Source organism: Rhodococcus sp. WB9 (assembly GCF_007558985.1).
In the GTDB taxonomy this organism is placed as follows: Bacteria; Actinomycetota; Actinomycetes; order Mycobacteriales; family Mycobacteriaceae; genus Rhodococcus_F; species Rhodococcus_F opacus.
On record NZ_CP041769.1, the window covers coordinates 3120047 to 3235389 of the forward strand.

108 protein-coding genes, 2 tRNA genes, 1 other RNA gene and 2 pseudogenes (2 of these 113 running past the window's edge) are annotated in these 115343 nt (G+C 68.4%); 70 read left to right on the forward strand and 43 right to left on the reverse strand.

Translation table 11 applies throughout. The features are described 5' to 3' along the window. The 4 genes from nirB to FND50_RS14395 form a co-directional block, all read left to right on the forward strand. Positions 1-2128 carry the 3' portion of a nitrite reductase large subunit NirB gene (nirB, locus tag FND50_RS14380; protein ID WP_144286175.1) on the forward strand. 383 nt of this gene lie to the left of the window's left edge, so 2128 of the gene's 2511 nt are visible here — the last part of the coding sequence; the start codon falls outside the window, past its left edge; it ends in the stop codon at positions 2126-2128. An 81-nt stretch (positions 2129-2209) separates the two neighbouring features. Further along, positions 2210-2611 carry a nitrite reductase small subunit NirD gene (gene nirD / locus FND50_RS14385; RefSeq protein WP_005574158.1) on the forward strand — a complete coding sequence of 134 codons (402 nt, stop codon included), beginning with the start codon at positions 2210-2212 and terminating at the stop codon, positions 2609-2611. Then, positions 2608-3765 carry a uroporphyrinogen-III synthase gene (locus tag FND50_RS14390; protein ID WP_005259684.1) on the forward strand — a complete coding sequence of 386 codons (1158 nt, stop codon included), beginning with the start codon at positions 2608-2610 and terminating at the stop codon, positions 3763-3765. Before nirD ends, FND50_RS14390 begins: the two co-directional genes overlap by 4 nt. After that, positions 3762-4466 carry a sirohydrochlorin chelatase gene (locus FND50_RS14395; protein WP_144286176.1) on the forward strand — a complete coding sequence of 235 codons (705 nt, stop codon included), beginning with the start codon at positions 3762-3764 and terminating at the stop codon, positions 4464-4466. Before FND50_RS14390 ends, FND50_RS14395 begins: the two co-directional genes overlap by 4 nt. A gap of 4 nt (positions 4467-4470) precedes the next feature. On the opposite strand, the gene FND50_RS14400 is transcribed toward FND50_RS14395, so the two are convergent. After that, positions 4471-6219, reverse strand: a complete 1749-nt coding sequence (locus FND50_RS14400) for an NTP transferase domain-containing protein (RefSeq protein WP_120659288.1) — start codon at positions 6217-6219, stop codon at positions 4471-4473. Positions 6220-6241: 22 nt separating this feature from the next. Beyond that, positions 6242-6367: a hypothetical protein gene (locus FND50_RS36750; RefSeq protein WP_260850984.1), complete on the reverse strand. Its 126-nt coding sequence runs from the start codon at positions 6365-6367 to the stop codon at positions 6242-6244. 61 nt (positions 6368-6428) lie between these two features. Between FND50_RS36750 and FND50_RS14405 the strand changes: the two genes are divergently transcribed. Then, positions 6429-7874, forward strand: a complete 1446-nt coding sequence (locus tag FND50_RS14405) for a PLP-dependent aminotransferase family protein (protein ID WP_144286177.1) — start codon at positions 6429-6431, stop codon at positions 7872-7874. A 142-nt stretch (positions 7875-8016) separates the two neighbouring features. Beyond that, positions 8017-9282 carry a lipase family protein gene (locus tag FND50_RS14410; RefSeq protein WP_144286178.1) on the forward strand — a complete coding sequence of 422 codons (1266 nt, stop codon included), beginning with the start codon at positions 8017-8019 and terminating at the stop codon, positions 9280-9282. Between the two features lie 13 nt (positions 9283-9295). Here the strand turns inward: FND50_RS14410 and FND50_RS14415 are convergent, their stop codons facing one another. Together FND50_RS14415 and FND50_RS14420 are read right to left on the reverse strand one after the other, a co-directional pair. Further along, positions 9296-9604, reverse strand: a complete 309-nt coding sequence (locus FND50_RS14415) for an MGMT family protein (protein WP_005564818.1) — start codon at positions 9602-9604, stop codon at positions 9296-9298. 10 nt (positions 9605-9614) lie between these two features. Beyond that, positions 9615-10400 (reverse strand): alpha/beta fold hydrolase, encoded by a 786-nt coding sequence (locus tag FND50_RS14420; RefSeq protein WP_144286179.1) that lies wholly within the window; start codon positions 10398-10400, stop codon positions 9615-9617. Positions 10401-10456: 56 nt separating this feature from the next. On the opposite strand from FND50_RS14420, the gene FND50_RS14425 reads away from it, so the two are divergent. Both FND50_RS14425 and FND50_RS14430 read left to right on the forward strand, forming a co-directional pair. Beyond that, on the forward strand, positions 10457-13753 hold the full coding sequence (locus tag FND50_RS14425) for an ATP-dependent DNA helicase (RefSeq protein ID WP_144286180.1): 3297 nt from the start codon (positions 10457-10459) through the stop codon (positions 13751-13753). Then, positions 13750-17097, forward strand: a complete 3348-nt coding sequence (locus FND50_RS14430; protein WP_144286181.1) for an ATP-dependent helicase — start codon at positions 13750-13752, stop codon at positions 17095-17097. Before FND50_RS14425 ends, FND50_RS14430 begins: the two co-directional genes overlap by 4 nt. On the opposite strand, the gene FND50_RS14435 is transcribed toward FND50_RS14430, so the two are convergent. Further along, a complete protein-coding gene (locus tag FND50_RS14435) occupies positions 17063-17461 on the reverse strand; it encodes a MauE/DoxX family redox-associated membrane protein (protein ID WP_144286182.1) in 399 nt (132 codons plus the stop codon). The two genes, FND50_RS14430 and FND50_RS14435, sit on opposite strands and share 35 nt — an antisense overlap. A 121-nt stretch (positions 17462-17582) precedes the next feature. Here FND50_RS14435 and FND50_RS14440 point away from each other — a divergent pair, with 121 nt between their 5' ends. After that, complete coding sequence (locus tag FND50_RS14440) at positions 17583-18650, forward strand: TrkA family potassium uptake protein (protein ID WP_005259666.1); 1068 nt, start codon at positions 17583-17585, stop codon at positions 18648-18650. 20 nt (positions 18651-18670) lie between these two features. Then, positions 18671-19582 carry an NAD(+) diphosphatase gene (gene nudC / locus FND50_RS14445; RefSeq protein WP_144286183.1) on the forward strand — a complete coding sequence of 304 codons (912 nt, stop codon included), beginning with the start codon at positions 18671-18673 and terminating at the stop codon, positions 19580-19582. On the opposite strand, the gene FND50_RS14450 is transcribed toward nudC, so the two are convergent. After that, on the reverse strand, positions 19579-19833 hold the full coding sequence (locus tag FND50_RS14450; protein WP_037245224.1) for a mycoredoxin: 255 nt from the start codon (positions 19831-19833) through the stop codon (positions 19579-19581). The two genes, nudC and FND50_RS14450, sit on opposite strands and share 4 nt — an antisense overlap. An 80-nt stretch (positions 19834-19913) precedes the next feature. Between FND50_RS14450 and FND50_RS14455 the strand changes: the two genes are divergently transcribed. Next, complete coding sequence (locus tag FND50_RS14455; protein WP_005564831.1) at positions 19914-22052, forward strand: ATP-dependent DNA helicase UvrD2; 2139 nt, start codon at positions 19914-19916, stop codon at positions 22050-22052. Between the two features lie 450 nt (positions 22053-22502). After that, on the forward strand, positions 22503-22844 hold the full coding sequence (locus FND50_RS14465) for a WhiB family transcriptional regulator (protein WP_016883149.1): 342 nt from the start codon (positions 22503-22505) through the stop codon (positions 22842-22844). A gap of 83 nt (positions 22845-22927) precedes the next feature. On the opposite strand, the gene FND50_RS14470 is transcribed toward FND50_RS14465, so the two are convergent. The 3 genes from FND50_RS14470 to FND50_RS14480 form a co-directional block, all read right to left on the reverse strand. After that, positions 22928-24283, reverse strand: a complete 1356-nt coding sequence (locus tag FND50_RS14470; RefSeq protein WP_005564833.1) for an AarF/ABC1/UbiB kinase family protein — start codon at positions 24281-24283, stop codon at positions 22928-22930. Beyond that, positions 24280-25173: a hypothetical protein gene (locus FND50_RS14475; protein ID WP_144286184.1), complete on the reverse strand. Its 894-nt coding sequence runs from the start codon at positions 25171-25173 to the stop codon at positions 24280-24282. Before FND50_RS14475 ends, FND50_RS14470 begins: the two co-directional genes overlap by 4 nt. Positions 25174-25292: 119 nt before the next feature. Next, on the reverse strand, positions 25293-26720 hold the full coding sequence (locus FND50_RS14480) for a zinc-dependent metalloprotease (RefSeq protein ID WP_144286185.1): 1428 nt from the start codon (positions 26718-26720) through the stop codon (positions 25293-25295). Between the two features lie 113 nt (positions 26721-26833). Here FND50_RS14480 and FND50_RS14485 point away from each other — a divergent pair, with 113 nt between their 5' ends. Beyond that, positions 26834-27856, forward strand: a complete 1023-nt coding sequence (locus tag FND50_RS14485) for a PDZ domain-containing protein (protein WP_186301284.1) — start codon at positions 26834-26836, stop codon at positions 27854-27856. A gap of 4 nt (positions 27857-27860) precedes the next feature. Here FND50_RS14485 and FND50_RS14490 read toward each other — a convergent pair whose 3' ends face one another. Continuing rightward, on the reverse strand, positions 27861-28472 hold the full coding sequence (locus FND50_RS14490; protein ID WP_005240184.1) for a PPA1309 family protein: 612 nt from the start codon (positions 28470-28472) through the stop codon (positions 27861-27863). A gap of 154 nt (positions 28473-28626) precedes the next feature. Here FND50_RS14490 and FND50_RS14495 point away from each other — a divergent pair, with 154 nt between their 5' ends. Continuing rightward, on the forward strand, positions 28627-31605 hold the full coding sequence (locus tag FND50_RS14495; protein ID WP_144286187.1) for a UPF0182 family protein: 2979 nt from the start codon (positions 28627-28629) through the stop codon (positions 31603-31605). A gap of 77 nt (positions 31606-31682) precedes the next feature. Here the strand turns inward: FND50_RS14495 and FND50_RS14500 are convergent, their stop codons facing one another. After that, positions 31683-32237, reverse strand: a complete 555-nt coding sequence (locus tag FND50_RS14500; RefSeq protein WP_005240188.1) for a transglycosylase family protein — start codon at positions 32235-32237, stop codon at positions 31683-31685. Positions 32238-32712: 475 nt separating this feature from the next. After that, positions 32713-33042, reverse strand: a pseudogene (locus FND50_RS14505) (transglycosylase family protein); the annotation flags it as partial. A 440-nt stretch (positions 33043-33482) separates the two neighbouring features. Here FND50_RS14505 and FND50_RS14510 point away from each other — a divergent pair. Then, positions 33483-33559 (forward strand) — tRNA-Met (locus FND50_RS14510). A 72-nt stretch (positions 33560-33631) separates the two neighbouring features. Here the strand turns inward: FND50_RS14510 and FND50_RS14515 are convergent. The 8 genes and pseudogenes from FND50_RS14515 to FND50_RS14550 form a co-directional block, all read right to left on the reverse strand. Further along, positions 33632-34276, reverse strand: coding sequence for a GntR family transcriptional regulator (locus tag FND50_RS14515; RefSeq protein WP_144286188.1), 645 nt, complete (start codon positions 34274-34276; stop codon positions 33632-33634). After that, the gene (locus FND50_RS36755) at positions 34221-34772 is read right to left on the reverse strand and encodes a 2-oxoglutarate and iron-dependent oxygenase domain-containing protein (RefSeq protein WP_260850985.1); all 552 of its coding nucleotides are present in this window, start codon (positions 34770-34772) and stop codon (positions 34221-34223) included. Before FND50_RS36755 ends, FND50_RS14515 begins: the two co-directional genes overlap by 56 nt. 23 nt (positions 34773-34795) lie before the next feature. Beyond that, positions 34796-35041 (reverse strand): annotated as a pseudogene (locus FND50_RS14525) (ABC transporter permease); the annotation flags it as partial. 59 nt (positions 35042-35100) lie between these two features. Next, a complete protein-coding gene (locus FND50_RS14530) occupies positions 35101-36735 on the reverse strand; it encodes an acyl-CoA synthetase (RefSeq protein WP_144286189.1) in 1635 nt (544 codons plus the stop codon). 163 nt (positions 36736-36898) lie between these two features. Continuing rightward, on the reverse strand, positions 36899-38104 hold the full coding sequence (locus tag FND50_RS14535) for an acyl-CoA dehydrogenase family protein (protein ID WP_005240205.1): 1206 nt from the start codon (positions 38102-38104) through the stop codon (positions 36899-36901). A 29-nt stretch (positions 38105-38133) separates the two neighbouring features. Further along, positions 38134-39546, reverse strand: a complete 1413-nt coding sequence (locus tag FND50_RS14540; protein WP_144286190.1) for an acyl-CoA dehydrogenase family protein — start codon at positions 39544-39546, stop codon at positions 38134-38136. Positions 39547-40001: 455 nt separating this feature from the next. Continuing rightward, positions 40002-40790, reverse strand: a complete 789-nt coding sequence (hisN, locus tag FND50_RS14545; protein WP_005240212.1) for a histidinol-phosphatase — start codon at positions 40788-40790, stop codon at positions 40002-40004. A gap of 49 nt (positions 40791-40839) precedes the next feature. Next, on the reverse strand, positions 40840-41355 hold the full coding sequence (locus tag FND50_RS14550; RefSeq protein WP_144286191.1) for a carbonic anhydrase: 516 nt from the start codon (positions 41353-41355) through the stop codon (positions 40840-40842). Between the two features lie 117 nt (positions 41356-41472). Here FND50_RS14550 and prfB point away from each other — a divergent pair, with 117 nt between their 5' ends. From prfB to FND50_RS14630, 16 genes are all read left to right on the forward strand, one after another. Further along, a complete protein-coding gene (prfB, locus tag FND50_RS14555) occupies positions 41473-42579 on the forward strand; it encodes a peptide chain release factor 2 (protein WP_005259617.1) in 1107 nt (368 codons plus the stop codon). A gap of 5 nt (positions 42580-42584) precedes the next feature. Continuing rightward, positions 42585-43481: a mechanosensitive ion channel family protein gene (locus FND50_RS14560; protein ID WP_144286192.1), complete on the forward strand. Its 897-nt coding sequence runs from the start codon at positions 42585-42587 to the stop codon at positions 43479-43481. Continuing rightward, positions 43478-43939 (forward strand): hypothetical protein, encoded by a 462-nt coding sequence (locus FND50_RS14565; protein ID WP_005572214.1) that lies wholly within the window; start codon positions 43478-43480, stop codon positions 43937-43939. Before FND50_RS14560 ends, FND50_RS14565 begins: the two co-directional genes overlap by 4 nt. Positions 43940-43994: 55 nt before the next feature. Next, complete coding sequence (gene ftsE, locus FND50_RS14570) at positions 43995-44684, forward strand: cell division ATP-binding protein FtsE (RefSeq protein ID WP_005240222.1); 690 nt, start codon at positions 43995-43997, stop codon at positions 44682-44684. Positions 44685-44750: 66 nt separating this feature from the next. Further along, on the forward strand, positions 44751-45656 hold the full coding sequence (gene ftsX, locus FND50_RS14575) for a permease-like cell division protein FtsX (RefSeq protein ID WP_005240225.1): 906 nt from the start codon (positions 44751-44753) through the stop codon (positions 45654-45656). Positions 45657-45732: 76 nt separating this feature from the next. Then, positions 45733-46206 carry an SsrA-binding protein SmpB gene (gene smpB / locus FND50_RS14580; protein WP_005240226.1) on the forward strand — a complete coding sequence of 158 codons (474 nt, stop codon included), beginning with the start codon at positions 45733-45735 and terminating at the stop codon, positions 46204-46206. Between the two features lie 8 nt (positions 46207-46214). Continuing rightward, positions 46215-47069, forward strand: coding sequence for a DMT family transporter (locus FND50_RS14585; RefSeq protein ID WP_080606182.1), 855 nt, complete (start codon positions 46215-46217; stop codon positions 47067-47069). A 95-nt stretch (positions 47070-47164) separates the two neighbouring features. Continuing rightward, positions 47165-47536, forward strand: a transfer-messenger RNA (tmRNA) gene (ssrA, locus tag FND50_RS14590). Between the two features lie 87 nt (positions 47537-47623). Then, a complete protein-coding gene (locus FND50_RS14595) occupies positions 47624-47998 on the forward strand; it encodes a CrcB family protein (protein WP_039950989.1) in 375 nt (124 codons plus the stop codon). Next, on the forward strand, positions 47995-48339 hold the full coding sequence (gene crcB, locus FND50_RS14600) for a fluoride efflux transporter CrcB (RefSeq protein ID WP_144286193.1): 345 nt from the start codon (positions 47995-47997) through the stop codon (positions 48337-48339). The genes FND50_RS14595 and crcB overlap by 4 nt, the downstream gene beginning before the upstream one ends. A gap of 74 nt (positions 48340-48413) precedes the next feature. Next, positions 48414-50045 (forward strand): phosphoglucomutase (alpha-D-glucose-1,6-bisphosphate-dependent), encoded by a 1632-nt coding sequence (gene pgm, locus FND50_RS14605; RefSeq protein WP_144286194.1) that lies wholly within the window; start codon positions 48414-48416, stop codon positions 50043-50045. 60 nt (positions 50046-50105) lie between these two features. Then, the gene (locus FND50_RS14610) at positions 50106-51332 is read left to right on the forward strand and encodes an MFS transporter (protein ID WP_144286195.1); all 1227 of its coding nucleotides are present in this window, start codon (positions 50106-50108) and stop codon (positions 51330-51332) included. A 26-nt stretch (positions 51333-51358) separates the two neighbouring features. Then, entirely contained in the window at positions 51359-51847 is a 489-nt protein-coding gene (locus FND50_RS14615) for a MauE/DoxX family redox-associated membrane protein (RefSeq protein ID WP_144286196.1), read from the forward strand. 41 nt (positions 51848-51888) lie between these two features. After that, entirely contained in the window at positions 51889-52620 is a 732-nt protein-coding gene (locus FND50_RS14620) for a DsbA family protein (protein ID WP_144286197.1), read from the forward strand. Between the two features lie 162 nt (positions 52621-52782). Continuing rightward, positions 52783-52855 (forward strand) — tRNA-Ala (locus tag FND50_RS14625). A gap of 86 nt (positions 52856-52941) precedes the next feature. After that, positions 52942-53151, forward strand: coding sequence for a hypothetical protein (locus FND50_RS14630; protein ID WP_011598322.1), 210 nt, complete (start codon positions 52942-52944; stop codon positions 53149-53151). A 279-nt stretch (positions 53152-53430) separates the two neighbouring features. Here FND50_RS14630 and FND50_RS14635 read toward each other — a convergent pair whose 3' ends face one another. Beyond that, positions 53431-53832: a PAS domain S-box protein gene (locus FND50_RS14635; RefSeq protein WP_260850986.1), complete on the reverse strand. Its 402-nt coding sequence runs from the start codon at positions 53830-53832 to the stop codon at positions 53431-53433. Between the two features lie 127 nt (positions 53833-53959). On the opposite strand from FND50_RS14635, the gene FND50_RS14640 reads away from it, so the two are divergent. Continuing rightward, positions 53960-54445 (forward strand): DapH/DapD/GlmU-related protein, encoded by a 486-nt coding sequence (locus tag FND50_RS14640; protein ID WP_144286198.1) that lies wholly within the window; start codon positions 53960-53962, stop codon positions 54443-54445. Here the strand turns inward: FND50_RS14640 and FND50_RS14645 are convergent. Beyond that, complete coding sequence (locus FND50_RS14645) at positions 54385-54951, reverse strand: MarR family winged helix-turn-helix transcriptional regulator (RefSeq protein ID WP_144286199.1); 567 nt, start codon at positions 54949-54951, stop codon at positions 54385-54387. The genes FND50_RS14640 and FND50_RS14645 overlap by 61 nt on opposite strands. Before the next feature lie 22 nt (positions 54952-54973). On the opposite strand from FND50_RS14645, the gene FND50_RS14650 reads away from it, so the two are divergent. From FND50_RS14650 to bluB, 3 genes are read left to right on the forward strand one after another with little or no spacing between them, the layout of a single operon-like run. Further along, positions 54974-55822: an alpha/beta fold hydrolase gene (locus tag FND50_RS14650; RefSeq protein WP_144286200.1), complete on the forward strand. Its 849-nt coding sequence runs from the start codon at positions 54974-54976 to the stop codon at positions 55820-55822. A 45-nt stretch (positions 55823-55867) separates the two neighbouring features. Continuing rightward, positions 55868-56905, forward strand: a complete 1038-nt coding sequence (locus tag FND50_RS14655; protein WP_144286201.1) for a GTP-binding protein — start codon at positions 55868-55870, stop codon at positions 56903-56905. Further along, positions 56902-57561, forward strand: a complete 660-nt coding sequence (bluB, locus tag FND50_RS14660; protein WP_051055332.1) for a 5,6-dimethylbenzimidazole synthase — start codon at positions 56902-56904, stop codon at positions 57559-57561. The genes FND50_RS14655 and bluB overlap by 4 nt, the downstream gene beginning before the upstream one ends. Here the strand turns inward: bluB and FND50_RS14665 are convergent. The 4 genes from FND50_RS14665 to glp all read right to left on the reverse strand — a co-directional run bounded on the left by FND50_RS14665 (position 57558) and on the right by glp (position 61790). After that, the gene (locus FND50_RS14665; protein ID WP_186301286.1) at positions 57558-58976 is read right to left on the reverse strand and encodes a DEAD/DEAH box helicase; all 1419 of its coding nucleotides are present in this window, start codon (positions 58974-58976) and stop codon (positions 57558-57560) included. The two genes, bluB and FND50_RS14665, sit on opposite strands and share 4 nt — an antisense overlap. A gap of 252 nt (positions 58977-59228) precedes the next feature. Then, entirely contained in the window at positions 59229-59642 is a 414-nt protein-coding gene (locus FND50_RS14670; protein WP_007296818.1) for a molybdenum cofactor biosynthesis protein MoaE, read from the reverse strand. Then, positions 59635-60609 carry a bifunctional molybdenum cofactor biosynthesis protein MoaC/MoaB gene (gene moaCB, locus FND50_RS14675; RefSeq protein ID WP_144286202.1) on the reverse strand — a complete coding sequence of 325 codons (975 nt, stop codon included), beginning with the start codon at positions 60607-60609 and terminating at the stop codon, positions 59635-59637. The genes FND50_RS14670 and moaCB overlap by 8 nt, the downstream gene beginning before the upstream one ends. After that, positions 60606-61790: a gephyrin-like molybdotransferase Glp gene (glp, locus tag FND50_RS14680; RefSeq protein ID WP_144286203.1), complete on the reverse strand. Its 1185-nt coding sequence runs from the start codon at positions 61788-61790 to the stop codon at positions 60606-60608. Before glp ends, moaCB begins: the two co-directional genes overlap by 4 nt. A 124-nt stretch (positions 61791-61914) precedes the next feature. Here glp and moaA point away from each other — a divergent pair, with 124 nt between their 5' ends. After that, positions 61915-62970, forward strand: a complete 1056-nt coding sequence (gene moaA / locus FND50_RS14685; RefSeq protein ID WP_144286204.1) for a GTP 3',8-cyclase MoaA — start codon at positions 61915-61917, stop codon at positions 62968-62970. Further along, a complete protein-coding gene (locus FND50_RS14690) occupies positions 62963-63220 on the forward strand; it encodes a MoaD/ThiS family protein (protein WP_144286205.1) in 258 nt (85 codons plus the stop codon). Before moaA ends, FND50_RS14690 begins: the two co-directional genes overlap by 8 nt. Here the strand turns inward: FND50_RS14690 and FND50_RS14695 are convergent. Both FND50_RS14695 and nadE read right to left on the reverse strand, forming a co-directional pair. After that, a complete protein-coding gene (locus FND50_RS14695) occupies positions 63217-64002 on the reverse strand; it encodes an SDR family oxidoreductase (RefSeq protein ID WP_144286206.1) in 786 nt (261 codons plus the stop codon). The genes FND50_RS14690 and FND50_RS14695 overlap by 4 nt on opposite strands. A 4-nt stretch (positions 64003-64006) precedes the next feature. Continuing rightward, positions 64007-64846, reverse strand: coding sequence for an ammonia-dependent NAD(+) synthetase (gene nadE / locus FND50_RS14700; RefSeq protein WP_144286207.1), 840 nt, complete (start codon positions 64844-64846; stop codon positions 64007-64009). 50 nt (positions 64847-64896) lie between these two features. On the opposite strand from nadE, the gene FND50_RS14710 reads away from it, so the two are divergent. Continuing rightward, positions 64897-65448, forward strand: coding sequence for a nucleosidase (locus FND50_RS14710; protein WP_043789679.1), 552 nt, complete (start codon positions 64897-64899; stop codon positions 65446-65448). On the opposite strand, the gene FND50_RS14715 is transcribed toward FND50_RS14710, so the two are convergent. Both FND50_RS14715 and FND50_RS14720 read right to left on the reverse strand, forming a co-directional pair. Then, positions 65445-66215: an META domain-containing protein gene (locus FND50_RS14715; protein WP_144286208.1), complete on the reverse strand. Its 771-nt coding sequence runs from the start codon at positions 66213-66215 to the stop codon at positions 65445-65447. The two genes, FND50_RS14710 and FND50_RS14715, sit on opposite strands and share 4 nt — an antisense overlap. A 34-nt stretch (positions 66216-66249) precedes the next feature. After that, entirely contained in the window at positions 66250-66849 is a 600-nt protein-coding gene (locus tag FND50_RS14720) for a TetR/AcrR family transcriptional regulator (RefSeq protein WP_005240279.1), read from the reverse strand. 101 nt (positions 66850-66950) lie between these two features. Between FND50_RS14720 and FND50_RS14725 the strand changes: the two genes are divergently transcribed. Continuing rightward, positions 66951-67514, forward strand: coding sequence for an NAD(P)H-dependent oxidoreductase (locus tag FND50_RS14725; RefSeq protein ID WP_005240282.1), 564 nt, complete (start codon positions 66951-66953; stop codon positions 67512-67514). A gap of 30 nt (positions 67515-67544) precedes the next feature. Here FND50_RS14725 and FND50_RS14730 read toward each other — a convergent pair whose 3' ends face one another. After that, positions 67545-68378: a siderophore-interacting protein gene (locus tag FND50_RS14730; RefSeq protein WP_144286209.1), complete on the reverse strand. Its 834-nt coding sequence runs from the start codon at positions 68376-68378 to the stop codon at positions 67545-67547. 563 nt (positions 68379-68941) lie between these two features. On the opposite strand from FND50_RS14730, the gene FND50_RS14735 reads away from it, so the two are divergent. The 4 genes from FND50_RS14735 to nrdF all read left to right on the forward strand — a co-directional run bounded on the left by FND50_RS14735 (position 68942) and on the right by nrdF (position 72924). Further along, the gene (locus tag FND50_RS14735; protein ID WP_005240286.1) at positions 68942-69175 is read left to right on the forward strand and encodes a redoxin NrdH; all 234 of its coding nucleotides are present in this window, start codon (positions 68942-68944) and stop codon (positions 69173-69175) included. A gap of 88 nt (positions 69176-69263) precedes the next feature. Continuing rightward, positions 69264-69740, forward strand: a complete 477-nt coding sequence (nrdI, locus tag FND50_RS14740; RefSeq protein WP_007296824.1) for a class Ib ribonucleoside-diphosphate reductase assembly flavoprotein NrdI — start codon at positions 69264-69266, stop codon at positions 69738-69740. Beyond that, a complete protein-coding gene (gene nrdE, locus FND50_RS14745) occupies positions 69698-71881 on the forward strand; it encodes a class 1b ribonucleoside-diphosphate reductase subunit alpha (RefSeq protein WP_397493952.1) in 2184 nt (727 codons plus the stop codon). The genes nrdI and nrdE overlap by 43 nt, the downstream gene beginning before the upstream one ends. A gap of 77 nt (positions 71882-71958) precedes the next feature. Next, entirely contained in the window at positions 71959-72924 is a 966-nt protein-coding gene (nrdF, locus tag FND50_RS14750) for a class 1b ribonucleoside-diphosphate reductase subunit beta (protein ID WP_005240291.1), read from the forward strand. 84 nt (positions 72925-73008) lie between these two features. Here the strand turns inward: nrdF and FND50_RS14755 are convergent, their stop codons facing one another. From FND50_RS14755 to FND50_RS14765, 3 genes are read right to left on the reverse strand one after another with little or no spacing between them, the layout of a single operon-like run. Further along, on the reverse strand, positions 73009-73482 hold the full coding sequence (locus FND50_RS14755) for an NUDIX domain-containing protein (protein WP_144286210.1): 474 nt from the start codon (positions 73480-73482) through the stop codon (positions 73009-73011). Between the two features lie 8 nt (positions 73483-73490). Continuing rightward, positions 73491-74558, reverse strand: coding sequence for an iron-siderophore ABC transporter substrate-binding protein (locus FND50_RS14760; RefSeq protein ID WP_144286211.1), 1068 nt, complete (start codon positions 74556-74558; stop codon positions 73491-73493). Between the two features lie 35 nt (positions 74559-74593). Then, entirely contained in the window at positions 74594-75601 is a 1008-nt protein-coding gene (locus tag FND50_RS14765) for an ABC transporter substrate-binding protein (RefSeq protein WP_144286212.1), read from the reverse strand. A gap of 301 nt (positions 75602-75902) precedes the next feature. Here FND50_RS14765 and ctaD point away from each other — a divergent pair, with 301 nt between their 5' ends. The 3 genes from ctaD to FND50_RS14780 all read left to right on the forward strand — a co-directional run bounded on the left by ctaD (position 75903) and on the right by FND50_RS14780 (position 79794). Next, complete coding sequence (gene ctaD, locus FND50_RS14770; RefSeq protein WP_144286213.1) at positions 75903-77693, forward strand: cytochrome c oxidase subunit I; 1791 nt, start codon at positions 75903-75905, stop codon at positions 77691-77693. A 104-nt stretch (positions 77694-77797) separates the two neighbouring features. Beyond that, positions 77798-79018 carry a phosphoserine phosphatase SerB gene (gene serB, locus FND50_RS14775; RefSeq protein WP_005240300.1) on the forward strand — a complete coding sequence of 407 codons (1221 nt, stop codon included), beginning with the start codon at positions 77798-77800 and terminating at the stop codon, positions 79016-79018. Continuing rightward, on the forward strand, positions 79015-79794 hold the full coding sequence (locus tag FND50_RS14780) for an aminoacyl-tRNA hydrolase (protein WP_005259562.1): 780 nt from the start codon (positions 79015-79017) through the stop codon (positions 79792-79794). The genes serB and FND50_RS14780 overlap by 4 nt, the downstream gene beginning before the upstream one ends. 651 nt (positions 79795-80445) lie before the next feature. Here FND50_RS14780 and glgX read toward each other — a convergent pair. Beyond that, on the reverse strand, positions 80446-82593 hold the full coding sequence (gene glgX, locus FND50_RS14790; RefSeq protein ID WP_144286214.1) for a glycogen debranching protein GlgX: 2148 nt from the start codon (positions 82591-82593) through the stop codon (positions 80446-80448). 50 nt (positions 82594-82643) lie between these two features. On the opposite strand from glgX, the gene FND50_RS14795 reads away from it, so the two are divergent. The 5 genes from FND50_RS14795 to FND50_RS14815 all read left to right on the forward strand — a co-directional run bounded on the left by FND50_RS14795 (position 82644) and on the right by FND50_RS14815 (position 87399). Beyond that, positions 82644-83468, forward strand: a complete 825-nt coding sequence (locus tag FND50_RS14795; RefSeq protein ID WP_144286215.1) for an ABC transporter ATP-binding protein — start codon at positions 82644-82646, stop codon at positions 83466-83468. A 65-nt stretch (positions 83469-83533) separates the two neighbouring features. Beyond that, positions 83534-84376 (forward strand): NUDIX domain-containing protein, encoded by an 843-nt coding sequence (locus tag FND50_RS14800; protein WP_144286216.1) that lies wholly within the window; start codon positions 83534-83536, stop codon positions 84374-84376. A 57-nt stretch (positions 84377-84433) separates the two neighbouring features. Continuing rightward, positions 84434-85213, forward strand: coding sequence for an enoyl-CoA hydratase/isomerase family protein (locus FND50_RS14805; protein WP_144286217.1), 780 nt, complete (start codon positions 84434-84436; stop codon positions 85211-85213). A 55-nt stretch (positions 85214-85268) separates the two neighbouring features. Next, positions 85269-86240: a class I SAM-dependent methyltransferase gene (locus FND50_RS14810; RefSeq protein ID WP_144286218.1), complete on the forward strand. Its 972-nt coding sequence runs from the start codon at positions 85269-85271 to the stop codon at positions 86238-86240. 1 nt (position 86241) lies between these two features. Beyond that, positions 86242-87399, forward strand: a complete 1158-nt coding sequence (locus FND50_RS14815) for a THUMP-like domain-containing protein (protein ID WP_144286219.1) — start codon at positions 86242-86244, stop codon at positions 87397-87399. Between the two features lie 39 nt (positions 87400-87438). On the opposite strand, the gene FND50_RS14820 is transcribed toward FND50_RS14815, so the two are convergent. After that, entirely contained in the window at positions 87439-88746 is a 1308-nt protein-coding gene (locus FND50_RS14820) for a PQQ-binding-like beta-propeller repeat protein (protein ID WP_144286220.1), read from the reverse strand. Between the two features lie 139 nt (positions 88747-88885). Between FND50_RS14820 and FND50_RS14825 the strand changes: the two genes are divergently transcribed. Both FND50_RS14825 and FND50_RS14830 read left to right on the forward strand, forming a co-directional pair. Then, positions 88886-89629, forward strand: coding sequence for an acyltransferase (locus tag FND50_RS14825; protein ID WP_005240319.1), 744 nt, complete (start codon positions 88886-88888; stop codon positions 89627-89629). 25 nt (positions 89630-89654) lie between these two features. Then, positions 89655-89912 (forward strand): DUF3253 domain-containing protein, encoded by a 258-nt coding sequence (locus FND50_RS14830; RefSeq protein ID WP_144286221.1) that lies wholly within the window; start codon positions 89655-89657, stop codon positions 89910-89912. Between the two features lie 8 nt (positions 89913-89920). Here the strand turns inward: FND50_RS14830 and FND50_RS14835 are convergent, their stop codons facing one another. The 3 genes from FND50_RS14835 to FND50_RS14845 are packed head-to-tail and all read right to left on the reverse strand — an operon-like array spanning position 89921 to position 93584. Continuing rightward, on the reverse strand, positions 89921-91165 hold the full coding sequence (locus FND50_RS14835) for a glycosyltransferase family 4 protein (protein ID WP_144286222.1): 1245 nt from the start codon (positions 91163-91165) through the stop codon (positions 89921-89923). After that, positions 91162-92760: a glycoside hydrolase family 57 protein gene (locus FND50_RS14840; protein WP_186301287.1), complete on the reverse strand. Its 1599-nt coding sequence runs from the start codon at positions 92758-92760 to the stop codon at positions 91162-91164. Before FND50_RS14840 ends, FND50_RS14835 begins: the two co-directional genes overlap by 4 nt. Then, positions 92757-93584 carry a bifunctional 2-polyprenyl-6-hydroxyphenol methylase/3-demethylubiquinol 3-O-methyltransferase UbiG gene (locus tag FND50_RS14845; protein ID WP_144286223.1) on the reverse strand — a complete coding sequence of 276 codons (828 nt, stop codon included), beginning with the start codon at positions 93582-93584 and terminating at the stop codon, positions 92757-92759. The genes FND50_RS14840 and FND50_RS14845 overlap by 4 nt, the downstream gene beginning before the upstream one ends. Before the next feature lie 241 nt (positions 93585-93825). Between FND50_RS14845 and FND50_RS14850 the strand changes: the two genes are divergently transcribed. From FND50_RS14850 to FND50_RS14890, 9 genes are all read left to right on the forward strand, one after another. Then, positions 93826-94626 (forward strand): electron transfer flavoprotein subunit beta/FixA family protein, encoded by an 801-nt coding sequence (locus FND50_RS14850; RefSeq protein WP_005259535.1) that lies wholly within the window; start codon positions 93826-93828, stop codon positions 94624-94626. A gap of 46 nt (positions 94627-94672) precedes the next feature. Beyond that, positions 94673-95629 (forward strand): electron transfer flavoprotein subunit alpha/FixB family protein, encoded by a 957-nt coding sequence (locus FND50_RS14855; protein WP_144286224.1) that lies wholly within the window; start codon positions 94673-94675, stop codon positions 95627-95629. Positions 95630-95763: 134 nt separating this feature from the next. After that, positions 95764-96597 carry a GNAT family N-acetyltransferase gene (locus tag FND50_RS14860; protein WP_054246646.1) on the forward strand — a complete coding sequence of 278 codons (834 nt, stop codon included), beginning with the start codon at positions 95764-95766 and terminating at the stop codon, positions 96595-96597. Further along, positions 96594-97517: a 1-acyl-sn-glycerol-3-phosphate acyltransferase gene (locus FND50_RS14865; protein WP_144286225.1), complete on the forward strand. Its 924-nt coding sequence runs from the start codon at positions 96594-96596 to the stop codon at positions 97515-97517. The genes FND50_RS14860 and FND50_RS14865 overlap by 4 nt, the downstream gene beginning before the upstream one ends. 17 nt (positions 97518-97534) lie before the next feature. Next, positions 97535-98755 carry a cysteine desulfurase family protein gene (locus FND50_RS14870; protein WP_144286226.1) on the forward strand — a complete coding sequence of 407 codons (1221 nt, stop codon included), beginning with the start codon at positions 97535-97537 and terminating at the stop codon, positions 98753-98755. Further along, on the forward strand, positions 98755-99849 hold the full coding sequence (gene mnmA / locus FND50_RS14875) for a tRNA 2-thiouridine(34) synthase MnmA (RefSeq protein ID WP_144286227.1): 1095 nt from the start codon (positions 98755-98757) through the stop codon (positions 99847-99849). Before FND50_RS14870 ends, mnmA begins: the two co-directional genes overlap by 1 nt. After that, positions 99846-100868 (forward strand): methionine synthase, encoded by a 1023-nt coding sequence (locus FND50_RS14880; protein ID WP_144286228.1) that lies wholly within the window; start codon positions 99846-99848, stop codon positions 100866-100868. Before mnmA ends, FND50_RS14880 begins: the two co-directional genes overlap by 4 nt. Before the next feature lie 41 nt (positions 100869-100909). Beyond that, complete coding sequence (ligA, locus tag FND50_RS14885) at positions 100910-103000, forward strand: NAD-dependent DNA ligase LigA (RefSeq protein WP_144286229.1); 2091 nt, start codon at positions 100910-100912, stop codon at positions 102998-103000. A gap of 57 nt (positions 103001-103057) precedes the next feature. Beyond that, complete coding sequence (locus FND50_RS14890) at positions 103058-103546, forward strand: GNAT family N-acetyltransferase (protein WP_005259518.1); 489 nt, start codon at positions 103058-103060, stop codon at positions 103544-103546. A gap of 37 nt (positions 103547-103583) precedes the next feature. Here the strand turns inward: FND50_RS14890 and FND50_RS14895 are convergent, their stop codons facing one another. Next, a complete protein-coding gene (locus tag FND50_RS14895) occupies positions 103584-104234 on the reverse strand; it encodes an amino acid-binding protein (protein WP_025432327.1) in 651 nt (216 codons plus the stop codon). Positions 104235-104438: 204 nt separating this feature from the next. Between FND50_RS14895 and FND50_RS14900 the strand changes: the two genes are divergently transcribed. From FND50_RS14900 to gatA, 3 genes are read left to right on the forward strand one after another with little or no spacing between them, the layout of a single operon-like run. Further along, positions 104439-104996: an antibiotic biosynthesis monooxygenase gene (locus FND50_RS14900; RefSeq protein ID WP_144286230.1), complete on the forward strand. Its 558-nt coding sequence runs from the start codon at positions 104439-104441 to the stop codon at positions 104994-104996. 60 nt (positions 104997-105056) lie between these two features. Continuing rightward, the gene (gene gatC / locus FND50_RS14905; protein ID WP_005259514.1) at positions 105057-105356 is read left to right on the forward strand and encodes an Asp-tRNA(Asn)/Glu-tRNA(Gln) amidotransferase subunit GatC; all 300 of its coding nucleotides are present in this window, start codon (positions 105057-105059) and stop codon (positions 105354-105356) included. Beyond that, positions 105353-106834, forward strand: coding sequence for an Asp-tRNA(Asn)/Glu-tRNA(Gln) amidotransferase subunit GatA (gatA, locus tag FND50_RS14910; protein ID WP_005259511.1), 1482 nt, complete (start codon positions 105353-105355; stop codon positions 106832-106834). The genes gatC and gatA overlap by 4 nt, the downstream gene beginning before the upstream one ends. Here the strand turns inward: gatA and FND50_RS14915 are convergent. Together FND50_RS14915 and FND50_RS14920 are read right to left on the reverse strand one after the other, a co-directional pair. Then, positions 106831-108282, reverse strand: a complete 1452-nt coding sequence (locus FND50_RS14915; RefSeq protein WP_144286231.1) for an alpha/beta-hydrolase family protein — start codon at positions 108280-108282, stop codon at positions 106831-106833. The genes gatA and FND50_RS14915 overlap by 4 nt on opposite strands. Further along, positions 108279-108920, reverse strand: a complete 642-nt coding sequence (locus FND50_RS14920; protein WP_144286232.1) for a hypothetical protein — start codon at positions 108918-108920, stop codon at positions 108279-108281. The genes FND50_RS14915 and FND50_RS14920 overlap by 4 nt, the downstream gene beginning before the upstream one ends. A 139-nt stretch (positions 108921-109059) precedes the next feature. Here FND50_RS14920 and FND50_RS14925 point away from each other — a divergent pair, with 139 nt between their 5' ends. The 4 genes from FND50_RS14925 (at position 109060) to gatB (ending at position 113610) form a co-directional block, all read left to right on the forward strand. Then, positions 109060-110256 (forward strand): sensor histidine kinase, encoded by a 1197-nt coding sequence (locus tag FND50_RS14925; protein WP_144286233.1) that lies wholly within the window; start codon positions 109060-109062, stop codon positions 110254-110256. Positions 110257-110265: 9 nt separating this feature from the next. Further along, complete coding sequence (locus FND50_RS14930; RefSeq protein ID WP_005240363.1) at positions 110266-110928, forward strand: response regulator transcription factor; 663 nt, start codon at positions 110266-110268, stop codon at positions 110926-110928. A gap of 96 nt (positions 110929-111024) precedes the next feature. Continuing rightward, positions 111025-112056 carry an ATP-dependent 6-phosphofructokinase gene (locus tag FND50_RS14935; protein ID WP_005240365.1) on the forward strand — a complete coding sequence of 344 codons (1032 nt, stop codon included), beginning with the start codon at positions 111025-111027 and terminating at the stop codon, positions 112054-112056. Positions 112057-112098: 42 nt separating this feature from the next. After that, a complete protein-coding gene (gene gatB / locus FND50_RS14940; protein ID WP_144286234.1) occupies positions 112099-113610 on the forward strand; it encodes an Asp-tRNA(Asn)/Glu-tRNA(Gln) amidotransferase subunit GatB in 1512 nt (503 codons plus the stop codon). Between the two features lie 76 nt (positions 113611-113686). On the opposite strand, the gene FND50_RS14945 is transcribed toward gatB, so the two are convergent. Then, positions 113687-114835, reverse strand: a complete 1149-nt coding sequence (locus FND50_RS14945) for a sorbosone dehydrogenase family protein (RefSeq protein ID WP_144286235.1) — start codon at positions 114833-114835, stop codon at positions 113687-113689. A gap of 98 nt (positions 114836-114933) precedes the next feature. On the opposite strand from FND50_RS14945, the gene FND50_RS14950 reads away from it, so the two are divergent. After that, a protein-coding gene (locus FND50_RS14950) for a DoxX family protein (RefSeq protein WP_144289060.1) crosses the window boundary here: on the forward strand, positions 114934-115343 show its 5' portion. Its footprint extends 460 nt past the window's final position; 410 of the gene's 870 nt are visible here — the first part of the coding sequence; its start codon is at positions 114934-114936; the stop codon falls past the right edge of the window.

Consider the following 115343-nt stretch of genomic DNA (forward strand, 5'->3'; position numbering starts at 1 on the left):
GTACCGCACGCTCGACGACCTCGACGGCATCCGGAAGCGTGCCGACGCGGCCGGACCCGGCGCCGTCGGTGTCGTCGTCGGCGGTGGCCTGCTCGGACTCGAGGCCGCGAACGCCCTCAAGTTGATGGGCATGACACCGCACGTCGTCGAGTTCGCGCCCCGGCTGATGCCGCTGCAGGTGGACGAGGGCGGCGGAGCGCTGCTCGCCAACCTGGTCACCGACCTGGGTCTCACCGTCCACACGGGTGTCGGCACCGCGGGCATCACCGAGGGTCCGGACGGGATCAGCGTCGAACTGTCCGACGGTTCGGTGATCGAGGCCGCGCTGCTGGTGTTCTCCGCGGGTGTGCGGCCGCAGGACCAGCTGGCCCGCGACGCCGGACTCGAGGTCGGTGAGCGGGGCGGGATCATCACGGACCTCGGCTGCCGCACGTCGGACCAGAACATCTACGCGGTCGGCGAGTGCGCCGCGGTGGAGGGACGGTGCTACGGCCTCGTCGCTCCCGGTTACACCACCGCGGAGATCGTCGCGGACCGGTTGCTGGGCGGAGCGGCGGAGTTCCCGGGCGCGGACCTGTCCACCAAGCTCAAGCTGATGGGTGTGGACGTCGCCAGCTTCGGCGACGCGCACGCTCAGGCGCCCGGAGCCCTGGAGGTGGTCCTGAGCGACGCCGCCAAGGGCACCTACGCCAAGCTCGTCGTGTCCGACGACGCGAAGACGCTGCTCGGCGGCATCCTCGTCGGCGACGCCTCCGCGTATGCGTCGCTGCGCCCGCTCGTCGGACGTGAGCTGCCGGGCGATCCGGCCTCGCTGATCTCGCCGGCGGGGGAGAAGCCCGGCGCCGGGTCCCTGCCCGACGACGCCGAGGTGTGCTCCTGCAACGGCGTCACCAAGGGTTCGATCTGCGGTGCCATCGCCGACGGTGCCTGCGACATCGCGCAAGTCAAGAGCTGCACCAACGCGGGAACGACGTGCGGCGGCTGCCTGCCGACCATCAAGCAGCTCCTCGCGTCGTCCGGCGTGGTGATGTCCAAGGCGCTGTGCGAGCACTTCGAGCAGTCCCGCGCCGAGCTCTTCGAGATCGTGCAGGCGACCGACACGCGCACGTTCTCCGCGCTGATCTCGAAGTACGGGAAGGGTTCGGGCTGCGACATCTGCAAGCCCGTCGTCGCATCGATCCTCGCGTCCACCGACTCGGACCACATCCTGCACCGCAACCAGGCGGGTCTGCAGGACACGAACGACCACTTCCTGGCCAACATCCAGAAGAACGGCACCTACTCCGTGGTGCCGCGGATGCCCGGCGGCGAATGCACCCCCGAACAGCTCATCGTCATCGGCGAGGTGGCCCGCGACTTCGGCCTGTACACGAAGGTCACAGGCGGTCAGCGCATCGACCTGTTCGGCGCCCGCGTCGAGCAGCTGCCCGCGATCTGGAAGCGTCTCGTCGATGCGGGCATGGAGTCCGGTCAGGCCTACGGCAAGTCGCTGCGCACCGTGAAGAGCTGCGTCGGATCCACCTGGTGCCGATACGGCGTGCAGGACTCCGTCGGTATGGCGGTCGACCTCGAGAACCGGTACCGCGGCCTGCGGTCCCCGCACAAGATCAAGTTCGGCGTGTCGGGCTGCGCCCGCGAATGCGCCGAGGCCCGCGGCAAGGACGTCGGCGTCATCGCCACCGAAAACGGCTGGAACCTGTACGTCGGCGGCAACGGCGGCCAGTCTCCGAAGCACGCCCAGTTGCTCGCCGGTGGGCTCGACGACGAGACCCTGGTCCGCTACATCGACCGGTACCTCATGTTCTACATCCGCACCGCGGATCGTCTCCAGCGCACCGCGCCGTGGGTCGATTCCCTCGAAGGCGGGCTCGACCACCTCAAGGCCGTGGTGTGCGAGGACAGTCTGGGCATCGCCGCCGATCTCGAGGCGGCCATGGCCAAGCACGTTCTGGGATACAAGGACGAGTGGGCGGGCGTGCTCGAGGACCCGGAGAAGCTGTCGCGGTTCGTGTCGTTCGTCAACGCGCCCGAGGAGGCCGATCCGACCGTCTCGTTCGACGACACGGGCGTCCGGAAGGTCCCGGTGTTGATGGGAATGCCGAAATTCGCAGCTTCTACACCGGAGTAATCCCCGCTTAACGCTGCGGAAACACCGACCCCGAACGATGTATCCAAGCACGGATACACACCAGCCCGAAGGAGGACTGTGATGACCGTCGTCGACATGAACGTGCACAGTGCCAGTGGAACCAGGCGTGAAAGCGTCCAGTCAGGCCGTCTCGAATGGACGTCCGCGTGCCCGCTCAGCCAGCTGATTCCCGGTCTCGGGGTGGCGGTGCTGCTGCGGGGCGGGGAGCAGGTGGCACTGTTTCTCCTCGAGGACGGATCACTGCGCGCCGTGGGCAACATCGACCCGTTCGGGCGCGCGGCCGTGATGTCCCGCGGCCTCGTGGGTGACCGCGCCGGCGAGCCCACCGTGGCGTCGCCGCTGCTCAAGCAGGTGTTCTCGCTGGTCGACGGACGCTGCCTCGACGACGAGTCGGTGCGGCTGCCGGTGTACGACGTGCGGGTGTGGGCCGGCGTCGTCCAGGTTCACAGCACGAACGCGTGAACGACGACACGCCGCTGTGCGGGTTCACGATCGGAATCACGGCGTCCCGGCGTGCGGAAGAGTTCGCCACGCTGCTGACGCGGCGCGGTGCCACCGTGGTGCACGCCCCGGCCATCCGCATCATCCCGCTGGCCGACGACACAGAACTCGAGCGCGTCACGCGCCAGATCATCGACAACCCGCCGGAGATCGTCGTCGCGACGACGGGGATCGGCTTCCGCGGCTGGATGGAGGCCGCGGACGGCTGGGGCGAAGCGGAGGAGCTGGGCCGGGCACTGGCCTCGAGCCGCCTGCTGGCCCGCGGACCCAAGGCGAAGGGCGCGATCCGGGCCGCGGACCTGCGGGAAGAGTGGTCACCCGCCTCGGAGTCGTCGGCGGAGGTGCTCGATCACCTGCTCGGTGAGGGCGTCGAAGGCAAGCGCATCGCGGTCCAGTTGCACGGTGCCACCACGGAATGGGAGCCGGTCGCGGACTTCTGCGAGGTGCTCCGCTGTGCGGGCGCCGACGTGATCGCCGTCCCCGTCTACCGGTGGACGCCGCTCGAAGACCAGGCCCCGATGGACCGGATGATCGAACTGATCGCCTCCGGCGGGCTCGACGCGGTCAGCTTCACCAGCGCACCGGCGGTGGCCTCACTGCTGACCCGCGCCAAGGAGACCGGAATGATCGAGATGGTGCTGCACTCGTTCCGGCACCGAGTTCTCGCGGCCTGCGTGGGACCGGTGACCGCGGGACCGCTGCGCGAACTCGAGGTGCCGACGACGATGCCGGCGCGCTCGCGGCTGGGGGCACTCGCCCGGCACATCGCCGACGAGCTGCCGAGGCGGGCGAACAAGATCCAGACCGCCGGGCACGAATTGAGCATCCGGGGCGGCTGCGTGGTCGTCGACGGCGAGGTGCGGCAGCTGCCCCCCGCTGCGATGTCGCTGATGCGCACGCTCGGCGCCCGGCCCGGCCGGGTCGTTCCCCGCGACGAACTGCTGGCGGCACTGCCCGGTGGCGGCGGCGACACCCACGCCGTCGAGACGGCCGTGGCCAGGCTGCGGGCGTCCCTGGGTGCACCGAAAGCCGTCCAGACGGTGGTCAAGCGGGGATACCGCCTCGCTCTCGATCCCGTCGACTGCGTCGATTCACGTGAGGAGGGACAGCAATGAACGAGACAGCACTGGTACTGGTGGCACACGGCACGCGGAGTCCGCGGGGCGTGGAGATGATCGCCGCGCTCGCCGACGCCGTCGCCGAGCAGGTCGGACCCACCCGGGTCTCCTTCGTGGACGTTCTCGGGCCGTCGCCGGCCGAGGTACTCCGCGACATCACCGGGCCCGCCGTCGTGGTCCCGGCGTTCCTCGCGTCGGGCTACCACGTCCACACCGATGTTCCGCGGGAAGTCGCGGACAGCGGTCACCCCTCGGTGGCCGTGACCCGGGCGCTGGGACCGGACCCCGTTCTCGCCGAGGTCCTGCTGCGGCGCCTCGTCGACGCGGGCTGGCGGCCCGGCGACGCGGTCGTGCTCGCCGCGGCCGGCTCGTCCGACCCGCGGGCCCTGCGCGACGTCCGGCGCGCCGCGGCGCTGCTGTCGGAACTCATGGCGTCGCGGGTCCGGATCGGCTACGTGGCGACGGCGCGGCCGCGCGTCCCCGACGTGGTGGCCGGATTGCGCGCGGACGGCGAGAAGCGCGTGTTCGTCGCGTCGTATCTCCTGGCCCACGGACTGTTCCACGCGCGTCTCGCCGATGCCGGTGCGGACGGAGTGGCCGAGCCGCTCGGTGTCGATCCGGCCATCGTCGGCCTCGTGGCAGAGCGCTACCGCAGCGGAATTCCGGCCGCACAGCGCACCCTGTCGTTCCAGCGCTGACCCGTCAGCGCGGGAGCGGCACCAGCTCTGCCAGATCCCCGTCGGCCGCGCCCGCCGGGACCAGCGCCAGCGCTTCGCGGTCGATGAGGCCCGCGAGATGCGCGGTCCGGACTCCGGGGTCGACGCGCCACGTGCCGTCCGGTTGCGGGACGGCGGGCAGGATCCGGGTGGCGTCGCCACTGACCTCGGACGCATTCGCGATACGCGCCAGCTGACGCGGTGCCGGAGTGCGACCCGTGAGTGCGGCCGCGATGGACGGAACCGTGGTCAGGAGCGTCGCGACCGCGGCGTACGGGTTTCCGGGCAGCCCGAGCACCACGCGTCCGTCCGGCAAAAGGGCGGTCACCTGCGAACCGCCGGGGCGGCACCGCACCCTCCCCACCACGATCCGGGCCTCCGCCCGGTCGAGCGCCGCACGCAACTGGTCGGCCGCGCCGCCGCCGGTCGCCCCGACGATCACGATCAGGTCGGGCCGGCGGACTTCCCGGAACAGTTCGTCGAAGCTGTCGGACGTGTCCCGTAGGTGCGTGTCCGCGACCGTCCGGATGCCGCACCACAAGAGGAACTGGGGGAGAACGGGTCCCAGAGCGTCCCGCGTCTGCCCTCGTCGCAGCGGACCTTCCCGCCGGATCTCGTCTCCCGTCACCACCACGTGCGCGCGGACGGGGCCGCGGACCCCCGCGGTGGTCACCTCCGCGCTCGCGGCGGCGGAGACGAGTGCGGGCGTGACGGCCGTGCCCTCCACGGCGAGCCGGTACCCCTCGTGCCAGTCCTCGCCGCGCCGCCGCGCGTCGTCGCGCACGGGGGCGTCCTGGCTGCGAGACAGTCGCGGTCCCTCGGAAGTGTCTGTCGCCACGGCGAATTCGTCCCGCACGACGGCGGTGGCGCCGCTGGGGAGGTGCGCACCAGTTGCGATCCGGGCCGCCTCGCCCTCCGCCAGCTCGAGTTCCTCGGAGCTTCCCGCGTACCGGATGTCACCGCGCAGCAGCCACGGACCGTCGCCCGCGACGGCGTATCCGTCCATGGCGGAGACGGCGATGCGCGGCAGAGCCTCGGCGGCGAGCAGCGGCTCGGCGAGGGTGGCGCCGAGCGACGTGCCGAGCGCCGCGGACCGCGGTGGGAGCGGGGGGACCGCGGTCAGGATCGCGTCCCTGGCCTCGGCGATCGTGACCGGCGCCGCCGCGGCCCTGCTCCGGGCCCGCTCGACGTCCGCCGGTGTGTCGCAGTCGGTGACCCCGCGGAAGAGGACCGTGTCGAACGTGTCCGGAACGAGCGCCTTCATGGGCTGATTGACCGCCGACCCGAGCGAGCGCACGCGGTCGGTCAACGCGCCGACACGCCACGCGGACAACAGGAACTGCAGGCGGCCCGACTCGTCGACCGCGAACACGGTGTCGGCGTCCTGCACGGCGGCGGCGAGGGCCTCCACCATCGCGGGTTCCGCGAACGGCAGGTCCGACGCGAGCAGTATCACCCGGTCTCCCGGTTCGGCGTCGAGCACCGCCAGTCCGGCGGCCACCCCCGCGACCGGCCCGGCGCCCGGTGGCGTCTCCTGCGTCTGGAGCACCGTCGAATCGAGGTCGGCGCGCCGTGGTCCCACGACGACGATGCGTTCACAGTCGTCGACGGCGTCGAGCGCGGTGTCGAGCATCCGGCGTCCGCCGACCACCACGGCCGGCTTGTCGACGCCGCCCATCCGAGTGGCTCGTCCACCGGCGAGGACGATCGCGTGAACGGGTGCGGCAGAGTTCATTCCCTCATGCTGCCGCACATCCTCAGTCGCTGTGCAGGTGGCTGCGCGGGGGTCCGGCGAGGCCGGACCGTCCGCCGTGCGCCGTGCTGACACAGAGCCAGGCCACCGACGCCAGGCTGAGGGTCAAGAGGATTCCAATTATCAGCATGTATCGATTGTCGGTGCAAAGTGGACCGCGATTTCCAGTCCTCTGTGGGAAAGTGGCCTTTATGAGTGTGGAACCAGTCCGAACCGTCTCGGCAGCCGAGTTGGCGGTGCTGCTCGGTGCGGCGCCCACCGGCGGGCAACCGCTGTACCGCGGGCTCGCCGACGCCCTCCGCGAGAAGGTCGCCGACGGATCGATGGCCGTGGGAGTCCGGCTGCCCGCCGAACGGGCCCTTGCGGAGGAACTCCGGCTCAGCCGGGTGACCGTCAGTGCCGCGTATCGGGAACTGCGCGAGGCCGGTTGGGCGTCGGCGCGACACGGATCGGGCACATTCGTGGCGATGCCGTCGGGTCCGCCGGCGTGGGGGAGCATGGTGGGTGCGCCGGTGGACGGTGTCGTCGACCTCGTCAACGCCGCGCCGGCCGCCGCCCCCGAACTCAGGGAGGCCTATCTGGACGCCGTCGACGAGCTGCCCCATTTCATGCCCCAGCACGGATACCACCCCGGCGGGCTGGCGACGCTCCGCGCGGCGATAGCAGGCCATTACACGAGCCGGGGTCGCCCGACCACCGGGGACCAGATCCTCGTCACCGGCGGCGCGGGCGATGCCACCGAAGTGGTGTTCGAGGCTCTGGTCGAGGCGGGCGACCGGGTCCTGGTCGAACATCCGACCTATCCCGGCGCGGTCGAGTCCGTGCAGGCCGCCGGCGGCAGGCCTGTTCCGGTGCCGATCGATGCGACCGACCCGGACGCGTTCGTCGCCGAGGCGGACCGGGCTGCGCGCCAGAGCGCCCCGACGGTGGCGTACCTGATGCCGGACTTCTCCAATCCGTCGGGAGCCAGGGCGACTCCCGACGGCAGGCGGCGGCTGGCCGCGACCCTGGCCCGCCACGGCATGGTGACCGTCGTCGACGAGGTGGCGGCGGAACTCGTGCTGGACGGCTCGGACGACCTCGAGCCGTTCGGCGTCCCGGTCCCGGAATCGGCGACCGTGGCGATCGGCAGCCTCAGCAAGACCGTGTGGGGAGGTATCCGCGTCGGCTGGGTGCGCGCCGAGGCCGCCCGCACCGCGCAGATGGCCAAGATCATGGCGCGCAGGCAATTGTCGGTCTCGGTGCTGGATCAGCTTGCTGCCGTGCGCTTGTTCGCCTGGCACGACCGTCTGGTCGCGCAGCGCCGCGGCGACCTCCTGGTGCAGCGGGACGCGCTCGCGGCGGCCGTCGACGAGCAGTTGCCCGGGTGGGACTACGTGCTGCCCGCCGGGGGACTGTCCCTGTGGTGCACGCTCCCCGGCGGAACGAGTTCGACGGAACTCGGCGCTGCAGCACGGTCGAGGGGCTTGCTGCTGGCTCCCGGGCCCCGATTCGGCACCGGCCATCTTTTCGACGACCACCAGCGGTTACCCTTCACGCGGCCGGTGTCCGAGCTGACTGCGGCCGTGAATATCCTTGCCACCCTGGTCGTGTCCGGCGACGCCTCGATGTCCGCGACGCCGACGCTCGTCGTCTGACGTGCGGGTGTTCGACGGCGAAAGTACCTGTGAATCGAAGTATCGGTCAGAGACCACTTCGGTACCGGGAAAGCGGCTGATCTTTATCGACGCTCTGGCATAGTGATGCCGTCGACCCGCTCGCTGAATTGTGGGGTATGTCATGGGTTCGTTGTTCCGCAGCTCCTTCGGCACCGCTGTACTCGGCTCGGTCCTCGCGCTGACTGCCGCCCTCGTGGGCGCAGGTACCTCCGCGGCACAACCACCATTGCCGGTGCCCCCCTTGCTGTCCCCACCCGCCGCCGACGCCATCTTCCCCGTCGCCGACCCGGACCCCTTCTACATCCAGCCCGCGGACGTCGCCGACCATGCTCCGGGCGAAGTCCTGAAGATCCGCCAGCTGCCGCCGTCGTACTACTTCCCCGGTAGCGCGATGTGGGAGCTGCTGTTCCGGACCACCGACTCCGAGGGCAAGCCGATCGCGGCGAACACCACGTACGTGCTGCCCCCGAACCACGTCCCGGACGGCCCGCTGGTGTCGTACCAGCACATCATCAATTCGCTCGGCAACAAGTGCAAGATCGTCACCGAGCTCTACACCACCGACCCCCTGCACCAGATCCGCGAGGCCGCCGGACTCAACATCGCACTCGCGCGCGGGTGGGCAGTGGCGCTGCCCGACCATCTGGGACCGAGGATGGCGTACGGCGCGGCGAAGCTCGGTGGCCAGATCACCCTCGACGGCATCCGCGCCGTCCAGCGGGTCCCCGAACTGCAGGTGCAGAACAGCAAGGTCGGACTGGGCGGATATTCCGGGGGCGGCATGGCCACGGCCTGGGCGGCGGCGCTGGCACCGAGCTACGCCCCCGAACTGAACATCGTCGGCGCCGCCGAGGGCGGAACCCCGATGAACCTGGTGAAGATGGCGGAGGCCCTGGGCACCAACCCGCACCCCGCGTTCGGTCTCGCGATGGCCGCCGCGCTGGGGCTGGAGCGCGAATACCCGGACCGCATCGACGTCAGCGGCCAGCTCAACGATCAGGGCCGCTGGATGAAGCAGATGATCGGCAACGGATGCACCAACGAGATCATGCTGTTCGGAATCGGGCGCAGCGCATCACAGATGACCGACAACAAGAATTTCATGGACGATCCGGAAGCGTGGAAGGTGATGGAGGAGAACAGCCTGGAGCTGTATCCGGGCGTGCCCACCACGCCGATCTTCGAATGGCACAGCCCGACGGACGCACTGATCCCGGTCGATTCGATCGACACCACCCTGCGGCGGTACTGCGACGCGGGCACTCCGGTGCAGACGCTGCTCACTCCGACCCCCGACCACCTGTCGGCGGCGGCGCTGGGGCTGCCCCAGGGGCTGGACTGGATGGACGCGCGGTTCCGCGGTGATCCCGCGCCGAGCACGTGCTGAGGCGGGCGGGGCGTCAGCCGGACTGATCGAACCGGTGCCGGGCCGCCGCGAGATCCACGCGGCCGTCCCGGATGGGAACACCCTCGAGTTCGAGCTTCGCGATCTGCCGGTGCGCGAGATGCGGCGCCGGTCGTCCCGACGCGCCCAGCACCCGGTGCCAGGGCAGGTCGGCGGAGTCGGTGCGCATGATCCAGCCGACCGTCCGCGCACTGGACAGCCCTGCCGCCGAGGCGATGTCGCCGTACGTGGCCACCCGTCCGGGCGGAATCGACGCGACCAGTGCGCGGACCGCCTCGACCTGTTCCTCCGTCGTCGCGACCATCACGCGACCATCAGAGGAGCGTGCGGACGAGCGCGGCGACCTCGTCGGGCCGGGCCTGCGGCACCATGTGATCGCAGTCGAGGTCGACGGCGGTCAGGTTGTCGCCCAGATGGTCGGTGAGAGCCTTGCGGAATTCGGGTGTGACATACGGCGGCTGCACCTTCGACGCCTGCACGAGGACGGTCGGCAGGTGCGCGGGCGGCAGGACGGCCTCGCGTGCGAGTTCGCCCCACGCCGTGACGACGGCGGGGGTGGACAGCCGCCAGTTGACCCGGCCGTTCGCCAGCGGCACCAGGTGTTCGGCGATCTCGTTCTCGAGGACGTCGCGGGCCACTTCACCCCACGAGCCGTGCACTTTCTCGGATCGAGCCTCCGCGACGTCGGTGTAGTCGGGGGACGAGATGGTGAGATCCGCCACCGACTGCATCACCTCGGGATCGAGCCCGATCGCGGGATCGAGCAACACGAGTCCCCGGACGCGGTCGGGGACGGCGCGCGACAGGTGCAGTGCCAGGGCGCACCCGAACGAGTGGGCCACCACCAGGACGGGTCCCCGCGCATACGCGTCGAGTGTGTCGACGAGGCTCGCGACGTGGGATTCGAGGTTCCACGGCGGCGCCCACGTGGAACGGCCGTGCCCGAGCAGGTCCGGGGAGATCCAGCGGGCGTCCGGCAGCTGGTCGGTGGCCAGCGCCTCCCACCGTCTGCCGTGACCGGTGAGTCCGTGCAGGGCGAGGATCTCCGTGCCGTCCTCGGCGCCGAACAGGTACGTATTCAGTGCTGACACGTGACCCATGATGCCGGATCGGGTCGCCGCACGAGATGTCGGACCGTTCTGGTGGAATGCCACCCATGACGGAATCGGCGGTGCGCACCAGGACGTCGGTTCCCCGTGCCCGGCTCGTGCACCGTCAGAACCCGGTCCGCGAGGCCCGGGTGTGGGACGACGCCACGCAACGGGTCCTCACCGCGCCGCCCCTGGGAATGGGCTGGAATCCCTGGCAGGTGCTCGGCGGCCCGGGAACGGGCAAGACGTCGCTTCTCGTGGACGTCGCGGTCGACCGGATCGCCGGTGGCGAAGACCCGGAGTCGGTGCTGGTGCTGACGCAGTCGAAGCGAGCGGCCGGCCGGGTGCGCGAAGAGGTCACCGCCGCGCTCATCGGCCACGACGAACACCACGGCCCCCGTGCCACGCGCGAACCGCTCGTACGCACCGTCCACTCCTACGCCTTCGCGGTGCTGAGGCTGCAGGCCGCCGCCCACGGAAACCCGCCCCCGCGCCTCATCACCGGCGCCGAGCAGGACGCCGTGCTGCGCGAGATGCTGCACGGCGACATCGCGGACGGCGGCGAGATGTGGCCCGAACGTCTGCGTCCCGCACTGGCACTGGGCGGCTTCGCCGTCGAACTGCGCGACCTCATGCTGCGCTCGAGCGAGCGCGGCCTCGGCCCCGAAGACCTGATCAAACTGGGTCGGCGGCACACCCGTCCCGAGTGGGTGGCGGCGGGAATGTTCGCCGCCCGGTACGAGCACGGCATGCTGCTACGCGGAGCCGTCGGTGTCGAGGCCCCCGAGGCCACCGCGCCTGCGCTGGACGCCGCCGAACTGATCGGTGCGGCCCTCACCGCGTTCGCCACCGACCCGGACCTGCTGCGCACGGAGCGGGCCCGGGTGCGGCACCTGCTCGTCGACGACGCTCAGCACCTCGATCCGCAGGCCGCGGAACTCGTCCGGCTCGTCGGCACCGGTACCCGCACCACGGTCGTCGCCGGCGACCCGGACCAGTCGATCTACGGCTTCCGCGGGGCCGACCCGACGTTCCTCGCCGAACTGGCCGACAAGGGTGATGCCCGGCAGGTGTTGCTGCCGGTCAACTTTCGCAGTTCGGCGGAGGTCGCGACCGCGGCAGCCCGGATCACGTCCCGGCTGCCGGGGCATCTGCCGCATCGGATCTGGAGCCCGGCGCAGGACGGCGGCCGGACGTCGGTCCGGGTCCTGAGCACGGCGGCGAAAGAGGCTGCGCTCATCGCCGACACCCTGCGTCGCGCCCACCTCCTCGACGAGGTGCAGTGGTCGGAGATGGCGGTGATCGTGCGCTCGGTGCCGCGCGCCCTGGCGCCGCTGCGTCGTGCCCTGCTGGGTGCGGGTGTGCCCGTCACCACCGCGGCGTCCGAGTTGCCGCTGGCCCGTCAGCACGGGGTGTCGGGACTGATGCTGGTGCTGCGGGCACTGTCGGGGCAGGAATTCACGGGCGAGGACGCGCTCGCCCTGCTCGCCGGCCCCGTCGGCGGCGCGGAACCCGTGGCGCTTCGGCGTCTTCGCCGGGGACTGCGGCGCGCCGAGCTGGCGTCCGGCGGCGACCGCGACTCCGCCGAGCTCCTCCGTCTCGTGCTGGTGGGCGAGACCGACAGCACCCGCAGGGTCACGGCCAAGCTGACCGACGTCGAGGCAGCATCCCTGAACCGGGTGCTGTCCGTGCTGCGCAAGGCGAAGGTGCCCCTGGACCGTGGGCGCGGCATCGAGGACGTGCTGTGGGCGGCATGGCAGGCCACCGGACTCGAACGCCGCTGGTCGGCGGCTTCCGCCCGCGGAGGTCCGATCGGGGCACAGGCCGACCGCGACCTCGACGCCGTGGTCGCCCTGTTCGACGCCGCGGCGAGTTACGTCGACCGCCTCCCGCGTGCACAGCTCGCCGGGTTCGTCGACTACCTCACCGGGCAAGCCATTCCCACCACGCGGAACGTCTCCGCCGTCCCGGTCGACGCCGTCTCGGTGCTCAGCGCCCACTCGGCTGCCGGCCGCGAATGGGACGTCGTCGCGGTCGCCGGTGTGCAGGAAGGGCTGTGGCCGAGCCTGCGGGCCCGCGGCAGCCTGCTGGGCACCGAGGCGCTGATCGACCTGACCGCCGGAGTGTCCGACGGCAGCGAGACGGCCGCCGACCGGATGTCGCGCACCGCACCGCTCCTCGCCGAGGAACGCAGGCTGTTCCTGGTGGCGTGCAGCCGGGCGAGGCGGAGCCTGCTCGTCACCGCGGTCGACTCGGCCAGCGGCGACGCCGATCTCGTTCACTCCCGTTTCGTCGACGAGTTGCTCGCCGGAGACCAGGATTCGGACGTCGAGGAGGCGGTCGTGCAGGCGGAGGATCCGGCGACCCGGGTCCTGGCCCTGCCTGCCCTCGTCGCCGAATTGCGCAGCGTGGTCTGCGATCCGGACGTCGCGGAATCCGATCCCGCCCGGCAGGACCGCGCGGCGCGGCAACTCGCCCGGCTCGCCGACGCCGGAGTGCGCGGCGCACACCCGGACCAGTGGTACGGCACCGCCGAACCGAGCACCGGCGTGGCGTTGTGGAACGAGGAGGACGGACCGGTGTCGTTGTCGCCGTCCACCATCGACCTGCTCAACACGTGCCCGTTGCGGTGGCTGCTCGAACGCCACGGCGGGACGGACGGCGACAACACCCACGCCATCGCCGGAACGCTCGTGCACACGCTGGTGCAGGCGCTCGCCGGCCGCATCCCGCCCGATCAGGTGGAACGCGCACTCGAGAACGCCTGGGATTCGATCGATCTGGGATCTCAGTGGTACTCGCGGCGTGAACTCGACCGCACCCGGGACATGCTTGCCACGTTCACCGCCTGGCTCGGGAACACCCGATCCGAACTCACCGAGGTCGGTGTCGAGGTGGCGGTCGACGGTGTCCTGGAACCGCAGGAAGAGGGTTCCCCGACGATCCGGTTGCGGGGGCGGATCGACCGGCTCGAACGCGATGCCGAGGGCAGGCCCGTCATCGTCGACGTGAAGACCGCCCGCTCACCGGTCACCAAGGACGACGCCCAGCAGCACGCCCAGCTGGCGGCGTACCAGGTGGCGGCGGCGACCGGCGCGATCGACGGGGAGCCGGCGTCGAAACCCGGTGGGGCGCGGCTGGTCTTCGTCGCCAAACCGCACAAGAAGGAAGGCGCCACCCAGCGGGTGCAGGCACCGCTGTCGGACGAGGACCTCGAGACGTGGCTCGCGGTGATCCACGCGGCAGCGGCGGCCACAAAGGGACCGGAGTTCCTCGCCCGCGTCAACGACGGTTGCCGGCACTGCCCGGTGCGCACGAGTTGCCCCGCGCACGACGAGGGACGGCAGGTGACGTCGGAATGACCGTCCGTATCGACCCGGTGGAACTCGCCATCGGCCTGGGGCAGCATCCACCCACCCCGGAGCAGGCCGCCGTCATCGCGGCCCCCCTCGGCCCGACCCTCGTCGTCGCGGGGGCGGGCGCGGGCAAGACCGAGACGATGGCGGCCCGCGTCGTGTGGCTGGTGGCCAACGGTGTCGTCGACCCCGAGGCGGTGCTGGGGCTGACGTTCACCCGGAAGGCGGCGCAGCAGCTGACTGCCCGGATCAGGAAACGCCTTGCCCGGCTGGCGGGTTCGGACCTGCTCCGCAGGGTCGACCCGAACGGCGACCTGCGGTCGCGGATCCTCGCGGGCGAACCGGAAGTCAGCACCTACCACTCCTACGCCGGGCGACTGCTGTCCGAGCACGGGCTCCTGCTGCCCATCGAACCCTCGGCGACGCTCCTGTCGGAGACGGAACTGTGGCAGCTGGCGCACCGGGTGGTCAGCTCGTGGGACGGCGACCTCGACACCGACCGGAATCCGGCGTCGGTCACCGAAGCCGTACTCGCGTTGTCCGGGCAGCTGGCCGAGCACCTCGTCGAACCGGACGATCTGCGGGAGGCGCACACCGAGCTCGACAAGCTCGTCCACACCCTGCCCGCCGGACCGCGACAGCGTGGCGGCCCCGGCAAGGAACTGCTCGACATCCTCGACACCCAGCACCGGCGGGTGGATCTCCTTCCCCTGGTGCAGCGTCTCGCGGACACGCTGCGCCGCGAAGGTGCGCTCGACTTCGGCAGCCAGATGTCGCTCGCGGCACGCGTCGCCGCGGACCACCCCGAAGTCGGACTCGCCGAGCGCACCCGCTTCCGGGTGGTGCTGCTCGACGAGTACCAGGACACGGGACACTCGCAGCGGGTGCTGCTGTCGTCCCTGTTCGGCGGCGGTCTCGACGGTGACCTCGCGCTCACCGCGGTGGGCGACCCCATGCAGTCGATCTACGGGTGGCGGGGTGCCTCGGCGGCGAACCTGCCCCGCTTCGCAACGGACTTCCCGCTGACGAACGGAGATCCGGCGCCGACCCTGGAACTGCTCACGAGCTGGCGCAACCCGCCGGAGGCACTGGCGCTGGCCAACATGGCGTCGGCGTCCCTGCGTGAGCGGGGCGTGTCGGTCAGCACTCTGCGGGCGCGACCGCAGGCCGTCCCGGGTGATGTGCGGTTGGCCCTCACCGGTGACGTAGTGCAGGAACGCGAATGGGTGGCCGACCGCATCGCCGAACAGTACGCGGACGCCACGAGCCGGGGCGAGGACCCGCCGACCGCCGCGGTGCTGATCCGTCGCAACGCCGACGCCGCACCGATCGCGGAGGTGCTGCGGTCCCGGGGTCTGCCGGTCGAAGTGGTCGGTCTCGGTGGACTGCTCCACACCCCCGAGGTGGCCGACGTGATCGCGATGCTCCGGGTGGTCGCCGACCCGATGGCGGGCAGTGCCGCCGTGCGAATGCTGACCGGGGCGAGATGGCAGATCGGGGCCGCCGACCTGACGGCGCTGTCGCGGCGAGCCTCCGAACTGGCCATCGGAACCGGCTACGGCACCACCGGCGCCGTCACCGATTCGTCCGCCCTGGCCGACGCCGTCGGCGAGGCGCTGCCCGGTGAGCACGCGGAGCAGGCCGGGCTGGCGGATGCACTGGCGGATCCCGGTCCAGCCGAACGCTATTCGCAGGTCGGTTACGCACGGATCACCGCCGTCGCGGCGGAGTTGGCGTCTCTGCGTGAGCGGATCGGGCAGCCACTCACCGAGCTGGTGGCCGAGGTCGAACGGGTGTTGGGTATCGGCATCGAAGCACAGGCCCGGACGCGTCGGTCGGCGCGGGGGAGTGCGGGCCGCGAACATCTCGACGCCTTCGCCGACGTCGTCGCCGGGTACGCGAGCCGCACGTCGGCCACCGTCACCGGACTGCTCGCCTTTCTGTCGGCCGCGGAATCGGTCGAAAAGGGTTTGGCTCCGGGCGAAGTCGAGGTGGACCCGCACCGCGTCCAGGTGCTGACGGTGCACTCGGCCAAGGGGCTGGAGTGGGAAGTGGTGGCGGTACCGCACCTGACGGCCGGCGTCTTTCCCTCGCGGACGGCGTCCGGGTCCTGGCTCGGTGCCGTCGGTGAACTGCCGCCCTCGCTGCGCGGAGACCGTGCGCGGCCGGGGGAGTCGGCCGACGGCGTGCCCGTTCTCGAGCTCGAGAACCTGTACGACCGGAAAGACCTCGAGGAGGCCGTGAAGGCGCACAAGGCGGCGCTGGCGGCCCGCAAACTCGACGAGGACCGCCGGCTGTTCTACGTCGCACTCACCCGCACCGAACGGGTGCTGTTCGCGTCGGGTCACCACTGGGCAGAATCCGGAACGGAGCCCAAGGGTCCGTCGGAGTTCCTCACCGAACTGCGCGACACGGTGACCGACGAGGAGCACGAGGGAATCGGGATCGTCGACATCTGGGCGCCCGCACCCGAACCCGACGAGCAGAACCCGCTGACCAGTACCCCCAAGTCGGCTGCGTGGCCGCGGGATCCGCTCGGGCTCCGCCGGGAGTCGGTCGAGCGCGGCGCGGCGTTGGTCGTGGCGGCGCTCAAGAGTGCAGGCGAGACGGCACCGGCAGGCGGGGACGACGATCCCGAGAACTGGGCAGCCGACGTCGACGCCCTTCTCGCCGAGCGGGAGGCGCGGGCGAACGCCCGCACCGAGGTGGTGTTACCCGGTCAGTTGTCGGTGAGCCAGCTCGTCGAACTCGAAGCCGACCCGGACGCCCTGGCCGCCCGGCTGAGGCGTCCGCTGCCGTACCCGCCGAATCCGCTCGCGCGGCGCGGTACCGCGTTCCACGCCTGGGTGGAGCGCCGCTTCGGGGCCACCCGGCTGCTCGACCTCGACGAGCTGCCCGGTGCCGCCGACACCGGTGCGGGCCCCGACACCGACCTCGCGACCCTGCAGGACGCGTTCCTGCGCTCGCCCTGGGCCGACCGCAACCCGACCGAGGTCGAGGTGCCGTTCGAGACGTCGGTGGCGGGGACGGTGCTGCGCGGCCGGATCGACGCGGTGTTCACCGATCCCGACGGCGGGTGGACGGTGATCGACTGGAAGACCGGCGCCGAGCCGAGCGCGGCCAACGAGAAGGCCGTCGTGATGCAGCTGGCCGCGTACCGGCTGGCGTGGGCCGAACTGATGGACGTTCCGATCGAGCGGGTGCGCGCCGCCTTCCACTACGTGCGGACCGGGCGGACAATTGCGCCGGATCACCTGCCCGACGCCGACGCGCTCGCCCGTCTGCTCCGTTCCGCCGGTTCTCCCGACGAGGAGATCAGGCCCGACGCCGAGCCTTCAACGACTCGGTGACCAACGGGATCTGCAACGGAAGACGCAGCAGCACTCCGGCTTTCTGCACGTTCGTCGTCTTGGAGCTCTTCAGCCAGTCCACTGCCATGTTGACGTTGGCGGGGAAGACGGCGACGAACAGGAGAGCAGCGAGGCCGCCACCGAGCCGGCGGGTTCGCGGCACGGCGAGCGCCGTGCCGATGGCGAACTCGGCGATCCCCGACACGTACGTGTAGGTGCGGGCATCGCCCGGAAGCTGGGTGGGGACCGTGGAGTCGAAGAACTTGGGGGCGACGAAGTGCATCGTGCCCGCGCCGAGCAGAAGCGCGGCAAGGCGGAGTGCGGGCTTCTGGCTCGGTCGTGGTGTGTGGCTCTCTCGTTGCATGACGTCAGCTTGCCCGAACAACTCGGTTCGCGACAACGAGGCTCCGACGTGTCACCGACGGGGCAATCGGGGTTAGGCTGCCAGCCGATGTCGGAGTTCAGTGCAACGTGGAGACGAACATATGGCCGGTAGGCTGCGTGAGAGATTGAGCAGGTCGGACACCCTGACCGACCGGCCCGACTTCGCGTTGGTGGGTGTACTCCGGATTCCGGAGCTGCAGACCAGTCCGGCGCGGGCGATCTACCGTCGCGTGGGTATCGCCCTGGCGGCGTTGGCGTTGGCGGTTCTCATCGTGTACATCGACCGGGCGGGCTACCGCGACGCGCAGGACAACGAATTGTCGCTGCTCGACTGCATCTACTACGCGACGGTGTCGTTGTCGACGACGGGCTACGGCGACATCACGCCGTTCACACCGTCCGCGAGGCTCGTCAACGTTCTCCTGATCACGCCTCTTCGAATCTTCTTCCTCATCGTCCTGGTCGGTACGACTCTCTCCGCGCTCACGCAGAGCTCCCGGCAGGCGTTCAAAATTCAGCGTTGGAGGCAGCACGTGCGCAATCACACCGTGGTGATCGGCTACGGAACCAAGGGACGCACCGCGATCGACGCGATGCTCGGCGACGACGTTCCGCCGTCGGAGATCGTGGTGGTCGACACCGACCACGCGGTGCTCGACTCGGCGGCCAGCAAGGGCCTCGTCACGGTCCACGGGTCCGCCACCAAATCGGACGTGCTGCGGTTGGCGGGCGCGCAGAACGCGTCGGCGATCATCGTCGCGGCCAACCGTGACGACACCGCGGTGCTGGTGACGCTGACGGCCCGCGAGATCGCACCGAAGGCGAAGATCGTCGCGGCGATCCGCGAATCCGAGAACACGCACCTGCTCCGGCAGTCCGGCGCCGATTCGGTCGTCGTGTCCTCCGAGACCGCCGGCCGGCTCCTCGGCATCGCCACGAAGACGCCGAGCGTCGTCGAGATGATGGAGGACCTCCTGACTCCGGAGGCCGGTTTCGCGATCGCGGAACGCCCCGTGGAGCGGGACGAGATCGGCGGCTCCCCGCGTCACCTCGCGGACATCGTGCTCGGTGTGGTGCGGGAAGGGCGGTTGATCCGGGTCGGCTCGCCGGAGGTCGATTCGATCGAGGAGAACGACCGACTGCTGTACATCCGTCGGGTCGCCAACTGATCGGCAGTAGTGTCGACGGCGTGACTGCATTCCGGCTGAACGACACCCCGCTCCTGTCCCGCTCCGCCGTGGGGCGGGCCGAGGAATTGCGTTCGGACACGGACGCGCTGCGAGCGGGCTGGCGGGATGCGCTGCTACTGCGCGTCAATCACCGCGGACAGGTGCGGGTGGGCGACGACGGGCTGGTGTTCGCGGACGCCACCGAACTCGGCCCCGAACCGCAACGGGGCGCGATCTTCCTCGGCATCCGCAAGGATCGGCACGTGTGGGCGGTACGGGTGCAGGCGCTGACCGGCGAGCTGGCCGATCTCCGGATGCTGGGCGGGACGCTGGACGACGCGGACGCCGGGGTACTCACCGGGGCGCTCGCGATGCTCAACTGGCACGACAGCGCAGGCTTCAGTGCGCTCGACGGCGCGCCGTCGGAGCCGACGATGTCGGGATGGTCGCGGATCTCGACGAGCACCGGGCACGAGGAATTTCCCCGCACCGATCCGGCGGTCATCTGCCTCGTGCACGACGGCGGAGATCGCGTCCTGCTGGCCCGGCAGCCCACGTGGCCGGCGCGGCGGTTCTCGATCCTGGCCGGATTCGTCGAGGCCGGTGAATCGCTCGAAACGTGCGTCGTCCGGGAGATCAAGGAAGAAGTGGGTGTCGACGTCCGTGACGTGCGCTACCTCGGCAGCCAGCCGTGGCCGTTTCCCCGTTCGGTGATGATCGGGTTCGCGGCCGTCGGCGATCCCGACGCCCCGCTGACGTTCGCGGACGGCGAGATCGCCGAGGCCCGGTGGTTCACTCGGGACGAGGTGCGCACGGCACTCGAACTCGGCGACTGGGCGTCGGACACCGACGCCCCGCTGCTGCTCCCCGGCTCGATTTCCATCGCTCGCGGGATCATCGAGTCCTGGGCGGGAGCAGCGACGGAGTCCTAGACGCCGAGGAGTTTCTTGACCTGCGACAACGACGGGTTGGTCGCGGTGCTGCCGTCGGCGAACTTGACGGTGGGGACGACGTGGTTGCCGCCGTTGACGCTGCCGACGAACTCCGCCGATGCCGGATCGTCCTCGATGTCGATCTCCACGTAGCCGATGCCGGATTCGTCCAGCTGCGTCTTCAGGCGCCGGCAGTAGCCGCACCAGGTGGTGGAGTAGATGGTCAGGGCGGGGGTGTCGGTAGCAGTCACGGCGGATATAACACCACGACTCCGTCGTGTGTTCCCACTGCGGTGTTCGTCCGCTTCGCGCCGTGTCGGTCGCCCCTGTCATGATGGACGCCATGTCAGCAGCCGGCGCAGCAGAGGTGACGAGTACCGGTCTCGATCCCGAACAGTCCGCAGCGGTACTCGCTCCCCGGGGTCCGGTGTGTGTGCTGGCGGGGGCCGGAACAGGGAAGACCCGGACCATCACCCGGCGTATCGCGCACCTCGTGGCCAGTGGGCACGTCGCCGCGGGGCAGGTGCTGGCGGTGACGTTCACGGCTCGCGCGGCAGGCGAGATGCGCGGCCGGCTGCGCAGCCTGGGGATCGGCGACGGGGGAGCGCAGGTTCAGGCGCGCACGTTCCACGCCGCCGCGCTGCGGCAGCTGAGGTACTTCTGGCCGCAGGTGATCGGCGACACCGAGTGGCGGCTGCTGGACCGCAAGTTCGCGGTCGTGTCGTCCGCCGCCGGACGGGTCGGACTGTCCACCAGCACGGAGAGCGTCCGCGACCTGGCGAGCGAGATCGAATGGGCCAAGGCGTCGCTGATCGCGCCGGAGGACTACCCGCGCGCGGTGGCGAAGTTACGCCGGGAGGCGCCGGTCGACGCCGCGAAGGTCGCCGAGGTGTATCACGGCTACGAGCAGCTCAAGGCCCGCGGCCAGGACGGGATGCTCCTCGATTTCGACGATCTCCTGCTCCACACGGCGGCGGCACTCGAGGAGCATTCGGCTGTCGCCGAGGAGTTCCGCGACCGGTACCGGTGCTTCGTCGTGGACGAGTACCAGGACGTCACTCCGCTGCAGCAGCGGGTCCTCGACGCCTGGCTCGGGGAGCGGGACGATCTCACCGTCGTCGGTGACGCCAACCAGACCATCTACTCGTTCACCGGCGCCACACCCAACTACCTGCTCGACTTCTCGCGCCGGTTCCCGGAGGCCACCGTCGTCCGCCTCGAGCGCGACTACCGTTCCACTCCCGAGGTCGTGTCGATGGCGAACCGCGTGATCGGAGCGGCCCGCGGCAGGATCGCGGGCACCCGCCTGCAGCTGATCGGGCAACGCGACTCCGGGCCGGAGCCGAGTTTCGTCGAGTTCGACGACGAGCCGGCCGAGGCCGCCGGGGTGGCGCGCACGATCAAGCGGCTCATCGCGTCCGGCACTCCGGCCGCGGAGATCGCGGTCCTGTACCGGATCAACGCCCAGTCCGAGGTACATGAGCAGGCGCTGACGAAACTCGACATCCCGTATCAGGTCCGGGGCGGTGAGGGATTCTTCACGCGCACCGAGGTGCGCCAGGCCGTCGCGGCGCTGCGCCAGGCCGCAGGTCGCGACGACCTGCCGGATGCGGTCGGCGCCGACCTGGTCACGCTCGTCCGCGCCGTCCTCGCTCCGCTGGGGCTGACCGACGCGGAACCGGCGGGTGCGCAGGCTCGCGAACGGTGGTCGTCGCTGTCGGCGCTGGTCGCGCTCACCGAGGAACAGCTGACCCAGGATCCGGAGTTGACCCTCGACGCGCTGTTACGCGAACTGAGTCTGCGGGCCGAGGCGCGGCATCCACCCGTCGTGCAGGGTGTGACACTCGCGTCCCTGCACGCCGCCAAGGGGCTCGAGTGGGACGCCGTGTTCCTCGTCGGGCTCACCGACGGAACTCTGCCCATCCAGCACGTGCTCGGCGACTCCAACTCGGCACCGGACGAGGCGGCCGTCGAGGAGGAGCGCCGGTTGCTGTACGTCGGCGTGACCCGCGCCCGGGAGCACCTGCAGATGTCGTGGGCACTGTCCCGGAACGAGGGGGGCCGCAAGTCGCGGCGCCGTTCGCGGTTCCTGCACGGACTCATCCCTGAAGATTCACCTGCCTCGCGGATCGCGGCGCCCGTCAAGAGCAACAAGAAGCGTCCACGGTGCCGGCTGTGCGGAAAACAGCTGATCGGGACGACCGCGACCATGCTCGGTCGTTGCGAGGGCTGCCCGTCCAATGTCGACGTTGAGCTGCTCGAATCGCTGCGGTCGTGGCGGCTCGAGAAGTCGCGGGAGCTGAAGGTCCCGGCGTACGTGGTGTTCAGCGACAACACGTTGACGGCTCTCGCCGAGCAGCGGCCGCAGGACGATCGCGGGCTCGTCGCGATCCCCGGGATCGGTGCGAAGAAGCTCGAGCAGTTCGGCGAGGACGTCCTCGGTGTGATCAAGGGAAGCGGTAGTCCCTGAACGACTCTCACGCAGCAGGGGGTAGCGCGCATCACTGCAGGTCAAAAATAGGTTGTGCGGTTCTGGAGAATTGCCTACTGTGGTTTCAGTGCGCGGGGAGACCCGTGTGGTTCACATCGGATCGAGAAGAAATGGAGGTGGCAGTGAAATGACGAAGTTCCAAGCACATGAGACGGCAGTCGCTGCTGCCTCCGCGCTGTTCGGCATGAACGCGGCGGAAACGGCACCGGCGATTGTCTGGTCGGCAGCCCGTCGTCGTCCCGCAGCAGCAGTCGAGTCCGTGTATCGGAGTTGTCGAGGAATTCCTCGGTAGATCAACTCCCACCGTCTTTTCAAGGCCACGGACCCGCATCGCGGACCGTGGCCTTTGTAGTTCGAGCTCTTTTCCCGCTCGCAGCCTCGGCTCTGGTTCGCACCCACTTCATCGAACCGAAGAGATTGACCGTCGCAATGAGAGCAGAGGAGAAGGACGTGTCTACCGTGACATGCCGAGGGGTATCCGAAACCTCAACCGCCACAAGCGGATTTGTTCAGATAGTGTCCGCACGTGGTGACCTGCCCTGCCGGGTCGATGATCCCGACCTGTGGTTTGCGGACTCTCCCACCGAGCTGGAACAGGCGAAGGCGCTGTGCGCGTCCTGCCCGATCCGCTCCCGCTGCCTCGACGCGGCCCTCGATCGGGGTGAGCCGTGGGGCGTGTGGGGTGGGGAGATCTTCGACCAGGGCGTCGTGATCGCCCGCAAGCGTCCCCGGGGACGTCCGCGCAAGACGCAGACTCTGGTCTGTGCATAGAAACCGGTACGGGGCGGGAGAATTCGGGCGTTCGCCCGGCCACATGAGTGGGCCGGGCGAACGCCCGTTCTGTGTTTTCGGGCTCAGACGGTGTCTTCGTCCTCGGGGGCGGGGTCGGCGAACCCGGGGAGCCACCGCGTGAGGATCTCCATGTACGGCGCGTATGCGTCCAGCTGAGCGCAGATTCCCACCGAGCCGACGAGAACCCGGAAGATCATCAGATACTCCGCGGGCAGATTCAGTGCCCGGGCCGTCCGGAACTGCGCACTGTTGAAGTCGGTCGCGGAACCCGCGGCCTTCTGCAGCCAGGCGCGGGTGAAATGGAACGATTCGGTGCGGATCGGGTCGGTGACGGGACGCAGGTAGTCCGCGATCTCTTTGTCGGTGACCGTTCGGCCGGGCAGGACGAATCCGTTGGCGTGCAGCAACTCCGTCAGTTCGTCGAACTGCTCGTGGAGCGCCAGCCGGACCATGGACCCGAGCACCGGGGGGAGCCCGTGCGGAAACGGTGCGGCGGCACCGAAATCGATGACACCGAGGCGGCCGTCGCTGTGCAGCATGAAGTTACCCGGGTGCGGGTCGCAGTGAAGCAGGCCGACGCGGGTGGGGGAGGCGAAATGGAACTCCGCGAGCAGTGCACCCGCGGTGTTGCGTTCCTCGGGGGTGCCGTCGGCGATGATGGCCGACAGCGGCTTCGCCGACATCCATTCGGTGACCACGACCTTGGGGGCACTGGCGACCACGTGCGGAATCGCGAACTGCGGATCCCCGTCGTACACCTTGGCGAAGCGGCGCTGATTGTTCGCCTCGATCCGGTAGTCGAGTTCTTCCTCGGTGCGGGCCGTGAACTCGTCGATGACCGGGCGTACGTCGACGCCGGGCATGACCGAGGCGAACAGTCCCGCGAATCGGCCGAGCGTCTTCAGGTCGGCGCGCAGCGCTTCGTCGGCGCCGGGGTACTGAACCTTGACGGCCACGTCGCGACCGTCGGCCCAGACCGCGCGGTGTACCTGGCCGATGCTGGCCGATGCGGTCGGGGTGTCGTCGAACGACTGGAACCGGTCACGCCACTTGGTGCCCAGCTGCTGGTCGAGCATTCTGTGGACGGCCCGCGCGGGCAGGGGAGGTGCCTGCGCCTGCAGCTTGTTCAGCGATTCACGGTAGGGCTCCGCGAACTCCTCGGGGATCGCCGCCTCCATGACGCTGAGCGCCTGCCCGAGTTTCATGGCGCCGCCCTTGAGTTCGCCGAGGACCGCGAACAATTGCTCGGCTGCCTTGGCGCTCAGCTGGGCGTCGATCTCGTCCTTGTCGCCGCCGGTCAGCTTCCGGCCGAAGCCCATCGCAGCACGCCCCGCGATCCCCAACGGGATGCTCGCGAGTTTGGCGGTGCGGGCGGAACTCCTGCGGGGGATGTCGGACACCCCACCATCATGCATCATGACCGAAGGCGGTTCGATTCGCCCGCAGCGGGTGCCAGATACGTGCAGCTGCAGCTCGCCTGCCGCGGCCAGCGCCGGGTCACCAGCCGGTGCGCCCCGAGATCGATCTCGAGCGTCGCGTCGAGGCTGCTGGGCGGCGCGCCTCGCGGCGCGGCCAAGACGGCCTCGAGCTGGCCGAGGGCGACTGCCGCCGTGGCCATGATCACGGCGGGGCTCGCGTGCCCGACCGTCCCGAGGAGCTGAGCGGACAGGTGCGGCCAGTCCTCGTCGTACGCGGCGCGGAGGAGATCGGCGCACCGCAGGCAACTGGTGTTGCCCGGGAGCACGAGAGGGCCGACGACACCGCGGCCGTCACGCAGCCGGACCTGCAGGTGCGGTATCCCGTTCTGGACCAGATCCGCGACGAGCCGAGGTTCCGCCACCAGATCGTCCGCGAGCACGACGCACAGGGCGTTCCACCGCCGGACGTCGCTGTCGGCGGAATAGCGGAAGGAGCGGGCGACCCGGATGCCGCCGTCCGTGAGCCCGGCCGACACCGCATCCGACAGCGGGCCGCGCCCGTGCACGCGGATCGTGATCGTGTCCGCGACGGGGGATGTCCCGGCGACATCGATCAGACCTGCCCGGTCGAGGTCGCCGAGAAGCTTCGACACGTCCGTGGGCGCAATGCCGTACCCGACGGCAGTCCACAGGATGTGCGGCCGCGAGTTCTTGCCGTCGAGCAGTCGGACGACGGCGAGGAGTTGCTCGGTCCGGACCCCGGGAGGTGGGGCGAGTACGAGAGCGCGCTCGGGATCCCAGCCGAACTGCAGGCGCCCGTCGGGGCGGACGAGTACGGCGATCCTGGGATCGAGAGTGACACCGACGTGTCGCGTGGGCTGGATGGTCACACGCTGAGGATCGCAGGGCACGACCCGGCATCGGCGCCGAAAACGCGGGTTGTCCACAGGCCGAAACGTGCTTCGACCTGTGGATTTCCCGCTATCGAAAAGTTGGTGGGGTCAGAAGGTCAGGACTCGGGGTCGTCGTCCTTGCCGGACTTGCCGCGCTCGGCCTCCTCGGCCCGCTCGCGGGCCTCGGTTGCCTCCAGTTGTGCCATCGGATTATCGAAATCGCCGCCGTCGCCGCCTCCGAGCACACGTTCGACGAACGCATCCGGGCTGTCGAGATCGGACGAGTCGGGCAGCAGGTCGGGGTGGGCCCACACGCCGTCACGGGCGTCGATGGTCGACTCGGACGTGAGGCGAGTCCACAGCTGCGCGGCCTCCCGGACCTTGCGGGGACGCAGTTCGAGTCCGACGAGCGTCGCGAACGTCTGTTCGGCGGGTCCGCCGGTCGCACGCCTGCGGCGCAGCGTCTCGCTGAGGGCGGCGACGCCGGGGAGTCGGTCGTTCAGTGCCGACGCGACGACGACCTCGACCCAGCCCTCGATGAGGGCGAGCAGTGTCTCGAGTCGTTCGAGGGCCTGCTTCTGCTCGGGCGTGGTCTGGGGTTCGAATGCGCCCTGCTGCAGGATGTTCTCGAGCTGCGACGGATCGGTCAGCGCGGACGGGTCGAGTCCCTTCGCCATGTCCTCGATGGCCGAGAAATCCATCGTGATGCCGCGGGCGTATTCCTCGACGGTGGCGAGGAGACGCTGACGCAGCCACGGGACGTGGCTGTACAGGCGCTGGTAGGCGGCCTCCCGCGCGGCGAGGAACACGAGGATCTCGCGGTCGGGCTGTTCGAGCCCCTTGCTGAACCGCTCCACCGCGGCGGGAAGCAGTGCGCCTGTGCCTGCCGGACCGAGGGGGAGACCGATGTCGGTGGAGGTGAGCACCTCCTTCGACAACTGGCCCAGGGCCTGGCCGAGCTGGGAGCCGAACGCGAGGCCACCCATCTGGCTCATCATGCCGATCATCGGGCCGGCCATCTGCTGCGCTTCCTCGGGCAGCCCCTGCACCCACATGCCGGACACCTTCTCCGCGACCGGGTCGCACAGCCGTTTCCAGGTGTCGAGGGTGTTGTCGAGCCAGTCGTTGGGCGTCCACGCGACGGTCTTCGTCGCGCCCGCCGGCAGCGTCGTCGCGGCGTCGAGCCACAGTTCCGCGAGCCGTGAGGCATCGGCGATCGCCTCGGAGTTGCCCTGGGTGATGGGCGCGACCGACCCCATCTGCTGGCGCGCGAGTTTCTTCGCGATCTCGTAGTTGACCGGGCCGCTCTGCTCACCGGACCCCATCGACGTGCCCATCCCGCTCAGCATCTGGCCGAACTGGGTCAGCATCTGGCCGAGGGAGGCCGGGTCGAAGCCCCCGGCGGGGAAACCACCCGCCCCGAAACCGAAGTCGCCGGAACCGCCCGCGTTCTTGTCGCGGTCGGGCCCGTTCTGATCCCCCGTGTTCTTGTCACGATCGGGATCGTCGTCGGGTTTGGAGAAGCCGAAGGGCGGATTGCTCATGCCTCAACGGTACAAGGCGCATGGTTCGGTGGCTGTCCACCTCGTCACGCTGACGGCGAACACGCGGACGGCCGACAGTCGTGTCCGCGGGTTCGCGCTCTACGCTGGTCCAGGTGAATCGACGGATCGTGACGCTTCTGGCTGCGCTGGCCCCGATCGTGGTACTCGGAATTCTCGGCACGGTGATCACGGTGCCGTACGTGGCCCTCGGGCCGGGACCCACGTTCAACACACTCGGCGAAGTAGGTGGTGAGGAAGTCGTCGCCATCGAGGGAACGGAGGTCGACGACACCACCGGCCACCTCAACATGACGACGGTCGCGGTGCGCGACGACCTCAACGTGTTCGAAGCGTTCGGATTGTGGGCCAGTGGGCGCCAGGGCATCGTCCCCCGCGAGGAGGTCTACCCGCCGGATAAGTCGAAGGACGAGGTCAAGCAGGAGAACGACGCCGACTTCCAGCAGTCGGAGGACAGCGCGGAACTCGCGGCACTCCACTTCCTGGGCAAGCCTGTGGACCTGCGGATCGCCAAAGTCGGTGAGGACGGCCCCTCCCAGGGACTGCTGCGCGAGGGCGACGTGTTGGTGAGTGTCGACGGAAAGCCGGTGTCGACGGTCGGTGGCGTGCAGGCGGCCGTGGCCGATGTGCCCCCGAACACGGAGGTGCCGATCGTGATCCGCCGCGACGGCGCCGAAACGACGGTGCGGGTGGTGCTCGGCGCACGCCCGGACGACGAGTCCAAGGGCTACCTGGGGATCACTCCCGAGGAGATCCCGGACGTACCGTTCACGATCGACTTCAACCTCGCCGACGTGGGCGGCCCCTCGGCAGGGCTCATGTTCACCCTCGCCGTGATCGACAAACTCAGCCCGGGCGAACTCAACGGCGGCAAGTTCGTCGCCGGCACCGGCACGATCGACTCCGACGGCGACGTCGGGCCCATCGGCGGCATCAAGTACAAGTTGATCGCCGCGGAGGAGGCGGGCGCCGAGACGTTCCTCGTGCCGGCGAAGAACTGCGACGAGGCACGCCAGGGTGCGCCCGACGGGCTGCGGCTGGTGAAGGTCGAGAACCTCGACGGTGCCGTCGATGCGCTCGAGGCCATCGATACCGGAGCCGACGCGCCGCACTGCTGAGCGGTCAGTCCTCCTCGGTCGCGTCGAGGGTGGCGTACAACGCGCTGATGAGATTCGGTGCCAGGTCCTCGTAGGTGAGTAGTTCGATCCCGGCGTACGGGTCGGCGTCCTCGTCGGGGCGCAACTGCATCAGGCACAACGACGGTCCGTCTCGCAGCACGGCGGCGATCAACCGGGCGGACCGGCGGTCGGGATGCGACTCGGCCGCGGCCCGCGCGGCGTCGTCGGCGGCGTCGCGATCGGACAGCAGGGGGACGAGCGCGTCGTCGAGATCGGACTCCGCCTCGGGTGGCAGAACGACGATCTCCTGAACGAGTGCGCACCCCACCACGGACTCCGGCCAGCTGGTGGTGGCGAGGAACTCGTCGAGTGCGCGCGACCCGCCGTCGATGTCGTCGGGGAACGGATCCTGTTCCACCGGGGTCAATTCCGCGCCGTCGGCGAGTTGGTCGAGCAGGCTCGGCTCGGCGGCCGCGAGCAGTTCGGTCGGGACGAGTGCGAACATCTGGGGCGGCTGATCCCACCCTCCGGCATCGACGAATTCGACCACCTCGCGCACACAGCGGGCGAGGGCGTCCGTCTCTCGGTTCACATTCTCTTCACTCACGAGACCCATCTTCGCACCCCCGGAACAGGACCGACGGCCGCATCTCTCGGTTGTTACGTAGAGTGGGACGAAACGGTCACGCCCTTGCTGTTCGGGTGTGGACGAACGAACGGTGCAGTTGATCGCGGCGCGACAGCGTCGCCGAGTTCTTGGAGTGTGGCACGTGGGCATGCGGCCCCCCGCAGGTTTACCGTCGTTGTCCAAACGCAGCCGAGTGCTGCTGGTGCTGGCGCTTGTCGTCGCGGCCCTGTTGCTGGTGGGCCCTCGGCTGATCAGTACCTACACGGACTGGTTGTGGTTCGGTGAGGTCGGATTCCGTGGTGTGTTCACCACGGTCCTCGTCACGCGTCTGCTCCTCTTCCTCGTGGTCGGGGTCGTGGTCGGCGGAATCGTCTGGCTGGCACTGCTGCTCGCCTACCGTTCGCGGCCGGTGTTCGTCCCGGTGTCGGGTCCCAACGATCCGGTGGCGCGGTACCGCACCACGGTGATGACTCGGCTGCGACTGTTCGGCCTGGCCATTCCGATCGCGGTGGGACTGCTCGCCGGGCTGATCGCCCAGTCCAGCTGGGTGACGGTGCAGTTGTTCGTCAACGGCGGCGCGTTCGGCGTCGCCGATCCCGAATTCGGCCTCGACGTCGGCTTCTACACGTTCGATCTGCCGTTCTACCGTTTCGTCCTCAACTGGCTGTTCGTCGCGGTTCTGCTGGCGTTCTTCGCGAGCCTGGTGACGCACTACATCTTCGGCGGGCTGAAGCTGGCGGGCCGGGGCGGGGCACTGACCAATGCGGCGCGAGTCCAGTTGGCGGTGCTCGCGGGAACGTTCATTCTTCTCAAGGCCGTCGCGTACTGGTTCGACCGTTACTCGCTGCTGTCGAGCAGCCGCAAGGAACCCACGTTCACCGGTGGTAGCTACACCGACATGAATGCGGTGCTGCAGGCGAAGTTGATCCTGCTGGCCATCGCGGTCATCTGCGCGGGCGCGTTCTTCGCGGCGATCTTCCTCCGCGATCTGCGGATTCCCGCAATGGCGACAGCGCTTCTCGTGCTCTCCTCGATCCTGGTCGGCGCGGTGTGGCCGCTCGTGGTCGAGCAGTTCTCGGTGCGTCCCAACGCCGCCGACAAGGAGAGCGCGTACATCGAGCGGAACATCGCCGCCACGCGGCAGGCGTACGGCATCACCGACGACAAGGTCGAGTACCAGGACTATCAGGGGTACGGAACGAAGCCGCCGCGGGACGTGCCCGCCGACGTCACGACCATCGAGAACACGCGACTGCTCGATCCGAACATCCTGTCGCGGACGTTCACCCAGCAGCAGCAGTTGAAGAACTTCTACGGGTTCCCGCCGACGCTCGACATCGACCGGTACGACATCGACGGGCAGTTGCGTGACTACATCGTCGCGGCCCGCGAGTTGTCCTCCAAGAGCCTGACGGGTAACCAGACGGACTGGATCAACAAGCACACTGTCTACACGCACGGCAACGGACTGGTCGCGGCCCCCGCGAACCGGGTGAACGCCGCTGCCGGCGAGTCCGCCGAGGAAGCCGCGAACAGCAACAGCGGTTACCCCGTCTACATGGTCAGTGACATCGCCTCGCAGGAGGCGGGTAACCAGGTTATCCCGGTCGAGCAGCCGCGCATCTATTACGGCGAGGTCATCGCCGACACGGACGCCGATTACGCGATCGTCGGCGGATCCCAAGGTTCGGATCCGCGGGAGTACGACACTGACACCTCGCGCTACACGTACACCGGTTCGGGTGGTGTGCCGATCGGCAACTGGTTCAACCGGCTGGCGTTCGCGGCCAAGTACACCGAGCGCAACATTTTGTTCTCCGGTGCCATCGGTTCGGATTCCAAGATCATCTACAACCGGGACCCGCGGGACCGTGTCACGCACGTTGCCCCGTGGCTGACCGCGGACGGCGACTCGTACCCGGCCGTCGTCGACGGCAAGGTCGTGTGGATCGTGGACGCCTACACCACCCTGCAGGACTACCCGTACGCCCAGCGCAGTTCGCTCGACGGACTCGTCGAGGACAGCATCGACCAGAACACCGGCCGCCTGCTGCCCCGTAAGGAGGTGTCCTACATCCGCAACTCGGTGAAGGCCACCGTCGACGCGTACGACGGCACCGTGAAGCTCTATCAGGTGGACCAGAACGATCCGGTGCTCGATGCGTGGATGGGTGTCTTCCCGGGTGCGGTTCAGCCGGCGGATTCGATTCCCGAGGAACTGCGTGCGCACTTCCGCTATCCCGAGGACCTGTTCAAGGTGCAGCGCGAGATGCTCGCCAAGTACCACGTGGACGATCCGAAGGAATTCTTCACCAACAACGCGTTCTGGTCGGTGCCGAGCGATCCCACGATCGACACGAGCGCGAACCAGCCGCCGTACTACGTGCTGGTCGGTGATCCCGAGACCGGGAAACCGTCGTTCAATCTGACCAGTGCGATGGTGGGTTACAGTCGCGAGTTCCTGTCCGCGTATCTGTCGGTGAAGTCGGATCCGGAGAATTACGGCAAGTTCACGGTGCTCCAGTTGCCGACGGACACGCAGACCCAGGGCCCGCAGCAGACGCAGAACTCGATGATCTCGGATCCCCGGGTGGCGTCGGAGCGAACCCTGCTCGAGAGATCGAACAAGATTCAGTACGGCAACCTGCTGACCTTGCCGATCGCGGACGGCGGCATCCTCTATGTCGAACCGATGTATACGGAGCGAAGTTCGACGGGCCCGAACACGTCGACGTTCCCGCAGCTGTCCCGAGTGCTGGTGAGCTACCGCGAGCCACCGCCGAGTAACAGTGTGCGTGTCGGGTACGCCCCGACATTGGCGCAGGCGCTCGACCAGGTGTTCGGTGCCGGCACGGGCTCGGTGGCGACGGCACCCAGTGCGGAAGAAGGGACGCCCCCGGAGTCCGGCACCACGCCGCCGGTCGATCAGGGTGCGGCACCGGCGCCGACTGCCCCGGCGACACCGCCTCCCGGCACGGATGTCTCGGCGGCGGTGGCGGAGTTGGACGCGTCCCTCGACGCGTTGACGTCGGCGCAGCGCAGCGGTGACTTCGCGGCCTACGGCGCAGCGCTTGCTCGCGTCCAGAAGGCGGTCGCCGCCTACGAGGCGATCCCGAAGTAGAGGCGCTTCAGCCGCAGACAGAACGAGGCCCTGTCATCCGGAACCGGATGAGAGGGCCTCGTCGTACGAGCGGAAGGTCAGCGCAGTGCGTCGACCAACTGCGGGTTGGTGTCCACCAGCTGCTGGAACTGCTGTCCGTAGCCGTTCTGCTCGGCGACCTGACGCGCGGCGTCGAGCGCCTGCTGTGCGGCGGGCTGGACCGGGGCGGGTGCCTGAACCTGAGCCGGAGCGGCGGGGGCGGGGGCCGGGGTGGGCTCCGGGGCGGGGGCCGGAGCCTCGGCGACGTCGCCGCCACCGGTGGACAGGTACTGCCCGCACACCGGCCATGCACCCTGGCCCTGGGTCGCGAGAACATTCTCGGCGACGCGGACCTGCTCGGCCTTGCTGGCGTTCGATGCCGAGCCGGTTCCGCCGTTGGCCTCCCAGGTGCTCTGCGAGAACTGCAGGCCGCCGTAGTAGCCGTTTCCGGTGTTGATTCCCCAGTTGCCGCCGCTCTCGCACTGGGCGACGCCATCCCAGTTGTGGGAAGCGGCGGAGGCGGTGCCGGTGCTCAGTCCGAGCGGGACGGCGACTACGGCTCCGGTGACGGCGATCCAGCCGAGGGCACGCTTGCTGATGCTGTGATTGGTCATGCGGGGTCAATCCTCTCCGCGCTTGCTGGCGTGGCCGGCCTGCGGGCGACGACGTTCGCGTCGTCACGCCGGGCTGCGATTCTGTGCCGCGTCCCTGCCCCTCGAAGGTTTCGGGGATTCCGAACCCGCGGGGCAGAGCTAGCAGCGGCGGGCCGGCTTTCGCCCGGTTGTTTCGGGCCGAGAGCGACCGTACGGGAGCTTTGCCCGCAGTTCACCTGGCAAAATTGGTGGACAGCTGTCCGGCGGCGACGGCGTATTATCGCTGTCTTTGCAGGTCAGAGCGTCTCGATATCGTTTCGGCGTCGATTCGTTACCCCGCTGTTATGTGGTGGGGATCACCACGATTTTGTGCAGCGGCTCACGTCGAAATGGCAGGAAATCGGGTCCCGGTGGTGTAAGACGAGGACTCGCTATTCAGGAGTGCCCCGCGCGCAGTCGTGCTGCGCGCGGGGCACTTCGAGCAAGGTGCGGATCAGAGGTACTGTCCGCAGACCGGCCAGGCGCCGGGTCCCTGGGTTGCCAGGACGTTCTCGGCGACGCGGATCTGCTCCTCGCGCGATGCGTTGGCCGGCGAGCCGGAGCCGCCGTTCGCTGCCCAGGTGCTGTCGGTGAACTGCAGACCGCCCGAGAAGCCGTTTCCGGTGTCGGCGCCCCAGTTGCCGCTGCTCTCGCATGCTGCGACGGCGTCCCAGTCTCCGGAAGCGGCCGATGCGGTGCCGGTGCTCAGGCCGAGCGGCACTCCGATGACTGCTCCGGTGAGTGCGATTGCGCCCATGGTCCGCTTGACGATGCTGGAATTGGTCATGTGGTTGTTTCCTCTCCGCGCCTGCTGACGAGGTGGTGGTGCGGTAACGGCTGGTGTGCCGACCCGGTGGTCGATCTGTCCTCGTCCCTGCCCCTCGAGGTGTCGGGATTCCGAATCCCGCGGGGGCAGGTCGAGCTGCGGCGGGTCGGCGTTGCCCGGTAGTTTCGGGCTGGCAACGAACGTACGCGGTGATCACGGAATGGTCACGGGTCGATTTTCTGTGACGGGCGTCCAAATACTGGGACGAACGACCGCTGTTTTCCCAGGTCGTCCCCGAAGTTTCAGGTCTCGGCAGCGTTACAGATTTCGCCCGAAATGTGACGAGCGTCATAACATTCAGGTAACGGATGTGACTCGAGTGGTGCTGAAAGGTTGCTAATCGGATGCTTTCCGGGCGATTTGCAATCCGTTCGTTCGCTCGTGTAACTTCGTTCATGCAACGCGGGGTGGAGCAGCTCGGTAGCTCGCTGGGCTCATAACCCAGAGGTCGCAGGTTCAAATCCTGTCCCCGCTACCACTGAAGAACCGGCGTCCTGGAATCCAGGACGCCGGTTCTTTTTTGTCTGCTCGCCCCCGTCGAGGGCGGCTCTCACATCCGCGTCGTTCGTACCAGCAATCCCGCCACATGGGCGCATGCTGCAGCCCGCGCTCCGACCGCGTCACCGGACTCGATGGCGCCGACGATCCGCTCGTGCTCGGTGACGGCCAGCCTCCGATTCAGATCCGCACTCCACATGTCCGACCGGTACAGATGCGATTGCCCGTCCAACCGCAGGAGGGCTTCGCTCAGTGGCTTGTTGCGCGCGGTTTCCCGGATGAGGGTGTGGAATTCGAGGTCGAGCCGTGAATCGCGGCGCTGATCGGCGGGACCGTCCAGCAGCTCACGTTGGACCTGCACCATCTTCTTCAACTGCTGCACCGTCTCGTGGGTGGCGGCGGCAGTCGCATGAAATGCGGCCAGTCCGTCGAGCACCTCGCGGACCTCGAAGACGGCGCGGATCGAGTCCGCGTCGAGAGAATCGACCTTGGCGCCCGCATTGCGGGTGTAGACCGCGATGCCCTCGTAGATGAGTTGCTGCACGGCCTCCCGGACAGGGGTACGGCTGACGTTCAGTTTCGCGGCCAGCGACGGAACGCTGAGTGGCGTACCAGGAGGCAGTTCGCCGGAGAAGATCTGTTCACGAAGAGTGTCGTGAACGGATTCGGTGAGCAGGGCTCGTTCGGTGTGTGTCATCGATCCTTCCGAACCCTTTCCTCGAGGCGGGTCGTGCCCTCGCCGCCCGGCCCGGCTCCTGCGTCGACTCTATTCGATCGCCGGCGGGAGGGCGCCCCACCGACTGATGCTGCCAGCGGGTGGACAGGACCCGCGCGGCTTCGCGAAGTGCCGCAGTCGGTTTGACGCCCGCTTCAAGCCGGCGACCTTGGCGCGATGTTCTCCGCGACCGTGATCGGCGGATATCCCGGCGCCCCGTCGACGAGAGTCCCGGGAGCGGTTTCGATTCGAGACTCATGCTCAGGGACTCGGACGCGGGGTCGAGTGCACTGGCCAGCCGGTCGACCGTCGCTCCGGGAATCCGGTGACCGACGATCTGGACGAAACCGACCTCACGGCAGGCGGTGTCGAGTTCCGCCGCCACACGTGCGCATTCGGCACTGTTGTGGGCACGGGCTCCCTCGGCGAGATACGGCGTGATGTCGACGGTCGGGGCGGTGAACGGGGAAGTGGGCATGACGGCCTTTCGTGAAGGTGTGCTCAGGATTTGTGGCCGCACGAGTGCCAGCTGCCGACGAGCAGTCGGGACAGGATGCCGAACGCGGAGAACACGGCGACACCGGACGCGATCACGATCGCGGCGATGAGATCCTCGGATTGGAGCCGGCTGCGGAACACGTCGAGAAGCGTGCCGATGCCGGGCTCGCCCTTGGCGAAGAACAGGTCTCCGATGATCGTGCCGACCACGACGAGGCCGGACGCGGTGCGAATGCCGGCCGCGATCGCGGATTCGCTGACCGCGTAACAGATTTACACGAACCGGTTCACCGATCCCGCGATCGGGATCAGCTCTCCGTGACGTCCATCTCGATCAGGACGCGACGCAGCAACTTGCCCGTCGCGTTGCGGGGAAGTTCCTCGATGAAGATCACCTCGCGGGGCACCTTGTACCGCGCCAGGTTCGACTTGACGTGGGCCTTCAACTCGTCGGCGTCCTTTGCGGATCCCGGGCCGGGTACCACGAAAGCCCGGAGGCGATGGCCGAATTCGGAGTCCTCGACACCGATCACAGCGGCCTCGAGCACGTCCTCCCGGTCGGCGAGCAGGTTCTCGACCTCCAGGGGGTAGACGTTCTCGCCGCCGGACACGATCATGTCGTCGTCCCGGCCGTCCACGAAGAGGAGGCCGTTGCGGTCGAAGTGGCCGACGTCGCCGGTGGACAGCAGACCGTTGATGCGCTCCTTGTCGCGACCGTCGGTGTATCCGGAGAAGCTGAGACCGCTGGCGACGAAGATCCGTCCGACGGTCTCGGGTTCGGTAATCCGCTGACCCGACTCGTCATAGAGTTCCACGTGACAGGTGACGGGTGCCCGCCCCGCGGTGCCCGGCGCCAGCGCAAGGTCGGCCGGAGTCGCGACGGTGGCGACGGCGACCTCGGTGGAGCCGTACAGGTTGTGGAGCACGTCGCCGAAAGCGGCGGTGGTGCGTTTGCAGAGGTCGGGGGAGAGGGCGGACCCGGCCGCGAAGATGATCTTCAGGCTCGACGTGTCGTACTTGGCCAGGGTCTCCGGCCCGAGGTCGATGATGCGCTGCAGCATGGTGGGAACGACGACCAGTGTGTCGCAGCGGTGCTTCTCGACCAGGCGAATCGTGTTCTCCGGATCGAACTTGCGATGCATCACCACGGTCTGGCCCAGTGCCAGCGCGAGTGCGAACTGGGAGACTCCCGTTCCGTGGAACGCGGGGGCCGCCATCATCATCGTCTGCCCGCGTCGCAGCGGAACCCGGTCGAGGAACTGGGCCGACGCGAGCGGCGACGTGTGTCCGCGGGGAGCGCCCTTCGGTGTACCCGTGGTGCCGCTGGTGAGGAGGACGAAACCGCCCTGCGTGGACGGCGCGGGCAACGAACTGCGGTCTCTGCCCTCCATCACGTCGTCGAGCGTGCGGACCTGGGACGTCGAATCGTCCTCCGCCCAGGAGCGATAGGTGAGGACCTCGTCCGGGAGGGCATGGGCGACCGCGTGGAACTCGTCGTCGTACACGAACGCCTGAACCTGCTCGCGGGCGGCGACGTCGACGAGCTGGGGCCGGGCGAACCCGGTGTTCATCAGCACCAGCTTGGTGCCGTTCTTGGCGGCGGCGAGCATCGTCAAGACCAGGCCGCGATGATTGCGGCACATGCATCCCACGACGGAACCGGGAGTGATGCCATCGGCCTGCCACGCCCGCACCAGGGCGTTGGACTGCTCCTCGATGTCGGTGTAGGTGAGCGGGCCGCGCTCGTCGATCAGGGCCACCGCATCCAGTCCGGCCTCGGCATTGGCGTGGACGGGCCCGGCGAACGGACCGTACTTCCGCACGGCCAGGATCGATCGGACGCCCTGGTCGACGCGGGGAAAGGGAACGAGGCCTGCGCGGTTCATCACCCGCACAGCTCCCACGGTGTCCGTGATCTTGGTGAGGAAGTGCTGAGCTGGCATGGAGAACCCCTCCGGCTGCAGTGACGGATTTCCCGTCCAGCGTAGATGACGTGAGGGGTCCGGCAGCCCGGTCCGGTGAAGCCGGTCGCTCAGCACGAAGAAGCCCCCGCCGCAGGTGAGTGCGGCGGGGGCTGCACCCCTCGATGGAAGTCCCCTCGAACTGCTACTTCAGCTCAGCGGACGACTTTCCTAGCAGACGGCGAGCGACGATCAGCTGCTGGATCTGCTGCGTTCCCTCGAAGATGTCGAGGATCTTGGAATCGCGCGCCCACTTCTCGAGCAGCGGGCGCTCCGAGTAGCCCAAGGTGCCGGCGAGTTCGACGGCCTTGAGGGAGATGGCGGTTCCGGTGCGACCGGCCTTCGCTTTCGACATGGATGCTTCGAGAGAGTTCGGCTTCTTGTTGTCCGCCATCCACGTTGCGCGCAGCGCGAGCAGGTAGGCGGCTTCCCAGTCGGCCTCGAGCTGCAGGAACTCGGCGGCGGCCGCGTGCTGGTTGTACGCGGGAGTGTCGTAGGAGATCTCCACACCGGCGTCGGAGAGGATGCTGCGCAGTTCCTCGAGCGCGGCGCGGCCGAGGCCGACCGCCATGCCGGCGACGATCGGACGGGTGTTGTCGAACGTCTGCATGACGCCGGCGAAGCCCTTCTCGACGTTGACCTCCGGCGTGCCGAGCAGGTTGTCCTTGGGGATCCGGCAGTCCTGCAGCAGCAGGACCGCGGTGTCGGACGCCTTGATGCCCAGCTTGTGCTCGAGGCGGGCGACGCTCAGGCCCGGGGCGTCGCGCGGGACGACGAACGACTTGATCGCGGCGCGGCCCTTCGTCTTGTCGACGGTGGCCCACACGACGATGTGCGTGGAGCGCTCGCCGGCCGTGACGAAGATCTTCTCGCCGTTGAGCACGTACTCGTCGCCGTCGAGCACCGCGGTGGTGGTGACGGCGGCGGAGTCGGAACCGAAACCGGGTTCGGTTATGGCCATCGAGGCCCACACCTTGCCGAAACGCTCAAGCTGCTCGTCGGTGGCGACGGCGGCGATGGCCGAGTTGCCGAGGCCCTGGTACGGGATCGCCAGTGTGAGACCCACGTCGCCCCAGCAGGTTTCGATGACGTTCATCAGCGACGACATGTTGCCGCCGTTCACGTTCCCGATGACCTTCGGCTCGTCGCCCCGTCCGAGGGCGGCGCCCGCCGCGCCCTTACCGGAGTCGTTGAGTCCCTCCACCATGGCGGCCATGGTGTCGAGTTCCTTGGGGTAGGCGTGCTCGGCGAGATCGTACTTGCGGGAGATCGGCCGGAAGATTTCCGCGGCGACCTGGTGCGCCTGATTCGCGGAGGCTTTGAGCTTCTTGGGAAGTTCGAGGTTGATCATGACAGTTTCCTTAGTTCGAATCCGGCCGCTCAGATCAGGACGATGCCCTCGGCGACGCCGATGGCGCGCAGATCGCGGTACCAGCGCTCCACGGGATGTTCCTTGGTGTAGCCGTGGCCACCGAGCAGCTGAACGCCGTCGAGGCCGATCTGCATGCCCTTCTCGGACGCCAGCTTTCGGGCGAGGGCCGACTCGCGGGCGAAGGAGAGCCCCTGCTCGGCGCGCGAGGCGCCGCGCAACGTCACCAGACGCAGGCCGTCGAGCTCGATGCCGATGTTCGCGACCATGAACGCGACCGCCTGACGGTTGCTGATCGGTTCGCCGAACGCGACCCGCTCGTTGACGTACGGGATCACGTAGTCGAGGACGGCCTGTCCGGTTCCGACCGCGAGCGACGCCCAGCCCAGGCGGGCCAGCCGGATGGCGTCGGCGTATTCGGCCTTCCGCACGTCGGCGTCGGCGTCGCCGAGCAGCCCCGACTCGGGCACGGCGACGTCGGTGAGGTTGAGCCGGCCGAGGCCCGCGGCGCGCAGACCCATGCTCGGGTCCGCCTCGACGACGAGTCCCTTCGTGTCGGCCTCGACGATGAAGAAGGAGGGCTTGCCGTCGAGTTCGGCTGCCACGATGAACAGCTCCGACGAGGCGGCGGCGGGGACGAGGCTCTTGACGCCGCTGAGTTTGTAACCGCTGGGCGAGCGAACCGCCTTGGTCTGCAACGCGAACGGATCGAACAGTGCGCGGGGCTCGTTGACGACCACGGCGGCGTTCGGAACCTGCTCGCCCGTGAACGAGGGCAGGTAGGTCTTCTGCTGGGAGTCGGTGCCCCACTGGGTGAGGGCGACGGCGACGCCGCTCGGCGCGAGGATCGGCAGGGCGAGTCCCATGTCGCCGTGGGCGAGAGCCTCGGCGACGAGGGAGTTGGTGACGGCCCCGCGCTCACTGGCGGCCCCGTCGAGTTCCTCGGGAACATTGATCAGGGTGATGCCGAGTTCGGCGGCGCGCTTCACGAGATCCGCAGGGGCAGCGGCGGCAGCGTCGGCGTCGTGGCCCGCGGGTCGCAGGATCTCGGCCGCGAACTCGCGCACGGTCTCGACGATCATCTGCTGCTCGTCGCTCGGGGTGAGGTCGAAGTAGCCGGCCTTGGCGGTCGGGTTGTCGGGGAGGCGTTTCGGCGCACCGCCGCCGGACACCTTCTGGAACCCGCGGGTCGCGGCGCCGAGCGTCTTGAAGCCGGTCTTCGTGCCTTCGTAGGTCACCCGGTCGATCGTCTGGCGAAGGTTGTACTTCTCGGCCAGATCGGAACCGGTGATCTTGGTCAGCACGCGCATCGCGGCACCCATGGCGTCGCGCTTGACCGGATTCAGTCCGACGGCGGACGTGTCGCGGGGCTTCCGCTTCGCGCTGTCGTTGGGGGCAACAGTGTCTTGCTTGCTCATGATCACCAGCTGTTTCTCGGTGTTCGGGCGTGGACACGATCTATCTTACTCAGCAGTAAGGTGGGTGTCTACTGTTGAGTAAGTTCGAGTGCTCCTGTTCGGGGGGGAGGTGCGAGTCCGCTCCCCTAGGGCGACACGATGATCGATATCCCCGGATGCGTCGGCTCCGTCACCGCCGGGTCGAGTCGAGGGGCGGCGCGAGCGAGGGCGAAATCGGCTCGGACCGAGCAGCGGTTCGCCGTAACCCCAGGTGGGGTCCAGCGACCAGGCAGGATCCCGGACGTGCCCGCGCGTGCGGTGGGCGTGAAGTAGCGGCCCCGGAATCGTCGACGGTGGACGCGGCCGACCGCGGAATCGGGGAGTCTCGGGCCGAGGAGGGCGGAGGCGGACTCCTCTGCCGGAGTCCTGTCAGAACCCGCAGTCTGTATTGACTCCGACGTCAGTTCGAATTGACTCCGACGTCAGTTCGAGCGCAGACGGGACAGCGCCTCGTCGTGCAGCAGCGTGTTGGTGGCCAGTGCGCTGCCTCCGTGCGGGCCGTCGGCGCCGGCGAGGTTGGTGAAGCGGCCGCCGGCCTCGCGCACCAGGACGTCGAGGGGCGCGAGGTCCCACAGCGACACCTCGGGTTCGGCGGCGATGTCGACGGCGCCCTCGGCGAGCAGGCAGTAGGAGAAGAAGTCACCGAAACCGCGGACCCGCCACACGTCGTCGGTGAGGGAGAGGAACTGTTCGCGGATGCCCAGTTCCTTCCATCCCGACAGGCTCGAGAACGTGAGGCTGGCCGATCCGAGTCGGTCGACGGCGGAGACGGCGAGGCGAGTGGGCTCCGACCCGTCGAACGTCGACCAGGCGCCGGCGCCCGAAGCGGCCCACCAGCGGCGCGCGAGTGCCGGGGCGCTCACCACGCCGACGGTGGGAACGCCGTCCTCGAGCAACGCGATCAGGGTTGCCCAGATCGGGACGCCGCGGACGAAGTTCTTGGTTCCGTCGATCGGGTCGACCACCCACTGGCGTCCCGTGAACTGGGCGTCGCCGCCGAACTCCTCACCCAGGACGGCATCGGCGGGCCGCTCGGCTTCCAGCGTCGCGCGCACTGCCCGTTCCACGGCCAGGTCGGCGTCGGTGACCGGTGTGAGGTCGGGCTTGTCGTCGACCGACAGGTCGAGCGCCCCGAATCGCGCCCTGGTGATCGCGTCCGCTTCGTCGGCGATTCGGAGGGCGAGCTGCAGGTCGGCGTGGAGGTCGGTCACGGTCGCACAGATTACTCGTAGTGCTTGTTCGTACCGCGCCGGCGCGAGCTCAGTCGATCTTCACTTCGGCGAGCTTTCCCGTGGCGACGTCGAAGACGAACCCGCGAAGGGACGTGGTCGCCGTGATGAACGGGCTGGACCGGATGCGGCGCAGCGACTGCCGGACGTCCTCGTCGAGGTCGGAGAACGCCTCGGCCGACCAGGCCGGTTCGATACCGACCTCGTCCTGGATGGACTTCTCGAAGTCGTCGTCCGTGAACGTGAGCATCCCGCAGTCCGTGTGGTGGATGAGGATGATCTCGGTGGTGCCGAGCAGTCGCTGGCTGATCGCGAGCGACCGGATCTCGTCGTCCGTCACCACACCGCCGGCATTGCGGATGACGTGCGACTCACCCTCCTGGATGCCGAGGACCCGGTAGACGTCCAGACGCGCGTCCATGCAGGCGAGGACCGCGACGTGCCTGCTCGGGGGAAGGGGGAGCGGCCCGGTGAATCGGGCGGCGTACTCCTCGTTGTTCTTCAGGTACTGGTCGGTCACGGCACAAAAAAGTGCGTACTCGTGCATGCAACAAGGAGTACCCGGGGTGCGCAAGGGTTCGACTCGACGTGATCGGAAGGGGTGCCTTCGGCTGGGAAGCAGGGGTGAGAGGGTCCGCGCGCGCACCCGGTAACCTTGGGAACCGTGCATCCCGACGTATCCGCAGACCTCAGCGAGCTCGACACCACCCTCCGTACCGTCGAATCGGTGCTGGACGTGGAGGAGTTGCGCCGCCGCATCGACGAGCTCGAACACCAGGCCGCCGATCCGGAGCTGTGGAACGACCAGGAGCACGCCCAGCAGGTCACCAGCCAGCTCTCGCATTCGCAGGCCGAACTGCGCCGCGTCGAGGAACTGCGGTCGAGGCTCGACGACATGCCGGTGCTCTACGAACTCGCCGAGGACGAGGGCGCGGAGGCCATCGCGGACGTCGACGCCGAGCGGCACAGCCTGCGTGAAGACATCGCCGCGATGGAAGTAAAGACGATGCTCTCCGGCGAGTACGACGAGCGTGATGCGCTGGTCAACATCCGCTCCGGCGCCGGTGGCGTCGACGCCGCCGACTGGGCCGAGATGCTGATGCGCATGTACGTCCGGTGGGCGGAGAAGCACGGCTACGGCGTCGAGGTCTACGACACGTCCTACGCGGAAGAGGCCGGCATCAAGAGCGCGACGTTCGCGGTCAAGGCGCCGTACAGCTACGGAACCCTGTCCGTCGAGATGGGTACGCACCGGCTGGTCCGGATCAGCCCGTTCGACAACCAGGGTCGCCGCCAGACGTCGTTCGCCGAGGTCGAGGTCCTGCCCGTGGTCGAGACCACCGACCACATCGACGTCAACGAGAACGACGTCCGCGTCGACGTGTACCGCTCCTCGGGCCCCGGTGGGCAGTCCGTCAACACCACCGACTCCGCGGTCCGATTGACGCACATCCCGACCGGCATCGTCGTGACCTGTCAGAACGAGAAGTCGCAGCTACAGAACAAGGTGTCGGCGATGCGCGTTCTGCAGGCCAAGCTGCTCGAGGTCAAGCGCAAGGAGGAGCGTGCCGAGATGGACGCGCTCAAGGGCGACGGCGGCAGTTCCTGGGGCAACCAGATGCGGTCGTACGTGCTGCACCCGTACCAGATGGTCAAGGATCTGCGCACCGAGTACGAGGTCAACAACCCGTCGGCGGTGCTCGACGGTGACATCGACGGATTCCTCGAATCGGGCATCCGCTGGCGGATGCGCGAGAATCAGGCGTCCTGATACCTATGCAAGCGACGGCGGCGATGTTCGCTCCCACCCAGAACCTGCTCGACTGGCTCTCGTCGACGGGGCTTGCGGTGTCGCTCACCGTCCTCGGAGCGATCTTGATGGCGCGATTCGTCAATTGGGGCGGCAGCAAGGTCACCGACCGGATCGACAGCAACTACATGCAGGGCGACGCCCTCGTGCGGTCCGAGGCGACCAAGCACCGGCATTCGGTGGCGCAGGTGATCACCTGGGTGATCATCACCATCATCTACGTCATCGCAACGATGAAGGTGCTGGACCAGCTGAGTCTGCCGATCGGCAGCCTGGTGGCCCCGGCCACCGTGCTCGGTGCGGCGCTCGGTTTCGGCGCGCAGCGCGTGGTGCAGGACATCCTCGCCGGCTTCTTCATCATCACCGAACGGCAGTACGGGTTCGGCGACACGGTGCAGCTCGCGGTGACGGGGTCGTCGGAAGACGCCGAGGGTGTGATCGAGGACGTCACGCTCCGGGTCACCCGGATGCGGAACTCGGACGGTGAGGTCATCACCGTTCCCAACGGCCAGATCGTGAAGGCGATCAACCTGTCCAAGGATTGGGCGCGTGCCGTGATCGACGTTCCCGTCCCGGCGACGTCGGACATCAACCGGGTCAACGAGGTGCTGCACCAGGTCGGTGTCGAGGCCTTCGCGGATCGCGGACTGAAGAAACTACTGCTCGACGAACCGACGGTGATGGGAGTGGAGAGTCTGACGGTCGACGAGGTCAGCGTTCGCGTCGTGGCGCGAACCCTGCCGGGTAAGCAGTTCCAGGTGGGGCGCGCACTGCGCGTGCGGATCGCCACCGCGATGAGACGGCAGGGGATCACCGTCGAACCGGACCTTCAGACGGTCCGGGCAGCGGAGGGCGAGGGATGACCGACGAACCGCGGCGCGGACTGGACCGGATTCTGCACTCGTCGTTCCTTCCCGCGAAGATCTTCGGCGGACGGGTGCGGACGTCGACGCTGGTGCTGTGCATCCTCTGGGTGGTGCTGTACACGCTGTACACGTACCTGAACCCCGTCGAAGAAGTGGTCCAGGGACCCGTCGCGCCGGCTGTCGTGCCCACCCGGGAAGCGCCCCTTCAGGAGACGACGCTGCCGACATCGGAGATCGAGACGACGACCGAGTCGACGTCGGAGACTGTCACGACCACCGAGGCGACGCCCGAGCCGACCCCGCAGGAGACGGCGCCCACGGGGACCAGCCAGGTGACGTCGACCCCGACGTTGCCGTTCGGGATTCCCAACCCGTTTCCGCCTCCGCCCACGGGCACCCCGCCGACCACGTCTTCCGTCCCGACGACGTCGGCGACACCGCCGAGTGGGCGATGACGTCCGCACGTCGCTCCATTTGGTCACTGTTCGATAACGTCTAGACTGGCTCCTCGTGATCAGCGTCGAGAATGTGTCGAAGTCGTACAAGACCTCCACGAGGCCCGCCCTGGACAAGGTGAGCGTCGAGGTGGACAAGGGCGAGTTCGTCTTCCTCATCGGCCCGTCGGGCTCGGGAAAGTCGACCTTCATGCGCCTGCTCCTCAAGGAGGAGTCGCCGACGTCGGGTGACATTCACATCGCGGACTTCCACGTCAACAAGCTTTCCGCCCGGCGCGTGCCGAAGCTGCGGCAGAGCATGGGCGTCGTCTTCCAGGACTTCCGGCTCCTGCAGAAGAAGACCGTGTCCGAGAACGTCGCGTTCGCGCTCGAGGTGATCGGGAAGCCGCGCGCGATGATCTCCCGGACCGTGCCCGAGGTGCTCGAGATGGTCGGGTTGTCCGGGAAGGCGGATCGTCTCCCCACCGAACTGTCGGGCGGTGAGCAGCAGCGTGTCGCCATCGCGCGGGCGTTCGTGAACCGGCCGCTGGTGCTGCTGTGCGACGAGCCCACCGGAAACCTGGACCCGGAGACGAGCCAGGACATCATGCTGCTGCTCGAACGGATCAACCGCACCGGAACGACGGTGGTGATGGCCACTCACGACCACCACATCGTCGACTCGATGCGCCGTCGGGTGGTGGAGCTGGACCTCGGCAGAGTGGTGCGCGACGAGGCTCGGGGTGTGTACGGCGTGGGGCGTTAGCCGCCCTCCCTGCACTCCAGCTTCAGTACTGTCCCCAAGTCTCCTACGAAGGACTCTGATTCCCCGATGCGTGCCAGTTTCATTTTCAGTGAGGTCCTGACCGGACTCCGTCGCAACGTCACCATGACCATCGCGATGATCCTCACCACCGCGATCTCCCTCGGCCTGTTCGGCAGCGGGTTGCTGGTGGTGCAGATGGCCGGCAAAACCCAGCAGATCTTCCTGGACCGCGTCGAGGTGCAGATCTTCCTCACCGACGACATCTCCACGTCGGACCCGGGGTGTGAGGGGGAGATCTGCAAGACGCTGCGCACCGAGCTGGAGGAGACGCCGTCGGTGGTGTCGGTGGAGTATCTCAACCGGGACGACGCCGTGAAGGACGCGACGGAGCGGGTGTTCAAGGATCAACCCGAGCTCGCCGCACTCGTCAGCCCCGACAGCTTCCCGGCCTCGTTCAAGGTCAAGCTCAGCGACCCCGAGCGGTTCGGCGTGATCAACGAGAAGTTCGGCACCCGCCCGGGAGTCGAGAGCGTCCTCAACCAGCGCGAGCTGGTGGAGCGGCTCTTCAGCGTCCTCAACGGCGTGCGCAACGCCGCGTTCGCGATCGCGATCGTGCAGGCCGTCGCGGCAATCCTGCTGATCGCGAACATGGTTCAGATCGCGGCGTTCACCCGGCGCACCGAGGTCGGCATCATGAGGCTGGTCGGCGCCACCCGCTGGTACACACAGTTGCCGTTCCTGCTCGAGGCGGTGGTCGCCGCGCTGGTGGGTGCCGTTCTCGCCATCGTGGGCCTGTTCACCGCGAAGAACATGTTCATCGACGACGTGCTCGCGGACGTGTACGAGGCCAACATCGTGGCGCGGATCTCCAACAGTGACGTGCTGTTCGTCTCACCGGTGCTGATCCTCGTGGGCGTCGGAATGGCGGCGGTCACCGCGTACGTGACCCTGCGCTTGTACGTCCGCGAATAATTCGGTTTGCCTCCTCTCCTATGCTGGAGGGTACGAACTGTTCACCTCGGACATCGCGGACTGAAAGGCCCGGAACGTGAAGGAAAAGGGCCGCAAGGTCATTGCGACCAATCGCAAGGCGCGTCACAACTACACCATCCTCGACGTCTACGAGGCGGGGATCGCCCTCGTCGGTACCGAGGTGAAGAGTCTGCGCGAGGGCAAGGCGTCGCTGGTCGACGCGTTCGCCACCGTCGACGACGGTGAGGTCTGGTTGCGCTCACTGCACATTCCCGAATACACGCAGGGCACGTGGACCAACCACGCGCCGCGCCGTACCCGGAAGTTGCTGCTGCACAAGCGGGAGATCGAACACCTCGTCGGCAAGACGCGGGAGGGAAACCAGACTCTGGTTCCCCTGTCGATGTACTTCTCCGACGGCAAGGTCAAGGTGGAGCTCGCGCTCGCGAAGGGTAAGCAGGACTACGACAAGCGCCAGGATCTGGCCAGGCGGACCGCCGAGCGTGAGGTGACCCGCGAACTCGGCCGCCGAGTCAAGGGCATGCGCTGACGTCCGTCCTGCTCGCGCTCGTGGCCGCGATCGGTTACGGCGTGAGCGATTTCATCGGGGGAGTCGCGTCCCGCAGGGTCGCGGCGCTACGCGTCGTCATCGTGTCGTACCCGCTGTCGCTGCTGATCGTGCTCGTGATCGCCCCGTTCGCCGGGGGCACACTCACCTCGTCGTCCCTCGTCTGGGGCGCCGTGGCGGGAGTGGCCGGTGGCGTAGCGGTCTGGTGGTTCTACCTCGCGCTGGCCTCGGGACCGATGTCGGTGGTGTCGCCGCTGACGGCCGTGCTGGTCGCGGGCATTCCGGTACTGATCGGGCTCGCGTTCGGTGAGCGACCCGGGCCCATCGCGTACATCGGGATCGCCGTGGCCCTCGTCGCCGTCGTCCTCGTCAGCAGGGAATCTCCCGACGAGACCGCGGGAGAGGTCGCCGGGGGCAGGGTGCTGCGCTTCACCCGCACCGTGGCGCTGCTCACCGTCGGATCCGGCGTCGCGTTCGCGCTCTCCTTCGTCTCGCTGCATCAGATCGGTGACGACGGCGGGATGTGGGCGCTCGCCGTGTCCCGTGCCGCGGCGACCGCGGTGGTGTGGCTCGTCGCATTGTCCGCCGGCCACTTCGTGCTGCCGCACGGCGAACCCCTCAAGCTCGCCGTGTACGTGAGTTTCCTCGACGTCCTGGCCAATGCGGCCATGATGTACGCGTTCCAGGGCGGTCTGCTGTCGCTCGTCAGCGTGATCGGATCGCTGTACCCCGCCGCCACCGTTCTGCTGGCGATGGTGATGCTCGGTGAACGGGTGAGCAGAATGCAGCAAGCGGGGATGCTCCTCGCCCTCGCGGCCGTCGGAATGATCGCCGTGGCCAGCTGAAATACGGCCGCCGACACTCGGGAGGAAAACCGGGATGAATCCGGACCGGGTTCGCGTTACACTAGGTGGCCCCGCGAGACTCGTGGGGCACGTACGGGGCTGAACGGTTTCGACTGCGTACGTTGAGGTAGGGGAAGCGTGTCGGTGCAGGCAAGAGACCACCGTAAGCGTCGCTGCAAACATATAAGCGCCGATTCCAATCAGCGCGACTACGCACTCGCTGCCTAAGTAGCGACTGCGTGTCTGTCAGTCCGGGTTCGCCCTCGGCCCGGGTACTGGCATCAGCTAGAGGGCTTTACCGTTCGACTCGGTCGCGGAGTCGAATGGGACAACCAACAGCGACTGGGATCGTCATCCTGGCTTGTTTGCGAGACTGGGAGATCCAAGTAGAGACATAGCAAACTGCACACGGAGAAGCCCTAGCTTTGCTGCGGAGGACCCGGGTTCAATTCCCGGCAGCTCCACCGAGTCCGGGCCGGACACCACCAGGTGTCCGGCCCGGATTTTTTTGTGCCCTGCGAGTTCGAACGGCCCCGCCCCTCAGCCGTGACACGATGTGTGCCGTGTCCCTGACGAAACCGGTGGCCGTGGTCGCCCTGGGCGGTGCGCTCGGTGCGTCCGCGCGATTCCTGCTGGCCGCCCTGTGGCCCGGCATCTGGACCGTCCTTCTGATCAATGTGGTCGGGTCGCTCTTGCTCGGTTACCTCGCCGAGACGGTCGGGCCGGACCGGTTGTGGCGACTGTTCCTCGGAGTCGGCGTCCTCGGCGGCTTCACCACGTTCTCGACGTTCGCGGTCGACGCGGTGCGGGAGGACGCCGTCACCGCGACGCTCTACGTAGTGGCCACCCTGATACCGGCCCTGCTCGCGGCGCGGCTGGGGATGCTCGTCGGTCACCGGCACCGGCTGGCGCGACAGGCGGCGGCGTGACCGTCCTCCTCGTAGCCCTCGGCGGCGCGCTCGGTGCGACCACGCGGTACCTCACCGGCCGGTACGTCGACTCTTACCGCAGCTTTCCGGTGGCCACCTTCCTGGTGAACGTCGCCGGGTGCCTGATCCTCGGACTGCTGTCGGGGGCGTCGATGTCCGTGCAGACATTCGCCTTGCTGGGCACGGGTTTCTGCGGCGGACTGACCACGTACTCGACGTTCGCGGTGGAATCGGTGGGACTGCTGCGGATCCGGCGGGCGCTCACGTCCGTCGTCTACGTGGTCGCGAGTGTGGCGGCCGGACTGGCCGCCGCCTGGCTGGGATTCCGATTGACGTCTTGAGGGCAGACTCCGGTGCGAGGGTGCAGGATGGGTGGGTAGTCGAGTTCGATCCCGATGAGTTTCCAGGAGGTCTCGTGGCGCACGACAGAGCGGGTCAGGTGGCACTGCCGGAGGATCTGGTGGACATCGCGCACCTGGTTACCGCGTACTACAGCGGCGTGCCCGACCCCGAGAACCCCTTGCAGCAGGTGGTGTTCGGGACATCCGGGCACCGCGGCTCGAGCCTGGACAACGCATTCAACGAGGCACACATCCTGGCCACTACCCAGGCCATCGTCGAGTACCGGGCGTCCCAGGGCATCGACGGGCCGCTGTTCGTCGGGCGCGACACCCACGCCCTGTCGGAGCCGGCGTGGACGTCGGCTCTCGAAGTGCTGGCCGCGAACGACGTGACGGTGCTGATCGATTCGCGGAACCGGTACACCCCGACCCCCGCGGTCAGTCACGCGATTCTCCGCTACAACCGCAGCGGCCCGGAATCGCAGGCCGATGGCATCGTCGTGACGCCGTCCCACAACCCACCCCGCGACGGCGGCTTCAAGTACAACCCGCCGCACGGAGGCCCCGCCGGCTCGGAGGCGACGACGATCATCGCCGATCGTGCCAACGAGTTACTCCGCCGGGACCTCTCGGGGGTGCGGAGAACTTCCGCGGAGCGGGCGATCCAGCGGGCCGAGCGGTACGACTTCCTCCGCTTCTACATCGACGACCTGCCGAGCGTCCTCGATCTCGACGCCATCCGGACGGCCGGAGTGCGGATCGGCGCCGACCCGCTGGGCGGAGCGAGCGTCGACTACTGGGGTGCGATCGCCGACACCCATCGCCTCGATCTCGAGGTCGTCAACCCGCTCGTCGATGCCACGTGGCGGTTCATGACGCTCGACACCGACGGCAAGATCCGCATGGACTGCTCGTCGCCGGACGCCATGGCGTCGCTGATCGGAGCCCGGGACCGGTTCGACATCTCCACCGGAAACGACGCCGACGCGGACCGGCACGGGATCGTCACTCCCGATGGGGGACTGATGAATCCCAATCACTACCTCGCGGTTGCCATCGACTACCTGTTCTCGCACCGCAGGGGGTGGGGTTCGACGGTGAAGGTGGGCAAGACACTCGTCAGTTCGTCGATGATCGACCGGGTGGTCGGGAGCCTCGGCCGCGAACTGCTGGAGGTGCCGGTGGGTTTCAAGTGGTTCGTCCCCGGACTTCTCGAGGGCTCGCTCGGCTTCGGTGGCGAGGAGAGTGCGGGTGCGTCGTTCCTGCGCCACGACGGCGGGGTGTGGACCACCGACAAGGACGGGCTCATCCTGGCCCTGCTCGCCTCGGAGATGACGGCGGTGACCGGCAAGACACCGTCGGTCCGGTACGGGGAACTGGCAGAGCAGTTCGGCAGCCCCGCCTACGCGCGCATTGATGCCCCCGCCACCCGCGAGCAGAAGGCGGTACTGGCGAAGCTGTCGCCCGAGCAGGTGTCGGCCACCGAACTGGCGGGGGAGCCGATCACCGCGACACTGACGAGTGCCCCGGGTAACGGGGCGGCCCTCGGCGGGCTGAAGGTCACCACCGAGTCGGCGTGGTTCGCGGCGCGGCCGTCGGGCACCGAGGACGTCTACAAGATCTACGCCGAATCATTCAAGGGCCCGGACCATCTCGCGCAGGTGCAGGCGGCGGCCAAGGAACTGGTGGCCGACGTCCTGAAGTAGGTGTTCGGCCGGGGGTAGGTGCCGCCGCCGCTGCGGGGGCACCTACCATCGGATTCAACTATGAACACTCGCGCAGCCGGGCTGCCCGCCGGGCGCAGCCCGCGGCTCCCTTCGGAAATCTGGGTGCTGGTCTCGGCCAGCTTCGTCATCGCACTCGGATTCGGGATCGTCGCACCCGCCCTCCCACAGTTCGCCCGCAGTTTCGACGTGAGCGTGACGGCGGCGACGGTGGTGATCTCGTCGTTCGCGTTCATGCGCCTGGTCTTCGCCCCGGTCAGCGGCCGCCTCGTGCAGAAACTGGGGGAGCGGCCGGTCTACATCACCGGACTCCTGATCGTCGCCGCCTCGACCGCCGCCTGCGCGGTCGCGGGGGACTACTGCCAGTTGCTCGTCTTCCGTGCGCTCGGGGGCATCGGCTCGACGATGTTCACGGTGTCGGCGATGGGCCTGGTGATCCGCATCGCACCGGTGGACAGCCGCGGTCGAGTGTCCGGGCTCTACGCGACGAGCTTCTTGATGGGGTCGATCTCCGGACCCCTCGTCGGCGGGCTGCTCGTCGGATTCGGACTGCGGGTTCCGTTCGTCATCTACGCGATCGCCCTCGTCATCGCGGCCGCGGTCGTCTTCGTGAGTCTGCGCGGTTCGCACCTGACGGCGCCCGACGCCACCGCCGCCGGAGCCGCCATGACGCTCCGGGAGGCTCTCGGGCAGCCCGTCTACCGCGCTGCGCTCGGCTCCAATTTCGCGTTCGGCGGGGTGATCTTCGGCGTGCGGGTCGCGATGGTCCCGCTGTTCGTCGTCGAGGCGCTGCACCGCGACGCCGCCCTCGCCGGCATCGCCCTCACCGTCTTCGCCGTCGGCAATGCACTCGTCCTCATCGTGTCCGGGCGGTTGTCCGACGTCTACGGCCGGAAGCTGTTCGTCCTGCTCGGACTGCTGGTGTGTGGCGCCAGCACCGTCGGGATGGGACTCAGCGAGAACCTGCTGGTGTTCCTGGTGCTGTCCGGCATCGCGGGCATCGGATCCGGAGTGATGAGTCCCGCGCAGCAAGCCGCGGTCGCCGACGTCGTGGGCGCGAAGTCCCGGGGTGGTCCCGTGCTGGCGACCTTCCAGATGGTCGCCGACGTCGGCGGAGTCCTCGGCCCGGTCGGAGCGGGTCTGCTCGCCCAGCACCTGTCCTACGCGGTCGCATTCGGCGTCACCGGCGGGGTCATGCTTCTCGCCGCAGTGGGCTGGCTGCTCGTGCCGAACACGCCGGCGCCCAAGGTGTCGGTCGAGGCGGTCTGACCGACGCCTTCGGTACGCTCGTTCGAGTGTGGATCAAGGTTGTCTCCCTTCTCGCCCGGCTGTCTCTCGCCGTTGTCTGGCTGGTCTCCGGCGCACTCAAAGTCGCCGACCCCGCCCAGACGATCATCGCGGTGCGCGCCTACCAACTGCTTCCCGAGGACCTCGTCCGGCCCGTCGCCAACACGTTGCCGTTCCTCGAGATCGCGCTCGGGCTGCTCCTGCTGATCGGGCTCGCCGTCCGCGCCACGGCCGCGGTGTCCGCCGCGCTCCTGCTCGTGCTCATCGCCGTGATCGTCTCGGTGTGGGCCCGCGGGCTGTCCATCGACTGCGGATGCTTCGGTGGCGGTGGTGCGGCCGACGTGAACGGCTGGGACTACACCAAGGAGATCCTCCGGGATGTGGGCTTCCTCGCACTGGCCGTGTGGCTGATCGTGTTCCCCCGTTCCCTGTTCGCGCTGGGGCTCGGCTCCAGCGCCACATTCTCAGTGACCCCTCAGCAGGCGGTGGCAGAGTAAGCATTCGGTAAATCGATCCGACGTCGAAGGACTGCATCCACGTGAGCTCGAAGAACAAGTACAACCCGCAGCCGGAATCCAGCCGGTCCACCTACGTTCTCGGTGGGCTCGCGGTACTGGTCATCGCCGTACTGGTCATCGGTGGTGTGATCTGGCAGAGCAACCGCAGCAAGCCGCGCAACGACGGTTACGGCGGGGTCCAGAACTCCGAGGTCCAGGTGGCGCTGCAGGACGACGGTGTCGTACTTCTCGGCCGCCCCGACGCGGCCACCGCGGTCGACCTGTTCGAAGATCCCATGTGCCCGTACTGCGCCGAGCTCGAGAACAAGAACGGCCAGGAACTCGCGCAGGCCATCGACGACGGCAAGGTGGCCGTCCGGTATCACGTCCTGAACTTCCTCGACCAGCTCTCGGCCAGCGGTGACTACTCCACCCGCGCCGTCGCGGCATCCGAGTGCGTCGCAGAAACCGGTGACGCCGTGGCGTATTCGGCGTTCCACGCGGCGCTGTTCTCCCCGTCGAACCAGCCGAAGGAGAACGGCAGCTCCGATCACACCAACGAGGAGCTCGCGCAGATCGCCGGCGACGCCGGAGCGTCCGACGAGGCCGTCCAGTGCATCACCACCGGCGCGAAGGTCGAGCAGGCCCGTGCGCACGCCGAGGCGGGCCGTCAGGCCCTCGCCGCGAGCGGCGCTACCGGCACCCCTGCCGTGGTCGAGGACGGCACCGTGATCGATGCACTCTCCAACGAGAACTGGGTGTCGCAGCTGTAGGCTGCTCCGCCGCCCGTGCGCCTTTTTGGTAGCTGGAACAACCAGAAAGGCGCACGGGCGCGAAGCGCCCCTGACCAGGCGATTTGTTGGCCCGGTCGGCAATGGTGTAACTTTCTTCGAGCACGGAGGAAGTCATTCCGAGTGCGGAGAACAACCGAATACGGGGCTATGGCGCAGCTGGTAGCGCACCACACTGGCAGTGTGGGGGTCAGGGGTTCGAGTCCCCTTAGCTCCACTTTCGAGAGAAGCCTCTCATCCGCAGACAATGCGGGTGAGGGGCTTTCCTCATTCCTCCCCTTGTCCCGGTGGGACACTGGCGTCATGACATTCACTGTGACGCATCGATCATTCGACCAATTGGCGGAGTTCGCCGTCACCGACTTCGGCGACGACGACAGCTACAGCATCCACGAGTCCGGGGCGCTCGTCATCGTCCGTGCCGCCCGGGAGCTGATCTACGCCCCCGGGAGCTGGTTCCTGGTGGAGCGGGAGGACGGGCAGGAGGACGGTTCGCCCGGTAACTACATGTGACCGACCAGCCCGGCGACGGTGCTCGAGGTCGAATTCGTACATATGTTCGATAACCGGGTAGATTCGACGTGTGGCCGCCAGAACCGAAACCGCGCCGGGACGCTGTCCGAACGGGCACACGCTGGCCGCCAACACGTGCCTGGTGGGATGGGAGGTGTGTGGGTGCGCGACGTCGAACAACGGTGGGCACCGCACCCATTTCTGTCGGCGGTGCGGCGCGACCGTCCGGACTCCGCCGTGCAGTGGTGCGGCGTCCGGCGACGGTCGGTGAGCGCGCGGCTATCGGATCGGTTGCCTCGCGGCCGTGGGGTTGCCCCAGATCGTGTCGGATTCGTCCTGGAGCACGAGGGCGACCAACTTCTCGGTGCCTGCCGTGAACGTGGACGCCGCGACGCGCACCCAGATCCAGTGGCCTTCCCGGTGGCGGATTCGCGGATGTGCTGTCGCGCTGGTGTTTTCCGTGCCCAGGACCCGGGCGAGCATGGTTCCCCACAGTTCGGCGTCGTCGGGGTGGAACAGCTGCTCGTGCTCGAGGTCTGCGAATTCTTCGGTGTCGTAGCCGATCAGGGCCGCACAGGCGGGGTTGCTGAACACGAGGTTTCGTTCCCGGTCGTGAACGCTGATCGCGTGGGGGATGGACTCCATCAGTGCAGCGAATCCGTCGCTATCCAGTTGTCTCACTGTCCCCCCTCGGGCATCTTCGATGGCGCCCATATAGTACGCCGCGCCTCGGATCTCCGGGCGGTGTCGCAGTTAACGACGAGCAACGTCCGATAGTGGGCCTGATGCTTGGGGATAGGGTGACGGGATGCGGTTCGTCACCATCGTCCAGGCCTCCGCGTTCGTCCCCGTGTGGCTGCGGGTTCTCCTGCTGATGGCGGCAGGCGCGAAAGTGTGGGGGGCCGGCATCTGTTCCGGCTGCCACTTCGGCGGCAAGGACGTCACGATGGGGCTGGGGACGTTCGTCAACCGCGGAGTGCTGTTCGACGGCACCGCGCCCATCACGCTCGGCAGGCAGGTCGCTGTCGGGCACCGGGCCCAATTCATCACGAGCACTCACGAGATCGGTCCGAGCTCCGGCCGGGGCGGGCGGGTGGTCGACCGCCCGATCGTGGTCGGAGACGGATGCTGGATCGGCGCAGGCGCGATCATCCTCCCCGGAGTGACGGTGGGGGGCGGATGTGTCATCGGGGCGGGCACGGTGGTCACCCGCGACTGCGAGCCGAACGGGCTCTATGCGGGGTCGCCCGCGCGTCGTGTCCGCGACCTCGACCCGTCGCCGTCCGTCCGCTGAGCGCCGGCCCGGCGTTCGACGGCGACCGCTCGGTTCGCACCGTCGAGAAACCGTGAAATGGTGGCTCTTTCGGCAGCGTCGAAGTCGCGGAGGATGGAGGCCGTCCGGTCGATGAGCGGTCCGAAGAACGTCTGGCCGAGATCGACGGCGCGGGGTGTGACGGCGAGCAGCGACCTCCGACGGTCGTCGGCGTCCCGGTCGCGCCGGATCAGGCCGGATTTCTCCATGCGGTCGAGGAGGGCGGTGACCGAGGCGGAGTTGATGCCGAGCTGACCTCCGAGCCATCCGGGTGTGGCTGCGAGGCCCGCCCGGTCGGCGTCGAGGATGCAGATCAGTGCGCGCAGATCGGTGGTGTGCAGTCCGTGCAGTTGCGCGAATTCGGCACCGAGCAGGTTCAGCTCGACTGCGAGTGCACGCAGCCGGTGTACGGTCTGTGCGCCGTCGTCCGGGTTCACGCCCTGTAATCTACTGCGACTTTTCGTTCGATTGTCTAGTATCTCGATCATCGAGGTAATTCGAGGAGGGCTGATGTCGGCAGTCGACGACTTCCTTGCCGCCTACGACGCGCTGCTGGACGACTGGCCGGTGAACGTCACCCCCGTCGACGTCCCCACACCGTTCGGGTCCACCCGGGTCAACGTGTGCGGACCCGCGTCGGGGGCGCCGCTTCTCCTGCTTCCCGGAGGCGGGGCGACGTCGACCGTGTGGATCGCGAACGTCGCGGCGCTCGCCCGCAGTCACCGGGTGCTCGCGGTGGACGTCATGGGCGACGTGGGGCGCAGCGTGAACGACGGTGCACAACTGCGCACGGCCCTGAACCTGTTCGAGTGGCTGGACGCCGTGCTCGACCATCTCGAGGTGAACGCGTCCGCAGTGGTCGGCCATTCGTACGGCGCCATGATCGCCCTCGCCTACGCGCTGCACGGTTCCCGTCGCGTCGACAGCCTGGTGCTGCTCGACCCGACGTCCTGCTTTGCGGGCATGAGCCCGAGATACCTGCTCCGTGCGGTGCCGGTGCTGATCAGGCCGACGGAGAAGCGGCAGCGGAGCCTGATCGGCTGGGAGACCGCAGGCGCCGGAGTCGACCCCCGGTGGCTCGGCGTCACCGCGCTCGGGACGGCCGCCTTCGGCCGCACCACGCTCGTGGTGCCCCCACGCCCGAAGCGGGACGCGCTGGCGCGGCTGACCGCCCACACGTCGGTGGTGCTGGCCGGGGCGAGCCGGGCGCACGATCCGGGGAGGGTGGCGGCGAACGTTCGCCGGTTGCTCCGGTCAGCCACGGTCACGACGATTCCCGGAGCCACGCATCATGCGCTGCCGATGGCGCCCGCTGCCGTCGTCGACGCGGCGATCCTCTCCGCGGGGGTGGGGCGCTAGGATGGGCGCCCGGTAGATCGTCGAGGTCCCACGGAGGTCGCAGCGTTGGCGAAGAAGCGGATTCCCGTCGTCATCGTCGCCGGATTCCTCGGTTCGGGAAAGACCACCCTGCTCAACCACGTGCTGCGCAACAACCGCGGGGTCCGGGTCGGCGTCATCGTCAATGACTTCGGCGCCGTGAACATCGATTCGATGATGGTGGCCGGTCAGGTCGATTCCATGGTGTCGCTGAGCAACGGCTGCATGTGCTGCGCCGTGGACGTCAGCGACATGGACGAGATGCTGGACCGCCTGGCGCATCCCACGTCGCAGATCGACGTGATCATCGTCGAGGCGAGCGGACTTGCCGAGCCGCGCAACATGATTCGGCTCGTTCTCGGCAGCACCAACCCGCACGTCGTGTACGGCGGTCTGGTCGTGATGGTGGACGGTGAGCAGTTCGAGGACATGTCGGCACAGCACCCGGACCTCGGCAAGCACGTCACACTCGCCGACCTCGTGATCCTGAACAAGACGGACCGCATCGACGACGGCCGGCGCGCAGCCGTGCAGGCGATGGTCCGCGACTACAACGACCGCGCGCCCGTCCTGACCACCGACCACGGCCGGATCGAGCCCACCCTGTTGTTCGACCGGGAACCCGGGCGTGAACCGGCGGCGGGGGAGCAACTCACCCTCGACCAGCTCCTGCTGGACCAGCACGACCACTGCGAGGACCACGATCACCTCCACTCGTCCTACGAGGCACTCGATTTCGCCTCGGACGACCCGATCGATCCGCGGCGGCTCGTCGAGTTCCTCGAGAAGCGACCGGTCGGGATCTACCGGATCAAGGGATTCGTGCACTTTGCGGTGCCCGGGCAGTCGCGGAAGTTCGAGGTGCAGACGGTCGGTCCGCACATCAGATTCACGTCGACGCGCTGGGAATCCGGCGAGGAGCGGGCGACCCAGCTGGTGCTCATCGGCGCCGACATCGAGGCCGAGCAGGTGCGGACCCGGCTCGCGGACTGTGTCGTGGCGGAGGGAGAAGAGGCGGACCCCGGCGCGATGCTGGGCGTGCACCGCTATACCGTGACCGCGTGACCGAGTCTGTGTGTAGTCCTGAAACGAATCCCGAGCCCGCGCTGTCCGTGTACGACGCGATCCGTCGTCGCCGTGACGTGCGGGCCGAATTCACCGGGGAGCCGATCGCGGCCGACGTGCTCGACCGCATCCTGGGCGCGGCGCACTGCGCCCCCAGCGTCGGCAACACTCAGCCCTGGGATTTCGTCGTCGTGCGCGACACCGAGACGCTGACCACGTTCGCCGACCACGTGGCGGGCGCGCGGCGGCGTTTCGCGGACTCGCTGCCCGAAGACCGAAAGAAGACGTTCGATCCCATCAAGATCGAAGGGATCTGCGAGAGCGGTATGGGCATCGTCGTCACCTACGACCGGAGCCGCGGCGGCGAACACATCCTCGGCAGGCACACGGTCGACGACACCGGTCTGTTCTCCGCCGTGCTCGCGATCCAGAATCTGTGGCTCGCCGCGGCCGCCGAGAACGTCGGCGTCGGCTGGGTGTCGTTCTACGACGAGCCCTATCTCACCGAATTGCTGGGAATCCCCGACCCGGTGCGCCCCATCGCCTGGCTGTGCGTGGGGAAGGTTGCCGAGTTCCAGCAGGTGCCGGACCTCGAGCGCTTCGGGTGGCGGGGGCGCCGGCCACTGGCCGACGCCGTCCACCTCGAGAAGTTCTAGCCCTGACGGCGGCGTGAGCCACCGGCGGACGCCGTGCGGGTGCCGCCGCCCGTGGACGCAGCGGCGCGCGGGCGTCCGGCCGCACCCGAGCGGGAGCGACGTGCGCCGCCGCCCTGACCGTGTGCGCGACCGCCCTGGCCGCGTCCACCCTGGGCGCCGCCCGGTCGCTGATTGCGTCCGCCGCCGTTCGACACCGGTGCCGCCTTGGGGGCGGGAGCGACGTGCGGTGCGATGTCGCCGACCAGGTCGAGCACGTGTGCGGACTCCGCGGTGCTGCGGACGGGGGTCACCTTGATCGCGGCCTTGCGCATGAGCACGGCGAGGTCCTTCCGCTGCTCGGGCAGCACAACCGTCACGACGTCGCCGGCGCTGCCCGCGCGTGCGGTGCGACCGGAACGGTGCAGGTATGCCTTGTGCTCGGCGGGCGGATCGACGTGGACGACCAACTGCACGTCGTCGACGTGGACGCCGCGCGCGGCGACGTCGGTGGCCACCAGCACGCGTGCCTCACCGGCGGAGAACGACGCGAGGTTGCGGTCACGGGCCGCCTGCGACAGGTTGCCGTGCAGGTCGACCGAGGGGATTCCCGCCTCGGTGAGCTGACGGGCCAGCTTGCGGGCCTGGTGCTTGGTGCGCATGAACAGGATCCGGCGTCCGGTTCCGGACGCCAGCCGCTCGACCAGCTTGCGCTTGGCTTCGACGCCGTCGACGTCGAACACGTGGTGCGTCATGGCCGCGACAGGCGAGTTCGCCTCGTCGACCGAGTGCAGGACCTCGTTCTTCAGGAACCGCTTCACCAGCTTGTCGACGCCGTTGTCCAGGGTGGCGGAGAACAGCAGCCGCTGCCCCTGCTGGGGAGTCGCGGTGAGGATGCGGGTGACGACGGGCAGGAAGCCGAGGTCGGCCATGTGATCGGCCTCGTCGAGCACGGTGATCTCGACGGCGTCGAGGCTCACGAACTTCTGCTTCATCAGGTCTTCGAGCCGTCCGGGGCACGCGACGACGATGTCGACGCCGGCCTTGAGAGCGCTCACCTGACGGTTCTGGGAGACACCACCGAAGATCGTGGTGACCCGCAGGTCGTAGGCGGCTGCGAGGGGCTCGAGGGTTGCGGTGATCTGCGTGGCGAGCTCGCGGGTGGGGGCCAGGATCAGGCCCACCGGGCGGCCCGGGCGCCGCTTTCCGCCCGACAGTTCACCCGCGAGGCGGGACACCATCGGGATGGAGAAGGCCAGCGTCTTACCGCTGCCCGTCTTGCCCCGGCCGAGCACGTCGCGGCCCGACAGCGTGTCGGGGAGGGTGTCGACCTGGATGGGGAACGGGGAGGTGATCCCCTTGTCGGCGAGTGCTTTCACCAGTGGTTCACGGACACCGAGCGCGGCGAACGTCGTGTCGGGAGTATGTGTATCAGACAAGTGGTCAGGCCTTTCGGGCACAGGGTTGTGCCCGGAGGGCCGATACGGAAGGTCTCCGTCGGAGCTCGAGCACAGGTTGGCGGCGTTGCCGGTCGGCAAGCTTCTTCGCCGTAAGAAGAGCGGATGCGGTGGTGCACATCCAACAGGATTCGGGTGACCGAACTGAATGCGTTCTACGACGCTGGATGACCGTCGTGGTCACCTAGTGATCGCCACTCTACCCGGTGGCAGCCGAACGGTCCGACCGAGGAGTCACAAACCGACCCATTCCGAGGCCCCGTCGGCGAATTTCTGCCGCTTCCAGATGGGTACCTCGTGCTTGATGCGCTCCACCAGTTCGGCGCACGCGGCGAACGCCTCGGCGCGGTGGGGTGCGGCGACCGCGGCGACCACCGCGAGGTCGCCGACGGTGAGGGATCCGACCCGGTGGATGGCCGCCACGGGCAGTCCGGTGGACGCCGCGACCTCCTCACACACGGTGCGGAGGAAGCGTTCGGCGTCCGGGTGCGACTGGTATTCGAGGGCCGAAACGGATTGTCCGCCATCGTGATTGCGCACGACGCCGGTGAACACCACGACGGCGCCGTGCTCGGGCCCGGCCACGGCGGCGTCGACGACGGCGGGATCGAGGGGTTGGTCCGAGATCTGGGCGAGGATGTCAGGCATCGTGCGCACCTCCACCGGCGACCTGAGCGAGGAGATGGTCGACGATGGGGTCGAGGACGGACAATCCGTCCTTGACGCCGCCCGGCGAACCGGGCAGATTCACCACGACTGTGCCGTTCGCCACACCCGCGAGTCCGCGGCTCAGCGAGGCGTGCGGGGTGACCTCCGTCCCGCGATTCCGGATGGCGTCGGCCACACCGGGCAGTTCGCGGTCGAGCACCGCGCGGGTGGCCTCCGGGGTCGCATCCGTGGGGGAGACGCCGGTGCCGCCGGTGCTGATGATCAGCGCCGGATTGCCGGACAGTGCGTCGGCGAGGCCGGCCGCGATGTCGGCGTCCGCGTAGACGAGCGGACCCCGGGTGGTGAAGCCACGGTCCTCGAGCCACGCGGCGATGACCGGGCCGGTCGTGTCTTCCCGAGTGCCCTTCGCGCCGCCGGTCGAGGCGACGAGCACGGCCGCGGATCGCGATGTCACCGTGGGGATTCCGGTGCTCTGCTGCTCACGCGTCCAGTGTCCGCGTTTGCCGCCGTCCTTGGTGAGCAACCGGACACCGTCCAGTGTCGCGGCAGGGTCGACGGCTTTCACCATGTCGTGCAACGTCAATCCGGCCACCGCCACGGCGGTGAGGGCCTCCATCTCGACACCCGTCGGGCCCTTCGTCTTCGCGGTGGCCTCGATCGTGATGGCATGGTCGGTGAAACCGAACTCCAGCTTCACCGAGGACAGCGCGAGCTGATGGCACAACGGAATCAGCTCGGACGTCTTCTTCGCCCCCGAGATCCCGGCGATCCTGGCCGTCGCGAGTACGTCTGCCTTGGGTAGATCGTCGGCCCGGACCAGCTCGATCACCGCGGGTGTGGTGACCAATTGCCCCGCGGCCACCGCGATTCGGGTCGTGTCCGCTTTCGCGCTCACATCGACCATGCGGGCGCGGCCCTCACTGTCGAGGTGCGTCAGGTCGCTCATAGGGGTATCACCTTCACGAGTTGGCCGGCGTCGAGCGCGGTGACGTCGGCGGGAACGTCGACGAGGACGTCCGCCCATGCCATCGCGGCGACGAGATGGGAACCGGGGCCGGACACGAGTTCGACTCCGGCATCGGTGCGGCGTGCGCGGAGGAACTGCCGCTTGCCGGGAATGGAGGTGACGGCCGCGGCGAGCGGCAGCTCCTCGGGTTCCGTCGCGGGGAGCCCGGCCGCGCGCCGGATCTCGGGACGCGCGAACACCTCGAACGACACGAGGGTGCTCACGGGGTTGCCGGGGAAGTTGAGGACGGGTGTGCCGTCCACCACGGCGGTGCCCTGGGGGCCGCCCGGCTGCATCGCCACGTGACCGAAGTGTGCGCCGAGCGGTGTGAGGGTTTCCTTGACCACCTCGAAATCGCCCATCGACACCCCGCCGGACGTGAGCACGAGATCGGCGGTGGTGGTCGCCTCCGCGAGCAGGGTCCGGAACTCGGCAGGGTCGTCGCCACTGCGCGTGATCGAGACGACCTCGGCGCCGTTGGCCCTGGCGCTCGACGCGAGGGCGATTCCGTTCGAGTCGTAGATTTCTCCCGGATGCAGCACGGTGCCGGCGTCCACGAGTTCGGCGCCCGTGGTGATCACGGCGACCCGCGGGCGCGGTAGCACCGGGACGTGCTGCAGGCCGACGGCGGCGAGGACGGCGATATGCCGGGCGGCGAGCGCGCTGCCTGCGGGTAGAAGGAGCATGCCTTCGCGGACGTCGCTGCCGCGCTCGCGCACGAACTCGCCGGCGGTGCGGGAGCGTTCGATGCGGACCTGTCCGTCGGTGGCCTCGGTGTCCTCGACCGGGACGATCGCGTCGGCGCCGTCGGGGATCGGCGCACCGGTCATGATCCGGTATGCGGTCCCGGGAGTATGGGTGGTGGTGCCTGCCGGTCCCGCCGCGATCACGCCCCGCACCGGCAGTACCGCCGGGACCGAAGCCACGGATGCGGCGTCGACCGCGTACCCGTCCATCTGCGAATTTCGGAACAACGGCAGGTCGACGGGGGAGTGGACGTCGGCGGCGAGGACGCGCCCGAGTGACTCCCCGAGCGGAATCTCCTCCGCCGGCCGCTCGTGGAGGGTCGCGAGAAGTTCGGCGACGTGCTGGGCGTGCTGCTCCACAGAGCGTGCGGTCACGATATTCCTCCGGCCATGGTCACCAATCCTAGGCACGCCTGCAGAGACGCGACGAGAGTGCACCGCGTCACACAGTGATCACCCCCTAGCGGCATACTGGACAGATGCAGGGAAAGGCAATTCGATGACGACAGTGGAGATGGGTATCCCGTCCGTCCGGTCGTCGGTCTCGCTCGTCGGCAGACCGGACGTCGACCATCTGGTCGACCGGTTCGGCCGCGTCGCGCGGGACCTGCGGGTGTCCATCACCGAGAAGTGTTCGCTGCGCTGCACGTACTGCATGCCCGAGGAGGGCCTGCCCGCGATTCCGGCGCAGAACCTGCTCACCGCGAACGAGATCGTCCGGCTCGTCGACATCGCCGTCCACCGCCTCGGCGTGCGCGAGGTCCGGTTCACCGGGGGCGAACCGCTGATGCGGGTGGACCTCGAGCAGATGATCGCCGGATGCGCCGCGCGCGTGCCAGGTATCCCGCTGGCGATGACCACCAACGCGGTCGGACTCGAGCACCGCGCGGCCGGGCTCGCGCGTGCCGGTCTGACACGGGTCAATGTCTCCCTCGATTCGGTCGATCGCGAGCACTTCGCGCGGCTGACGAGGCGGGACCGACTGCCGTCGGTGATGGCCGGTATCCGAGCCGCCGCCAGAGCCGGACTGGCGCCGATGAAGATCAATGCGGTGCTGATGCCCGAAACGCTCAGCGGCGCGGCCGATCTCCTGGAATGGTGCCTGCGCGAGGGCGTCACGCTACGGTTCATCGAGGAGATGCCGCTCGACGCCGATCACGAGTGGGCACGCGAGAACATGGTCACCGCCGACCGGTTACTGGCCGTCCTCGGCGAGCGGTTCACGCTCACCGAACACGGCCGGGACGACCCGTCGGCACCGGCCGAGGAGTGGCTCGTCGACGGTGGTCCGGCCACGGTCGGGATCATTGCGTCCGTCACCCGGTCGTTCTGCGCCGACTGCGATCGCACCAGGCTCACGGCCGAGGGAACGGTACGGTCGTGCCTGTTCAGCGATCAGGAGATCGACCTGCGGGCGGCGCTGCGGTCGGGTGCGGACGACGAGGAGCTGGCGCAGTTGTGGCGCGGCGCGATGTGGAACAAGTGGGCAGGGCACGGAATCAACGCGGACGGTTTCGCTCCGCCGGAACGCAGTATGGGAGCAATCGGTGGTTGACGTGACGGGTATCTCGGTTCGGTATTTCGCCGCCGCCGCCGACGCCGCGGGGTGCACCAAGGAGACTCTCGATCTCCCCGCGAGCGCAGACCTCGCCCAGGTGAAAGAACTTCTCCTCGCCAAGTACGGTCCCGACATGCAGCAGGTGCTGTCGGTCTCGGCGTTTCTCGTCGATTCCGAACTGACGCGCGATCTCACCCGGACGGCAGGCGCCCAGGTGGATGTGCTGCCGCCGTTCGCCGGTGGCTAGGCCTGCGCGCGGGCGGCGTCGGACAGCCACCGGTCGAAGGTGATCGTTCCGAACCGATTGTCGGGCACCAGGTTCGACCCGTCCCGAAAGAACTGACCCATCGCGCCGGGAAGAGGCACGTTCACGACGAACCCGTGCGTCCCGGTGGCCTTCTTCCACGCCGCCGTCAGATCGCGGGCGGTGCGAACCTCCGGGCCACCGATCGTGATCGGCTCCTCCGGCGCCGGTTCGGCGGCCAGGGCGGCGTCGACCAGCGCGGTCGCGACGTCTCTGGTGTCGATGGTCTGGAAGCTCGTCTTGGAGAAGGCGGGGATCAACCCGGTCCGGCTCGCCGGCTTCGCGATCCTGGGAATGAAGTCGTGGAACTGGGTCGCCCGGACGATCGACGTCTCCATCGCGGCACTCTCGTAGACCCGTTCCTGCTTCCGCTTCGCCCGGTAGTAAGGGAATTCGCTTCGGTCGACGTTGACGATGGAGAGCAGGACGGCGCGTCCGACTCCCGCGCCGTCCGCGGTGGCGAGGAGGTTCTCGGCCCCCTTCTCGAGCACGGCCCGGGTTCCGCGGGTCTTGCCGTCGGTGGTGTCAACCACGACGTCGACACCGTCGAGGGCCTCCGCGAGGCCGTCACCGGTGACGAGATCACCGTGGAAATGGGCGATCTCGCTGCCCGGCGCGCCGCCGTGCCGGGTCAGGACCCGGACGGAGTGACCACGCGCGAGGAACTCCTTGACCACTTGCCGGCCTGCAGTGCCGGTACCGCCCGCGACCAGCGCCTGGACCATCGGGTCACCGCCACCACGTGTCGAGCGGGGTCACCGGGACCGTGCGCTTGTGGCGGGTATTCAGGAACATGGTCTCGAGCTTCTCGGCGACGGCGTCCGGCACGTCCTTGCCCTCGAGGTAGTCGTCGATCTGTGCGTACGTGACGCCGAGCGCTTCCTCGTCGGGGAGGGCGGGGCGATCGTCCTCGAGGTCGGCGGTGGGGACCTTCTTCCACGTGCTCTCCGGTGCGCCGAGTTCGCGCAGGAGTTCGGCGCCCTGACGCTTGGACAACCCGGTCAACGGGGTGACGTCCACGCCGCCGTCGCCGAACTTGGTGAAGAAGCCGGTGATCGCCTCGGCGGCATGGTCGGTGCCGACCACGAGGTATCCGAGCTGGCCGGCGATCGAGTACTGGATCACCATGCGTTCGCGGGCCTTGATGTTTCCGCGGACGAAGTCGCGGAGTTCGCCGCCGTCGCCGATGATGTCGCGCAGCGCCTCGGACGACTCCTTCGCGGTGGCGTCCGCGCCGGGCTTCACGTTGACGACCACCGACCGGTCGGGCTTGATGAAGTCGAGGGCGATCTGCGCGTCGGACTCGTCGGCCTGGGTGCCGTAGGGCAGCCGCACGGCGACGAACTCGGCGTCGTGGCCCTCGTCGCGCAATTCGCTCGCCGCGAGCTGGGCGAGGCGTCCGGTGAGGGTGCTGTCCTGACCGCCGCTGATGCCGAGGACGAATCCCCTGGCCGGGGTCGACAGCAGGTAGTCCTTCAGGAACTGAACACGTTTGCGGATCTCGTCAGCCGCATCGATGGTGGGCTGGGCACCGAGTTCCTCGAGGATCTGCGCACGTAGATTCGCCATGACAGAACTCTAGCGAGTGCCCCTGACGAGTGCAGGGTACGGTTCCGCGCATGAGGAGATCGGGCGTTCTGGTGGTCAGCGCGACCAAGGCGGAGGCGGTGCACGTCCCGTCCGAGTTCGAGGTCCTGATCACCGGGATCGGCAAGGTGAGCGCCGCCGTGGCCGTGGCGTCCGCACTCGCCGACTACCCGCGAACGGACAAACCGCTCGTCGTCAACATCGGCACCGCCGGTGCGTTGCACGAGCACCACAGCGGCCTGTTCACGCCGTCGACCGTGCTCAACCACGACATCAGTGGCGACGCCATCCGGGCGCTCGGGCACGAGGTGGCCGATCTCCTCGCCCTGCCGGACGGTGACGGCTCCGTGCTCGCGACCGGCGACCTGTTCGTGTCCGACGCCGGTGTGCGCGACGTGCTCGCCCGCCGAGCCGACCTCGTCGACATGGAGGGTTTCGCGGTCGCCTATGCCAGCGCTCGCGGCGGCGCCCGGTGCCGGCTGGTCAAGCACGTCAGCGACACGGCCGACGACTCGGCACTGGACTGGCCCGCCCGGATCGATGCGAGCGCCCGGGAACTCGGGCGCTGGCTCGCGGCTCTCTAGCTCGCCCGCAGTGTCAGCCCGATTCCGTCGCTGTTGACCAGCCGCAGCGAGTCCGAATGGACGCTGTAACCGGTATCCCCGGTCAACGCCGCGAGTACGGCACGCTCGACCTCCGAGACGTCCGGGGGGCACGCCATCCGGGTGGTGGCCCAGGGGCTGAACAAGATCGAACTCTGCTGCACGTCCGCGGTCCCGGTCATGCGGTTGCAGCCGGTGAAGCCGGACGCCGAACCGTCGCCGGCGATCAACAACTGGGGTGCCGTTCTCTCCAGTGCCGCCGTCGTCGTGACCGCGTCCGGGCTGATCAGCGCGGTGACCGTCCAGGTGGTCCCGACGACGGGCCGATCCGGCCGGACGACCTTCTCGTCCGTCAGCGTCACCGAACCGGTGGGCGTGGTGAGGGTCAGCGTGTCGCCGCCGAGGGTCCAGTTCGGCTGCGCGTCGAGCAGCGCCGCCACCCAGGCGTCCGCGCCGGCGGCCTCTCCCGGACACGCCATCAGCGTCATCGCGAGCGGACCTGCCACGACCTTCCCGCCGGACAGGTCGACGTCGGCGCTGCCCTGATTGCATCCGGCCTCGACGGAGAGGCGTCCGGGGTCGGTGAAGCCGAGCACGAGCGGCCCACCGCCGGGAATGGGATCGCCCTCGACGGAGGTGGAGATGTAGGTGCGGCCCGCGGGATCCGGCGGCGTGGTCTGCGCGTCCCCGTCGCAGGCGGTGAGCGAGGCGAACGTCAGGAGGCCGAGAACGGTGGCGGTGGTGCGCATTCCCCGAGGTTAGACAACTTGTCCGGATTCGGGATCAACATCGGGTGACGCGCCGGATCAGGTCCTCCCACGCGTCGCCGAGACGTTCCACGGACATCCCGAGGTCGCGCAGTTCGTGCAGTACCAGCGTGGCCTCGAGCGGTGCGAGCAGGGAACAGGCGAGCAGTTCGTGGTCGCCGTGCACCCCGGCCGCGCGGAGCAGGGACACGACGTGGCGCACGGACACCGCCCGGGCGGGTGCGGCGAAACGGAACTCGAGGGAATTCTCGGCCGCGCGCTGGACCTCACCCTGTACCTCGACGATCGCGATGCGGGCGTGCCCGAAGGCGATCAGCCGGTCGATCGGGTCGGCGCCCGGACCGAGCGGCGGTGGACCGAACATGAAGGACTGCTGGAGTTCCCGTTCGGTGTGGTCGAGGAGTGCGTGCATGAGGCCCGACCGGCTGCCGAACCGGCGGAACACTGTGCCCTTGCCCACACCGGCCTTGCAGGCGACCGCGTCCATCGTGACGGCGTCGACGCCGCGCTCCGCGACCAGCAGCGCGGCCGCGTCGAGCAGAAGACGCCGATTACGTGCGGCGTCTCCGCGTTCGGGGGGATCGACCCCGATCTGGGGCAGGAGGGGACTGGTCACGCCTCGCATCCTACCGTGACGGGAACATAAGTGGACCGCGGTCCGTTTAGTTGCTATACATGTTCACGAGTCGCCCTACGCACCATCGAAGGATTATTGACATGTCACAGACCAACGTTCTCGTTCTCGTCGGCAGCCTGCGCGCCGCCTCGGTCAACCGTCAGCTCGCCGAGACCGCGATCGCCGTGGCGCCCGAGGGTGCCGAGGTGACCGTGTTCGACGGCCTCGGAGACGTTCCCTTCTACAACGAGGACATCGACGTCGCCGGTTCCATCCCCGCCGTCGAGGCGCTGCGCGACGCCGCCGGCCGGGCCGACGCGCTCCTGCTCCTCACGCCCGAGTACAACGGCACCATCCCCGCCGTCCTCAAGAACGCCATCGACTGGATCTCCCGGCCGTACGGCACCGGTGCCGTGAAGGACAAGCCCGTCGCCGTCATCAGCGCCTCGCCCAGCGGCAACGGTGCCCAGTGGGCGCACGAGGACACCCGCAAGGCCGTCCGCATCGCAGGTGGCAAGGTCCTCGAGGACGTCACCCTCGCCATCGGCGGCACGATCGACAAGTTCGGCGACCGGCACCCGCGCGAGAACGCGGAGGTCGCGCAGCAGGTTGCCGACGTCGTCGCCAGCCTCGTCGACGCCACGAAGCAGCTCGTCGACGCCTGACGATTCCGCTCGCGCGCGGCGCCGCCGTCGCTACAGCCCGGTCCGATCCAGGGCTGCGTCGACGGCGTCGCGCACCGAGTCGAAGTCTTCACCGGCCGCCAGGGCAGAGTCCCTGGCGGCTTCTATCTGTTCGCGCACCGTCTCGTACCTCGCGACCCACTCCTCCTTGTTGTCGCGCCAGTAACCGATGACGTCGTAGCGGTCCGCATGCCAGCGCAGGTCGTGGCGCAACCAGCGTCGCACCGCCCGCGACACCCTTGCCTCGCCCGCGAACCACACGTATCCCGGTGCATCCGGTCGCGGCCAGTCGCGGGCCGCCTCGGCGAGCAGGCTGTCGCCGGCGCCGTTTCCGCTCCCGTCCAGCCACGTCACGGTCAGCGCGGCATCGGTGGCGAACTGCTGCCGGTCCTCGGGGGTGGTGACCTCCGCGATCACGTGTACCCGCGCCGAGCCGGGTAGCTCCTCGACGATCCGGCCCACCGCGGGCAGCGCCGTCATGTCGGCGACGAGGAGCTGCCACTCGGTGTCGGCGGGCGGCGCGTACCACCCCGATGCGGTCGAGAACCCGAGCGTCTCGCCCGGGCGCGCGCCCGCGGCCCAGTGTGCTGCGGTCCCGCCCGCATGGACGGCGAAATCGATGTCCATCTCCTGTGCGTCCGGGTCCCAGCGACGCACGGTGTAGCTGCGCTTCTCTTCGCCGTCGGGCGGGAAGGCGAGGAGCAGGCGCTCGTCCGGCCTTCCGCTGGACTCGAATCGACGGAGATCTCCGCCCGCGAGGGTGATCCTCTGCATGTTCGGCGTCACCCGCCGCGTGCGCGCCACGGGTGCCGACCAGTCGAGGTGGTCCAGGGAGTCGTCGGACATGCGCTCACGGTAGCGGGACGGCCCGGCAGTTACCGGTCGGCAAGCGTGGGGGCGCGTCGTACGCGACGCCCCGGTGTGCCCGGCCGCAGGCGGCCGGGAAGCGGCGCCTCCGGGGGTGACGAGTACGCCGCTCGGAGGGCGCCGCCGTGGTCCGGCGGAGTCCTCTTCGGCCGGTCCGGACGGTGCTCTCCCGGGGCCTGCGCCGCGGATGCGGGCGTGTCCTCGGAGGTGACGTAAGCTCCCGGAGCCTCCAGTGCACGAGCGCGATGCGAGGGGTGTTCCGCGTCACGCCGAAAATGTGATGTGTGACACGCCGGAGCGAGCACGAAATTTATGGTCCGCGGGATGACGACCTGGGAATTTCATCAATGTGACTCACAACATCTCGGGTTAAGTGTTTCTGTCGGCCACTAGGTGTAGTGTCTTGAGCACTGAGAGACCACAACGAGAACAGACTCGGTGAGCATCTCCATCGGGGGTCACCGCCATCTCGATCAGGGGAAGTCTCAGTGCGCTGAACACACACTTCGTCAGCTCCATTCGGCAGTGGAAAGAGGGACTTCATGAGCATCACCGTCTACACCAAGCCCGCTTGCGTTCAGTGCAATGCCACCTACCGGGCCCTCGACAAGGCGGGTATCGAGTACTCCGTCGTCGACATCACCGAAGACCCCGAGGCCCGGGACTACGTCATGGCACTGGGATACCTGCAGGCGCCCGTGATCGTGGCCGGTGACGAGCACTGGTCGGGCTTCCGCCCCGACCGCATCAAGACCCTCTCGGCAAACGCTGCTTGAAGCGAGGCGATCGCACCGCCCGAGGCGGAATTCGATCCGATTCCCGGGCGGCAGTAAACGGTAGTACTAGTCCGGATGGTGGAAACCGATGACATCGCTGGTGTACTTCTCCAGCGCCTCGGAGAACACGCACCGATTCGTCCAGCGGCTCGGGCTGCCTGCGACGCGCATACCCATTCACGACCGCGAGGGCACCTTCGAGGTTCGCGAACCCTACGTGCTGATCGTCCCCACGTACGGCGGGGGAACGACGGCCACGGGCCGCGACACCAGTTACGTCCCGAAGCCGGTCATCCGATTTCTCAACAACACACACAACAGGTCGCTGATCCGAGCAGTGATCGCGGCAGGAAACACCAATTTCGGTGAGTCCTATTGCTTTGCAGGAAACATCATTTCTCAGAAATGCCACGTTCCCTACCTCTACCGCTTCGAACTCATGGGCACAGCCGAGGACGTCGAGCGGGTCAGGGCCGGTCTGGGTGAATTCTGGGATCACTTAGACGACGAGGAGCACGAGAAGTGGCGCCGACCATCACAGACACCATCGACGCGGGGAGCGTAGAGCGCGACGCGCGCGGTGGAGACTCGACGAACGGTCTCGATTACCACGCACTCAACGCAATGCTCAACCTGTACGGCCCCAACGGCGAGATCCAGTTCGACAAGGACGTCGCCGCCGCCCGCCAGTACTTCCTGCAGCACGTCAACCAGAACACCGTCTTCTTCCACAACCTGGACGAGAAGCTCGACTACCTCGTGGAGGAGAACTACTACGAGCCCGAGGTCCTCGACCAGTACTCGCGCGCGTTCGTGAAGTCGCTGATCGAGCACGCCTACTCGAAGAAGTTCCGCTTCCCGACGTTCCTGGGCGCGTTCAAGTACTACACCTCGTACACGCTGAAGACGTTCGACGGCAAGCGTTACCTGGAGCGATTCGAGGACCGCGTCTGCATGGTCGCCCTCACGCTCGCCGCCGGCGACGAGGAACTGGCGACCAAGCTCGTCGACGAAATCATCGCCGGCCGGTTCCAGCCCGCCACCCCCACGTTCCTCAACTCCGGCAAGAAGCAGCGCGGCGAGCCCGTGTCCTGCTTCCTGCTGCGCATCGAGGACAACATGGAGTCCATCGGCCGCTCCATCAACTCGGCGCTGCAGCTGTCCAAGCGCGGCGGCGGAGTTGCGTTGCTGCTCAGCAATGTTCGCGAGCACGGTGCCCCGATCAAGAAGATCGAGAACCAGAGCTCCGGTGTCATCCCGATCATGAAGCTGCTCGAGGACTCCTTCTCGTACGCCAACCAGCTCGGCGCGCGTCAGGGCGCAGGCGCGGTGTACCTGCACGCGCACCACCCGGACATCTACCGCTTCCTCGACACCAAGCGGGAGAACGCCGACGAGAAGATCCGCATCAAGACGCTGTCGCTGGGTGTGGTCATCCCGGACATCACGTTCGAGCTGGCGAAGAAGAACGAGGACATGTACCTGTTCTCGCCGTACGACGTCGAGCGCATCTACGGTGTCCCGTTCGCGGACGTCAACGTCACCGAGAAGTACTACGAGATGGTCGACGACAAGCGGATCCGCAAGTCGAAGATCAAGGCGCGCGAGTTCTTCCAGACCATCGCCGAGCTGCAGTTCGAGTCGGGCTACCCGTACATCATGTTCGAGGACACGGTGAACCGGGCCAACCCCATCGAGGGCAAGATCACCCACTCCAACCTGTGCTCGGAGATCCTGCAGGTCTCGACGCCGTCACTGTTCAACGACGACCTCTCGTACAGCGAGGTCGGCAAGGACATCTCCTGCAACCTCGGCTCGCTGAACATCGCGAAGACCATGGACTCGCCCGACTTCGCACGCACCATCGAGGTGTCGATCCGCGCCCTCACCGCGGTGTCCGATCAGACGCACATCTACTCGGTGCCGTCGATCGAGCAGGGCAACAACGACTCCCACGCCATCGGCCTCGGCCAGATGAACCTGCACGGGTACCTGGCCCGTGAGCGGATCTTCTACGGCTCCGACGAGGGCATCGACTTCACGAACATCTACTTCTACACCGTCGTGTTCCACGCGGTGCGGGCGTCCAACCGGATCGCCATCGAGCGGGGCACCCACTTCAAGGGCTTCCCGCAGTCCAAGTACGCGTCCGGCGAGTACTTCGACAAGTACACCGATCAGGTGTGGGAGCCGACGACGGAGCGGGTGCGGCAGCTGTTCGCCGAGTCCGGTGTGCACATCCCGACGCAGGACGACTGGCGCGAGCTGAAGGCGTCCGTGCAGAAGTACGGCATCTACAACCAGAACCTGCAGGCCGTCCCGCCGACGGGGTCGATCTCGTACATCAACTACTCCACCAGCTCCATCCACCCGGTGGCGTCGAAGATCGAGATCCGCAAGGAAGGCAAGATCGGCCGCGTCTACTACCCGGCGCCCTACCTGACCAACGACAACCTGGAGTACTACCAGGATGCCTACGAGATCGGGTACGAGAAGATCGTCGACACCTATGCCGCGGCGACGCAGCACGTCGACCAGGGGCTGTCGCTGACGCTGTTCTTCAAGGACACCGCCACCACCCGCGACATCAACAAGGCGCAGATCTACGCGTGGCGCAAGGGCATCAAGACGCTGTATTACATCCGGCTGCGTCAGATGGCTCTGGAGGGTACCGAGGTCGAAGGTTGCGTTTCCTGCATGCTGTAGGCGGCTCCGCCGCCCGTGAGTACTTGTCAACCGCCGGCGGTTGACAAGTACTCACAGCCGAACGAAGTGAGGAATCAATGGTCAAGCTGGTGAGTCGCGTATCCGCGATCAACTGGAACCGCGTCCAGGACGAGAAGGACGCCGAGGTGTGGGACCGTCTCGTCGGCAACTTCTGGCTGCCCGAAAAGGTGCCGGTGTCCAACGACATCCCGTCGTGGGGGACGCTCACGCCGCAAGAGAAGCAGCTCACGATGCGGGTGTTCACGGGGCTGACGCTCCTCGACACCATTCAGGGCACCGTGGGCGCCGTCAGCCTCATCCCCGACGCCATCACCCCGCACGAAGAGGCGGTGTACACCAACATCGCGTTCATGGAGTCGGTGCACGCCAAGAGCTACAGCTCGATCTTCTCGACACTGTGCTCCACCCGCGACATCGACGACGCCTTCCGCTGGTCCGAGGAGAACCCGAACCTGCAGCGCAAGGCCGAGATCGTCATGGACTACTACCAGGGCGACGAGCCGCTCAAGCGCAAGGTGGCATCCACCCTGCTCGAGAGCTTCCTGTTCTACTCGGGCTTCTATCTGCCGATGTACTGGTCGTCGCGGGCGAAGCTCACCAACACCGCCGACCTCATCCGCCTCATCATCCGCGACGAGGCCGTGCACGGGTACTACATCGGCTACAAGTACCAGAAGGGGCTCGAGCAGCTCACCGAGGCCGAGCGCGACGACCTCAAGAACTACACGTTCGAGTTGCTCTTCGAGCTCTACGACAACGAGGTCGACTACACCCAGGACCTCTACGACGAGGTGGGCCTCACCGAGGACGTCAAGAAGTTCCTGCGGTACAACGCGAACAAGGCGCTGATGAATCTCGGCTACGAGGGTCTGTTCCCGAAGGACGAGACGGACGTCAACCCGGCGATCCTGTCGGCGCTCTCACCCAACGCGGACGAGAACCACGACTTCTTCTCCGGCTCGGGCAGCTCCTACGTCATCGGCAAGGCCGTCAACACAGAAGACGAGGACTGGGACTTCTAGGCCCGCTCGCGACTTCCAGAGCTGTCGCCCAATGTCACACCGGTTCAGTTCGACTGCACCGGTGTGGCATTGGGCGAACTGCGTTCAGCGGCGGAACCACGCCTCGGGCTCGTCCTGCAGCGCCTTGTCGAGCCGCAGCCGCGACGACGAGGTGAGGTCCGGCGGCAGCGCGTCGGGGGAGAACCAGGCGACGTCGTGGTTCTCGTCGTCCGACACGGCAGCGTCCCCGCTCAGGTACCGCGCGAGGAAGCACACGTCGAGATACTGCGCGACGTCGCCGTTCGGGTAGGTGATCGGGTCGGTGACGTCGACGCTCGTGATCCGGACCAGTTCCGCGTCGACGCCGGTTTCCTCGCGCACCTCACGCAGGGCGGCGGGTCCGGGTTCCTCCCCGGGTTCGAGGATGCCGGACACGACGGCCCATTTGCCGTTGTCGACGCGCCGGGTCAGCAGCACCCGGCGGTCGGCGTCACGCACGACGACACTCACCCCGGACAGCCACAGCGGCGCAGTGCCGACGTGGCCGCGCAGGGCGGTGACGAACTCGGGGACGGGCACCGGGCCTCCTAGCCGACGTAACCGTTCAGCGTGTTCCGCAGGTCGGTGAGCATCGCGCGCGCGGCGACGACACCGTTTCCGCCCCACACGTCACCCTCCACGGCGAAGACCCGCTTGTCGGAGGCCGCTTCGAGGTCTTCCCAGGCCTCACCGGACATGACGTCCTCCGCGTGCGCGGTGCCCTCCTCGCCGTCCAGGACGGCGTAGATGAGGTCGCCCTCGGCCTGATCGATGTCGGATTCGGAGATCGGTTCGGTGACTGCGCCGTCGAGGTTCTGATATGCGGGTCGCCGCACACCGGCGTCGGTGAGGACCTGGCCGGCGAACGTGGCCGGACCCTCGACCTCCATGCTGTCGGCGCCGAAGCGGACGACGGAGGCCTGCGTCTGCGCGGCATCGATGTCGACGCCGAGTTGCTTCGCGTCCTGCTGGTACAGCTCCAGTGCGGCCGTCGCCGCGTCGGCCCGGCCCAGGGCGTTGCCGGCGAGGAGGAACTGCGCCTTCCAGTACACGGGGTCGGAGCCGACGAACACGGTGGGCGCGATGGGGGAGAGCGCGCCGTACAGCTGGTCGGACGCCGGACTCGATCCGAGGATCAGGTCCGGGTCCGCCTGCGCGATCTTGTTCACGTCCGGGGCATCGACGGATCCGACGCTCGGGATCTCGGAGATGCCCGTGCCGAGGTATCCGGGTTGCGGCGAGTCCCCGTCGACGGTCGCCGCGCCGACCACGTTCTCCCACAAACCGAGTGCGCACACCGCGTCGAGCGCGGTGCTGTCGAGTACCACGATCCGCTGCGGATCGGACGGAACCTCGCTCTCGCCCTTCGTGTGGACCACCCGGTGCGTCGAGCCGGCCGCGAGTGCGGCGTCGACCGGGGCAGGCTCGGCGCAGGCGGTCGTGGTGTCCCTCTCGATGCCGACCACACCGGCTCCGGCGATTTGCGTGGTGGTCCGGACGATGGACGCCGCGGGATCGTCGTCGGACGGTTGAGAGCAGCCGGCGACTGCGAGCGCAGCGACGGCGGCGACGAGACCGGTGGACGCGCGGCGGGCGGAAAACCTACGAGGGGACAATTCGGCGACTTCCTGTGTGTGCGGGCGCGTTCAGGTTAGCCGCTGTGCTTGTCCACCCCGAACGTGTCCGACAGGTCGTCGAGGATGAGATGCGCGCCTTGGATGCTGACCGGCGACATCCAGCGGGCGTCGTCGACGTCGATCTTGCGTCCCTTCAGCGTCTGCCACAGCGGGCTCTCCAGGAATGGCTTGGCCGCTTCGGCGCTCTTGCCGGCCGGGTCCTGCCAGGTGCTGACGAAGATGGCGTCGCCCTCGGCCTCACTGATCAGCTCGGGGCTGATGGCTTGCATGATGTTGTCCGGATCGGCCGGATCGGGGCCCTGGCTCTGCGGACGGGCGAGCCCGGCGTCCGAGAGGACGATCCCGCTGAACGAGGTCGTGCGGTAGAGGCGCGCCGTCGGCTCGCCCGCGAACCGGACGACGGAGATCACCGGATTCGACGCCGTGTCGTTGATCTCCGCGCCGACGGCGGCGGCCCGCTCCTCGTAGGCGCCGATCTTCTGCTCCGCGAGTTCCTCCTTGCCCAGTGCCGTGCCGACGAGCCGGATGTTGTCCTTCCACGTGGGCCCGGTCGTCTCGGTGAAGATGGTCGGCGCGATCGCGGACAGTTGCTCGTAGTTCTTCGCGTCGCGCACTTCGGCGGAGATGATCAGGTCGGGTTGCAGCGCGGCGATCTGCTCGAGGCTCGCGTTGCCGACCTTGCCCACCGATTCGACTTCCGCCGCGAACTCGTCCCGCGAGGAGCCGAGGTAGTCGGGCAGGCCGGGTTCGCGGTAGTCGACGTATCCGACGAGCGGCGCCTCGAGGAGGAGGACGGCGTCGGTGAAGCTGTTGTCGAGTGCCACGATGCGCTGCGGCGCGGCCGGGATCTCGGTGCTGCCGCGGAAGTGGTCGACGGTGCGGGGGAAGTGCCCGGTCGACGAGGTGGTGCTGGACGCGGCGGCGGAGTCGTCGCTGCTGGAGCAGGACGTGATCGAGAAAGTGGCTGCAGCGGCCAGTGCGACCGCGCCGGCGACGACCCGGCGTAGGGAGAGAACGTTCACATGGAGCTCCTGGTTGAAGTTAGGTGAGCGAAACCTTAGCACCGGGGTTTCGGCGTGTCGGACCGTCCGGGGTCCGAGTCGACCGGTCGCGTGCGACACGCCGGACCGCGTGACAGTGAGCACTCCCCGGTGCGACAAACCGCAGGTCGCGTGCGCCACAATTTGCTCTGAGTCCGGGTAAGTACGACAGTGGGTAGGACCCAGTCGGAGGCCGCTCAGGGCACGGTCTACGATTCGATGAGCGCAAGCCAGAGACCGTTCGCCTCGCAGCCCGGGGACGGACGCGCATTCAGGAGGATCAGTGACTGCCGTAGCGCCCCAGCCAGTCCCCGCGATAGCTGCAGCCAGGCCTTACCCGCCGCGGCAGGGACCCAAGGGCTCGTTCATCTTCAAAATGATTACGACCACCGACCCCAAGGTGCTCGGAATCATGTACTTGACGACCTCGATCGCGTTCTTCCTCATCGGTGGTCTCATGGCCCTGATGATGCGCGCCGAGCTCGCTGTGCCCGGTATGCAGTTCTTGTCGAACGAACAGTTCAACCAGCTGTTCACGATGCACGGCACGATCATGCTGCTGCTGTACGCGACGCCGATCGTGTTCGGGTTCGCCAACTACATCCTGCCGCTGCAGATCGGCGCCCCCGACGTGGCGTTCCCGCGACTCAACGCGTTCAGCTACTGGCTGTACGTGTTCGGCGCGATCATCACGACCGCCGGCTTCATCACCCCCGGAGGTGCCGCGGACTTCGGCTGGACCGCCTACACGCCCCTGACGAGTGCGCTGCACTCCCCGGGCGTCGGCGCCGACCTCTGGGTCATGGGCCTCGCGGTCGCCGGCCTCGGCACCATCCTCGGTGGTGTCAACATGATCACCACCGTCATCTGCCTGCGTGCCCCCGGTATGACCATGTTCCGCATGCCGATCTTCACGTGGAACATCTTCATCACCAGCATCCTGATTCTGCTGGCGTTCCCGCTGCTGACCGCGGCGCTGCTCGCTCTGCTCGCCGACCGGCAACTCGGCGCACACATCTTCGACCCGGCCACCGGCGGTGTGATGTTGTGGCAGCACCTGTTCTGGTTCTTCGGCCACCCCGAGGTGTACATCATCGCGCTGCCGTTCTTCGGCATCGTCTCGGAGATCTTCCCGGTCTTCTCCCGCAAGCCGATCTTCGGGTACACCGGCCTGATCTACGCGACCCTGGCGATCGCCGCCCTCTCCATCGCGGTGTGGGCGCACCACATGTACGCCACCGGCGCCGTGCTGCTGCCGTACTTCTCGTTCATGACGTTCCTGATCGCCGTCCCGACGGGGGTGAAGATCTTCAACTGGATCGGCACCATGTGGAAGGGGCATCTGACCTTCGAATCGCCGATGCTGTTCTCCATCGGCTTCCTCGTCACGTTCCTTTTCGGTGGTCTGTCCGGTGTCATCCTCGCGAGCCCGCCGCTGGACTGGCAGGTCACCGATTCCTACTTCGTGGTCGCGCACTTCCACTACGTGGTCTTCGGCACCGTCGTGTTCGCCACCTACGCCGGCATCTACTTCTGGTTCCCGAAGATGACCGGCCGCATGATGGACGAGCGCCTGGGCAAGTGGCACTTCTGGACCACGTTCATCGGCTTCCACGGCACCTTCCTTGTCCAGCACTGGCTGGGTAACGAAGGTATGCCCCGCCGCTACGCCGACTACCTGCCCTCGGACGGCTTCACGTTCCTGAACTCGTTCTCCACGATCTTCGCGTTCGTCCTCGGTGCCTCGACGCTGCCGTTCATCTGGAACGTCTTCAAGAGCTACCGGTACGGCGAGGTCGTCACCGTCGACGACCCGTGGGGCTTCGGCAACTCGCTCGAGTGGGCCACCAGCTGCCCGCCGCCGCGGCACAACTTCACCGAGCTGCCGCGCATCCGCTCCGAGCGTCCCGCGTTCGAGCTGCACTACCCGCACATGGTCGAGCGGATGAAGGCAGAGGCGCACGTCGGACCGGGCCACGGCGGCAAGCACGCCAGCACCGTGCTCGAGAAGGAACGCCACGAACCGCTGACCGTCGGCGACGAAGGCGACCCCGGAACCGACACCGGCCGCTGACACATCAGTTTCGGAAAGGCCCCGCCCCCACACCGGGCGGGGCCTTTCAGTTGGCACAATGGGTGCCGGACAAGCCGCGCGAGCAACATGATCGGAGTACATCGGTGGGTGCAGCAGACACCACTGTCCTGGTGACCGTGACGGGCCCCGACCGACCCGGCGTCACCTCGGTGCTCTTCGGGTCGCTCTCCCGCCACGACGTGAGCCTTCTCGACGTGGAGCAGGTGGTGATTCGTGGGCGACTGACCCTCGGTGTCCTGGTGGCCTGCCCCGAGAACGGGGAAGCGCTGCAGGAGGAACTCGAAGAGGCAATGGCCACCGTCGGGATGTCGGTGGACGTCGAGATCGGTGCCGATCCCGGCAGGCAGTCGCTGTCCACCCACGCCGTGGTCGTCCTCGGTAGCCCGGTGTCCGCTCGCGCGCTGCGCTCGGTGGCCCGGGAGATGGCAACCCTCGGGGTCAACATCGACTCGATCCGCGGCGTCGCCGATTACCCGGTGACGGGCCTCGAACTCCTCGTGAGCGCTCCCGGCACGGCGGAGGCGGACAAGAGTCTGCGCACCGTACTGGCAGAAGTGGCCGTGCGCGAGAACGTCGACATCGCGGTCGAACGCGGGGGACTGGCCCGTCGGGCCAAACGACTCATCGTGTTCGACGTCGACTCCACCCTCGTCCAGGGCGAGGTCATCGAGATGCTCGCCGCGCGGGCGGGAGTCGAGGACGAGGTGCGCGCCGTCACCGAATCGGCGATGCGCGGCGAGATCGACTTCACCGAATCCCTGCACCAGCGGGTCGCAACCCTCGCCGGCCTCGACGCGTCCGTGATCGACGACGTCGCGGAAAACTTGGAACTGACACCGGGCGCCCGCACCACCATCCGGACGCTGCGCAGGCTCGGCTTCCACTGCGGTGTGGTCTCCGGCGGTTTCCGGCAGGTCATCGAGGGCCTGGCCCACGAACTGGAACTGGACTTCGTGCAGGCCAACACGCTCGAGATCGTGGACGGCAAGCTCACCGGCCGGGTGATCGGCGACATCGTCGACCGGGCCGCGAAGGCGACCGCACTGCGCAAGTTCGCCGCTCAGGTCGGCGTCCCGATGGAACAGACGGTGGCGGTCGGCGACGGCGCCAACGACATCGACATGCTCAACGCCGCCGGGCTGGGAATCGCGTTCAACGCCAAGCCCGCTCTGCGCGAGGTCGCGGACACCGCACTGTCGCACCCCTTCCTCGACGCCGTGCTGTTCATCCTCGGGGTCACCCGCGACGAGGTCGAGGCCGCCGACGCGGTGGACGGCGTGGTGCGACGAGTCCCGCTGTCGTGACGGAATCATGCCGCGGTGCGGTCACCGGGGAGACCGGTGACGACACCCTGTGGGCGGCGCGTCACGCCGTCCTCGCGGCCGGATACGGCGGCCGGCCGGATCCGGACGACCCGGCACAGGTCCTCGCCATGCCGATCGTGCTGCACATTCCGAAGGCCGACCCCCCGCCGCGTAGTGCTCTGCTCGAAGCTGCAGCCACCGCGGCCGTGGCGTTGTGCCTCGACCCCCGCGTCGGCCCCGACGAGACGGGCGCGCCCGGACCGTGGCAGGAGGATTACCTCGCCTGGATCGGGTCCCGGATCCGCAAGGTGACGCGGCGGGCACGGGGAGCCGGGTGGCGTGCGGCGCAGGAGGTCGACGGGATCACCGTCGACGTCGACGGTGCGCAGGCCCGCGCACTCGTGCCCGTCGCAGTCGGCGCGCTCGATCCCCGCATCCGGAAGTTGCAGATCGGCGGGACCGATCTCGACCACGACGACCCCGGAGAGATCCCGGACGGGGATCCGGTGCTGTGGATCAACTCCGCTCTGGACATGACGGTGGGGAAGGCCGCGGCCCAGGTGGGCCACGCGTCGATGCTGCTCGCCGGTGCGATGACCACCGAGCAGGCCCGCGCGTGGGCGGCCACCGGCTACCGCTGCACCGTGCGGGACGCCGACGTCGGACTGTGGGAAGAGCTGACCATCGAGGTGGTGCGGGGCCGGGCGATCGCAGTGCGCGACGCCGGCTTCACCGAAGTGGCTCCCGGATCGATGACCGTGATCGCCTGCCCCTGAGCCTGCTGGCCGACGCATCGACAGTCCAGTGCCTGCGTCGTGGCTATGGGGTGCGGCAGGATTTCCCGGAACACTGACGGGCATGCTCGCTCGACGCCTGATCGCTCTTTTCGCCGGACTGTGGCTGTACGGCTTCTCGATGGCCATGATGATCACCGCCGGCCTCGGTCTCGACCCCTGGGATGTGTTCCATCAGGGGGTCGCGGATCGCACGCCACTCAGTTTCGGTGTGGTGACCGCGCTGACCGGTGTCGTGGTGCTCGCGCTGTGGATCCCGATCCGCCAGAAACCGGGATTCGGGACGATCGCCAACGTCGTGGTCATTGCCGTCTCGGTGGACACCTCGCTCGCGTTCCTCGAACCCGCCGACTCCCTTCTCGTGCGCATCGTGGTGATGCTCGGTGGCGTGGTCCTCAACGCGCTCGCCACCGTGCTGTACATCGGTGCGGGGATGGGTCCCGGCCCGAGGGACGGTCTCATGACCGGTCTGGTCGCGCGCACCGGGCTGTCGGTGCGGGTGATCCGCACGTCGATCGAGGTGACGGTGCTGGCCACCGGCTGGTTGCTCGGCGGCACCGTGGGGGTGGGCACCGTCGTCTACGCGCTGGGCATCGGCCCGCTCATCCAGCTGATGATGCGTTTCGGTGGCATCTATCCGACCGCACGAAAGACGAGCAGCGTCGGACCGGACAGTGCGATCGTGGAGTCTCCGGAGATCGGGCCGCCCGGCGCGGGTGCGCCGTCGGGGGACGCCGAGTCGAATTCGGCGAGCACCGTGCCGTAGAACCATTCGGGACAGCCCAGGGTGATCACGGTGGGTCCGCCCGAGTGGAAGACGAGAAGCCAGCTGTCGTCGGTGAGTTGGTGCCCGTCTTCGGTGTGGGAGCGGATGTCGGAACCGTCGATCCACGCCTGGAGGGTGCGCCTGGAGTCGTCGTACCACGCGCGGTCGTCCATCTCTGCGCCGTCGGCGCCGAACCACACGAGGTCGGGATGGCCGGTGGGGGTGCGCCTGCCTTCGAAGAATTCCGGCTGGCGCAGCGCGGGGGAGGCGCGTCGGAGGTCGAGGGCCCGGGTGACGAATGCGGTGAGAGTCGTGTCCCCGGAACTCCAGTCGAGTGGCCAGGAGTCTTCACGCGGGGTGTCTTCGGGGACGCAGTACGCGTTGTTGTTGCCGCCGAGGGTGTGACCGAACTCGTCGCCTGCGGTGAACATCGGCGTGCCGGTCGACAGTGCGAGCGTGGCCAGGAGCGCGCGGACGTGCCGGGACCGCGCCTCGATGATCGACGGATCGTCGGTGAGGCCTTCGACACCGTGGTCGACGGAGTCGTTGTGATCGGCGCCGTCCCGGTTGTCCTCGCCGTTCGCCTCGTTGTGTTTGCGGCGGTACGACACGAGGTCCGCGGCGGTGAAACCGTCGTGCGCGGTCACGAAATTGACGGACGCCCACGGCCGCCGGTTTCCGAACACGTCCTCGGAACCCGCCACTCGGGAGGCGAGATCGCGCACCCCGGTGCCGCCGTTCCAGAACCGTCGAACGGTGTTGCGGTACTTGTCGTTCCATTCCGACCACTGAACGCCGAAGTGCCCGACCCGATATCCGTCCGACGTGGCGTCCCACGGTTCGGCGATCAGTTTGCACCGGGAGAGAACGGGATCCGCCGTGATCGCGGAGAAGATCGAAGCGCGGGAATCGAATCGGCCGCCACCGGGCCGGCCGAGAGCGGACGCGAGGTCGAACCGGAAGCCGTCGACCCCCATCTCGTGCGCCCAGTAGCGCAGGCTGTCGCCGATCATCCGGACGGCGACGGGCGACTGTGCATCGACGGTGTTCCCGCAGCCGGTGAGATCGATGTCGCGACCGTCGGAGTCGAGCAGGTAGTAGCCGGGGGCGTCGAGGCCGCGCCAGCTGAGGCTGATGCCGTCGACGCCCTGTTCGCAGGTGTGGTTGTACACCACGTCGAGGACGACCTCGATCCCCGCGGCGTGCAGCGCGTCGACCATCGTGTGGAATTCGGTGATCTCCTGACCGGGCACCACCGCATAACCCGGGTGAGGGGCGAAGAACGCCGCGGTGGCGTACCCCCAGTGGTTGCGCATGCCCCGCGAACGCACGGTGGCCTCGGAGACGTACGCCTGGACGGGAAGCAGTTCGACCGCGGTCACCCCGAGACGGACGAGATGACCGACGACGGCGGGTTCCGCGAGACCCAGATACGTTCCGCGGTACTGCGGCGGCACGTCGGGGTGCCGTGCGGTGAACGATCCCACGTGAAGTTCGTAGACAACGGTTTCCTCCCACGGCCTTTCGATCCGCGGTCCGCTCGTGCGGGCGTGGTCGGCCGTCACCACCGACAGCGGGGTGTGGCCCAGGCTGTCGACGCGGGACGGGCCGCCGAACGGGTCGCCGTCGTGGGAGACGAGTGCGTCGTGGTCGCCGAGTTCGCCTGTGATGCCGGTCGCCCACGGATCCAGAAGCAGCTTGGCGGGGTTGAGGCGCACGCCGCGTGCGGGGTCCCAGCGTCCGTGCGCGCGGTAGCCGTAGCGCTGTCCCGCACCGACCCCCTCGACGATGCCGTGCCAGATGCCGTACGTCCGTTGGACCAGGTCGATCCGGGTCTCGTCGCCGTCCGCGGAAATCAGGCACACCTGTACCAGTTCGGCGTCGGGAGCGTGGACCGCGAACTGCGTTCCGGTGCCACGCACATTCGCTCCCAGGGGAAACGGTGATCCGGGCAGCCGCAGACTCGGGGGGAGCGACGACATCTCGCCCGGGTGCGAATCGATGTGAGGCGACACGCAACTGATCCTGCCGTGAATGCTCGGAAGATGTGCGGGAAGATGGGTCCGTGCATGAACCTGATCCTGATCTCCTCATCGAATTCGACGACGTTCTCCTCCGCCGCGGGGGCAACACTCTGGTGGGCCCGGTCACCTGGAAGGTGGAACTCGACGAGCGGTGGGTCGTCCTCGGACCGAACGGGGCAGGGAAGACGTCGTTGCTCCGGATCGCGGCCGCCGAACTGCATCCCACGAGCGGAAGCGCCTACCTTCTCGGCGAGCGGCTCGGCCGCGTCGACATCAACGAACTGCGTCCGCGGATCGGACTGTCCTCCTCGGCGCTCGCCAACCGGGTGCCGTCCGAGGAGATCGTGACCGATCTCGTCGTCTCCGCCGGCTACGCGGTCCTCGGACGCTGGCGTGAGCGCTACGACGACATGGACACCGACCGTGCCATCGAGATGCTCGAGAGCCTCGGTGCCGAGCACCTCGCCAGACGCACGTACGGCACCCTGTCCGAGGGTGAGCGCAAGCGCGTCCTCATCGCCCGTGCGCTGATGACCGACCCGGAACTACTGCTGCTCGACGAGCCCGCCGCCGGTCTCGACCTCGGTGGGCGCGAGGAACTCGTCGCGCGCCTCACCGATCTCGCCGCCGACCCCGACGCCCCCGCGACGGTCCTCATCACCCACCACGTCGAGGAGATCCCGCCGGGCTTCACTCATGCACTGCTCCTCAAGGAGGGGGAGGTCGTCTCGCAGGGGCTCCTGGATCAGGTCATCACTGCCGAGAACCTCAGCGAGGCGTTCAGCCAGTCCATCAGCCTGGACAAGGTCGACGGCCGATTCTTCGCGCGGCGGACCCGCGTCCCCGGCGCGCACCGGCGAGGCTGAGGACCGGCGGTCACACCGGGGTACCGACTGCGACCCGCGTCACCCGGCGGCGTAGGTTCCGAGACATGGTCTCGAAGCAAGAGCAGGCGCCCCGCGACAGTACCGACGTGGCACCCAAGGACGCGTCCACGGTCATCCTCATCCGTGACGCCGCGGCAGATGTCGCGGCGTCCGGTATCGAGGTGTTCCTCCTCCGCCGGGTGAAGGGGATGGCGTTCGCCGGCGGCATGACCGTATTCCCCGGCGGCGGGGTCGACCCGTCCGACGCCGAAGCCGAGGTCGACTGGGCGGGACCGTCCGTCGACTGGTGGGCTGGGCGGTTCTCCACCGATGCGGCGCGCGCGAAGGCCCTCGTATGTGCGGCGGTGCGTGAGACGTTCGAGGAATGCGGCGTGCTCCTCGCGGGACCGAGCGCGGACACGATCGTGGCGGACACGTCCCGTTACGCGCAGTCCCGAACACAGCTCGAGAAGCGGGAACTGTCGTTCAGCGACTTCCTGAAGCGCGAGAACCTCGTCCTGCGGGCCGACCTGCTGCGGCCCTGGGCCAACTGGATCACCCCGGTCGGAGAGGGCCGCCGCTACGACACGCGTTTCTTCGTCGCCGCCGCACCGCACGGCCAGATCGCGGACGGCGCGACGTCCGAGGCCGAGGAGGTGCAGTGGCAGAGTCCCGCCGCGGCGCTCGCGCACTGGCAGGGCGGCGGAAGCATTCTGCTGCCGCCGACGTGGAGTCAGCTCACGGCGCTCAGCGCGTTCGGTTCGGTCGCGGAGGTGCTGGCCGCGGAGCCGGAGATCCCGGTGATCCTGCCGACTCTGATCACGGACGAGGAGCAGCTCCGCGTCGAGTTCCCGGGGCAGGACGGCTACTACGAAGCCGGTCCGCATCCGTGGGCGTCCCGCGACTGATCGCGATGCGGCGGGCCGCGAAACCGGGTCGGAGGCAGACAAGTAGCCTTTTGCCTCATGGCTGAGTTTGTCACTCTCGAGGTATCCGAAGGCATCGGCACGATCCGGCTCGCGCGCCCCCCGATGAACGCCCTGAACCGCCAGGTTCAGCAGGAGTTGCGGGCAGCGGCGCGGGAGGCGACCGTCAACGCCGACGTGAAGGCCGTCATCGTCTACGGCGGCGAGAAGGTCTTCGCCGCGGGCGCGGACGTGAAGGAAATGTCCGAGATGAACTTCGGTCAGATGTCCGACGTGATCGGCGACCTGCAGTCCGACCTCGCGGCGGTCTCCGAGATCCCGAAGCCCACCGTCGCCGCCATCACGGGGTACGCGCTCGGCGGCGGCCTGGAGGTCGCGCTGTCGGCGGACCGGCGCATCGCGGGCGACAACGCCAAGCTCGGCGTGCCGGAGATCCTGCTCGGCATCATCCCCGGCGGCGGCGGCACTCAGCGTCTCGCCCGGCTGATCGGACCGTCCAAGGCCAAGGATCTACTGTTCACCGGCCGATTCGTCGACGCCGAGGAGGCTCTCGCGATCGGTCTGGTCGACGAGGTCGTGGCGCCGGACGACGTGTACGAGGCGGCCCGCACGTGGGCGTCGCAGTTCACGAAGGGAGCGGGCCGCGCCCTGGCTGCGGCGAAGGCCGCCGTGGACCGTGGGTTGGACGTCGACCTGGGTACCGGGCTCGCGGTGGAGCGTCAGCTGTTCACCTCGTTGTTCGCCACCCAGGACCGCACGATCGGGATGGAATCGTTCATCGAGAACGGCCCAGGTAAGGCTCAGTTCACGGGCGAGTAGTCTGGAGCCCGAAACTAGAACCTGTTCACTCTTACCAGCGAGTAGGATTTGCCGCATGACTGCAAGCGCCCATGACGACCCAACTCCTCATCCGCACGCCACCGCCGAAGAGGTAGAGGCTGCGCTGAAGGACACCAAACTCGCCCAGGTGCTGTACCACGACTGGGAAGCCGAGACGTACGACGAGAAGTGGTCGATCTCGTACGACGAGCGGTGCATCGACTACGCGCGCGGACGTTTCGACGCCGTCGCGGGCGATCAGCCGCTGCCCTACGAGCGGGCGCTCGAACTGGGCTGCGGCACCGGATTCTTCCTCCTCAACCTGATGCAGGGCGGGGTCGCGAAGACCGGTTCGGTCACCGACCTGTCGCCCGGCATGGTGAAGGTCGCCCTCCGCAACGCCGAGGGCCTGGGATTGTCCGTCGACGGCCGCGTCGCCGACGCCGAAACCATCCCGTACGAGGACGGCACGTTCGACCTCGTCGTGGGACACGCTGTCCTGCATCACATCCCGGATGTCGAGCAGTCGCTGCGCGAGGTTCTGCGCGTCCTGAAGCCGGGCGGGCGTTTCGTGTTCGCCGGTGAGCCGACCACGATCGGCAACTTCTACGCCCGCTGGCTGGGTCGCGCGACGTGGGAGGTCACCACCCGGGTCACCAAGTTGCCGTTCCTCGCGGACTGGCGTCGCCCGCAGGCGGAATTGGACGAGTCCTCCCGGGCGGCCGCGCTCGAGGCCGTCGTCGACCTCCACACGTTCGATCCGAGCGACCTCGAGAAGATCGCGAAGTCGGCAGGCGCCGAGCAGGTTCACGCGGCCACCGAGGAATTCGCCGCCGCTCTGCTCGGGTGGCCCGTCCGCACGTTCGAGGCCGCTGTGCCCCCGGAGAAGCTGGGCTGGGGCTGGGGGCGTTTCGCGTTCACCGGATGGAAGACGCTCAGCTGGGTCGACGAGAAGGTTCTCCGGCACGTGGTTCCACGGGGATTCTTCTACAACGTCATGATCACCGGCGTGAAGCCCGGCAACTGAATTGGGCTATGCGTTCACTGCCGGGGACGTGGAGTTCCTGCAGAGCCCGGACGGGGCAGCCGCTCTCGCGGAGGTGGACGGCTTCGCACTGACCACGTCTACGCGCCTGGCCGACATCGGTCGGGCGCGTACGCGTTTCGGCTCACACGTGGCGTTGCTGGTGGAGACCGTGCTGTTGCGGCGGAAGGCGGCCGCCAAACTTCCCGGCACCGAAAACTGGTTCTTCACCGACGACGCCCTGCAGCAGGCGACACCACGGGCGGTCGCCGCACACCGTGCGACGCGGCTGACGGACCGGCACGTCCACGACGTCACGTGCTCCATCGGCGCCGAACTGGACGCGGTGGCCGGGACGGCCGCAACCGTGATCGGCAGCGACCTCGACTCGGTCCGGCTCCTGATGGCGCAGCACAACGTTCCCGGGGCGGCCGTTCTCCGCGCCGACGCGCTCGTCCCGTGCACCCGCGGCACCGTCGTGCTCGCGGATCCGGCGCGACGGTCCGGCGGCAGGCGCACACACGACCCCGCCGCGCTGGAGCCGCCGCTGCCCGATCTGATCGACGCATACCGTGGACGGGATCTCGCGGTGAAGTGCGCCCCCGGACTCGATTTCGACCGGCTCGGCTGGGACGGCGAGGTGGAGGTGGTGTCGCTCGACGGCGGCGTGCGCGAGGCGTGCCTGTGGTCGCCGGGACTGTCCGGAGCCGGTGTCACCCGGCGAGCGAGCGTCCTCGGCTCCGACGGCACCGCGTGGACGGTGACGGACGCCGAGGACGACGACATCCCCGAACGCGCGCCGGGCGAGTGGATCATCGACCCCGACGGCGCCGTCGTGCGTGCGGGCCTGGTGCGGCACTACGCCGCCCGGCACGGGCTGTGGCAGCTGGATCCCCGGATCGCCTATCTCACCGGCAATTCGGTCCCCGACGGCGTGCGGGGCTTCCGCATTCTCGAACAGGTGAAGTATTCGGAGAAGTCGCTGCGGCAGGAGTTGGCGCGGCACGACTGCGGGGTGGCGGAAATCCTCGTGCGCGGCGTCGACGTCGATCCCGCGGTCCTGCGTCCCAAGCTGAAGCTGCGCGGAAGTCGTTCGCTCAGTGTGGTGATCACGCGGATCGGCCGAGCCGGCGTCGCCTTCATCTGCGCTTCGCGCCCGTGAGTACTTCTCAACCGCCGGACGTTAATAAGTACTCACGGGTCAGCGGAGGACGAACAGCTCTCCGAGCAGTGTCGGCGTGAGAACTTCACCCTTCGGCCCGACGGACGTGCCGACCGTGAAGCCCTTCGCCCCGGGCAGGGTGTCCTGGTCGAGGGTTTCGCCGGTCCCGGTGTCGAACGTGAGCATCGCCAGTCCGTCGGTACCCTCGCGGACCACCGCGTAACCGGTGGACCCGGCCGTCTGGGCCGGGACGCCCAGCTGCAGCAGATCCTTCCGCTCCCAGACCAGTTCGGCGTGATCGCCCTTGTCCTGCAACGCCAGCAGGTGGCCGTCGAGTCCGCCCGCGGGGATGATCAGACCGTCCGCGGACGTCGACGGGCTGCCGGCGGCGGCATACCCGATGTCGTAACTCCACTTCGGATCGCCGGTCGCGGAATCGATCGCCCACAACGTGCCCCAGTTGTCGTTGGTGTAGACGACGGAGCCGTCGGCCGACAGATCGGGACTGGACGCGCTGCCGCCCGGCAGTGCATCGCTGGACCATTCCTGGGTGATCGCGGGGTTGTCGCCGCCGGAGTACTTCATTGCGACGAGTTCCGCCGCGGGTGCTCCTGGGGCGAAGAACGTGAAGTAGAACTTGCCGGACTCGAGGTCGATGGCCGGCATGTTCGCCACCGGGCAGTCGGGTGCGCCGAAGAAGCAGCCGCTGAGGCCCTTGTCGTCGGGCAGGATGTCGACGTTCGCGCCCTCGGCGACGGACGGCGGCGGGACGAGATCGTACGGCGCCACGACCTTCTGACCGGTCTGCGTGTCCACGACGTTGATCTGGCCGAGCTGGGTGATGAAGAGGAGATTGCCGTCGCCGGTGAACTGCGCCGACAGCGGCGTCCCGACCACCGGTGTGCGCCAACGCAGCTGGCCGTACTCGTTGAACGAGTTGATGGCGCCGTTCTCACCCACGTACACGTTGGCGGCGCCGTCGACGATCGGCGTGGAGGCAACGACACCCGGCGCGAGCTGACGGCACCAGCGTTTGCGGCCGCTGTCCATCTGGTAGGAGAAGAGGTTGCAGCCCTTCTCGGTGCGGGCCGTGATGAAGATCTGGCCGCTGGCGGCCACCGACGCGTAATTCGCAACCGGACCGCCGAGCGGCCGCGACCAGGCGAAGGAGAGTTCGCGGGAACCGGTGACGGGGCTGGTGTCGCTGTTGCGGGCGTCGGCGTGCATGCCGGGCCACCCGCCCGCGGAGAAGATGTCGTCGACCTGCGTTCCGCTGCTGCAGCCGCTGAGGACGACAGCCGAGATCGTCGCCAGCGCCAGTACTGACGAACGTAGGACCCGCCGCATTACTTCTCCTCGTCTTCGATAACGCTCGGCCCAGAGACTATCCCGCCGAGGCTGCGCCGATCGGCACACCCCGATGCCGGTGTCGGAGTCCGGACGCACCCGACCGGCGGCCCGAGCCGTGAACGTAGGCTGACAGGCTATGACGAGCATGTGGGGCGCACCGTTGCGTACGAGGTGGCGAGGATCCCGGCGGAGCGACAGCGAGCAGGCCCGCTTCCTGACACGCGACTCGCTGCGATGGGTGCTGGCGAACAAGGCGTACACGCCGTGGTACCTCGTGCGGTACTACCGGCTCGCGAAGTTCAAGCTGGCCAACCCGCACGTGATCCTGCGCGGCATGGTGTTCCTCGGCAAGCGGGTGGAGATCCATTCGACCCCCGACCTGTCGCGGCTCGAGATCGGCCGCTGGGTGCACATCGGCGACGGCAACGCGATCCGCTGCCACGAGGGTTCGCTGCGCATCGGCGACAAGGTGGTCTTCGGCAAGGACAACGTCGTCAACACGTACCTCGACATCGAGATCGGCGCGTCGACGCTCGTGGCCGACTGGTGCTATATCACCGACTTCGATCACCGCATGGACGATGTGAACGTCCCGATCAAGGATCAGGGCATCGTGAAGGGCCCGGTCCGCATCGGACCCGACACGTGGGTGGCGGCCAAGGTCACGGTTCTCCGCAACACGCGGGTGGGGCGAGGCTGTGTTCTCGGCGCGCATGCCGTCGTCAAGGGTGACATCCCGGACTTCAGCATCGCCGTCGGCTCGCCGGCCAAGCCCGTGAAGAACCGCAAGGCCGAGTGGGAGGCGGGTGCGTCCGAACGCGCGAAGTACATCGCGGCCCTCGAGGACATCGCCCGGAAGAAGGCGGCGCAGGAGAACTGACCGGCGCGGTGGCATAGTCGGCAGCATGACCGCGTCGGACAGTGAACTCGAGGAGCGCATCCGGGCGCTCCTCGACGCCCGCTCCGAGAGTGCGAGCATCTGCCCGTCGGATGTCGCGCGGGCCGTCGCACCGGACGACTGGCGACCCCTCATGGAACCGGTGCGGGCGGCCGCCCGGCGTCTGGCCGATGCCGGGGAGGTCGAGGTCACTCAGAAAGGTGCCGTGGTGGATCCGGGATCGGCACGGGGTCCGATCCGGATCCGGCGGGCCCGCGCGGACTGAGGGCCACGTCAGCGACCGGGCAGCGGACGCTCGGGAATCTCCGGCCTCGCCAACGGGTGCCGCACGCGGCGCTTGGCGCCCGCGTAGACGTGGACGGTGTCCTCGGCCACCTTGTGCCAGTCGAAATCCGCGGTGAGACGGTCACGGGCGGCCAACGCGCGCTGCTGGGCGCCTGCCGGGTCGTCGAGGACCTCCCGGACCGCGGACGTGAGCCCGGTGACGTCGCCCGGCTGGAACGACATGCCGGTCTCGCCGTCGACGACCGCTTCACCGAGGCCGCCGGCGGTGGACGCCACGAGCGGGGTGCCGGAGGCGGCGGCTTCGAGTGCGATGATGCCGAACGGCTCGTACCGGCTGGGCAGGACGATGGCGTCGGCGCCGTGCAGCCACCCGAGCAGTTCGATGTGGTCGAGGGTGCCCAGGAAGTTCACCGCGCGTGCCACCCGATGGGTGCGGGCCTGCTGATACAACCAGGTGAACTGGGTGCCCTCGCCGGCGATCGACAATGTCGTCCCGGGGTGGCTGCGGCGGATCCGGGGGAGTGCGGCGATGGCGTCCTGCACGCCCTTCTCGTATTCGAGGCGGCCGACGAACAGTAGTTTCGGCGGTCCGGACCGTGGCGCGCGCTCGCGGAAGCTCCAGGTGGTGAGGTCGATTCCGTTGCGGATCACCGTGATCGGTGGGAGCTGCGGACCGTAGAGTGTGGTCACTTCGTCCTGCATCGACGCGGAACAGGTGATGAGCGCATCGGATTCGTTGGCCAGCCACCATTCCACCGAATGCACCTGCCGGTTGATCCGGCCGGACACCCAGCCGCTGTGCCGTCCGGCCTCGGTGGCGTGGAGTGTGGAAACCAAAGGGACGTCGTAGAATTCGGCCAACGCGATGGCGGGGTGGGCCACGAGCCAGTCGTGTGCGTGCACCACGTCCGGCTGCCAGCCCTCCCCGACACCGGGCTTGTGCAGGGCGACGCCGGCCCGCACCATCGCGTGCCCCATCGCGAGTGTCCACGCCAGCATGTCCTCGCCGAAGACGAAGTGCGCGGGGTCCTCGGCGACGGCGACGACCAGCACGCCGTCTTCGATGTGGGTGACGGTGGGATGGGTGGAGGCGTCGGTGCCCGACGGCCGCCGCGACAACACCACCACTTCGTGTCCGGTCGCCGCGAGTTCGGTGGCCAGGTGGTGGACGTGGCGGCCGAGACCGCCGACCACGACGGGTGGGTACTCCCACGACACGATCAGGATCTTCACGACGCCCCTCCCTCGGTGCCCGTCCGCCGGTGCTCCCTGCCGGGCAGACGCCGCGCGTCGAGCCCGGGGAACAGGCCGTCGGCGCGGTTCCATCCCTCTGCGAGCCGGTTCGCGGCCGCGTCCTTGCCCGCCGACACCGCGGCCGCGATTTCGCGGGTGGCATGTGCGTGCTTGTGTGCCCGGTCGCGGGCATATCCGGCCGCGGAATCCTTACTGACCATGAACGCCCAGTCGCTCGACACCGTCATGAGTGCCTCCCGCAGCATCTGATCGTTCACGCGGTTCCGGAGCGCGGGACGTCCGGGGGCAGCATTGGTGTCGCGGGTCTTGTCCACGGTGTCGAGGGCGGTCGCGACCACCTCGGAGTTGAGTTGCACCAGGTCCGAGACTTGATCGCCGGCCCATACCCGCCAATCCTTGCCGGATCCCCACGACGATTTCTCGAGCTGGACGGGTTCGCCCACGTAACCCTGCCGCCGGGCGTCATCGAGGGTGCCGACCCGGATTCCGGCCTCGGGCAGCGCCCGCAGCACCTTCTCGAGCCACTCGGGGCCCTCGTGCCACCAGTGCCCGAACAGTTCCGTGTCGAACGCGGCGACGACGAGCGCGGGCCGTCCGATGCGCTCCGACTCGTCGCGCAGGCGCCTGCGGACGGTGGCGACGAAGTCGGCCACGTGCCGGTCGACCGCGGCCGTAGCCAGGGCGGGGTCGTATGGCGCCTTGTCGGCCGAGTCGACCGTGCGGCCGGTCACCCGGGCCGGTTTGAGGCCGGTGTCGTGGTCGTACGTGTGGAAGTCGCGGTAGGCGCCGTGCCCGGGGTAGCCCGACTTCGGCGACCACACCCGGTAACTCACCTGCAGGTCGCGTCCGAACGCGACCACGTCGGACTCACGGACCGGTCTGCCGAGCGATGTGTCGCCGCGCAGGGCAGGACCGTCGACCATGAAATGAGTGACACCCGCCTCGGCGTATCCGGTCTCCATGCCGGGGGTGTACCCGCATTCGGGCCCCCAGATACCTGTCGGCGTGCAGTTCCACCGCGCGGCGGCGTCGGCGAGCCCCTCGCTGAGGGAGAAGGCGCGCAACCGCGGGTCGAGCAGCGGCTGGAACGGGTGGGCAAGCGGCCCGCCGAGCAGTTCGAACGCCCCGCGGTCGAGAAGGTCGCGCAGTACCGGTGAGCCGCCGTGCCGCCAGCGCAGTTCGAAGTCGGCGAGTGCGGCGGCGGACGCGCGGTGCTCGCGGGCACCGAGATCGCGGTGCGCGTCGTCGGGCATGCCTGCCGCCTCGTGTGCGCGGATCTGCCAGTTCCCGAGCCAGTGGTGCATCCCAGCCAGACAGTGCGGATCGTCGAGCTGAGCTGCGAGAACGGGGGTGATGCCGAGGGTCAGCAGGTGTGAGCGACCCTCGTCGGACAGCCGCCGCAACATCGCGGTGAGAGGGAGATACGACGCCGCCCACGACTGGTACAGCCACTCCTCGCCCACCGGCCACCGGCCGTGGTTGGCGAGCCAGGGCAGGTGGGAGTGCAGGACCAGGCAGAACATGCCCGGTTCCGTCGCGTCGCCCGCTCCGGTGCGGTTGTCGGATTCGGTCACCGAACAGGATCCTTCACCGCGACGGCCACCAGGTCGAGGCTGTCGTCGATGTGGCCCTCGTGCAAGGCGAAGTCGTCGAGGGTGATGCCCTCGACGTCGCGGGTCAGTTCGTCGGGCCAGGGTTCGCCGGCGAGTGCGCGGTCGATCTGCGCGCCGATGAACGAGCCGCCGTGCTTCGCGTCGAGGGACTTCAGCCGGTCGCCGTGATGGACGCCGGTCATGAGGGCGACCCTGAATCCGGCCTCCTCGAGCAGTTCGGTCAGCTCGGCCGCGTCGAGTTCGCGGGTGTGGAACGGATTGAGGGGCGTGTCGCGGCCCGGCGAGAACGTGATGCGGTTGGGGGTGCTGACGAGCAGTTCCCCGCCGGGCGTCAGCACCCGGAAGCATTCGCGGAGGAACTGGGCCTGGTCCCACAGGTGTTCGATCACCTGGAAATTGACGACGGTGTCGACGGATTCGTCGTCGAGGGGAAGCTCCGCGAGGTTGCCGTGCAGCATCTCGACGCGGGGGTAGCGCGCACGGACGTGTTCGACCGCGGAGATGTCGTAGTCGAGTCCGGTGACGCTCTGTGCCACGTCGGCAATCATGTTGGCGCCGTAGCCTTCTCCGGATCCGGCCTCGAGCACCCGGCGTCCCGTGCAGCGGGGGAGGAGGTCGCGGTAGACGACCTCGTGCCGCCGGAACCAGTAGTTCTCCTCGGGGATCCCGGGCACGGTCCGCTCACCCGTGAGGGGCAGCTGCTCGTCGCCGGTCGATGGCAATTGCTCGTGACCGAGCGGGGGCAATGGTGCGTCCTCGCGGTCGCCGACAAATGATTCGCTCACCGCTGCGAGGTTAGTGCCACCGGCAAGGTCGCTCGTCCAGGTGGTCTACATCACAGGGATGAAATGCGCATTCGGCCGTTATGGTGAACGAGACTTTCACGCAAGTTACCGACCGGTAACTTAACGTGGGGTAATCTGTCGCAGAGCCATCGTGCGACGAAATATCGACAACGAGAGCTCGGCCCACGCGGAGCAACTCACGATAACCACGCAAGAACACACAGGAGGTCGACGAAGACCCATGACGAACATCGTTGTTTTGATCAAGCAGGTCCCCGACACGTGGTCCGAGCGCAAGCTGACCGACGGTGACTACACGCTTGACCGCGAGGCCGCCGATGCAGTGCTCGACGAGATCAACGAGCGCGCCGTCGAAGAAGCGCTCCTGATCAAGGAGGCTCAGGGCGGCGAGGTGACCGTCCTCTCCGCAGGTCCGGACCGTGCCACCGACGCCATCCGCAAGGCCCTGTCCATGGGTGCCGACAAGGCAGTGCACATCAACGACCCGGCCCTCCACGGCTCCGACGCGGTGCAGACCGCGTGGACCCTGGCCGCGGCGCTCGGACAGATCACGTTCGAGAACGAAGAGCCTGCCGACCTGATCATCGCCGGTAACGAGGCCACCGACGGCCGCGTCGGCGCCGTTCCGGCCATCATCGCCGAGTACCTGGGCATCCCGCAGCTCACGCAGCTGCGCAAGCTCACGGTCGCCGACGGCACCGTCACCGGAGAGCGCGAGACCGACGAGGGCGTCTTCGGCCTCGAGGCGAGCCTGCCGGCCATCGTCAGCGTCACCGAGAAGATCAACGAGCCCCGCTTCCCCTCCTTCAAGGGCATCATGGCCGCGAAGAAGAAGGAAGTTCTCGTCTACACGCTGGCCGACCTCGGTGTCGACCCGGAGACCGTCGGTGTCGCCAACGCGGGCACCACCGTCACCGCCTCCACCCCCAAGCCCCCGCGTACCGCTGGTGAGCGCATCGTCGACGAGGGCGACGGCGGCAGCAAGATCGCTGCCTACCTCGTGGGCCAGAAGATCATCTGACCGCGCCCCTCTACAGACCAGCAGACACATACAGGGAGAGTTAGACATGGCAGAAGTACTGGTGCTCGTCGAGCACGCAGAGGGTGCGCTGAAGAAGGTCAGCACCGAACTCATCACCGCCGCTCGCGCGCTCGGTGAGCCGGCCGCAGTGGTCACCGGTCCCGCCGGTACCGCCGACAAGCTGGCCGAGGGCCTCGCCGCCGCAGGCGCGGCCAAGATCTACGTCGCCGAGTCGGACGACATCGACGGCTACCTGGTCACCCCGAAGGTCGACGTGCTCGCGTCGCTCGTCGAGTCGGCCGCGCCGGCTGCGGTCATCACCGCCGCCAGCGTCGAGGGCAAGGAGGTCTCCGGACGTCTTGCTGCCCGCATCGGCTCCGGCCTGCTCGTCGACGTCGTCGACGTGAAGTCCGACGGCAGTGCCGTGCACTCGATCTTCGGTGGCGCGTTCACCGTCGACGCCAAGGCCAACGGCGACGTCCCGGTCATCTCGGTCCGCCCGGGTGCCATCGAGGCGAAGCCCGAAGCCGGCGCAGGCGAGAAGGTCTCCGTCGAGGTCCCGGCCCAGGACGAGGGCGCCGTCAAGATCACCTCGCGTGATCCGATCGTCGGTGGCGACCGCCCCGAGCTCACCGAGGCGACCGTCGTCGTCTCCGGTGGCCGCGGTGTCGGCAGCGCCGACAAGTTCACCGTCGTCGAGGAACTCGCCGACTCGCTGGGTGCCGCTGTCGGTGCCTCGCGTGCCGCGGTCGACTCGGGCTACTACCCGGGACAGTTCCAGGTCGGTCAGACCGGCAAGACGGTCTCCCCGCAGCTGTACATCGCGCTCGGCATCTCCGGTGCCATCCAGCACCGCGCCGGTATGCAGACGTCGAAGACCATCGTCGCCGTGAACAAGGACGAGGAAGCCCCGATCTTCGAGATCGCGGACTACGGCATCGTCGGCGACCTGTTCAACGTCGCTCCGCAGCTCACCGAGGCAGTCAAGGCCCACAAGGGCTGATTCTCGGCCGACGGCGGCCCCGTTCCCTCGCCGGGAGCGGGGCCGCCGTCGTATCTTCCGTCGTTCATCCGGGCTGCATCGACACGACACCCGGGCGATGCCCTCACGCCGCCCCTGCTCGGTAAACCTGCGCCATGACAACTTCGTCAGTTCTCCGCGCACCGAGTGAGACCGCCGATTCTGTTGTAACCGCGCCCCGATACTCCCTGGTCGTCTCGTCCGACCGCGAACACCGCGTTTCCGCCCAGCGGCTGCGCTACCGCGTGTTCGCCTCCGAACCCGGATTCTCCGTCCCCGCGCACGCGGACGCCCTCGACGCCGACCGGTTCGACGACTTCTGTGACCACCTCCTCGTCCGCCACGAGGAGACCGGCGAGTTCGTCGGCTGCTACCGCATGCTCCCGCCCGACGCCGCTGCCCAGGCCGGTGGCTATTACACCGCCACCGAATTCGACATCTCCGCGCTCGACCCCGTCGGCAACCGCATCGTCGAGATGGGCCGGGCGTGCGTCGACCCCGACCACCGCTCCGGTTCGGTGCTGAGCCTGATGTGGGCAGGCATCCTCCACTACCTGCAGCTCACCGGATACGAATGGGTCATGGGATGCGTCTCCGTGCCGATGCGCGAGCATCCGGACGCGGTGGCCGGTTCCAACGTCCGAGGGGTGCGCGACCTGCTGCTCCGCAAGTACGGCAACGACCCGGCCGCGCGGGCCGTGCCCAGGAACCCGGTGCGCGTCGACGGGCGGTCGCTCGACGAGATCGAGCCGCCCGCCCGGCCGACCCTGCCACCGCTGCTCCGGGGCTACCTGCGCCTCGGCGCCAAGGTGTGCGGTGAGCCCGCGCACGATCCGGAGTTCGGTGTCGCCGATTTCGTCGCACTGCAGGGACTGCACGGCGCCAACGAGCGCTACCTCGAACGCCTGCGTTCGGCATCGGCCACTCTCGAGGCGGGAGCACGAGCATGAGCACGGCCGTGTCCGAATCGTCCGAGGCGACCGTGCACTCGTGGATGCCGTCGAGTCCGTGCGGCGCGGGATGTCTGCCCGCGGAGGCGAACGGAGTGTCGATCCCGACCGTGGTCGTTCGCTGGTGCCTCGTCGTGTCGGCACTGGCGACGGCGCCGCTCCTGACCGCGGGATGGCTGCTGCCGCGGTCGTGGCGGACCGGTCTGCAGCGGCGGTACGCAGCGATCCTGTTGCGCTGCGTGGGAATTCGCCTCGTCGTCGTCGATCATCGTGGAAAGCGCCGTCACACCGGCGGGATCCTGGTGGTGGCCGGCCACGTGTCGTGGACCGATGTGCTGGTGCTCAGCGCGCTCGCCCCGGCGAACTTCGTCGCCCGCGGGGATCTGCTGGACTGGCCGGTTCTGGGGTCGCTCGCGCAGCGGATGAGGGTCGTCCCGATCGAGCGGCAGAACCTGCGCGCACTCCCGGACACGGTGGCGACGACGGCGGGCAGGCTGCGCGACGGCGAACGAGTCGTGGCGTTCCCGGAGGGCACCACGTGGTGCGGACGGGCGTACGGCGGTTTCCGGCCTGCGCTGTTCCAGGCGGCGATCGACGCGGAATGCCCGGTCCAGCCGATCTCGCTGCGGTACACCGGCCGGGACGGGGGCCTGACGACCGGGCCGTGCTTCGTCGGCGAGGAGACGATCGGCCAGTCGATCCGGCGCATCATCCGCCAGAAGGGAGTCACCGCGGAGGTCCGGCTGGCGCCGATCGAGTACCCGGGGGACTGCCGCCGCGATCTGGCGACCCGGTGTGAGCGCGCCGCGCGGGGCGACGAATGGATCGATCTCGCAGCGCACGACATCGTCGATCCGCTGCAGGGTGCGGTCGGGACGGCGGCCGTGGGCATCGAGGCGGCGGAGCGTCTCGTCGCCTGAGCTATCCTGGTCACGTCATGACCTCTGCCCGCAGTGCCGATCGCCCCGTCTACCTGGACCACGCAGCCACCACTCCCATGGTGCCCGCTGCCGTCCGGGCCATGACCGATATCTTCACGACCGTGGGCAATGCGTCCTCGCTCCACGGTTCCGGACGCGCCGCCCGCCGTCGCATCGAGGAGGCCCGCGAATCCATCGCCGCCGACCTCGGTGCCAGGCCGTCCGAGGTCATCTTCACCTCCGGCGGCACCGAGAGCGACAATCTCGCGGTCAAGGGCATCTTCTGGGCCCGGCGGGACGCCGACCCCGACCGGGCGCGGATTCTCGCCAGTTCCGTGGAGCACCATGCGGTTCTCGACGCGGTGGAGTGGCTCGAGAAGCACGAGGGTGCCCAGGTCACGTGGCTGCCCGTCGACGAACTGGGCCGGGTGTCCCCGCAGGCGCTGCGCGACGAACTCGCCGTCCACGCGGACGAGACGGCCCTGGTCACGATCATGTGGGCCAACAACGAGGTCGGCACGATCATGCCGATCACCGAACTCGCCGCCGTGGCGGCCGAGTTCGGTGTGCCGATGCACAGCGACGCCGTCCAGGCCGTCACGCACATCCCCGTGGACTTCGCTGCGAGCGGGCTGTCCGCGCTGAGCATCGCCGCGCACAAGGTCGGCGGACCGCAGGGCGTCGGTGCGCTGCTGCTGGGACGGCAGGTGCCGTGTGTGCCGCTGCTGCACGGCGGGGGACACGAGCGCGACCTGCGTTCGGGTACCCCGGACACGGCGGGCGTCGTCGGTATGGCGGCGGCGCTGCGCGACACGACCGCCGACCTCGACTCCCGCGCGACGGAACTGACCGTCCTGCGCGACCGCTTGATCGAGCGCGTCGGCGAGACCGTTCCCGATGCCGTGCTGAACGGGCCGGTGGGCAGCGCGCGGCTGCCGGGCAACGCCCACTTCACCTTCCCCGGCTGCGAGGGCGATTCGCTGCTGATGTTGCTCGACGCCGCCGGGATCGAGTGTTCGACCGGGTCGGCGTGTACCGCGGGAGTCGCTCGTCCGAGCCACGTCCTGACCGCGATGGGCGTGGATTCCGCGACCGCGCGGGGATCGTTGCGCTTCTCGTTCGGGCACACGTCGACGGTCGCGGACGTGGATGCAGTCATCGCGGCACTGCCGCAAGTTGTGGAGCGGGCCCGCGCCGCCGGGCTCGCCGGTGTCGGAGCGCGTGGAGGGGATCGTTGATGCGAGTACTGGCGGCCATGAGTGGCGGTGTGGATTCCGCGGTGGCGGCGGCACGGGCGGTCGCTGCCGGGCACGACGTGGTGGGCGTGCATCTCGCGCTGTCCGCCGAGCCGGGCACGCTGCGGACCGGATCCCGGGGGTGCTGCTCCAAGGAGGACGCCGGTGATGCCCGGCGTGCCGCGGACGTGCTCGGAATCCCGTTCTACGTCTGGGATTTCGCCGACCGCTTCAAGGAAGACGTGATCGACGACTTCGTGGCGTCGTACGCCGCGGGCGAGACCCCCAACCCGTGCCTGCGGTGCAACGAGAAGATCAAGTTCGCGGCGCTCGCGGACCGTGCGATCGCCCTCGGGTTCGACGCGGTGGCCACCGGCCACTACGCGCAACTCGAGAACGGCGTGCTGCGCCGCGCCGTCGACGCGGACAAGGATCAGTCGTACGTGCTCGGTGTGCTCACCGCCGAGCAGTTGTCGCGGGCGATGTTCCCGGTGGGGGACACCCCGAAGGACCAGATCCGGGAGGAGGCCGCCGAACGCGGCCTCGCCGTGGCGAACAAGCCCGACAGCCACGACATCTGCTTCATCCCGTCCGGCGACACCCGCGCATTCCTCGGTGCCCGCATCGGTGTTCGCCCGGGCAGTGTGGTCGACGCCGATTCGGGTGAGGTGCTCGCGGAACACGAAGGCGTGCACGGTTTCACGATCGGCCAGCGGAAGGGCCTCGGCGTCCAGGGTCCCGCAGCCGACGGGCAACCGCGGTACGTGACGTCCATCGAACCCGACACCGGCACCGTCCGCGTCGGTTCCGCACGCGACCTCGAAGTGCACGCGATCACAGCGGACCGCGCCGTGTGGACGTCCGGGAGCACGCCGACCGGGCCACTCGAATGCACCGTCCAGGTCCGGGCCCACGGCGGACTCGCCGACGCCGTCGCCGAAGCGGTCGACGGCGGCATCGCCATCTCCCTTCGGGAGCCGCTCACCGGCGTCGCGAAGGGGCAGGCCGTCGTCCTGTACCGGACCGACCCGGCAGGCGACATCGTGCTGGGCAGCGGAACCATCTCGGGTACCGACGCGCGTCCGAACACGCAGTGACGCAGGGTATCTCACTGGCCGGAGCCGTCACCGGCGTCGGCTCGTGGCCGGGCACGGATCCGCGTGAAGCCGCCACGATCGTTCTCGGTGAACTCGGCCGGCTCCCGCACCTCGTCGAGTTGCCCGCCCGCGGGCTCGGCGCCGACATGATCGGCCGCGCCAGCGCTCTGCTCGTGGATCTGCAGCTGGACGTGTCCACGACGGCCTACCGCGTGGTGCAGCGTCGCGGCTCGGTCGCCAAGCGGGCGACCGACCTTCTGAACCAGGATCTCGACGCGCTCGAGGAGGCGTGGGAGAGTGCGGGCCTCGTCGGCGCCGACCACGTGGTGAAGGTGCAGTCGGTGGGTCCGCTCACGCTGGCGGCCGAGGTGGAACTCGGCACCGGCCGGCGCGTGCTCACCGATCCCGGCGCGGTGCGCGACTTCGCCGAATCGCTGGGCGAGGGGCTCGCGCGGCGCGCCGCGGAAGTCACGCGACGTCTCGGCGCGCAGGTGCTGGTCCAATTCGACGAGCCGGGACTGCCCGCCGTGCTGGCGGGCACACTGTCCGGTCGGTCGCGGCTCGAGACCGTGCGGGCGATGCCGGAACCGGAGGCTCTCGCCGTGCTCGAGGCCGCCCTCGCCGGCTGCGGCGCGGTGACCATGGTGCATTGCTGCTCCGCCGACCTGCCCACCGACCTTCTGCGGCGCAGCAGTGCCCGTGCGGTGGGTCTGGACGTGTCTCAGCTGGCATCCGCGGACCTGGACGGCATCGGCGAGTTGCTCGACGCGGGCAAGGAGCTCGCACTCGGCCTCGTCCCGACCGACGCTCCCGCGGTGCCTGCCACGTGGCGCGACCTGGCCCGACCTGCGGTGACGCTGATCGACCGGCTCGGATTTCCGCGCACGACGCTGCGGACCCAGGTCGCCGTGACTCCCGCCTGCGGACTCGCGGGCGCAAGCGCGTCCTGGAGCCGGGACGCGCTGAAGTTGTGCGCCGAGGTGAGCAGCGCGTTCACCGACGACCCCGAATCGCTCTGAGTCCGGCGTTCGGTGTCGGCCGGACCGGTTAATCTTCGGTAGTGAGTGAATCGACCGAAGCCCCGACACCGGCCCCCGGACACATTCGGGAGCACTGGAACGAGCTGGCCGAGGAAGTGCGGCAGCACCAGTTCCGCTATTACGTCCGCGACGCGCCCATCATCTCCGACGGAGAGTTCGACGTGCTGCTGGGCGAACTGAACGACCTCGAGAACCAGTACCCCGACCTGCGGACGCCCGATTCGCCGACACAACTCGTCGGCGGCGGTTTCGCCACCGACTTCGCCTCCGCCGATCATCTCGAGCGGATGCTGAGTCTCGACAACGTCTTTGCCACCGACGAACTGCGCACCTGGATCAGCCGGGTGGAGCAGGAGACCGGCCCCGACCTGCACTACCTGTGCGAGGTGAAGATCGACGGAGTCGCGCTGAACCTGGTCTACGAGAACGGCCGGCTCGTCCGGGCCGCCACGCGAGGCGACGGCCGAACCGGTGAAGAAGTCACTCTGAACGCGCGAACCATCGACGACATCCCGGAAAAGCTCACCGGGACAGGCGAATACCCGGTCCCCGCGCTCCTCGAGGTGCGCGGCGAGGTGTTCTTCCGGCTCGAGGACTTCGCGGCACTCAACGCGGCGCTCGTCGAGGAAGGCAAGGCGCCGTTCGCGAATCCCCGGAACTCCGCGGCCGGGTCGCTGCGGCAGAAGAATCCGGCCGTCACGGCCCGCAGGCGCCTCGGAATGATCTGCCACGGACTCGGCCGCAGTGAAGGATTCGAGCCGGTCTCCCAGTACGACGCGTACACGGCACTGGCGGCGTGGGGCCTGCCGGTGTCGACTCACATCGCGCGGGTCACGGGCGCTGACGCCGTCGTGGACCGGGTGCAGTACTGGGGCGAGCACCGGCACGACGTGGAGCACGAGATCGACGGTCTGGTGGTCAAGGTCGACGAGACGTCGCTGCAACGCCGGCTCGGGTCCACCTCCCGGGCGCCGCGCTGGGCGATCGCCTACAAGTACCCGCCGGAAGAGGCAACCACCAAGCTCCTCGACATCCGGGTCAACGTCGGTCGCACCGGCCGGGTAACCCCGTTCGCCTACATGGAACCGGTCACGGTCGCCGGCTCCACCGTCTCACTCGCCACCCTGCACAACGGCTCCGAGGTCAAACGCAAGGGCGTGCTCATCGGCGACACGGTCGTGCTGCGCAAGGCCGGTGACGTCATCCCCGAGGTCCTCGGGCCCGTGGTCGACGCCCGGACGGGCGACGAGTACGAGTTCGTGATGCCCACCCACTGCCCGGAGTGCGACACGCCGCTGGCCCCCGCCAAGGAGGGTGACGCGGACATTCGCTGCCCCAACCAGCAGTACTGCCCCGCGCAGCTCCGGGAACGCGTGTTCCACGTCGCGGGCCGCGGCGCGTTCGACATCGAGGTCCTCGGCTACGAGGCCGCAACGAGCCTGCTCGAGGCCAAGGCGATCGGCGACGAGGGAGACCTGTTCTCGCTCACCGAGGACGATCTGCTCAAGACGTCGCTCTTCCGGACCAAGGCCGGCGGGCTGTCGGCCAACGGCCGCCGGCTGCTCGACAATCTCGATTCCGCCAAGGACAAGCCGCTGTGGCGGGTGCTGGTCGCGCTGTCCATCCGTCATGTCGGACCCACGGCGGCGCGTGCGCTGGCCGGTGAATTCGGGTCGCTCGAGCGGATCCGGCAGAGCTCCGTCGAGGAACTCGCCGCTGTGGACGGGGTCGGCGGTACCATCGCCGCGGCCGTCGCCGAGTGGTTCGGTGTCGACTGGCACCAGCAGATCGTGGAGAAGTGGTCCGCGGCCGGGGTTCGCATGGAAGACGAACGCGACGAATCGATTCCGCGCAATCTCGAGGGACTGTCGATCGTCGTCACGGGTTCGCTCGAGACGTTCTCGCGCGACCAGGCGAAGGAGGCGATCCTCGTCCGAGGCGGTAAGGCCGCGGGTTCGGTGTCGAAGAAGACGGCATACGTGGTGGTCGGCGAATCGCCGGGTTCGAAGCACGACAAGGCCGTCGAACTCGGAGTGCCGGTCCTCGACGAGGACGGGTTCCGTCGACTGCTGGAGGGCGGACCGGACGCGGTCGCGGATTCCGGAGTGTGATCGGAACCTCACGCCCGCATTTTGGGCGGCGTGAGCAGTCCTGTCATAGTTCTGGACATGATCGAGATTCGGAATGCGACGCCGGACGAGTACGAGGCCGTCAGTGACCTCACGGTGATCGCCTACGTGGGCGGCGGATTCGTCGAGGCGCACGATCCGTACACGAACCGGTTGCGCGACACCGCCGAGCGGGCGGAGAAGGCGGATGTCCGGGTTGCCGTGATGGAGGGCCGGATCGTCGGTTCCGTCACGATCGCGGAACCGGCTTCCCCGTACGCCGACGTCGCGCAGCCGGGTGAACTCGAATTCCGGATGCTCGCCGTGTCACCCGACGCCCGCGGTTCCGGGGTCGGGTCGGCGCTCGTGCGGCACGTGCTGGACACGGCATACGACCGCGGGGACCGCGCGGTCGTGATGTCCACCCAGCCGGACATGGAAGACGCCCGCCGGATCTACGACCGCAACGGTTTCGTGCCTGTGCCCGAACGGAACTGGGTGCCCGTGCCGGGCGTCGAGCTCACCGTCTTGGTCCGCGAGCTCGTCTGAGGCGACCACCACCGGACCTCCCGGCCCGGGACGGTGGTCAGCTCAGAACCGTCGCGATGATGCCGGCGAGGTAGCCCAGCCGGGCGATCTCGGACGGACGGAACTCCGGGCCGCCGGGGCGGCCGAGCATCAGCACGCGGCCGGTGGTCCCGAGGGGAGCCGCCGCGAGTGTGGTGTTCATGTCACGCCACACCTGCGGCACCCAGTCGCCCTCGCCGTCGAGCGCCGTGGGCTTCTCCAGCGGCATCCACGGGATCTCGGTGGCATGAGTCTCGGGAGCTCCCGAGCTGCCGACCACCCGGTATGCGCCGTGCGGACCGAGGTCGGCGACCACAGACCAGCCGACCCGGAGCACGCGCGGCGCTCCGTCCACGAGGACCTGCAGTCGATCGTCCGCCGCGGTGGCGACCTGGTCGATGAGCTCGAGCTCACGGTGGGTGTCGAGAATTCCGGCGTACGGCCGGATGGAGTCGACGGTGACGCCGGGCAGGTTCTCGGCCGCCGTGATGAGGGTGTCGGGGAGCGATCCCGGCTCGACATCGACCACGAGGTCGTCGATGGCGAATCCGGCACCCCGTTCCACCACGTCGAGCGACAGAATGTCAGCACCCACCGACCCCAGGGCGACGGCGAGAGAGCCGAGGCTACCGGGACGGTCGGGAAGCTGGACGCGAAGCAGATACGACACGTGCGTCCCTTTCACCACGAGATAGACGCGGGAGTACCTGCGACCCCCGTCGCTCACCATCCTTGCACTTTCGTTCCCGAGTATGCGGTCCCCCCTGCGGCTTCGCCGGGGACGGGACGGGGACTCGCAGGTCGCGCTCGATTCGTGACACTGCGGATACGAATTCGCCTCGTCCGCGAAACACGCCAGCCCAAACATAAGTGCATGAACACCACGGAAACGGGAGTGACGACGTCCGTCTCGCGGCGGGTGGCGGCGGGCCGGGAACAGGAATTCCTGCGCTGGACGGACGCCGGGATGGCGATGGCGGGCACGTTCCCGGGGTTCCTCGGCGGGGGTTGGCTGCGCGCGGCGTCCGATCCCGAGCAGTACCACGTGGTGTACCGGTTCGCGGACGAGGACACTCTCGACGCGTGGACGACGTCGCCCGCCAGGAAGGTGTGGGTGGGCCGGGGGACCGGACTCGCACAGGACACGGTCATGCACCGGCTGACCGGGGTGGAGGGCTGGTTCGAACCGCAGTCGACGCTGACGCACGCCGTGCGGGTCACGCCGCCACCGCCGAGGTGGAAGCAGGCGGTCACCATCTGGCTCGGCTTCTTCCCGATCTCACTCCTCATCGCGTTGTTCGTCACCCCTCGGCTCACGGCCCTGGACGTCGTGACCCGCACCCTGGTGGCGTCGGTGGTCACGACTCCGGTGATGGTCTTCGTGGTTCTGCCGTTCCTGACGGGCAGGTTGCGGCGCTGGCTGCACGGCTGATCGGGCCACGCTCTAGGCTGGGACCTACTTGTGTACGTCCGAACCGAAAGGGGCCCCGCGGTGCCTGCCATCTCCCGTGACGAGGTCGCGCACCTCGCGCGGCTGTCTCGACTCGCCCTGACCGATGCCGAGCTCGACGAGTTCGCCGGTCAGCTGGACTCGATTCTCAGCCACGTGAAGGTGGTCACCGAGGTGCCCGCCGAGGATGTTCCGCCGATGGCGAACCCGAACGCGGTCACCAACGTGACCCGTCCCGACGTGATCGTTCCCGGCCTGACTCCCGAGCAGGCGCTGTCCGGCGCACCCGCTGTCGAGCAGAATCGCTTCGCCGTCCCGCAGATCCTTGGAGAGGGCGAATGAGCGCCGAACTGACCACCCTCGACGCCGCAGATCTCGCGTCGAAGATCCACAGCCGTGAGGTGTCGTCCGTCGAGGTCACCCAGGCGCATCTCGACCGCATCGCCGCAGTCGACGGGGAACTGAACGCCTTCCTGCACGTGGCAGGCGAGCAGGCCCTCGTGTCGGCGAAGGAAGTGGACAGCAGCCTCGCCGCGGGCAATGCGCCCGCCTCCCCACTCGCGGGAGTTCCGTTGGCGCTCAAGGACATCTTCACCACCACCGACATGCCCACCACGTGCGCGTCGAAGATTCTCGAAGGCTGGATCGCACCGTACGACGCCACGCTCACGAAGAAACTGCGCGACGCCGGCATCCCGATCCTGGGGAAGACCAACCTCGACGAGTTCGCGATGGGGTCGTCCACCGAGAACTCCGCCTACGGCCCCACCCGCAACCCGTGGGACACCACGCGCATCCCGGGCGGCTCGGGCGGCGGCAGTGCCGCGGCCCTCGCGTCCCGGCAGGCCCCGCTCGCGATCGGCACCGACACCGGCGGCTCGATCCGTCAGCCCGCCGCCGTCACGGCGACGGTCGGCACCAAGCCGACGTACGGCACGGTCTCCCGTTTCGGCCTCGTGGCGTGCGCGTCCTCGCTCGACCAGGGTGGTCCCTGCGGTCGCACGGTCCTCGACACTGCTCTGCTGCACGAGGTCATCGCCGGGCACGACCCGCGCGACTCCACGTCGATCGACGCGCCAGTGCGTCCCGTGGTGGCCGCTGCGCGTGAGGGTGCCGGTGGCAACCTGAAGGGCGTAAAAGTGGGTGTGGTCAAGGAACTGCACTCCGACAGCTACCAGCCCGGGGTCATCTCCTCGTTCGACGCCGCCGTCGCGCAACTCACCGAACTCGGTGCCGAGGTCGTCGAGGTGTCGTGCCCCAACTTCGAATACGCGCTCGCGTCGTACTACTTGATCCTGCCGAGCGAGGTGTCGTCGAATCTCGCGCGCTTCGACGCGATGCGCTATGGACTGCGCATCGACGAGGGCGACATGAGCGCCGACCAGGTGATGGCCGCGACGCGTGCCGCCGGCTTCGGCCCGGAGGTCAAGCGCCGCATCATGATCGGTACCTACGCGCTGTCCTCCGGCTACTACGACGCCTACTACGGTCAGGCGCTCAAGGTGCGGACGCTCATCGCCAGGGACTTCGAGAAGGCCTACGAGAAGGTGGACGTCCTGGTGTCGCCCACCAGCCCGTTCACCCCGTGGAAGCTGGGCGAGAAGGTCGGCGACCCGCTCGCGATGTACCTCTCGGACCTGTGCACGCTGCCGACCAACCTGGCCGGGCACTGCGCGATGTCGGTTCCGTCGGGACTGTCCGCGGACGACGGTCTGCCGGTGGGACTGCAGATCATGGCTCCCGCACTGGCCGACGAGCGGCTGTACCGCGTCGGTGCCGCGTACGAGGCCGCACGCGGTCCGATCGGCTCGCCGAACTAGGAGCAGTCGGGCAGGGCGGTGCCCTGCTCGCTGCCGTAGCGGTGTCCGTGCCCGGGCGCGAAGTTCAGCGCGGACACCAGGTCGACACTCGTCTGCAGGAACGTGATGCCCGGAATCCATTGGGGTACCGGCGCATCGCGTACTGCGAGCGAGAGGTCGGGTCGGCGCACGATCAGGTCGGGGGACCACCACACCACCGGGTCGGACGTGTTCGCCAGCACCGTCGCCCCGTCCGTCAGGACGGAGTCGGCGGGCGGGCCCGCCCACAGTGCGCCGCAGACACGCTCGCGGAGTTGGTCGGCGTCGGTGAAAAGTGCACTGCCGCCGACGGATCCGAGGCTCTGGCCGTAGACGTACAGCGCCGGACGCAGGAGGTCGGGCAGGTCGGCGATCCGCTCGGCGACGGCATCGAACAACGCGGCCGCCGATTCGTCTGCGGCGGAACGTCCGAACACGAACGTGATCCAGCTCGGCAGGTACGAGTACTGCATGCCGACGATGGCGACGTCGTCGGCGAAGCGTTCCTCGAATCCTTCGGCGGCGTTCTCGTCGATCCACCCCGAGCCGGTGGGCACGGTGACGACGATGGCGGACCGGGTGAATCCGCCTGCCCGCTCGAGCTCCGAGACCGCCAGTGCCGCACGCGATTCGACGTCCGGCGCCGAATCCATCCCCACATATGTGCGGATGCCGGCCGACTGCTCGCCCGCCGCCACGAACCGTCGTCCCTGGCGCCCGAGCGACTCCCAGCTGATCGCGGAGTCCGGGCTGCCGGACAGTTCGGCGGACATCGGTCGGTGCAGGGACACGTCGACGAGCGCGTTGGAGTCGCTGTAGGAACGGGACATCATTCCCCACAACGCGGGTCCGGCGACCAGTTGCAACCCGGTCGCGAGAACGACGGCGGTGGTGGCGCTGCCGATCCAGCCGAGATGGCGGGCGACGGTGCCGACGACGTTGCCGATGCCGGCGAACAGCAGGAACGTCAGCGCTGCCCCGATGATCGCCTGCATCCAGTGGTCCGGCCCGATGCCCGGCATGCCCATGGCGGCGCGCAGTGAATCCTGCCAGTGGTCGGCGAGCACGATCGACCAGGTCACGGCGATCATGGCGCCGATCAGGGCCAGCAGACGGACCGAATCCCGGTGAGGGTGGTGGCTGCGTGAACGCGTGACGAGGTGCCACAGTCGACGGACGAGGACGACGAACCCGAAAGCGCATGCGGCGAGGACACCGGTGAACAGAGCCTGCGTCAGCGCACTCCGGGGGAGCAGTGAGGGAGCGAGAGACGCGAGTGTGACGGCGGTGACGACGATCGTGGAGGAGAGGCGGGGGAGGGCGGAGACCGGGTTCGTCGTGACCAGTGTGCGGCGCAGGGCATTCGGCTTCGTTCGCGAGCGACTGTGCACCGTGCTCCGTCCGGGACCGGACAGAGCGGTGATGGTCATGCGACGGCTCCGACCGGATGCGGGCGGCGGCGGATCGACCAGGCCGCGCCGGCGAGGAGCGCGACACCGACACCGCCGGCCAGTACGTACGGGAGCCCGGATTCGGTGACCGGTGCCGAATAGCTTTGGCGCCAGCTGTTTCCGGTGACGAAGGTAGCCGCGACGTTCGCCATGACGAAGCACTGCGCCCGTGCCTGCTCGTCGGCGCGGGTGTCGCACGCCGCGTGCATGCGCTGATCCAGCTGCGCGTCGAGGCTCTGCCGCGCCCAGGGACCCAGGTCCTCGCCGGACCGGGACGCGTACCGCAGAAGGTCGTAACCGAGGTCGTGGGCCTTGCATGACGTGTCGAACTCGAGTGGCAGCGGCACGGGCGACGAGCAGTCTCCGCCGGGATTGGCGAGCATCCCGTCGATCCGTACCGGCGTGTACCCCATCACGGAAGCGAAGTCCGCGGGAACGGAGTCCTCGGAGAGCTCGGCCGGTGCCGTGAGGGTGTGCACCGCGGCGGAGGCGGCGACGTTCTCGTGCCGGGGCGTGCTCGCCGAGCCGGTGCCTGCGAATCCTGTCGTGGTCAGTAGTGCGGTTGCGGCGCATGCCACCGCGGCCCAAGTCGTTCTCCGTGTCCCCGTCTTTCGCATGACGAGAACGTTATGAATTCGTGTTGCGCAGCCACATCACCCCGGAGTCCGGTTCGATCCCTGGTCTCGTGGTGCGAGGGGGCCCCGATCTCATACTCCGGGGCTACGCCGACATGAGCCCGGGGTATGAGGACACTCCGTGACCACGGTTTCTACTGTCGACGGTGTGAAGACGAAGACGCGCATCCGGAGAGCCGCCGAAGGCCAGTGGCTGAACGTGGCAATCGTCGTGGTCACGGCGATTTTGTTCGCCGTGGCGTGGCCGACCCTGCAGCTGACCCACCAGGTCAGTCCCCCCATCCAACCGTTCGTGGCGGCGCTCGCGACGTTCCCGTTCCTGCTCATCCGCTCGAATCCGGCGCTGGCCTGGGCCGTCTCCGCGGTCTCGGCGCTGGTGATTCCGCGTGTCTTCGCACTGCAGGACGGCTACGACTACCCCTGGCAGGTGGTCCACATCCTGGTGATGCTCGCCCTGCTGGCCGCCGTCAGCATGCGGGCCGCGATTCCGGTCGTGGGTGTGGCATGGATCTCCACCGTCCTGCTGTTCCTCGCCGACACCCCGGGCACCAACGGCCGCGGGTGGGCGGTGGGCCTGACCGCGATCGTCGTCTTCGGCCTGCTGATCCGGTGGCTGGTGCTCTCCCGCCGGCAACTCGCGCAGCAGGAGGAGCTGAGTGAGCTCGAGCGCACTCGCCGGACGGTCCTCGAGGAGAAGGCGCGCATCGCCCGGGACCTGCACGACGTCGTCGCGCACCACATGTCGATGGTCGTGGTGCAGGCGCAGAGCGCGCCGTACCGCATCGCCGACATGTCGGACGAGACGCGGGCCGAGTTCGAGTCGATCGGAGCCGCCGGCCGGGCCGCATTGAACGAGGTGCGCGGACTGCTCGGAGTGCTGCGCAGCGACGGCCAGCTGGCCGAGCACGCGCCCCAGCCGGGGGTTCAGCAGATCAGCGAGCTGCTCGAGGGCAGCCGCAGGGCAGGCATTCCCGTCTCCTGGCACGTCGACGGCGACCCGACGCTCGTGTCGGAGTCGGTCGGGCTCGTGATGTACCGCATCCTGCAGGAATCCCTCGCCAACACGGCCCGCCACGCGGCGGGCGCCGCGGTCGAGGTGAAGATCGCGTACGAGTCGCCGATCGCGTCCGTGTCGATCGTCAACGGGCCGCCGAGGCGGAGCCTCGTCTCCGCACTGACCAGGCACGAGTCGACCGGCGGCAACGGCATCATCGGCATGCGTGAGCGGGCGCAGGCAGTCGGGGGCGTACTCACCACCCACCTGCACGACAACGGCGGATTCGACGTCCACGCCGAGTTCCCGGTCGCCTCCGCCTAGGCTGGCTGGGTGGCCATCACCGTATTCATCGCCGACGACCAGGCTATGGTCCGGCAGGGCTTCGGAGCCCTGCTCGCCTCACAGCCCGACATCAGTGTCATCGGCGACGCTCCGGACGGGGCCGTGGCGGTGAGCGAGGTCCGGCGTCTGCGACCCGACGTGGTCCTGATGGACGTCCGCATGCCGGAGATGAACGGACTCGACGCGGCCCGCGTCATCCTGTCGGCCGGTTTCGATCCGCCGGTGCGCGTGCTCATGCTCACGACGTTCGACGTCGACGACTACGTGTACGAGGCGCTGAGCATCGGGGCCAGCGGCTTCATGCTCAAGGACGCGCCCGCGGAGGAACTCATCCGCGCGGTGCGGGTGGTCGCGGACGGCGAGGCGCTTCTCGCGCCGACCGTCACCCGGCGTCTCATCGCTGACGTGACCAGCCGCCGCAGCACGGCGCGCCGCAAACCGGCCGCGCTGTCGGCGCTGACGCCCCGCGAACGCGAGGTACTCGAACTCATCGCCCGCGGCATGTCCAACACCGAGATCGCGGAGCGCCTGTTCGTCGCCGAGCAGACCGTCAAGACGCACGTCGGCAAGGTGCTGTCCAAGCTGGATCTGCGCGACCGCGCACAGGCAGTGGTCCTGGCGTACGAGAGCGGTCTCGTCACGCCGGGCTGAGTGAACCTACCGGTCCGAGGTGCCCGAACACGGTTCGAGCGGCAAGATGGGTGATGAGAACCACCATCACCACACGAGACGACGAGGGGTGCTTGGATGCGGATCGGAATGCTCACCGGAGGCGGAGACTGCCCCGGACTGAATGCGGTGATCAGGGCGGTGGTTCGCACCGCCGCCGGCCGATACGGCAGCTCGGTGGTGGGATTCCGTGACGGCTGGCGCGGCCTGCTCGAGGATCGCAAGGTCGTGCTGTCCAACGACGACCGGATCGATCGAATCCTCACCCGGGGCGGCACCATCCTCGGTACCGCGCGGGTCAACCCCGACAAGTTGAAGGCCGGCCTCGACCAGATCCGGCAGACTCTCGACGACAACGGGATCGACGCGCTCATCCCGATCGGCGGGGAGGGCACGCTCACCGCAGCGAGCTGGCTCGCCGAGAGTGGGGTGCCCGTGATCGGGGTTCCGAAGACGATCGACAACGACATCGACTGCACCGACGTGACGTTCGGTTTCGACACCGCTCTGTCCATCGCGACCGATGCGATCGACCGCCTGCACACCACCGCCGAATCCCACCAGCGGGTGATGCTCGTCGAGGTGATGGGCCGGCATGCGGGCTGGATCGCGTTGCACTCCGGGCTCGCGACCGGTGCGCATCTCACTCTCGTTCCCGAGGTCCCGTTCGACGTCGGCGAAGTCTGCTCCCTCGTGAAGAAGCGATTCCAGCGCGGCGATTCGCATTTCATCTGCGTCGTCGCCGAGGGTGCCACTCCGACCCCGGAGTCGATGAGTCTGCGTGAGGGCGGTATCGACGAGTTCGGTCACAAACGATTCACCGGCGTCGCACAGCAGCTCGGCGACGAGATCGTCCGCCGTATCGGCAAGGAGGTGCGGACGACGGTGCTCGGGCACGTGCAGCGGGGCGGCACCCCGACGCCGTACGACCGGGTGCTCGCCACCCGCTTCGGGGTGCACGCCACCGACGCCGTCCACCGCGGCGACTTCGGAAACATGGTGGCTCTGCACGGCACGTCGATCGACCTCGTGCCCCTCCAGGAGGCGACCCGGCGCCTCAAGACGGTGCCGCGGGAGCGGTACGAGGAGGCGGCCGCATTTTTCGGCTGACCGCGTTTTTCGGCGAACCGCCGGACGCATAAACTCTGTGGCATGACTGCTGTCGACGCTCCGGACCTCCTCGACTACGACGAAGTGCTCGCCAAGTACGAGCCTGTTCTCGGCATGGAGGTGCACGTCGAGCTCGGCACCGAAACGAAGATGTTCTGCCCGTGCCCCACCGAGTTCGGCGCCGAGCCGAACACGCAGGTGTGCCCGGTGTGCCTCGGTCTGCCCGGGTCGCTGCCCGTCGTGAACGAGGCTGCGGTCGAGTCCGCGATCCGGATCGGACTGGCACTGAACTGTTCGATCACACCGTGGGGCCGATTCGCGCGGAAGAACTACTTCTACCCGGATCAGCCGAAGAACTACCAGATCTCCCAGTACGACGAGCCGATCGCCACCGACGGCTACCTCGACGTCGTCCTCGACGACGGCACCACGTGGCGCGTGGAGATCGAGCGTGCGCACATGGAAGAGGACACCGGAAAGTCGCTGCACGTCGGCGGTGCGACCGGGCGCATCCACGGCGCCAGCCACTCGCTGCTCGACTACAACCGCGCCGGGGTCCCGCTCGTCGAGATCGTCACCAAGACCATCAGCGGCGCCGGTGCCCGCGCCCCCGAGGTGGCCCGCGCGTACGTCACCGCGCTCCGCGACCTGCTGAAGTCGCTGAACGTCTCCGACGTCCGCATGGACCAGGGTTCGATGCGCTGCGACGCCAACGTGTCGCTGATGCCGATCGGGGCGACCGAACTCGGCACCCGTACCGAGACGAAGAACGTCAACTCCCTCAAGAGCGTCGAGGTGGCGGTCCGGTACGAGATGCGCCGACAGGCCGCGGTGCTGGAGGCCGGTGGTGAGGTGATCCAGGAGACCCGGCACTTCCAGGAGGCCGACGGGACCACGTCACCGGGCCGCCGCAAGGAAACCGCCGAGGACTACCGCTACTTCCCGGAGCCCGATCTCGAGCCGGTCGCGCCCAGCGCGGAATGGATCGAGGAGCTGCGTGGCACCCTGCCCGAGCTGCCGTGGGTCCGCCGCGCCCGGATCCAGGCCGACTGGGGTGTCTCCGACGAGGTCATGCGCGACCTCGTCAACGCGGGGGCCCTCGACCTCGTCATCGCCACCGTCGAGGCCGGCGCCTCCCCGGAGGCCGCACGGTCCTGGTGGGTGTCGTACCTGGCGCAGCAGGCGAACAGCCGCGGCGTGGAACTCGCCGAGCTGCCGATCACGCCGGCTCAGGTCGCGCAGGTGGTCGCGCTGATCGACAGCGGGAAGCTCAACAACAAGGTGGCCCGCCAGGTGGTCGACCACGTCCTCGAGGGTGAGGGCGACCCCGAGCAGGTCGTCGCGAACCATCCCGAGCTGGTCGTCGAACGCGACGACACGAAGCTGAAGGCGGCCGTCGACGAGGCTCTGGCCGCGAACCCCGACATCGCCGAGAAGATTCGCGGCGGCAAGGTCGCGGCCGCGGGCAAGATCGTCGGCGACGTGATGAAGGCCACGCGCGGTCAGGCCGACCCGGCCCGCGTCAAGGAACTGGTCATCGAGGCCTGCGGCTGAACCCCTTCTGCACCAACGGGACGTTCGTTCGGATCAACCGAACGAGCGTCCCGTTCGTTTCGACGGGGGTGGGCCGTCAGTCGAATCCGCCGCCACCGGACGGCAGGGGCATCTTGATCACGCGGTCGTCGTTGGGTCCGGGCTGACCGCCGGTCTTGTTGACCGTGCTCACCCAGATGAGACCGTCGGGTCCGAGTGCGGCGCCGCCGAGTTGGCCGTACCGGTCCTGGACGATGACACCGGGGGCGGTGGTGACGGCTCCCGTGCCGGGGTCGGCAGCGAGTGCGGACATCGCCTTCGCGGTGCTCAGTGACACCGCTACGACGTCACCGGCGGCGACGCAGCCGCCGACGCCGGGCCGCTCCGGCCACGTCCACACCGGAGACGACACCGCTCCGTCGGCGCTGACCCGCAGCAGCCGATCCTCCAGCGGGGTGCGGTCGGTGACCCACACGGCGACACCCGGGTCGACGCACACCCCTCCGGCGGTCCCGATGCCCGACAGCACCACCTGAGGGCGGGGCTGCGCCGGAGTCGGTGCGGGCGACAGGGCGGTGACCTTCAGCAGTTTCCCGGCGAGGGACGCCGGATCGGCGGCCGCGGCGGCGTTGCCCGCGTTGCCGGTCAGGACCATCAGTTCGTCGCCCGAGAATTCGAGCGAACCCGCATTGCCCGCGTCGCCGCGCGGAATCCCGCCGAGAACCTCCTTGGCGGAGTCTCCCGGTGCGATCCGCACCACCCGGTTGTCGGTCGGGGTCGTAACGTACGCGAAGATGAGGTTGTCCTCGACGAAACTCGGCGACAGCGCGATGTCGAGGAGTCCACCGTCGGTGGTGCCGTCGACGTCGACGTGCGCGATCTCCTTGGGGGTCTGCCCCTGGGCGACCTGCAGGATGCGTCCGGTCCGCCGCTCCGCGACCAGGGCGGTGGCCCCGTCGGGGAGGACGACGAGTCCGCCGGTGGTGTCGAGACAGGTGGCGATCACGCTGGGGTCCGGATCCTGGCACGGTCCGAGCGGCCCGCTCGGCGGTGGGGTGGTGGTCGTGGACGGCGGCGGATTCTCCGGCTCCACCTCGGCGCCCGACGCACCCGTCGGCTCGGGTGTGAAGGGTGAGGCCGCGGAGTCGTCGAATTTCGCGCACCCGGCGGCGAGGACCGCCGTCACGCACAGCGCGGACATCGCCATCTTGCGGGACGCCGTGCGGCGCCGCCCACCCACCATCATGATGGAGACGTTACGGAAGAGTGCGAGGTCGCCGCCACGCCGGTTCCGCCTACGAGAGATGTCCGGCCGATCGACCTAGGCTTGACGGTGTGACTGACATGCGGAAAGACCCCAGCGAGTCGTCGGACCAGGGTGCTGCGGACCAGAGCGCCTCACCCGGCTACGGCAAGGTCTCGAGCCCTTACGACCTTCCCACCGAGCGCTTTCCGTCGGCCACGCCGACGTCCGGCTCCAGGGGGCAGGGCCTGCCGCACACCGACGACGAACTCGACTACGGCGACGCGCGCGGCGCGGGCCTCCCCACCGAGCAGATCCCCGCGTACCGGCAGTCGGGGGCGTCCGGCACGCCGGACCAGCCGACGCAGGTGATCGGCGCGGGTTCCGGCGCGTCCCTCGGGGCCACGGCGGGCGATCCGTCGACCGACCGGATCGGCGAGGGCGACGTGAAGATCGGCCGCGGCACCCTGGACCTCGGACTGCTGGCCCTGCGACTCGCGGTCGGCGGAAC

What these genes read in the sequence shown, in the direction of transcription:
- nirD (WP_005574158.1), top strand. Translation starts at nt 2,210, where the DNA reads ATGACCGTCGTCGACATGAACGTGCACAGTGCCAGTGGAACCAGGCGT.
- FND50_RS14395 (WP_144286176.1), top strand. Translation starts at nt 3,762, where the DNA reads ATGAACGAGACAGCACTGGTACTGGTGGCACACGGCACGCGGAGTCCG.
- FND50_RS14400 (WP_120659288.1), bottom strand. Translation starts at nt 6,219, where the DNA reads ATGAACTCTGCCGCACCCGTTCACGCGATCGTCCTCGCCGGTGGACGA.
- FND50_RS36750 (WP_260850984.1), bottom strand. Translation starts at nt 6,367, where the DNA reads ATGCTGATAATTGGAATCCTCTTGACCCTCAGCCTGGCGTCGGTGGCC.
- FND50_RS14405 (WP_144286177.1), top strand. Translation starts at nt 6,429, where the DNA reads ATGAGTGTGGAACCAGTCCGAACCGTCTCGGCAGCCGAGTTGGCGGTG.
- FND50_RS14410 (WP_144286178.1), top strand. Translation starts at nt 8,017, where the DNA reads ATGGGTTCGTTGTTCCGCAGCTCCTTCGGCACCGCTGTACTCGGCTCG.
- FND50_RS14415 (WP_005564818.1), bottom strand. Translation starts at nt 9,604, where the DNA reads ATGGTCGCGACGACGGAGGAACAGGTCGAGGCGGTCCGCGCACTGGTC.
- FND50_RS14420 (WP_144286179.1), bottom strand. Translation starts at nt 10,400, where the DNA reads ATGGGTCACGTGTCAGCACTGAATACGTACCTGTTCGGCGCCGAGGAC.
- FND50_RS14425 (WP_144286180.1), top strand. Translation starts at nt 10,457, where the DNA reads ATGACGGAATCGGCGGTGCGCACCAGGACGTCGGTTCCCCGTGCCCGG.
- FND50_RS14430 (WP_144286181.1), top strand. Translation starts at nt 13,750, where the DNA reads ATGACCGTCCGTATCGACCCGGTGGAACTCGCCATCGGCCTGGGGCAG.
- FND50_RS14435 (WP_144286182.1), bottom strand. Translation starts at nt 17,461, where the DNA reads ATGCAACGAGAGAGCCACACACCACGACCGAGCCAGAAGCCCGCACTC.
- FND50_RS14440 (WP_005259666.1), top strand. Translation starts at nt 17,583, where the DNA reads ATGGCCGGTAGGCTGCGTGAGAGATTGAGCAGGTCGGACACCCTGACC.
- FND50_RS14455 (WP_005564831.1), top strand. Translation starts at nt 19,914, where the DNA reads ATGATGGACGCCATGTCAGCAGCCGGCGCAGCAGAGGTGACGAGTACC.
- FND50_RS14465 (WP_016883149.1), top strand. Translation starts at nt 22,503, where the DNA reads ATGAGAGCAGAGGAGAAGGACGTGTCTACCGTGACATGCCGAGGGGTA.
- FND50_RS14470 (WP_005564833.1), bottom strand. Translation starts at nt 24,283, where the DNA reads ATGATGCATGATGGTGGGGTGTCCGACATCCCCCGCAGGAGTTCCGCC.
- FND50_RS14480 (WP_144286185.1), bottom strand. Translation starts at nt 26,720, where the DNA reads ATGAGCAATCCGCCCTTCGGCTTCTCCAAACCCGACGACGATCCCGAT.
- FND50_RS14490 (WP_005240184.1), bottom strand. Translation starts at nt 28,472, where the DNA reads ATGGGTCTCGTGAGTGAAGAGAATGTGAACCGAGAGACGGACGCCCTC.
- FND50_RS14500 (WP_005240188.1), bottom strand. Translation starts at nt 32,237, where the DNA reads ATGACCAATCACAGCATCAGCAAGCGTGCCCTCGGCTGGATCGCCGTC.
- FND50_RS14515 (WP_144286188.1), bottom strand. Translation starts at nt 34,276, where the DNA reads ATGACACACACCGAACGAGCCCTGCTCACCGAATCCGTTCACGACACT.
- FND50_RS36755 (WP_260850985.1), bottom strand. Translation starts at nt 34,772, where the DNA reads ATGCCCACTTCCCCGTTCACCGCCCCGACCGTCGACATCACGCCGTAT.
- FND50_RS14530 (WP_144286189.1), bottom strand. Translation starts at nt 36,735, where the DNA reads ATGCCAGCTCAGCACTTCCTCACCAAGATCACGGACACCGTGGGAGCT.
- FND50_RS14535 (WP_005240205.1), bottom strand. Translation starts at nt 38,104, where the DNA reads ATGATCAACCTCGAACTTCCCAAGAAGCTCAAAGCCTCCGCGAATCAG.
- FND50_RS14550 (WP_144286191.1), bottom strand. Translation starts at nt 41,355, where the DNA reads ATGCACGAGTACGCACTTTTTTGTGCCGTGACCGACCAGTACCTGAAG.
- FND50_RS14560 (WP_144286192.1), top strand. Translation starts at nt 42,585, where the DNA reads ATGCAAGCGACGGCGGCGATGTTCGCTCCCACCCAGAACCTGCTCGAC.
- FND50_RS14565 (WP_005572214.1), top strand. Translation starts at nt 43,478, where the DNA reads ATGACCGACGAACCGCGGCGCGGACTGGACCGGATTCTGCACTCGTCG.
- ftsX (WP_005240225.1), top strand. Translation starts at nt 44,751, where the DNA reads ATGCGTGCCAGTTTCATTTTCAGTGAGGTCCTGACCGGACTCCGTCGC.
- FND50_RS14595 (WP_039950989.1), top strand. Translation starts at nt 47,624, where the DNA reads ATGTGTGCCGTGTCCCTGACGAAACCGGTGGCCGTGGTCGCCCTGGGC.
- FND50_RS14610 (WP_144286195.1), top strand. Translation starts at nt 50,106, where the DNA reads ATGAACACTCGCGCAGCCGGGCTGCCCGCCGGGCGCAGCCCGCGGCTC.
- FND50_RS14630 (WP_011598322.1), top strand. Translation starts at nt 52,942, where the DNA reads ATGACATTCACTGTGACGCATCGATCATTCGACCAATTGGCGGAGTTC.
- FND50_RS14640 (WP_144286198.1), top strand. Translation starts at nt 53,960, where the DNA reads ATGCGGTTCGTCACCATCGTCCAGGCCTCCGCGTTCGTCCCCGTGTGG.
- FND50_RS14645 (WP_144286199.1), bottom strand. Translation starts at nt 54,951, where the DNA reads ATGATCGAGATACTAGACAATCGAACGAAAAGTCGCAGTAGATTACAG.
- FND50_RS14650 (WP_144286200.1), top strand. Translation starts at nt 54,974, where the DNA reads ATGTCGGCAGTCGACGACTTCCTTGCCGCCTACGACGCGCTGCTGGAC.
- FND50_RS14670 (WP_007296818.1), bottom strand. Translation starts at nt 59,642, where the DNA reads ATGCCTGACATCCTCGCCCAGATCTCGGACCAACCCCTCGATCCCGCC.
- moaCB (WP_144286202.1), bottom strand. Translation starts at nt 60,609, where the DNA reads ATGAGCGACCTGACGCACCTCGACAGTGAGGGCCGCGCCCGCATGGTC.
- moaA (WP_144286204.1), top strand. Translation starts at nt 61,915, where the DNA reads ATGACGACAGTGGAGATGGGTATCCCGTCCGTCCGGTCGTCGGTCTCG.
- FND50_RS14695 (WP_144286206.1), bottom strand. Translation starts at nt 64,002, where the DNA reads ATGGTCCAGGCGCTGGTCGCGGGCGGTACCGGCACTGCAGGCCGGCAA.
- nadE (WP_144286207.1), bottom strand. Translation starts at nt 64,846, where the DNA reads ATGGCGAATCTACGTGCGCAGATCCTCGAGGAACTCGGTGCCCAGCCC.
- FND50_RS14710 (WP_043789679.1), top strand. Translation starts at nt 64,897, where the DNA reads ATGAGGAGATCGGGCGTTCTGGTGGTCAGCGCGACCAAGGCGGAGGCG.
- FND50_RS14715 (WP_144286208.1), bottom strand. Translation starts at nt 66,215, where the DNA reads ATGCGCACCACCGCCACCGTTCTCGGCCTCCTGACGTTCGCCTCGCTC.
- FND50_RS14725 (WP_005240282.1), top strand. Translation starts at nt 66,951, where the DNA reads ATGTCACAGACCAACGTTCTCGTTCTCGTCGGCAGCCTGCGCGCCGCC.
- FND50_RS14730 (WP_144286209.1), bottom strand. Translation starts at nt 68,378, where the DNA reads ATGTCCGACGACTCCCTGGACCACCTCGACTGGTCGGCACCCGTGGCG.
- FND50_RS14735 (WP_005240286.1), top strand. Translation starts at nt 68,942, where the DNA reads ATGAGCATCACCGTCTACACCAAGCCCGCTTGCGTTCAGTGCAATGCC.
- nrdI (WP_007296824.1), top strand. Translation starts at nt 69,264, where the DNA reads ATGACATCGCTGGTGTACTTCTCCAGCGCCTCGGAGAACACGCACCGA.
- nrdF (WP_005240291.1), top strand. Translation starts at nt 71,959, where the DNA reads ATGGTCAAGCTGGTGAGTCGCGTATCCGCGATCAACTGGAACCGCGTC.
- FND50_RS14800 (WP_144286216.1), top strand. Translation starts at nt 83,534, where the DNA reads ATGGTCTCGAAGCAAGAGCAGGCGCCCCGCGACAGTACCGACGTGGCA.
- FND50_RS14805 (WP_144286217.1), top strand. Translation starts at nt 84,434, where the DNA reads ATGGCTGAGTTTGTCACTCTCGAGGTATCCGAAGGCATCGGCACGATC.
- FND50_RS14810 (WP_144286218.1), top strand. Translation starts at nt 85,269, where the DNA reads ATGACTGCAAGCGCCCATGACGACCCAACTCCTCATCCGCACGCCACC.
- FND50_RS14820 (WP_144286220.1), bottom strand. Translation starts at nt 88,746, where the DNA reads ATGCGGCGGGTCCTACGTTCGTCAGTACTGGCGCTGGCGACGATCTCG.
- FND50_RS14825 (WP_005240319.1), top strand. Translation starts at nt 88,886, where the DNA reads ATGACGAGCATGTGGGGCGCACCGTTGCGTACGAGGTGGCGAGGATCC.
- FND50_RS14830 (WP_144286221.1), top strand. Translation starts at nt 89,655, where the DNA reads ATGACCGCGTCGGACAGTGAACTCGAGGAGCGCATCCGGGCGCTCCTC.
- FND50_RS14850 (WP_005259535.1), top strand. Translation starts at nt 93,826, where the DNA reads ATGACGAACATCGTTGTTTTGATCAAGCAGGTCCCCGACACGTGGTCC.
- FND50_RS14855 (WP_144286224.1), top strand. Translation starts at nt 94,673, where the DNA reads ATGGCAGAAGTACTGGTGCTCGTCGAGCACGCAGAGGGTGCGCTGAAG.
- FND50_RS14860 (WP_054246646.1), top strand. Translation starts at nt 95,764, where the DNA reads ATGACAACTTCGTCAGTTCTCCGCGCACCGAGTGAGACCGCCGATTCT.
- FND50_RS14865 (WP_144286225.1), top strand. Translation starts at nt 96,594, where the DNA reads ATGAGCACGGCCGTGTCCGAATCGTCCGAGGCGACCGTGCACTCGTGG.
- FND50_RS14870 (WP_144286226.1), top strand. Translation starts at nt 97,535, where the DNA reads ATGACCTCTGCCCGCAGTGCCGATCGCCCCGTCTACCTGGACCACGCA.
- mnmA (WP_144286227.1), top strand. Translation starts at nt 98,755, where the DNA reads ATGCGAGTACTGGCGGCCATGAGTGGCGGTGTGGATTCCGCGGTGGCG.
- FND50_RS14890 (WP_005259518.1), top strand. Translation starts at nt 103,058, where the DNA reads ATGATCGAGATTCGGAATGCGACGCCGGACGAGTACGAGGCCGTCAGT.
- FND50_RS14900 (WP_144286230.1), top strand. Translation starts at nt 104,439, where the DNA reads ATGAACACCACGGAAACGGGAGTGACGACGTCCGTCTCGCGGCGGGTG.
- gatA (WP_005259511.1), top strand. Translation starts at nt 105,353, where the DNA reads ATGAGCGCCGAACTGACCACCCTCGACGCCGCAGATCTCGCGTCGAAG.
- FND50_RS14915 (WP_144286231.1), bottom strand. Translation starts at nt 108,282, where the DNA reads ATGACCATCACCGCTCTGTCCGGTCCCGGACGGAGCACGGTGCACAGT.
- FND50_RS14920 (WP_144286232.1), bottom strand. Translation starts at nt 108,920, where the DNA reads ATGCGAAAGACGGGGACACGGAGAACGACTTGGGCCGCGGTGGCATGC.
- FND50_RS14935 (WP_005240365.1), top strand. Translation starts at nt 111,025, where the DNA reads ATGCGGATCGGAATGCTCACCGGAGGCGGAGACTGCCCCGGACTGAAT.
- gatB (WP_144286234.1), top strand. Translation starts at nt 112,099, where the DNA reads ATGACTGCTGTCGACGCTCCGGACCTCCTCGACTACGACGAAGTGCTC.
- FND50_RS14945 (WP_144286235.1), bottom strand. Translation starts at nt 114,835, where the DNA reads ATGATGGTGGGTGGGCGGCGCCGCACGGCGTCCCGCAAGATGGCGATG.